Origin of the sequence: Halalkalibacter urbisdiaboli, from assembly GCF_002156385.1 — a bacterium.
Lineage (GTDB): Bacteria > Bacillota > Bacilli > Bacillales > Bacillaceae_D > Halalkalibacter_A > Halalkalibacter_A urbisdiaboli.
Genome location: NZ_MVJM01000001.1, coordinates 695,152 through 810,494, shown reverse-complemented (window position 1 = coordinate 810,494; position 115,343 = coordinate 695,152). Strand labels below are relative to the sequence as shown.

General features: G+C 38.2%; 121 protein-coding genes, 1 other RNA gene and 1 other annotated feature (2 of these 123 only partly in view). Of the genes, 96 read left to right on the top strand and 26 right to left on the bottom strand.

All coding sequences use genetic code 11. From position 1 onward, the window contains the following. The 5 genes from galT to B1R93_RS04190 all read left to right on the top strand — a co-directional run. Positions 1–453, top strand: the 3' end of a protein-coding gene (gene galT / locus B1R93_RS04210; RefSeq protein ID WP_088102710.1) for a UDP-glucose--hexose-1-phosphate uridylyltransferase. Its footprint begins 1,071 nt before the window's first position; the window shows 453 of its 1,524 coding nt (coding positions 1,072–1,524); its start codon lies off the left edge, out of view; it ends in the stop codon at positions 451–453. A 110-nt stretch (positions 454–563) separates the two neighbouring features. Next, positions 564–1,976 (top strand): SpoVR family protein, encoded by a 1,413-nt coding sequence (locus tag B1R93_RS04205; RefSeq protein ID WP_088102709.1) that lies wholly within the window; start codon positions 564–566, stop codon positions 1,974–1,976. A gap of 214 nt (positions 1,977–2,190) precedes the next feature. After that, complete coding sequence (locus B1R93_RS04200) at positions 2,191–3,186, top strand: sugar-binding protein (protein WP_088102708.1); 996 nt, start codon at positions 2,191–2,193, stop codon at positions 3,184–3,186. Then, positions 3,183–4,601 carry a sensor histidine kinase gene (locus B1R93_RS04195; protein ID WP_088102707.1) on the top strand — a complete coding sequence of 473 codons (1,419 nt, stop codon included), beginning with the start codon at positions 3,183–3,185 and terminating at the stop codon, positions 4,599–4,601. Before B1R93_RS04200 ends, B1R93_RS04195 begins: the two co-directional genes overlap by 4 nt. A 216-nt stretch (positions 4,602–4,817) precedes the next feature. Continuing rightward, a complete protein-coding gene (locus B1R93_RS04190) occupies positions 4,818–6,017 on the top strand; it encodes an aminotransferase-like domain-containing protein (RefSeq protein ID WP_088102706.1) in 1,200 nt (399 codons plus the stop codon). Between the two features lie 40 nt (positions 6,018–6,057). Here B1R93_RS04190 and B1R93_RS04185 read toward each other — a convergent pair whose 3' ends face one another. The 3 genes from B1R93_RS04185 to B1R93_RS04175 all read right to left on the bottom strand — a co-directional run bounded on the left by B1R93_RS04185 (position 6,058) and on the right by B1R93_RS04175 (position 8,987). Beyond that, entirely contained in the window at positions 6,058–7,410 is a 1,353-nt protein-coding gene (locus B1R93_RS04185; protein WP_088102705.1) for a sodium-dependent transporter, read from the bottom strand. Positions 7,411–7,535: 125 nt separating this feature from the next. Beyond that, positions 7,536–8,411 (bottom strand): zinc metalloprotease HtpX, encoded by an 876-nt coding sequence (htpX, locus tag B1R93_RS04180; protein ID WP_088103398.1) that lies wholly within the window; start codon positions 8,409–8,411, stop codon positions 7,536–7,538. 24 nt (positions 8,412–8,435) lie between these two features. Continuing rightward, the gene (locus tag B1R93_RS04175; RefSeq protein ID WP_088102704.1) at positions 8,436–8,987 is read right to left on the bottom strand and encodes a LemA family protein; all 552 of its coding nucleotides are present in this window, start codon (positions 8,985–8,987) and stop codon (positions 8,436–8,438) included. A gap of 327 nt (positions 8,988–9,314) precedes the next feature. Here B1R93_RS04175 and B1R93_RS04170 point away from each other — a divergent pair, with 327 nt between their 5' ends. Further along, a complete protein-coding gene (locus tag B1R93_RS04170; protein ID WP_088102703.1) occupies positions 9,315–9,521 on the top strand; it encodes an alpha/beta-type small acid-soluble spore protein in 207 nt (68 codons plus the stop codon). A gap of 77 nt (positions 9,522–9,598) precedes the next feature. Then, positions 9,599–9,847, top strand: a complete 249-nt coding sequence (locus B1R93_RS04165) for a hypothetical protein (RefSeq protein WP_088102702.1) — start codon at positions 9,599–9,601, stop codon at positions 9,845–9,847. Between the two features lie 41 nt (positions 9,848–9,888). On the opposite strand, the gene B1R93_RS04160 is transcribed toward B1R93_RS04165, so the two are convergent. From B1R93_RS04160 to B1R93_RS04150, 4 genes are all read right to left on the bottom strand, one after another. Continuing rightward, a complete protein-coding gene (locus B1R93_RS04160) occupies positions 9,889–10,986 on the bottom strand; it encodes an ABC transporter ATP-binding protein (RefSeq protein ID WP_088102701.1) in 1,098 nt (365 codons plus the stop codon). Between the two features lie 115 nt (positions 10,987–11,101). Further along, complete coding sequence (locus B1R93_RS04155; protein ID WP_165763722.1) at positions 11,102–11,983, bottom strand: PucR family transcriptional regulator; 882 nt, start codon at positions 11,981–11,983, stop codon at positions 11,102–11,104. 107 nt (positions 11,984–12,090) lie between these two features. Further along, positions 12,091–12,252: a hypothetical protein gene (locus tag B1R93_RS22905; RefSeq protein WP_165763721.1), complete on the bottom strand. Its 162-nt coding sequence runs from the start codon at positions 12,250–12,252 to the stop codon at positions 12,091–12,093. Positions 12,253–12,488: 236 nt separating this feature from the next. Continuing rightward, on the bottom strand, positions 12,489–12,953 hold the full coding sequence (locus B1R93_RS04150) for a hypothetical protein (protein ID WP_088102699.1): 465 nt from the start codon (positions 12,951–12,953) through the stop codon (positions 12,489–12,491). Positions 12,954–13,102: 149 nt separating this feature from the next. Between B1R93_RS04150 and B1R93_RS04145 the strand changes: the two genes are divergently transcribed. After that, complete coding sequence (locus B1R93_RS04145; protein ID WP_088102698.1) at positions 13,103–14,242, top strand: DUF445 domain-containing protein; 1,140 nt, start codon at positions 13,103–13,105, stop codon at positions 14,240–14,242. Positions 14,243–14,335: 93 nt separating this feature from the next. Then, positions 14,336–14,689: a YlbF/YmcA family competence regulator gene (locus tag B1R93_RS04140; protein WP_088102697.1), complete on the top strand. Its 354-nt coding sequence runs from the start codon at positions 14,336–14,338 to the stop codon at positions 14,687–14,689. Positions 14,690–14,754: 65 nt separating this feature from the next. On the opposite strand, the gene B1R93_RS04135 is transcribed toward B1R93_RS04140, so the two are convergent. Continuing rightward, positions 14,755–14,940 (bottom strand): hypothetical protein, encoded by a 186-nt coding sequence (locus tag B1R93_RS04135; RefSeq protein ID WP_088102696.1) that lies wholly within the window; start codon positions 14,938–14,940, stop codon positions 14,755–14,757. Positions 14,941–15,092: 152 nt separating this feature from the next. Here B1R93_RS04135 and B1R93_RS04130 point away from each other — a divergent pair, with 152 nt between their 5' ends. From B1R93_RS04130 to B1R93_RS04090, 9 genes are all read left to right on the top strand, one after another. Continuing rightward, positions 15,093–15,935, top strand: coding sequence for an HAD family hydrolase (locus B1R93_RS04130; RefSeq protein ID WP_088102695.1), 843 nt, complete (start codon positions 15,093–15,095; stop codon positions 15,933–15,935). A 95-nt stretch (positions 15,936–16,030) separates the two neighbouring features. Beyond that, on the top strand, positions 16,031–17,545 hold the full coding sequence (locus tag B1R93_RS04125) for a coproporphyrinogen III oxidase (protein WP_088102694.1): 1,515 nt from the start codon (positions 16,031–16,033) through the stop codon (positions 17,543–17,545). Positions 17,546–17,619: 74 nt separating this feature from the next. After that, positions 17,620–17,895 carry a hypothetical protein gene (locus B1R93_RS04120; RefSeq protein WP_088102693.1) on the top strand — a complete coding sequence of 92 codons (276 nt, stop codon included), beginning with the start codon at positions 17,620–17,622 and terminating at the stop codon, positions 17,893–17,895. A 29-nt stretch (positions 17,896–17,924) separates the two neighbouring features. Next, the gene (gene yidC, locus B1R93_RS04115) at positions 17,925–18,686 is read left to right on the top strand and encodes a membrane protein insertase YidC (protein ID WP_207634113.1); all 762 of its coding nucleotides are present in this window, start codon (positions 17,925–17,927) and stop codon (positions 18,684–18,686) included. A gap of 126 nt (positions 18,687–18,812) precedes the next feature. Beyond that, positions 18,813–19,223 carry a hypothetical protein gene (locus tag B1R93_RS04110; RefSeq protein ID WP_088102692.1) on the top strand — a complete coding sequence of 137 codons (411 nt, stop codon included), beginning with the start codon at positions 18,813–18,815 and terminating at the stop codon, positions 19,221–19,223. Between the two features lie 264 nt (positions 19,224–19,487). Next, entirely contained in the window at positions 19,488–20,171 is a 684-nt protein-coding gene (locus B1R93_RS04105; protein ID WP_088102691.1) for a response regulator transcription factor, read from the top strand. After that, positions 20,168–21,559: a sensor histidine kinase gene (locus tag B1R93_RS04100; protein WP_088102690.1), complete on the top strand. Its 1,392-nt coding sequence runs from the start codon at positions 20,168–20,170 to the stop codon at positions 21,557–21,559. The genes B1R93_RS04105 and B1R93_RS04100 overlap by 4 nt, the downstream gene beginning before the upstream one ends. 98 nt (positions 21,560–21,657) lie before the next feature. Next, positions 21,658–22,617 carry a 3'-5' exoribonuclease YhaM gene (yhaM, locus tag B1R93_RS04095; RefSeq protein ID WP_088102689.1) on the top strand — a complete coding sequence of 320 codons (960 nt, stop codon included), beginning with the start codon at positions 21,658–21,660 and terminating at the stop codon, positions 22,615–22,617. 82 nt (positions 22,618–22,699) lie between these two features. Further along, the gene (locus tag B1R93_RS04090) at positions 22,700–22,978 is read left to right on the top strand and encodes a sporulation YhaL family protein (protein ID WP_088102688.1); all 279 of its coding nucleotides are present in this window, start codon (positions 22,700–22,702) and stop codon (positions 22,976–22,978) included. Positions 22,979–23,011: 33 nt separating this feature from the next. Here the strand turns inward: B1R93_RS04090 and B1R93_RS04085 are convergent, their stop codons facing one another. Together B1R93_RS04085 and B1R93_RS04080 are read right to left on the bottom strand one after the other, a co-directional pair. Further along, positions 23,012–23,110, bottom strand: coding sequence for a YjcZ family sporulation protein (locus tag B1R93_RS04085; RefSeq protein ID WP_280949454.1), 99 nt, complete (start codon positions 23,108–23,110; stop codon positions 23,012–23,014). Positions 23,111–23,254: 144 nt separating this feature from the next. Then, positions 23,255–24,169 (bottom strand): peptidylprolyl isomerase, encoded by a 915-nt coding sequence (locus tag B1R93_RS04080; protein WP_088102686.1) that lies wholly within the window; start codon positions 24,167–24,169, stop codon positions 23,255–23,257. Between the two features lie 356 nt (positions 24,170–24,525). On the opposite strand from B1R93_RS04080, the gene B1R93_RS04075 reads away from it, so the two are divergent. Then, complete coding sequence (locus B1R93_RS04075; RefSeq protein WP_088102685.1) at positions 24,526–24,609, top strand: YjcZ family sporulation protein; 84 nt, start codon at positions 24,526–24,528, stop codon at positions 24,607–24,609. A 40-nt stretch (positions 24,610–24,649) separates the two neighbouring features. Further along, positions 24,650–24,736 (top strand): YjcZ family sporulation protein, encoded by an 87-nt coding sequence (locus B1R93_RS04070; RefSeq protein ID WP_088102684.1) that lies wholly within the window; start codon positions 24,650–24,652, stop codon positions 24,734–24,736. 58 nt (positions 24,737–24,794) lie between these two features. Here B1R93_RS04070 and B1R93_RS23305 read toward each other — a convergent pair whose 3' ends face one another. Continuing rightward, the gene (locus B1R93_RS23305; protein WP_088102683.1) at positions 24,795–24,974 is read right to left on the bottom strand and encodes a hypothetical protein; all 180 of its coding nucleotides are present in this window, start codon (positions 24,972–24,974) and stop codon (positions 24,795–24,797) included. Positions 24,975–25,149: 175 nt separating this feature from the next. Between B1R93_RS23305 and B1R93_RS04060 the strand changes: the two genes are divergently transcribed. Next, entirely contained in the window at positions 25,150–25,734 is a 585-nt protein-coding gene (locus B1R93_RS04060) for a YpmS family protein (protein WP_165763720.1), read from the top strand. Positions 25,735–25,774: 40 nt separating this feature from the next. Here B1R93_RS04060 and B1R93_RS04055 read toward each other — a convergent pair whose 3' ends face one another. From B1R93_RS04055 to B1R93_RS04045, 3 genes are all read right to left on the bottom strand, one after another. Continuing rightward, positions 25,775–26,326: a DUF3267 domain-containing protein gene (locus tag B1R93_RS04055; protein ID WP_088102681.1), complete on the bottom strand. Its 552-nt coding sequence runs from the start codon at positions 26,324–26,326 to the stop codon at positions 25,775–25,777. Between the two features lie 177 nt (positions 26,327–26,503). Further along, a complete protein-coding gene (locus B1R93_RS04050; protein ID WP_088102680.1) occupies positions 26,504–27,088 on the bottom strand; it encodes an HTH-type transcriptional regulator Hpr in 585 nt (194 codons plus the stop codon). A gap of 169 nt (positions 27,089–27,257) precedes the next feature. Then, entirely contained in the window at positions 27,258–27,599 is a 342-nt protein-coding gene (locus B1R93_RS04045; protein ID WP_245308223.1) for a YtxH domain-containing protein, read from the bottom strand. An 82-nt stretch (positions 27,600–27,681) separates the two neighbouring features. Between B1R93_RS04045 and B1R93_RS04040 the strand changes: the two genes are divergently transcribed. Continuing rightward, complete coding sequence (locus B1R93_RS04040) at positions 27,682–27,876, top strand: hypothetical protein (RefSeq protein ID WP_088102678.1); 195 nt, start codon at positions 27,682–27,684, stop codon at positions 27,874–27,876. Positions 27,877–27,917: 41 nt separating this feature from the next. Here B1R93_RS04040 and serC read toward each other — a convergent pair whose 3' ends face one another. Next, positions 27,918–28,994, bottom strand: a complete 1,077-nt coding sequence (gene serC, locus B1R93_RS04035; protein ID WP_088102677.1) for a 3-phosphoserine/phosphohydroxythreonine transaminase — start codon at positions 28,992–28,994, stop codon at positions 27,918–27,920. Positions 28,995–29,170: 176 nt separating this feature from the next. Beyond that, complete coding sequence (locus tag B1R93_RS04030; protein ID WP_088102676.1) at positions 29,171–29,605, bottom strand: HIT family protein; 435 nt, start codon at positions 29,603–29,605, stop codon at positions 29,171–29,173. A 629-nt stretch (positions 29,606–30,234) separates the two neighbouring features. Between B1R93_RS04030 and cpaB the strand changes: the two genes are divergently transcribed. The 13 genes from cpaB to B1R93_RS03965 all read left to right on the top strand — a co-directional run bounded on the left by cpaB (position 30,235) and on the right by B1R93_RS03965 (position 42,765). After that, the gene (gene cpaB / locus B1R93_RS04025) at positions 30,235–30,972 is read left to right on the top strand and encodes a Flp pilus assembly protein CpaB (RefSeq protein WP_133058598.1); all 738 of its coding nucleotides are present in this window, start codon (positions 30,235–30,237) and stop codon (positions 30,970–30,972) included. 6 nt (positions 30,973–30,978) lie between these two features. Then, a complete protein-coding gene (locus tag B1R93_RS04020) occupies positions 30,979–32,121 on the top strand; it encodes a CpaE/TadZ family protein (RefSeq protein WP_088102675.1) in 1,143 nt (380 codons plus the stop codon). Positions 32,122–32,199: 78 nt separating this feature from the next. Beyond that, entirely contained in the window at positions 32,200–33,558 is a 1,359-nt protein-coding gene (locus B1R93_RS04015) for a TadA family conjugal transfer-associated ATPase (RefSeq protein WP_088102674.1), read from the top strand. Beyond that, positions 33,551–34,477 (top strand): type II secretion system F family protein, encoded by a 927-nt coding sequence (locus B1R93_RS04010; protein ID WP_088102673.1) that lies wholly within the window; start codon positions 33,551–33,553, stop codon positions 34,475–34,477. Before B1R93_RS04015 ends, B1R93_RS04010 begins: the two co-directional genes overlap by 8 nt. A gap of 3 nt (positions 34,478–34,480) precedes the next feature. Next, entirely contained in the window at positions 34,481–35,416 is a 936-nt protein-coding gene (locus tag B1R93_RS04005) for a type II secretion system F family protein (RefSeq protein WP_088102672.1), read from the top strand. Between the two features lie 70 nt (positions 35,417–35,486). Continuing rightward, positions 35,487–35,690, top strand: coding sequence for a hypothetical protein (locus B1R93_RS04000; RefSeq protein ID WP_088102671.1), 204 nt, complete (start codon positions 35,487–35,489; stop codon positions 35,688–35,690). Positions 35,691–35,782: 92 nt separating this feature from the next. Continuing rightward, positions 35,783–37,186 (top strand): VWA domain-containing protein, encoded by a 1,404-nt coding sequence (locus B1R93_RS03995; RefSeq protein ID WP_088102670.1) that lies wholly within the window; start codon positions 35,783–35,785, stop codon positions 37,184–37,186. A gap of 31 nt (positions 37,187–37,217) precedes the next feature. Next, positions 37,218–38,609 (top strand): vWA domain-containing protein, encoded by a 1,392-nt coding sequence (locus B1R93_RS03990; protein WP_088102669.1) that lies wholly within the window; start codon positions 37,218–37,220, stop codon positions 38,607–38,609. 63 nt (positions 38,610–38,672) lie between these two features. Further along, positions 38,673–39,920 carry a hypothetical protein gene (locus tag B1R93_RS03985; RefSeq protein WP_088102668.1) on the top strand — a complete coding sequence of 416 codons (1,248 nt, stop codon included), beginning with the start codon at positions 38,673–38,675 and terminating at the stop codon, positions 39,918–39,920. 87 nt (positions 39,921–40,007) lie between these two features. Continuing rightward, positions 40,008–40,835, top strand: coding sequence for a hypothetical protein (locus tag B1R93_RS03980; protein WP_088102667.1), 828 nt, complete (start codon positions 40,008–40,010; stop codon positions 40,833–40,835). A 181-nt stretch (positions 40,836–41,016) separates the two neighbouring features. Further along, positions 41,017–41,427, top strand: coding sequence for a TadE/TadG family type IV pilus assembly protein (locus B1R93_RS03975; protein WP_088102666.1), 411 nt, complete (start codon positions 41,017–41,019; stop codon positions 41,425–41,427). Further along, positions 41,424–42,068, top strand: a complete 645-nt coding sequence (locus B1R93_RS03970) for a pilus assembly protein TadG-related protein (protein WP_088102665.1) — start codon at positions 41,424–41,426, stop codon at positions 42,066–42,068. The genes B1R93_RS03975 and B1R93_RS03970 overlap by 4 nt, the downstream gene beginning before the upstream one ends. Positions 42,069–42,084: 16 nt before the next feature. After that, positions 42,085–42,765, top strand: coding sequence for a hypothetical protein (locus B1R93_RS03965; RefSeq protein ID WP_088102664.1), 681 nt, complete (start codon positions 42,085–42,087; stop codon positions 42,763–42,765). 51 nt (positions 42,766–42,816) lie between these two features. Here B1R93_RS03965 and B1R93_RS03960 read toward each other — a convergent pair whose 3' ends face one another. Next, a complete protein-coding gene (locus B1R93_RS03960; RefSeq protein WP_088102663.1) occupies positions 42,817–43,140 on the bottom strand; it encodes a DUF4870 domain-containing protein in 324 nt (107 codons plus the stop codon). 182 nt (positions 43,141–43,322) lie between these two features. Between B1R93_RS03960 and B1R93_RS03955 the strand changes: the two genes are divergently transcribed. The 4 genes from B1R93_RS03955 to B1R93_RS22650 all read left to right on the top strand — a co-directional run bounded on the left by B1R93_RS03955 (position 43,323) and on the right by B1R93_RS22650 (position 46,241). Further along, positions 43,323–44,066, top strand: coding sequence for an ABC transporter ATP-binding protein (locus tag B1R93_RS03955; protein ID WP_088102662.1), 744 nt, complete (start codon positions 43,323–43,325; stop codon positions 44,064–44,066). Then, complete coding sequence (locus tag B1R93_RS03950; protein WP_088102661.1) at positions 44,063–45,268, top strand: ABC transporter permease; 1,206 nt, start codon at positions 44,063–44,065, stop codon at positions 45,266–45,268. The genes B1R93_RS03955 and B1R93_RS03950 overlap by 4 nt, the downstream gene beginning before the upstream one ends. Before the next feature lie 62 nt (positions 45,269–45,330). Continuing rightward, entirely contained in the window at positions 45,331–46,068 is a 738-nt protein-coding gene (locus tag B1R93_RS03945; RefSeq protein ID WP_088102660.1) for an EcsC family protein, read from the top strand. 23 nt (positions 46,069–46,091) lie between these two features. Continuing rightward, the gene (locus B1R93_RS22650; RefSeq protein WP_165763719.1) at positions 46,092–46,241 is read left to right on the top strand and encodes an HPP family protein; all 150 of its coding nucleotides are present in this window, start codon (positions 46,092–46,094) and stop codon (positions 46,239–46,241) included. A 410-nt stretch (positions 46,242–46,651) separates the two neighbouring features. Here the strand turns inward: B1R93_RS22650 and B1R93_RS03940 are convergent, their stop codons facing one another. Continuing rightward, positions 46,652–47,368: a cytochrome c biogenesis CcdA family protein gene (locus B1R93_RS03940; RefSeq protein ID WP_088102659.1), complete on the bottom strand. Its 717-nt coding sequence runs from the start codon at positions 47,366–47,368 to the stop codon at positions 46,652–46,654. A gap of 264 nt (positions 47,369–47,632) precedes the next feature. Here B1R93_RS03940 and B1R93_RS03935 point away from each other — a divergent pair, with 264 nt between their 5' ends. The 18 genes from B1R93_RS03935 (at position 47,633) to pheA (ending at position 67,054) form a co-directional block, all read left to right on the top strand. Then, the gene (locus B1R93_RS03935; protein WP_088102658.1) at positions 47,633–48,028 is read left to right on the top strand and encodes a LiaF transmembrane domain-containing protein; all 396 of its coding nucleotides are present in this window, start codon (positions 47,633–47,635) and stop codon (positions 48,026–48,028) included. Between the two features lie 15 nt (positions 48,029–48,043). Further along, complete coding sequence (locus B1R93_RS03930; RefSeq protein WP_088102657.1) at positions 48,044–48,691, top strand: PspA/IM30 family protein; 648 nt, start codon at positions 48,044–48,046, stop codon at positions 48,689–48,691. A gap of 131 nt (positions 48,692–48,822) precedes the next feature. Next, positions 48,823–49,686: a DUF4097 domain-containing protein gene (locus B1R93_RS03925; RefSeq protein WP_165763718.1), complete on the top strand. Its 864-nt coding sequence runs from the start codon at positions 48,823–48,825 to the stop codon at positions 49,684–49,686. A 21-nt stretch (positions 49,687–49,707) separates the two neighbouring features. After that, positions 49,708–50,562 (top strand): cell wall-active antibiotics response protein LiaF, encoded by an 855-nt coding sequence (gene liaF, locus B1R93_RS03920; RefSeq protein ID WP_088102655.1) that lies wholly within the window; start codon positions 49,708–49,710, stop codon positions 50,560–50,562. After that, positions 50,559–51,617 carry a HAMP domain-containing sensor histidine kinase gene (locus B1R93_RS03915; protein ID WP_088102654.1) on the top strand — a complete coding sequence of 353 codons (1,059 nt, stop codon included), beginning with the start codon at positions 50,559–50,561 and terminating at the stop codon, positions 51,615–51,617. Before liaF ends, B1R93_RS03915 begins: the two co-directional genes overlap by 4 nt. Then, positions 51,614–52,246 carry a response regulator transcription factor gene (locus B1R93_RS03910; protein WP_088102653.1) on the top strand — a complete coding sequence of 211 codons (633 nt, stop codon included), beginning with the start codon at positions 51,614–51,616 and terminating at the stop codon, positions 52,244–52,246. The genes B1R93_RS03915 and B1R93_RS03910 overlap by 4 nt, the downstream gene beginning before the upstream one ends. Before the next feature lie 129 nt (positions 52,247–52,375). Beyond that, positions 52,376–52,753 (top strand): GntR family transcriptional regulator, encoded by a 378-nt coding sequence (locus B1R93_RS03905; protein ID WP_088102652.1) that lies wholly within the window; start codon positions 52,376–52,378, stop codon positions 52,751–52,753. Beyond that, positions 52,750–53,652, top strand: coding sequence for an ABC transporter ATP-binding protein (locus B1R93_RS03900; protein ID WP_088102651.1), 903 nt, complete (start codon positions 52,750–52,752; stop codon positions 53,650–53,652). The genes B1R93_RS03905 and B1R93_RS03900 overlap by 4 nt, the downstream gene beginning before the upstream one ends. Beyond that, complete coding sequence (locus B1R93_RS03895) at positions 53,627–55,624, top strand: DUF6449 domain-containing protein (RefSeq protein ID WP_088102650.1); 1,998 nt, start codon at positions 53,627–53,629, stop codon at positions 55,622–55,624. The genes B1R93_RS03900 and B1R93_RS03895 overlap by 26 nt, the downstream gene beginning before the upstream one ends. Before the next feature lie 221 nt (positions 55,625–55,845). After that, positions 55,846–57,990 (top strand): transglycosylase domain-containing protein, encoded by a 2,145-nt coding sequence (locus B1R93_RS03890; RefSeq protein ID WP_342587498.1) that lies wholly within the window; start codon positions 55,846–55,848, stop codon positions 57,988–57,990. A gap of 348 nt (positions 57,991–58,338) precedes the next feature. Beyond that, a complete protein-coding gene (gene hemE, locus B1R93_RS03885) occupies positions 58,339–59,370 on the top strand; it encodes a uroporphyrinogen decarboxylase (RefSeq protein WP_088102649.1) in 1,032 nt (343 codons plus the stop codon). A gap of 21 nt (positions 59,371–59,391) precedes the next feature. Continuing rightward, a complete protein-coding gene (hemH, locus tag B1R93_RS03880; RefSeq protein ID WP_088102648.1) occupies positions 59,392–60,324 on the top strand; it encodes a ferrochelatase in 933 nt (310 codons plus the stop codon). A gap of 5 nt (positions 60,325–60,329) precedes the next feature. Next, positions 60,330–61,739: a protoporphyrinogen oxidase gene (gene hemY / locus B1R93_RS03875; protein ID WP_088102647.1), complete on the top strand. Its 1,410-nt coding sequence runs from the start codon at positions 60,330–60,332 to the stop codon at positions 61,737–61,739. A gap of 150 nt (positions 61,740–61,889) precedes the next feature. Continuing rightward, the gene (locus tag B1R93_RS03870) at positions 61,890–63,506 is read left to right on the top strand and encodes a methyl-accepting chemotaxis protein (protein ID WP_088102646.1); all 1,617 of its coding nucleotides are present in this window, start codon (positions 61,890–61,892) and stop codon (positions 63,504–63,506) included. Between the two features lie 184 nt (positions 63,507–63,690). After that, positions 63,691–64,224: a Spo0B C-terminal domain-containing protein gene (locus B1R93_RS03865; protein ID WP_165763717.1), complete on the top strand. Its 534-nt coding sequence runs from the start codon at positions 63,691–63,693 to the stop codon at positions 64,222–64,224. Positions 64,225–64,236: 12 nt separating this feature from the next. After that, positions 64,237–65,520, top strand: coding sequence for a GTPase ObgE (gene obgE / locus B1R93_RS03860; RefSeq protein ID WP_088102644.1), 1,284 nt, complete (start codon positions 64,237–64,239; stop codon positions 65,518–65,520). Between the two features lie 193 nt (positions 65,521–65,713). Continuing rightward, on the top strand, positions 65,714–66,157 hold the full coding sequence (locus tag B1R93_RS03855; protein ID WP_088102643.1) for an ACT domain-containing protein: 444 nt from the start codon (positions 65,714–65,716) through the stop codon (positions 66,155–66,157). Between the two features lie 12 nt (positions 66,158–66,169). Beyond that, the gene (pheA, locus tag B1R93_RS03850; protein WP_088102642.1) at positions 66,170–67,054 is read left to right on the top strand and encodes a prephenate dehydratase; all 885 of its coding nucleotides are present in this window, start codon (positions 66,170–66,172) and stop codon (positions 67,052–67,054) included. A 38-nt stretch (positions 67,055–67,092) separates the two neighbouring features. Here the strand turns inward: pheA and B1R93_RS03845 are convergent, their stop codons facing one another. Both B1R93_RS03845 and B1R93_RS03840 read right to left on the bottom strand, forming a co-directional pair. Continuing rightward, positions 67,093–67,626 carry a transcription repressor NadR gene (locus B1R93_RS03845; RefSeq protein ID WP_088102641.1) on the bottom strand — a complete coding sequence of 178 codons (534 nt, stop codon included), beginning with the start codon at positions 67,624–67,626 and terminating at the stop codon, positions 67,093–67,095. A gap of 5 nt (positions 67,627–67,631) precedes the next feature. Next, complete coding sequence (locus B1R93_RS03840; RefSeq protein ID WP_088102640.1) at positions 67,632–68,759, bottom strand: IscS subfamily cysteine desulfurase; 1,128 nt, start codon at positions 68,757–68,759, stop codon at positions 67,632–67,634. 177 nt (positions 68,760–68,936) lie between these two features. Here B1R93_RS03840 and nadB point away from each other — a divergent pair, with 177 nt between their 5' ends. The 12 genes from nadB (at position 68,937) to yajC (ending at position 81,048) form a co-directional block, all read left to right on the top strand. Then, complete coding sequence (gene nadB, locus B1R93_RS03835; protein WP_165763716.1) at positions 68,937–70,523, top strand: L-aspartate oxidase; 1,587 nt, start codon at positions 68,937–68,939, stop codon at positions 70,521–70,523. Beyond that, positions 70,504–71,346 carry a carboxylating nicotinate-nucleotide diphosphorylase gene (nadC, locus tag B1R93_RS03830; RefSeq protein ID WP_088102638.1) on the top strand — a complete coding sequence of 281 codons (843 nt, stop codon included), beginning with the start codon at positions 70,504–70,506 and terminating at the stop codon, positions 71,344–71,346. Before nadB ends, nadC begins: the two co-directional genes overlap by 20 nt. After that, positions 71,343–72,446: a quinolinate synthase NadA gene (gene nadA, locus B1R93_RS03825; protein WP_088102637.1), complete on the top strand. Its 1,104-nt coding sequence runs from the start codon at positions 71,343–71,345 to the stop codon at positions 72,444–72,446. Before nadC ends, nadA begins: the two co-directional genes overlap by 4 nt. Before the next feature lie 209 nt (positions 72,447–72,655). Then, on the top strand, positions 72,656–74,389 hold the full coding sequence (gene safA, locus B1R93_RS23300; RefSeq protein ID WP_088102636.1) for a SafA/ExsA family spore coat assembly protein: 1,734 nt from the start codon (positions 72,656–72,658) through the stop codon (positions 74,387–74,389). Positions 74,390–74,606: 217 nt separating this feature from the next. Continuing rightward, entirely contained in the window at positions 74,607–75,704 is a 1,098-nt protein-coding gene (locus tag B1R93_RS03815) for a YhcN/YlaJ family sporulation lipoprotein (protein ID WP_165763715.1), read from the top strand. 212 nt (positions 75,705–75,916) lie between these two features. Continuing rightward, on the top strand, positions 75,917–76,489 hold the full coding sequence (locus tag B1R93_RS03810) for an intercompartmental signaling factor BofC (protein WP_088102634.1): 573 nt from the start codon (positions 75,917–75,919) through the stop codon (positions 76,487–76,489). 128 nt (positions 76,490–76,617) lie between these two features. Beyond that, a complete protein-coding gene (gene ruvA, locus B1R93_RS03805; protein WP_088102633.1) occupies positions 76,618–77,232 on the top strand; it encodes a Holliday junction branch migration protein RuvA in 615 nt (204 codons plus the stop codon). A 15-nt stretch (positions 77,233–77,247) separates the two neighbouring features. Continuing rightward, positions 77,248–78,249: a Holliday junction branch migration DNA helicase RuvB gene (gene ruvB, locus B1R93_RS03800; protein WP_088102632.1), complete on the top strand. Its 1,002-nt coding sequence runs from the start codon at positions 77,248–77,250 to the stop codon at positions 78,247–78,249. Continuing rightward, entirely contained in the window at positions 78,246–78,464 is a 219-nt protein-coding gene (locus tag B1R93_RS03795) for a DUF2905 domain-containing protein (RefSeq protein WP_088102631.1), read from the top strand. The genes ruvB and B1R93_RS03795 overlap by 4 nt, the downstream gene beginning before the upstream one ends. Positions 78,465–78,556: 92 nt before the next feature. Further along, positions 78,557–79,582 carry a tRNA preQ1(34) S-adenosylmethionine ribosyltransferase-isomerase QueA gene (gene queA / locus B1R93_RS03790; RefSeq protein WP_088102630.1) on the top strand — a complete coding sequence of 342 codons (1,026 nt, stop codon included), beginning with the start codon at positions 78,557–78,559 and terminating at the stop codon, positions 79,580–79,582. Between the two features lie 26 nt (positions 79,583–79,608). Continuing rightward, entirely contained in the window at positions 79,609–80,748 is a 1,140-nt protein-coding gene (tgt, locus tag B1R93_RS03785) for a tRNA guanosine(34) transglycosylase Tgt (RefSeq protein WP_088102629.1), read from the top strand. Between the two features lie 36 nt (positions 80,749–80,784). Continuing rightward, positions 80,785–81,048 carry a preprotein translocase subunit YajC gene (gene yajC / locus B1R93_RS03780; RefSeq protein ID WP_088102628.1) on the top strand — a complete coding sequence of 88 codons (264 nt, stop codon included), beginning with the start codon at positions 80,785–80,787 and terminating at the stop codon, positions 81,046–81,048. Positions 81,049–81,275: 227 nt separating this feature from the next. Here yajC and B1R93_RS03775 read toward each other — a convergent pair whose 3' ends face one another. After that, positions 81,276–81,659: a TIGR04086 family membrane protein gene (locus B1R93_RS03775; protein ID WP_088102627.1), complete on the bottom strand. Its 384-nt coding sequence runs from the start codon at positions 81,657–81,659 to the stop codon at positions 81,276–81,278. Positions 81,660–81,811: 152 nt separating this feature from the next. On the opposite strand from B1R93_RS03775, the gene B1R93_RS03770 reads away from it, so the two are divergent. Together B1R93_RS03770 and B1R93_RS03765 are read left to right on the top strand one after the other, a co-directional pair. Further along, positions 81,812–83,098 carry an ArsB/NhaD family transporter gene (locus B1R93_RS03770; RefSeq protein WP_088102626.1) on the top strand — a complete coding sequence of 429 codons (1,287 nt, stop codon included), beginning with the start codon at positions 81,812–81,814 and terminating at the stop codon, positions 83,096–83,098. 94 nt (positions 83,099–83,192) lie between these two features. After that, positions 83,193–83,849: a YetF domain-containing protein gene (locus tag B1R93_RS03765; RefSeq protein WP_088102625.1), complete on the top strand. Its 657-nt coding sequence runs from the start codon at positions 83,193–83,195 to the stop codon at positions 83,847–83,849. A 110-nt stretch (positions 83,850–83,959) separates the two neighbouring features. Here the strand turns inward: B1R93_RS03765 and spoVB are convergent, their stop codons facing one another. Beyond that, entirely contained in the window at positions 83,960–85,528 is a 1,569-nt protein-coding gene (gene spoVB / locus B1R93_RS03760) for a stage V sporulation protein B (RefSeq protein WP_088102624.1), read from the bottom strand. Between the two features lie 187 nt (positions 85,529–85,715). On the opposite strand from spoVB, the gene B1R93_RS03755 reads away from it, so the two are divergent. The 14 genes from B1R93_RS03755 to B1R93_RS03685 all read left to right on the top strand — a co-directional run bounded on the left by B1R93_RS03755 (position 85,716) and on the right by B1R93_RS03685 (position 101,680). After that, entirely contained in the window at positions 85,716–86,201 is a 486-nt protein-coding gene (locus tag B1R93_RS03755) for a COG2426 family protein (RefSeq protein WP_245308181.1), read from the top strand. An 18-nt stretch (positions 86,202–86,219) separates the two neighbouring features. Then, a complete protein-coding gene (locus B1R93_RS03750; protein ID WP_088102623.1) occupies positions 86,220–86,495 on the top strand; it encodes a post-transcriptional regulator in 276 nt (91 codons plus the stop codon). 270 nt (positions 86,496–86,765) lie between these two features. Then, on the top strand, positions 86,766–88,070 hold the full coding sequence (gene secD / locus B1R93_RS03740) for a protein translocase subunit SecD (RefSeq protein WP_088102621.1): 1,305 nt from the start codon (positions 86,766–86,768) through the stop codon (positions 88,068–88,070). Next, positions 88,060–89,004, top strand: a complete 945-nt coding sequence (gene secF / locus B1R93_RS03735) for a protein translocase subunit SecF (protein ID WP_088102620.1) — start codon at positions 88,060–88,062, stop codon at positions 89,002–89,004. Before secD ends, secF begins: the two co-directional genes overlap by 11 nt. Before the next feature lie 251 nt (positions 89,005–89,255). After that, on the top strand, positions 89,256–90,161 hold the full coding sequence (locus B1R93_RS03730) for a cation diffusion facilitator family transporter (protein ID WP_088102619.1): 906 nt from the start codon (positions 89,256–89,258) through the stop codon (positions 90,159–90,161). Positions 90,162–90,178: 17 nt separating this feature from the next. Continuing rightward, a complete protein-coding gene (locus B1R93_RS03725; RefSeq protein WP_088102618.1) occupies positions 90,179–90,502 on the top strand; it encodes a LapA family protein in 324 nt (107 codons plus the stop codon). Between the two features lie 64 nt (positions 90,503–90,566). Continuing rightward, positions 90,567–92,924 carry a single-stranded-DNA-specific exonuclease RecJ gene (gene recJ, locus B1R93_RS03720; RefSeq protein ID WP_088102617.1) on the top strand — a complete coding sequence of 786 codons (2,358 nt, stop codon included), beginning with the start codon at positions 90,567–90,569 and terminating at the stop codon, positions 92,922–92,924. A gap of 2 nt (positions 92,925–92,926) precedes the next feature. Further along, positions 92,927–93,442 carry an adenine phosphoribosyltransferase gene (locus tag B1R93_RS03715; protein WP_088103394.1) on the top strand — a complete coding sequence of 172 codons (516 nt, stop codon included), beginning with the start codon at positions 92,927–92,929 and terminating at the stop codon, positions 93,440–93,442. A 157-nt stretch (positions 93,443–93,599) separates the two neighbouring features. Beyond that, a complete protein-coding gene (locus B1R93_RS03710) occupies positions 93,600–95,789 on the top strand; it encodes a RelA/SpoT family protein (protein WP_088102616.1) in 2,190 nt (729 codons plus the stop codon). Between the two features lie 192 nt (positions 95,790–95,981). After that, positions 95,982–96,422 (top strand): D-aminoacyl-tRNA deacylase, encoded by a 441-nt coding sequence (dtd, locus tag B1R93_RS03705; protein WP_088102615.1) that lies wholly within the window; start codon positions 95,982–95,984, stop codon positions 96,420–96,422. Positions 96,423–96,504: 82 nt separating this feature from the next. Beyond that, the gene (locus tag B1R93_RS03700; RefSeq protein ID WP_088102614.1) at positions 96,505–96,717 is read left to right on the top strand and encodes a hypothetical protein; all 213 of its coding nucleotides are present in this window, start codon (positions 96,505–96,507) and stop codon (positions 96,715–96,717) included. Positions 96,718–96,773: 56 nt separating this feature from the next. Then, positions 96,774–97,000: a binding site (T-box leader), on the top strand. Between the two features lie 64 nt (positions 97,001–97,064). After that, the gene (gene hisS, locus B1R93_RS03695) at positions 97,065–98,351 is read left to right on the top strand and encodes a histidine--tRNA ligase (protein WP_088102613.1); all 1,287 of its coding nucleotides are present in this window, start codon (positions 97,065–97,067) and stop codon (positions 98,349–98,351) included. Continuing rightward, positions 98,351–100,126: an aspartate--tRNA ligase gene (aspS, locus tag B1R93_RS03690; RefSeq protein ID WP_088102612.1), complete on the top strand. Its 1,776-nt coding sequence runs from the start codon at positions 98,351–98,353 to the stop codon at positions 100,124–100,126. Before hisS ends, aspS begins: the two co-directional genes overlap by 1 nt. Before the next feature lie 333 nt (positions 100,127–100,459). Next, positions 100,460–101,680 (top strand): homoserine dehydrogenase, encoded by a 1,221-nt coding sequence (locus B1R93_RS03685; protein WP_088102611.1) that lies wholly within the window; start codon positions 100,460–100,462, stop codon positions 101,678–101,680. Here B1R93_RS03685 and B1R93_RS03680 read toward each other — a convergent pair. Continuing rightward, positions 101,657–101,962 carry a hypothetical protein gene (locus B1R93_RS03680; RefSeq protein WP_088102610.1) on the bottom strand — a complete coding sequence of 102 codons (306 nt, stop codon included), beginning with the start codon at positions 101,960–101,962 and terminating at the stop codon, positions 101,657–101,659. The two genes, B1R93_RS03685 and B1R93_RS03680, sit on opposite strands and share 24 nt — an antisense overlap. A gap of 280 nt (positions 101,963–102,242) precedes the next feature. On the opposite strand from B1R93_RS03680, the gene ssrS reads away from it, so the two are divergent. From ssrS to B1R93_RS03665, 3 genes are all read left to right on the top strand, one after another. Then, a non-coding RNA gene (gene ssrS / locus B1R93_RS03675) (6S RNA) lies at positions 102,243–102,424 on the top strand. A gap of 327 nt (positions 102,425–102,751) precedes the next feature. Next, positions 102,752–104,158, top strand: coding sequence for an NADP-dependent phosphogluconate dehydrogenase (gene gndA, locus B1R93_RS03670; RefSeq protein ID WP_088102609.1), 1,407 nt, complete (start codon positions 102,752–102,754; stop codon positions 104,156–104,158). A gap of 68 nt (positions 104,159–104,226) precedes the next feature. Next, positions 104,227–104,988, top strand: a complete 762-nt coding sequence (locus B1R93_RS03665; RefSeq protein ID WP_088102608.1) for a tRNA threonylcarbamoyladenosine dehydratase — start codon at positions 104,227–104,229, stop codon at positions 104,986–104,988. A 57-nt stretch (positions 104,989–105,045) separates the two neighbouring features. Here the strand turns inward: B1R93_RS03665 and B1R93_RS22895 are convergent, their stop codons facing one another. Then, complete coding sequence (locus B1R93_RS22895; RefSeq protein WP_165763714.1) at positions 105,046–105,216, bottom strand: hypothetical protein; 171 nt, start codon at positions 105,214–105,216, stop codon at positions 105,046–105,048. A gap of 166 nt (positions 105,217–105,382) precedes the next feature. Between B1R93_RS22895 and B1R93_RS03660 the strand changes: the two genes are divergently transcribed. From B1R93_RS03660 to B1R93_RS03650, 3 genes are read left to right on the top strand one after another with little or no spacing between them, the layout of a single operon-like run. Further along, positions 105,383–106,105 carry a (Fe-S)-binding protein gene (locus B1R93_RS03660; protein ID WP_088102607.1) on the top strand — a complete coding sequence of 241 codons (723 nt, stop codon included), beginning with the start codon at positions 105,383–105,385 and terminating at the stop codon, positions 106,103–106,105. A 14-nt stretch (positions 106,106–106,119) separates the two neighbouring features. Further along, positions 106,120–107,547 (top strand): LutB/LldF family L-lactate oxidation iron-sulfur protein, encoded by a 1,428-nt coding sequence (locus B1R93_RS03655; RefSeq protein WP_088102606.1) that lies wholly within the window; start codon positions 106,120–106,122, stop codon positions 107,545–107,547. Beyond that, positions 107,544–108,260 (top strand): LutC/YkgG family protein, encoded by a 717-nt coding sequence (locus B1R93_RS03650; RefSeq protein WP_088102605.1) that lies wholly within the window; start codon positions 107,544–107,546, stop codon positions 108,258–108,260. Before B1R93_RS03655 ends, B1R93_RS03650 begins: the two co-directional genes overlap by 4 nt. A 43-nt stretch (positions 108,261–108,303) precedes the next feature. Here B1R93_RS03650 and B1R93_RS03645 read toward each other — a convergent pair whose 3' ends face one another. Further along, entirely contained in the window at positions 108,304–108,930 is a 627-nt protein-coding gene (locus B1R93_RS03645) for an RsfA family transcriptional regulator (protein ID WP_088102604.1), read from the bottom strand. A 102-nt stretch (positions 108,931–109,032) separates the two neighbouring features. Then, positions 109,033–110,301 carry a replication-associated recombination protein A gene (locus B1R93_RS03640; protein WP_088103393.1) on the bottom strand — a complete coding sequence of 423 codons (1,269 nt, stop codon included), beginning with the start codon at positions 110,299–110,301 and terminating at the stop codon, positions 109,033–109,035. 549 nt (positions 110,302–110,850) lie between these two features. On the opposite strand from B1R93_RS03640, the gene cymR reads away from it, so the two are divergent. The 5 genes from cymR to recD2 all read left to right on the top strand — a co-directional run. Further along, positions 110,851–111,270: a cysteine metabolism transcriptional regulator CymR gene (cymR, locus tag B1R93_RS03635; RefSeq protein WP_088102603.1), complete on the top strand. Its 420-nt coding sequence runs from the start codon at positions 110,851–110,853 to the stop codon at positions 111,268–111,270. 150 nt (positions 111,271–111,420) lie between these two features. Further along, positions 111,421–112,581 (top strand): cysteine desulfurase family protein, encoded by a 1,161-nt coding sequence (locus B1R93_RS03630; RefSeq protein ID WP_088102602.1) that lies wholly within the window; start codon positions 111,421–111,423, stop codon positions 112,579–112,581. A gap of 28 nt (positions 112,582–112,609) precedes the next feature. Further along, positions 112,610–113,713: a tRNA 2-thiouridine(34) synthase MnmA gene (mnmA, locus tag B1R93_RS03625; RefSeq protein WP_088102601.1), complete on the top strand. Its 1,104-nt coding sequence runs from the start codon at positions 112,610–112,612 to the stop codon at positions 113,711–113,713. Positions 113,714–113,819: 106 nt separating this feature from the next. After that, on the top strand, positions 113,820–114,476 hold the full coding sequence (locus B1R93_RS03620; protein WP_088102600.1) for a tetratricopeptide repeat protein: 657 nt from the start codon (positions 113,820–113,822) through the stop codon (positions 114,474–114,476). 13 nt (positions 114,477–114,489) lie between these two features. Further along, positions 114,490–115,343, top strand: partial view of an SF1B family DNA helicase RecD2 gene (gene recD2 / locus B1R93_RS03615; protein ID WP_088102599.1) — the 5' portion only. 1,450 nt of this gene lie beyond the right edge of the window; only the first 854 of its 2,304 coding nucleotides appear in the window; it begins with the start codon at positions 114,490–114,492; its stop codon lies off the right edge, out of view.

The window sequence follows — 115,343 nt, the reverse complement described above, 5'->3', positions numbered from 1 at the left end:
ATAACGCCGATTGCGAGGCGTCGTGGTGAATTATTTGAGCTTGATTTAGTTTTACGAAACAATCGAACAACGGATGAACATCCGGATGGATTATTTCATCCACATGCAGAAGTACACCATATTAAGAAAGAAAATATCGGACTAATTGAAGTTATGGGTTTAGCTGTGTTACCTGGGCGGTTGCAAACAGAATTGAAAGAGCTTGCTAATGTACTTCTTAAGTCTAATGCAGAGGAGCAGATTTCTTCTAATGAGGAGATTGCTAAACACCTCAGTTGGGCATTGCAAGTAAAAGAAAGTCATCCAGAAATGACTTGTGACAACGTCTTAAAAATTTTGCGCGATGAGGTTGGTCAAGTATTTGCAGAAATTCTTGAACATGCAGGTGTCTTCAAGCGTAACCTTGAAGGGGAAATGGCGTTTAAACGTTTTATGGAGTCTATAAATAAATAGAACTTTTAAGGGTCGCTCTTAAGGAAATCAATCTTTGGAGCGACCCTTTTGCTCATGAATCATCGCTTTTGTACATAAAGTGTAATAAGCAGGTTCAAGGAGGGGTTTCGATGTCGACAGATCAATGGAAGCAATTAGAGCGATCAATCGGTGAAATTACGGAAATTGCCGAAGGGTTCGGACTCGATTTTTATGAGATGCGCTATGAAATATGTCCAGCAGATATTATTTATACCTTTGGAGCGTATGGAATGCCGACACGTTATAGTCATTGGTCCTTTGGAAAACAGTTTCATAAGATGAAATTACAATATGATTTAGGTCTCAGTAAAATTTATGAACTTGTTATCAATTCAGACCCATGTTATGCATTTTTACTTGATAGCAATTCGTTAATTCAAAATAAATTAATAGTAGCCCACGTTCTCGCTCATTGTGATTTCTTTAAAAACAATGTTAGGTTTTCCAATACGCGCAGGGATATGGTTGAAAGCATGAGTGCAACGGCAGAACGAATCGCTCATTATGAACATGTGTATGGGAAGGAAGAGGTGGAAGGATTTCTAGACGCAGTACTTGCGATTCAGGAGCATATAGATCCAAGCTTACTAAGGCCGAAACTTGCCTGGAGTATGGAAGATGAGGAAGAAGAGGTGAGAGTTAATCGGGTTGGAGAGTATGAAGATTTATGGGATTTAGATAGTAAGCCTAAAAAGGAAGAAAATATAAAGAAAAAGAAAAAATTCCCTCCGAATCCCGAAAAGGATCTGCTTTTATTTATTGAGGAATACAGCCGAGAGCTAGAACCTTGGCAAAGAGATATTTTAACGATGATGAGAGAAGAGATGCTTTACTTTTGGCCACAACTAGAAACGAAGATTATGAATGAGGGATGGGCTTCATATTGGCATGCGAGAATTCTTCGTGAAATGGACTTAACAAGTGAGGAAACGATAGAATTTGCCAAGCTTAATGCAGGAGTAGTTCAGCCATCGAAAACGTCAATTAATCCATACTATCTTGGATTGAAAATTTTTGAAGATATTGAAGAGCGTTATAATAACCCATCAGAAGAGATGCAAGAGCGCCAAGGAATTAAGCCGGGAAGTGGCCGAGAAAAACTATTTGAAGTTCGTGAAATTGAATCTGATATTTCTTTTATTCGTAACTATATGACGAAGGATTTAGTTATGCGTGAGGATATGTATTTATTCCAGAAGCAAGGGCCGGATTATAAGGTCGTAGATAAAGAATGGGAACATATTCGCGACCAACTTGCCCAATCACGAGTGAATGGAGGCTTTCCATATTTAGTTGTAACGGATGGTGATTATTTAAAAAATGGAGAACTATACATTACTCATGCCTATGAAGGTACAGAGCTTGATATAAGTTACCTTGAGAAGGTTGTTCCATATATTTATCAGCTTTGGGGGCGACCTGTTCATTTAGAAACGACGATAAATGAAAAGAAGATTGATTTTATATATGATGGAAAAAAGGTTCACAGAAAATATCTATAGACAATATTGAATGGAAAACAAGCGCAATCAATTTGTGAGTGCTTGTTTTCTTTCTGTTTAAAGAGAATTTTGTAAAACCAACCCAAAATATAGAACAGCCTCTAAGTCATTGCATTTATGTGTACTCAAAGTATAATAACATAAGGGAATATGACAGCATAAAGGAGATTGTCGTCCTTTTATTTTGGATAGTCTTCATTTGGGAGGTTAGACAGTGCAAAGAAAAAGAACCGTGCCTTTTTATGTCTTTACTGTATTTACAAGTATACTTGTCTTGATTTTATTATTTCAATTATTAATGAAAACGCTTTTATTACCCCCGTCTATCTCAGAGCCGAATCAAGAATTAAAAGACTACCATGTTGTATTAATCTCAGAGGAAGTAGACAATGACTATTGGAGATTGATGGAACAGGGGGCAAGAGAATTAGAGAAATCAACTAAACTTCTTGTTGAGTATAGAGGGCCACAACGCTCAAATCTTGATGAACAAATGAAAATTATGGATATGGCGATCGCTGCGCAGGTCGATGGGATCGTAGTTCAAGCATTAAATGAGGATGAATTCACTCCGTTAATTGATAAAGCTGTAAATAAAGGAATACCTGTTATTACGATTGATGCAGATGCGCCAAAGAGTAAACGGAGTGCATATGTTGGTACTGATAATTACTTATCAGGATGGGAAGCGGGGAAAGCTTTAGCTCAAGACACAAATGGACAAGCGGTTGTTGGTATTATTACAGGGAGTCTTACTTCCTCTCATATGCAGCAACGCGTACAGGGTTTTAAAGATGCAACAGCAACATATAAAGGTATAAGCATTGTAGCAATAGAGGAGTCAAATATTACAAGAATTGAGGCAGAGGAAAAGACGAATAAAATTTTAACCGAATATGAGGAAATTACAGCCTTTTTTGGTACGAGTGCACTTGATGGGTTAGGCATTCAGGCAGCAATTGAACGTTTTGGTAAGAAAGATGATATTTATATTATTGCTTTTGACGTATTACCACAAACAATAGAATTGCTCCAAGCTGGCGAAATTCATGCAGTCGTTGCTCAAGAGCCTTTTGAAATGGGGAAAAGGGGGATGGAGTTGGTTTTAGATGTATTACAAGGGAAAACGGTGGTGGAGATAAATTATACAAGGACAAATATCATCAGAAAATCAGATATTCAACAGGAACTAAATGGTGAAAGCCGATGATAAAAATACGCTCTAAATTACTAATTTATTTTTCTGTTATCGTATTCTTGATTATCGCTATTTCACTGCTATTATTTCAAGGGAATCAAAAAGTCTTTGATTTATATGATGATAGTCTAGAGCAATTTTTATTGCTAAACGAAGTGAGTCAGTCAACGAATCGCGTTGTTCAATCGTTAACCATCTATGCATTAGAGCCGGTATCTGAAAATTATCGACAATATGAAGAACATAAAGAGGAACTAACCTCATTGCACGGCTTAATTTCAAAAGAGGATAAAAATCTTCCCTTAAAAAATTATGAAAGAATGATTTCCAGCTTTCTTCAAGAAGCTGAACAATCCGTATCAGGTATTCAAAAAGGAGAAATTCGCCGATATTCCTATCATCTAAATGAAGCTGAGAAAATCGCCCAATATATTCATGAAACGACGTTATCGTTAATAAATGACGAATTAAATCAGTATAAAGAAGTCTTTCCTGAGGTCAAAGAGAGCATTTCAAATATTAAAAAAATCGGATTACTAATATTCTCGGTTATCATCTTATTTAGTACCTTGTTCGCATTTTGGTTTTCAAATGGAATAACGAAAACGATTGAGGGGTTAACCGAAGCAGCGCGAGCAATATCAAAAGGAACGTTTACAGGAGAAGATGTCCAAGTATCAACAAAGGATGAACTTTGGTTTTTGACGAAAACATTTAATCATATGAGGCAAAACATTCATCATTTAGTTCAAGAGATGGAAGAAAAATCAAGGCTTGCTCAATTATTGAAGGAAATGGAACTAAGGAGCTTACAAAACCAAATTAACCCACATTTTCTCTTTAATACTCTTAATACGATTTCGAAAACGGCGTATCTTGAAGGGGCTACTCGAACAAATGAACTAATTATTTCAACATCATCCTTACTTCGCTATAATTTAGGAAATATAGATAAACCGATTATTTTAAAGGACGAAGTGAAAATCGTACAGGATTATTTTTTTATTCAGAAAACACGTTTTGGAGATCGAGTACAGTTTGATTTGCAAGTAGAAGAGTCCTGCCTAACACTACCGATTCCTTGTTTAACGCTTCAGCCCATTGTTGAGAATTCGTTTATTCATGGTATTGAAGAGCTTGTAGAAGGCGCAAAAATCGGGTTGCGAATTTTTCGAGACGGGGAGTATGTAGTTATAGAAGTAAGTGATAATGGTGTAGGAATGAATGAGGAAACACAAAAACGATTATTAGCAACTGACGAAAAGGAGACTGATTCACCTCAGAGTGGTCAGGGGCATTCTACAGGAATTGGCATGAAGAATGTCATTGATCGACTGCAAATTTTCTACAAACAACGTTGTAGCATTAGTATCGATTCCACATTAGGAGAAGGAACAACCATTTCATTAAGACTACCTATTTTATGATGGAGAGCGATCACCAAGTTCAAGAAATTTTGAGCTTGGTTTTTTTGGTGAATTTTAATTTTAATAGTAGAAAAGCTTTCCTGAGCGGGTGTTCACTTGTATGAATAGATTTACTATAATATAGGGAGTGTAAGAAATAAAAGTATTTGACTTTAAACTGGAATCAGTTAGTATTGAACTAATATTCAAAAATTTAAGATAATAGAGGTGTAGGTTATGAAATATGGGTTTGCAGACCGTGTACGTTATCTTCAGTCTTCGGCTGTTCGTGATATTTTAAAAGTTGTCGGTCAAGGTAATGTTATCTCATTTGCGGGTGGTTTACCTGATGATGAGCTATTTCCAATGGATGGATTAAAGGATGCATTTGAACGAGTGTTTGCAACTGGGAAAGGTTCTTTGCAGTATGCTGAAACAGCAGGATATCGACCGTTACGTGAGGTCATTCTAGACCGAATGGGGAGAAAGGGCATTGATAGCTATTCCCCAGATGAAGTATTAATAACGACAGGTTCCCAACAGGCGATTGATTTATTTGCACGCATTATGATTACACCAGGAGATATTATTTTAACGGAAGATCCAACCTATTTAGCAGCACTACAAGTATTTAAATCATATGAAGCTACCGTAATTCCTGTTGATTCTGATGACGATGGGATGTTACCAGAAGATTTAGAAACGAAAATCAAGGAGCATAAGCCAAAATGCATTTACGTTGTACCAACGTTCTCTAATCCAGCAGGACGAGTTTGGTCTTTAGAAAGAAGACGTCAGCTAGTCAATCTTGCACATAAACATCATATTGTCATTTTTGAAGATGATCCATATGGTGAGATTCAATTTTTACAAGAAGAAACCTATACACCACTTGCGGCACTTGATGATGGAACACATGTTTTATATACTAGTACGTTTTCTAAAACGGCAGTACCGGCATTAAGGACTGGTTGGATCGCAGGACCTTATCAAGTGATACGAATGATGTCACAGGCAAAGCAAGCAAATGATTTGCATTCAAACTCTCTTGCTCAACAAGCACTTTATCAGCTTTGCTGTCATTATGATTTAGATGGTCATATTCAAAATTTAATAAATGTATATCAGAGTCGGATGGAGATAATGGTTCGTTGTCTTGAGGAAGCAAACTTACCGAACCTTCGCTTTGTTAAACCAAAGGGAGGAATGTTTCTTTGGGTTGAACTTGATGAAGGCATCAACACAACAGAATTGTTAAATGAAGCAGTTAAGCGAGGCGTTGCGTTCGTACCTGGGGAGCCTTTTTATGCTGGAACAGCTAAACGTAATACAATGAGGTTAAATTATACGCATTCCACTCCGGAAAAGATTGAAAAAGGAATGCAACTATTAGTTACACTTATCGCAGATACCGTTGAGGCTCAAATTCATTCATAAAATAAAAGAAGCGTGAGTTAAACAACTCACGCTTTTTTCTTTAGCCGAATAAGCCAATTGAGCTAAGGAAAATAAGGAAAATAGCGATTGGAGCAAGGAAACGTAATAGAAATAGCCATAGGTTTCCGAGAACCGTATCACCAAAATCTGAATCGCGTAATGCATCAGCTTTCTTCCAACCCCAACCCATAAATACGGCAATAATTAAGCCACCTAATGGTAAGAAAATATTTGATGCAACATAATCCATTGAGTCTAAAATTCCTCTATCACCGATAATGGTTACATTGCCTAAGATTCCGTTACCTAAAGATGATGGAATACCAATTAAGAAAATAATTCCACCAATAATAAAGGCTGCTTTTTTACGAGACCAAGAAAATTTGCGAATAAAGTAAGCAACTGCCACCTCTAATAGAGATACTGCAGATGTTAATGCAGCAGCTGCTAATAAGAAGAAGAATGCTAAACCGAATAATCCGCCTCCAAATCCAATGCTATCAAAAACGTCTGGCATGATCATAAAGACCAGTCCAGGACCTGCATCTGGTTCAATACCGAATGCGAATACTGCAGGGAAAATCATGACCCCGGCAACAATGGCAAAAAGCGTATCTAACCCTGCAACACTATAAGCTGCGCCAGGAAGATGTTCCTTTTGCGAAAGATATCCTCCGTAAGTAATAAGGGCACCCATTCCTAAGCTTAAAGAGAAGAAGGCTTGACCTAATGCTGCAATATAAATTGAAGGATCGCCTAATGCACTCCAATCAGGTGTAAATAAAAATGCAAGACCTTCTGACGCTCCACCAAGTGTTAAGCTATAGATAGAAAGTACAACTAATAAAATACCAAGTAAAGGCATAAGAATTTTATTAGCTCGTTCAATTCCTTTTTTAACCCCAACGTAAACAATTGCAATTGTTAATGCCATAAAAATAAATTGCCATAATAGCGGATGCCAAGGGTTTGTAATGAAATCAACGAAGAAACCTTCATATCCTTCAGCTGGAGCTGTCCAAAGATTCCCAGTTAAATAATTTATGAAATAATAGACAATCCAACCAGCGATAACTCCATAAAATGATAAAATCATAAATGCGGCAGCAACACCCATCAATCCTGCAGCCTTCCATGGTTTCCCAGGTGCTAATTTTTCGAATGAGCCTACTGCATCACTTTGTGCTTTACGGCCAATTGTAAATTCAGCCATTACAATCGGAATACCAATTAAAATAATACATGCGAGATAAATAAGAAGAAACGCAGCTCCCCCATTTTCTCCAGTGACATAGGAAAAACGCCAAACGTTTCCTAAGCCAACAGCTGAACCCATCGCGGCTAAAATAAATCCAAGCCTTGAGGCCCATTGTTCACGTCCTTGTTCTGGCACAAGAAATTCCCCCTTTTTTAGAAAAAAAGTTTTTTCTAAACTACTATATCATGAACCGAAAAAAAAGACGATGGTAAACGTTTACATAATTAAAGTAAAAAGCCAACAATAATATGTTGGCTTTTTTACATCAGTTTTAAACGTTTTATTCGTTCCTCAGGACGAGGATGAGTTGAAAACAGGTTCGTCACTTTTTTCTTAAGTGGATCAGCAAAGTATAACGGAGCTGAAGTACTGGAGGCTTCCTTTACAGGTGTTGAAGAACCGGTAATTTTCGTTAATGCAGAAGCTAACCCAATAGGGTTGCGAGTTAATTCAGCTGCACTCGCATCTGCAAGAAATTCACGATTTCTTGAAATAGCTAAGCGTATTAATGTGGCGATAAAAGGTGATAAGATAAGTAAAGCAAGTGAAATGATTAAAATTGCAGGATGCTGCTTCTGATTTCTGTTCGAACGTGAAAAGAATAACATCCTTGTTCCAAGATCACTTAAAATGGCAACAGCTGATACAAGCGCGACGGCAATGGTCGCTAAACGGATATCATAGTTCCGAATATGGGCAACCTCATGAGCCATTACACCTTCAATTTCCTCCCGGTTAAGAATATCAAGTAACCCAGTTGTAATAGCAATGGCTCCATTTTTGGGTGAAGTACCAGTGGCAAACGCATTTGGACTTGAATCGTGAATAATAAAAATGCGTGGCGTTGGAATTCTGGCTACCATCGCTAAGTTCTCTATTGTATGCCAAAGGAAGGGATGTTCATTCTTTGAGCGAACTTCTTTAGCATGGTTCATTCTCATAACAACATTCGTACTTGATAAAAGCATAAACAGGGTGTAACCACCACCAATAAAGGCGGCGACTAGCATACCACTATAATAGTCTCCTGATCTGACATACGTGAAAGAGGCACCAACGGCTAACACAAACAGTATGAATCCTGTAACAATGAAGAAAGTGTTTCGTTTATTTCGTTCAATTTGTTTGTAGAGAATCATCTAAATCATTCCCCACCTTCATTAAAATTGGACCTTAACATTTTCGCGTTCTTCTTTTGGTGTTTCTAACATATCTCTGTGAGTAAAGTGGTGAACAGATGCAACAATATTGGTTGGAATTGATTCAATCTTTGTATTATATTCCATCACGGTTTTATTATATAGCTGTCTCGCATAGGCAATCTTGTTCTCTGTACCAGCTAGTTCTTCTTGTAACATTGAAAAATTTTCATTTGCCTTTAAATCTGGATAAGCTTCTCTCAAAGCAAATAATTGCCGTAAAGCACCAGAAAGTTCATTATTCGCATCAATTTGTTCTTGTCTTGAGTTTCCAGGTGCTGTAATTTGATTTCTAAGTTCAACAACTTTACTAAGGGTTTCCTGTTCATGCTTGGCATAGCCTTTGACCGTTTCGACAAGGTTTGGGATTAAGTCGAATCTTCTTTTTAACTGTACATCTATTTGGGCCCACGATTCCTCTACCCAATTTCGATACTTAATTAATCCGTTATAACTTGTAACCCAGAATATAGCAATAAGAATAAATAATCCTCCAATAAAAAAAATAATCATAAAATGAATCTCCTTTTTGGTCTATTTACTATTAATACGTTCGCTTCAGCAGAAAAGTTTCGAGAAATTGTCTTTCCGAATTTGAATTAATGATGAAACATTTCAGTAATAGCATTCCACAAATTGAACGATGATCCAGGAGAAGGGTGTGTCAAATGCAAAAAGCTTGATACAAGCGATGATGCTTGTTGACAGTCATAAAAAGAAACTACCGTTATACAGGTTAGTTTGCTTTTAAGAATGGATATTACCAAAAATTATTAATAAATAAAATACATATCTAGCTTAAATAAACCCACACTATGAGTACACAAGGAGGTGAGATAAATGGCAAACAACAATAGTTCCAACCAACTTCTCGTACCTGGTGTACAACAAGCATTAGATCAAATGAAGATTGAAATTGCACAAGAATTTGGTGTTCAATTAGGGGCAGATGCTACTTCACGTGCAAACGGTTCTGTAGGTGGAGAGATTACTAAGCGTCTTGTTCAAATGGCTGAACAACAAATGGGTGGCTTCCAACAACAATAATATATATGGCTTGAAGAGGTGAGGGCTCCTCACCTCTTCTTTAATAAAAGATAATTTTATTTTTATGAGGTGACAAAATGCCAAAAATGTGCCCAGTATGTAATGGGTTTACAAAGGTAAACAAGCACTGCAATGAATGTAATAGCGAGCTAATTGATTATGGACGAATCTTGGATTATTTAGATGATTACAGTGCATATGAAGAAATTGAAGTAGAAAAAGAAAGTGATACTGTTGAATATGATCAACGCAATCATCTATGTGCTCATTATTTAACCTGTATTGAATGTTCTTATTCGGTCGTATATCTTATTCAAGAACAATAAAAAACCACTCCTTTATATCGAAAAGGAGCGGTTTTTTTATATTAGCGAATACGTAACTCAGAATCTTTATCAAAGAAGTGAGCTTTGTTCATATCGAATGCAAGGTCAATTGATTGACCGCTAGAAATATCAGTACGAGAATCAACACGTGCAACAAAATCTTGACCTTCAACAGTAGAGTAAAGAATAGTTTCAGCACCTAATAATTCAGCTACATCGATATCAGCTTTTACTTTTGAACCTGGAGAAGACTCAATGAATACAAGCTCATCATGAATATCTTCTGGACGAATACCTAGAATTAATTCCTTACCATCGTATCCATTATCTTTAAGTAATTTAGCCTTTGCAGCAGGAATTGTTACGCTCTTGTTTCCAATTTTAAAGGAGTCGCCTTCTAATGTACCTGCTAAGAAGTTCATTGAAGGTGAGCCAATGAATCCACCTACGAATACGTTTTCTGGATTGTCATAGACATCTTTAGGTGAACCTACTTGTTGAATAAAACCGTCTTTCATAATAACAATACGCGTTGCCATTGTCATCGCTTCAGTTTGGTCATGCGTTACATAAATTGTTGTTGTTTGTAGACGCTTATGAAGCTTAGTGATTTCAGCACGCATTTGTACACGAAGCTTAGCATCAAGGTTTGATAATGGCTCATCCATTAAGAATACTTGAGGGTCACGAACGATTGCACGACCAAGAGCTACACGCTGACGCTGACCACCAGACATTGCCTTAGGCTTACGATCAAGCATTTCAGTTAAACCAAGAATTTTTGCTGCGTCACGAACACGTTGGTCAATTTCAGCCTTAGGGAATTTACGAAGCTTAAGACCGAACGCCATGTTGTCATATACATTCATGTGTGGGTAAAGAGCGTAGTTTTGGAATACCATCGCAATGTCACGGTCTTTAGGTGCAACATCGTTCATACGCTTGTTTCCGATAACAAGGTCACCCTTTGAAATATCTTCAAGACCTGCAATCATACGTAGAGTTGTTGACTTACCGCAACCAGATGGACCAACGAATACGATAAATTCTTTATCTTCAATGTGTAGATTGAAATCAGTTACCGCTGTTACATCACCATCATAAATTTTATAAATATTCTTTAATTGAATTTCTGCCATGTTTGTTACCTCCTTGATTTGTTAATCAAATTGTAACCCTTTTCATTTGTTGAAATCTATGGCAAGTCTGCACAAATATCTATGATTCTTTTTGTGCAGACTGACAATGATAGAATTATTTGCGCTCGATAAGTAGAAGAAGAAAGTACATGATAGCCGCTTGAGGAAATTGCTTTATATCTACACCAGTACGTTCTACAAACTTATCAATTCGGTATTGAAGGCTGTTTCGATGCATAAACAATGCCTTAGCCGCAGCAGAGATATTAAGATTTTGTTGGAAATAAACAGAAACAGTTTTTAGTAGTTCATGATCCTCAGCGATCTCAGCGGTAATAATTTGATTTATCACATACTGCTTTTGCTCAAATGGCAAATGGTCTAGTAAAAAATAGGGAATGGCTTCATGTTCATGGAAAACTTGTTTACTAGGATTTGCTGCGATAGCTGCTTGAAAGCAAGAGCGTTCCCAATGAAATTGGGATTTTGATAGCTCTACCTCAACATTGGAGCCAATTAATAAGGAAAGATCAATGTAAAAATCTGAGGCAATAGCTTCGACGAAACCGATATAATCCGGAGTTTCTTCCTCGGTTTCCTCGGTCACGATTAATCCGTTATGTTGATCAATCCATAGAATGGCCGTTTCATTGGTTGCAATACTCGCCCAAACTTCTTGAAACGATTCATAATCATCAATGGATCGATCTAAATGAAAATGGATAAAGCGTACTGTTTTACCTTGGGGAACGTTTGGGCTTTCTTGGAATAGCCATGACATCCAACGTTTCTCAACATTAGATGAAGGTTGAGGAGTATGTTGATGTTTCTCAAGAAGCATTGTCAGTAAGGCTTGTTCTTTTTCCGTTAATTTACTTTTCCAAAAGCCAATCGGCTCCTTATGTTCGTCTTGTAACCATAAAATGTCAGGATGCGGATGAGCAGGTAGGTTATTTACGATAGCATCTGCAAAATGATGTTTTAACGTTTGGTACATGTTCATGCTCACTCCTTTTACAATTTCCTTTTCTAAAATTATAACAAATTATTGCAGACAATAAGTAAAAAGATAACCATCTCTTAAAGAAGAGATGGTTTACCTTTTTACTTATTTGGGGGAGTTTCTTTTTTGAATGGTCTGGCTTCTTCAATTTTACCAGCCTGATCATTACTTACTGTTCCACCAGAAAGACCGTCATCTAGCATTCGCTCTTCGTCTACAAAGTAATCTTCACGTCCTTGATGAAGTTGATCTTTTTTTGCCAAATTGATCTACCTCCAATGCTGTAGCTTACTGATTATTAGGATAACAAAATATAGGTTAAATTATGCAAAAAACAAACATATCACAGAAAAAGGGAAACCCATTTTTTTCAGTGCCTCAGTAGCAATGGCTTCGCACGTTACGCGCCTTGCTAGGTTTTTTAAAAAATGGCAACGGCTTCGCACATTACTTAAAGGGCACAGTAAAAGGGAAACCCACCCTTTTTCAGTGCCCTCGGTTATGCTTCCTTTTCGGTGACATCGTCTGAATGCCAATGACCTCCTCCAAACCAGAGGTAAACACTCTCCTCGTTCCCTTTAATATAAGAAAAGCAAACAAGTCCGGCCTGTAGAGCCATTTTAATGGCGACTTCGTCATCATACCTAATTTTTTGGTAGCAGACACCTAGATCATCGACAAAGGAAGATAGTAAGGTTGTTTGAATATGACTATGACGATATTTTGGGGAAACTAATAAGGTAGAAAAACTGATTCCATAGTTGGTGACGGCAGCAACAGCAATAATTTTTCCTTCCCAATATACTACCTTTAAACACGTACCAGGTTCGTTAAGATGGTGTTTTCTCATCCGAAACAATCGTTTATATACTCTCTGTTCTGAAGTATCATAACGTTTCACAAAATCCATAACAGGGCGTCGATATTTCTCCCATGTGTTAACCGAGATTGTAATCAAATTCATTGGATAAAACCTCCTTAACATAGCATGTCTTTATAGAGGTAAAGCAGAAAAGTATACTATCGAGGGATGAACACTGGCGATGAGATTACGTTATATCGTATACTATGTGACAAATGCCCATTTTGTGAGGAATAGAAGGAGGAAAAAAGGTGGACAGTTTGTGGTTTATCGGATTTATGGTAATGATTGGGGCTGTCATTGGTGGAATGACTAACTCTTTAGCGATAAAAATGCTATTTCGTCCTTATAAAGAAATTCGAATTGGTGGATGGCGTGTTCCGTTTACGCCTGGGTTAATCCCTAAAAGACATGATGAACTATCAACCCAATTAGGTAGAATGGTCGTTCAATACTTACTTACAGCCGAAGGTCTTGGAAAAAAACTAAAAAGTACGGCGTTCGTCTCTAGTGTAACAGCTTGGCTTCAAGGGGAAGTATTGAAAATGCTACACAGTGAAATAAGTATTGCTGAGTTTTTAGAAAAGCAGGTTCATGTTCAGCAACCGAAAGAAAAATTAAAAGGAAAAACTGAAGCCCTTATCGCAAATGGACTTGAACGCTTTTTTAAGGAAAACAGAATAAAACAAATTGGAGAGGTTGTACCTGAGAGTTTTTTGGCTAAAGCAGACCAATTAATTCCACAGCTTGCTGATTTTATACTAGAACGTGGACAAGCTTTTTTAAATAGTCCTGAAGGAAAACAGCAATTAAGTCAAATGATTGAACGATTTTTGTTTGACAAAGGGACGCTCGTAAACATGATTTCCATGTTTCTTGGGAATGAACGTCTTGTTGATAAAGTTCAACCAGAATTAGTGAAATTCTTAAAAAATACCGGTACGAAAAAACTATTAGAGGATGTACTAACGAATGAATGGGAACGTTTGAAAGAACGGAAATTTGAAGAAATTGAAGCACATGTTAATAAAGAAGAAGTTATGTCGTTAATCGTAAATACTGTATACAAAAATGTTCCTGTATTTGAATGGTTTGAGAAGCCAATGAAGGCATGGACAAGTAACTTTGAAAAAATCGTTATAAATGAGTGGGTCCCGACAGGAGTCCATTTAGCTAGTGATTTGCTCTTTGATCATTTAGAGGCATTGTTAGAACGGCTCCATTTAGAAGAAATTGTCCGTGAGCAGGTTCAAACGTTTTCAGTTGATAAACTAGAAGATCTTGTGTTGTCAATATCCAAAAAGGAATTTAAAATGATTACGTATTTAGGAGCACTTCTTGGTGGGATGATTGGTTTTATTCAAGCATTTATCGTGCTAACGGTAAGATAATGTAAGAATTTTGTTTGATTTTGCCGATTTGGATGAATTGTCACAATGAACATGTTATAGTCGAAAAGACTATTTTTTTAGGAGGACGGCAAAATGTCAAATGTATATGATAAGGCCCATGAGATGAAACGTACACTAGGAGAAAGTGACGAGTTTAAACAATTAAAGGCGTTGCATGAACAAATTGAAGGTGATGAAGCAGCAAAAACGTTATTGGACAGCTTCCGTCAGCTGCAATTACAGCTTCAACAAAAGCAAATGCAAGGGATGCAGATTACAGAAGAAGAAGCCATCAAAGCGCAACAACAGTTTGAACTTGTTCAGCAAAATGAGTTAGTTTCTAAGCTAATGGAAGCAGAACAACAATTAAGTACGATTATTGGCGATATTAACAAAATTATTACCGAGCCACTTGAGGAAATCTATGGCGCACTAGAAAATCAATAAATAAAGCAAGAGCTCGAAAGGCTGTTTATATCTACCTTTCGAGCTCTTTTTTATTAATCGAATGTCTACTTTTTCATTTTTTTGCCGATTAATATTGCCATATGAAGGACGAGTCCTGCAAACAAGCCAACAGAAATTCCACCAAGAGCAGCCATGGTTATTTCTTGAAGAGTCGGTTCACGTAATTGTGATGTCGTAAGTAATAAAAAGATAAGAGCTGGGATGATATAAAAATTAAAGAACGTCTTCATAAATACTCCTATTTACTAATGTGTTTTAGGTGACGATTTATTCACTATAAAAGTATAAACAACTTTAATCTAAAGTTCTAACAAAATTCTTATGAACATAGGCTAAAAAAGAACAGGCAGGCCCTGACATCTAGATTAAAGGGGGAGACAGCGTGACATATCGATTATTAGCCCTAAACATCGATGGAACTATTTTACGTTCAAATTCACGAGTGAGTAAGCAGACGAAAGATGCGATTGATTACGTGAAAGAGAAGGGAGTGTATGTTACTTTAGCCACATCTAGACCATTCCCGGCAGCTAAAAAAATAGCGAAAGCATTAAAATTGGATAGTCATTTAATAACGAGTAATGGCGCGTTTATCGCTGAAGAGAGTGAAGAACCACTTTTTACACGTCATATTTCTGAAGAAACCACCTTGCAAGTAGTGGAAATACTCGAGCAGTATCATTGTCATGTTCGCATTCTTAGCGAAAACTATTCGATCGGAAATAAAGTTCGTCAAAAAAGTTATTTAATCGCAAAAATGACAATTGGTGTAGGTGACCCGTTATTTTATCCCATAACATTCGTAGATTCATTATGCGATTATTTAATGGAAGAACCTGTTTCACCTCTAAAGCTTCAAGTTCAGTTCTTTAATGAACAGGAAAAAAGAGATGCATTAGAAGAAGTAAGAGAAACTGTTAAAGGAATTCGTTTCTTTGACTCATTACCAGGTCGAGTTGAAATCGTAGGCTCAGGAATTTCAAAAGCTAGAGGTCTTCAAACTCTAGGGCAGCACTTAGGAATTTCTCTTGATGAAATGGTGGCAATCGGCTCTTATAATAATGATATTGAAATGATTTCTGAAGTAGGATTAGGCGTTGCAATGGGAAATGCATCAGATGAATTGAAAGATGCAGCTAATTGGATCACTCGTTCTAATAACCAAAACGGTGTGTCATATATGATTCGGGAAGTCTTCCGAAAACAATTACGTTTACAAATGTAGCAGTCTCAGATGAGGCTGTTTTTTTTATTCGAGTTGATTCATACTAAATGCTCCGATAAACTAAGAAGGAAAATTCACAAACGTAGGAGAGACATATGAATATATCTGTAATCCAATTAGACGAACGTCATAAAATAAATATAGAGCATATTAGTGCGTTATTTTTTGAAGATCCACTTATTTATTGGAATGAGGAACAAAGAGAAGCTGATTTAACTATAACAATTAACGTGAATAGGACTCCTAGTAATCAAATCTTTGCTCAGGCTAGTCTTATTGATAAAAAAACAAACGAAACAAATCAAGTTAGTTATACGTACCCGAATACGAGTGTCTTTGCAACTGAGGATGTTAAGAAAGTTGAGAAAAGGACCGTCAACCATGTCTACTTGCTATTACTTCAATCTTATACTGGAGTAAGGCAACCATGGGGGATTTTAACTGGAATTCGCCCAACGAAGCTGATGCATCAAATGAGAAGAGCCGGTTTAAAAAAGGAAGAGATTCGAAGAGAATTAAAGGAAGTATATTTAGTAACAACAGAAAAAATCAATCTCCTTGAGCGAATTGTTACGAGACAATTAGCCGTTCTTCCTGACTTAGATGAACTAGATCGAGCGGTAAGCATTTATATTGGTATCCCCTTTTGCCCGACAAAATGTGCATATTGCACGTTTCCTGCTTACGCTATTAATGGACAAAATGGTTCGGTTGAGGCCTTTTTAGAAGGTCTTCATTACGAGATTGAACAGACAGGTAAGTGGCTAAAGGAAAACAAGATCGATGTTACAACGGTTTATTATGGCGGGGGGACACCGACTAGTATTAGTGCAGAGCAGATGAATGACTTATATTCTAGGATGTATGAATCATTTCCGGACATTACAGGGGTACGCGAATTAACTGTTGAAGCGGGTAGACCTGATACAATTACACCTGAAAAAATTGCCGTTATGAAAAATTGGAAGGTGGATCGAATAAGTATTAATCCACAATCATTTGAAAATGAAACCCTTCAAGCAATTGGTCGACATCACTCCGTCGAGGAAACGATTGAGAAATATCAACTCTCTCGAAAACTTGGCTTGGAAAATATTAATATGGACTTAATTATTGGGCTTCCTGGTGAAGGACTGAAAGAGATGGAGCACACTTTAAAGGAAACGGGAAAGCTGCACCCAGAATCATTAACCGTACACACCTTGTCTTTCAAAAGAGCCTCAACGATGACAAAAAATAAAGAAAAATATAAAGTAGCGAGCCGGGCAGAAATTTCTCAAATGATGGAGTTATCTAGTCAATGGACTGCAAAGCAGGGGTATGCCCCATATTATTTATATCGCCAAAAGAATATATTAGGTAACTTGGAAAATGTAGGTTATGCATTACCTTCAAAAGAAAGCTTGTACAATATTATTATAATGGAGGAATGCCAAACGATTATTGGATTAGGTTGTGGCGCAGCAAGTAAATTCGTTGAGCCAGGTACCGGAAAGATAACGCGTTATGCGAATCCGAAGGACCCGCGCTCATATAATGAGCGTTTTAAGGAATATACGCATGAAAAACTAGAAAAGTTATCAATGTTGTATGAAACTAAAGTAAAATAACTTCCAGATAATTCGTTTTGATACAAAATCATCTTATGATATGATGTACGTGAATAATAGGGAGGATGATTATCGTGTTAGAAATAATTTCTGATATGACGATGCTATGGATTAGTGTTGTAGTTACGGTTCTACTAGTTGCTGCATTCACGAGAGCAAGTATGTCTGTTTGTGAATGGACGATTCGTGCAAATTGGAAAAACCAATTCAAACAAATAGAGCCACATGATAAAATCATTGTCCCAACAGGTCGATTGTTTTCTAAAAGCTATCACCCTAAAATCCCTTCTTTCCTTGATCAAAGCGTCTTAGATGATGAGGAGCCTTTCCTGGTTAGAGTTTACGCGTAGATAAACTTTACCACTAGGAGGCTATTAACTTGAAAAAAACTTCACTATTTATCATATTAATCGTAATTACGATTACTCTGTCGGGATGTGGGGCGTCACAGCAGCCAATTACGGCAGATTCTCAAGGAATTTGGAATCATTTTTTTGTTTATCCAATGTCTTGGATTATCATTACTGTTGCTGATTTGTTAAACGGGAATTTCGGGTTATCTATTATTGTCGTAACCATCCTTATTCGTGTTATGCTTTTACCACTTATGCTAAAGCAACAAAAAAGCAGCCGGGCAATGCAAGCACTGCGTCCAGAAATAGAAGCGTTACAAAAGAAATATGGACAAGAAGAACAAAAAAAGGACCCAAAGAATGTTCAAAAAATGCAGCAGGAATTGATGGCACTTTACCAGCAGAATGGTGTAAATCCGGCGGCAGGTTGTTTGCCGATTTTTATTCAAATGCCTGTTTTAATGGCGTTTTACTTTGCGATTATGAGGACAGAAGAAATTGCATTTCACACATTCCTTTGGTTTGATTTAGGTAATCCAGATCCGTTGTTTATCTTACCACTTATTGCAGGCTTAACGACGTTCTTACAGGTGAAAATGACAGCCCACCAGTTACAGGGGCCGATGAGAATGGTCATGTACATTATGCCTATCATGATTATTGTGGCGGGTATAACACTTCCGTCAGCTTTATCTTTATATTGGGTTGTAGGAAACCTTTTTATGATTATTCAAACGTATTTTACAGTAGTCAAATCACCATATGTTACAACAGAAATCGGGAAATAAAGTACACAGTAAATGACACCCCCATTGTTAAGTACAACTAACAGTGGGGGCTTTTTTATAAACTACGCATTCACCCATTTTCGTTTCCTGAATAGGATACAAATGAAAAAGAGGAGGGTGAATCTCATGAATCATTACCATCAAATGAAATCTCTTTGCCAACAATACTTAAATAAGCCAGTGCAAATGCAAGTAAATAATCAAGCGGGATACAATGGAATTCTTGAGCATATCGATGAAGAACATGTGTATATAATGGTTCCAATTGATGAACAAGGGCAATACATGGACCTAGCTGAGTTGATGGCAACTCCGCCAATGCAAGGACAGTTTCCTCTCGAACAACGAGGCCCCGTGGATGAACGCTACTTTCCAGGTTCGTTTGGCTATCTAGGCTATCCAGGCTATCCAATCTATCCAGGCTACCCAATCTATCCAGGCTACCCTTGGTATGCTCCATATCCAAGACCAGGGTTTTGGGGGTGGGAGCGAATCATCCTTCCATTAGCTGCTTTAACAGCGATTGCTGCATTATAAGAACGAAACGAGAAGGGGGCTGTCGATTGTGGCAGCCTCATTTTGGAAATTGTTACCCGGGAAATGATTTCGTCGAATAGTTAGGGAATAGAGGGGACATTTACAAGATTCTACACAATCCAAGTCCCAATAGTTACCGTAAAGGAATGTTATAATAGGTGTAATAGCTTTTTTAAAAAGTTATGTTTCATTAAGATTCGGAAGTGGAATTTTTGTTAAAATAGGTGTAAATTTTACATAAGTGATATGTAGGAGGGTGCTAGAATGAGTGAATATCTCGTTTATCTAGTTGAAGATGAAAAAAACCTCTCAGAGGTAATTAAAGCGTATCTTGAAAAAGAAGGCTGGAAAGTCAAAGTGTTTCATGATGGTGATGAGGCAAGAGATGCTATTAATGACAAGCCACACCTTTGGATTTTAGATATTATGCTTCCGGGGACGGATGGCTATCAATTATTGAAAGCTATTAAGGAGAATGAGGATACTCCTGTAATTTTTATTTCTGCACGTGATCAGGATTTAGATCGGGTTCTTGGGTTGGAAATGGGCAGTGATGATTATTTAGCGAAGCCCTTCTTACCTCAGGAACTAATCATTCGCGCAAAGAAACTATTGGGTAGAATTTATGGTTTGGCAAATCAAGAGCAGAAAAAAATTGAAATTAATCACTACATCATTGATCCAGTAGGTAGAACCGTGGTAGATGCGGAAGTGGGAGATGATGAAATTATTGATCTAACAACAAAGGAAATGGATTTGATTTTGCTATTAACGACTGAAATAGGAAAAGCATTATCGCGCGAACGAATTATTGAACATGTTTGGGGTGAAAATTACTTCGGTTCTGAACGTGCTGTCGATGATGTTGTTAGGCGTGTTAGAAAAAAAATGCCCCGTATCCATTTAGAAACATTGTACGGATATGGATATAGGGTACTTTCCTCATGATAAAAGTAAATTTAACGCAGCGGATTTGGCTTGCGTTTATTTCTCTTATTGTTCTTGTTGGGTTGTCGATGACGATTATTTACCCAATCTCTATAAAGGGAACTTTAACAGAAGAAACATATACGATTATTGAACAAGAACAAAATAGACTGGCTTATCCGCTTCTAGATTTATTTAATCCGCCTCGAAACGAACTAGATTTTATTGAAAGACGAGAAGCAGAACGTTCGGTTGGACATTTTTTTATATATGAAACGTTAGGACAAACACCTGAAGGGGTCTCTTTGCCTCCTGCAGAGGTGTTGCAGGAAATGGCTAGAAATGCTTACAGGCAGGAAGCAATACGGGGGCGCTATGAAATTCAGTATGGTGGGGCGACAGTTTTTTATGTTGTCCAAAAGGCACAGATTTCGGGGTCTCCAGCATTTCATATTTCCTATATGTGGGACACGTATCGGGATCAAATGGTAAATCGTTTGTGGGAGCGACTCATGTACCTCCTGCTTTTAACGAGCGGGTTAAGTTTATTACCGGCTATTTGGCTGAAACATTATTTAAGACAGCCATTGATCATACTTGGTAATCACCTTGAGCAAATTGCAAATCGAGATTGGAAGGAGCCACTCAAGTGGCAAGGTGATGAGGACTTTCAACGACTTTCCGATCAATTTGAAAAAATGCGTCAAAATTTGAATAGTTACGATCGAGCACAAAAGACGTTTATTCAACATGCTTCTCATGAATTAAAGACACCGATTATGGTCATAAAAAGTTATGCCCACTCTGTAAAAGACGGAATATTACCGAAGGGAAATATAGAACAGACAATGGATGTCATCGTTGAGGAAGCAAATCGAATGGAGCGTCGCGTACTTGATATGCTTTATTACACGAAGCTTGACTCTTTGCAGGAAGAAAGTCCAAAACATGAGGAAATCATTTTTGGTTCTATCGCTTTTCAAATTGAGGAACGGTTTAGAGTACAGCGAGAAGATGTAAAAATAATTATTATTGGTGCTGAAACCAAATTAAATGGTGATCCCGAGCAATTGGAAGTGTTGCTAGAGAACCTTGTAGAAAATGCGCTTCGTTATGCAGAAAGCAAAATCTGGGTTAAAGCTTCTTCTTTTGAGGATCGTGTTGAAGTGACTGTTGAAAATAATGGAGAGTCTATTCCAGAGCATGACTTACCCCAGTTGTTTAACCCATTTTATAAAGGGAATAAAGGTAAGTTTGGCTTAGGTCTTGCAATTGTTAAAAGAATTGCTGAATTACATGAAGCTTGTCCTAAAGTAGAAAATAGTGAATATGGTGTGAAATTTACGATTACTTTTCCTAGTACTGTTGAAAAGCCTAATAAAATGAAAAAAAAGGAGAAGAAAAACTAATCTTCCCCTTTTTTTCATATAGTTTAAGTGTATTTCATTACAAGAGAAAAGAGGGGTGCTATACTGTATATAGTACAAACCATGATTGAGGTGAAAGGATGAGCAAGGGGATTCGATACCATCAGGTAGGCGACAATGTCGAAAGCTATTTTTTAATTAAAACAGTTACGAAAGCAATTGCTAGTAATGGAAAACCATTTTTAACGTTAATATTAGGGGACCAAACTGGAGAAATTGAAGCTAAATTATGGGGGTGCTCTCCAGATGATGAAGCAGCTTTTGTAAGTAAAGCAATTGTGCACATTCAAGGTGACTTTATTGAATATCGTGGACGCAACCAGCTGAAAATTTCCAGTATTCGACCGACAAGTACGATGGATAATGTCAAAGTGGCTGATTTTGTTCGTTCAGCACCACTTTCTCCGGAAGATATGTTAGATCAAGTGCAGCAATATATTTTTGATATGAACAATCCAAATATCCAACGAATTACTCGTCACCTATTAAAAAAGCACCAACAAGCATTTTTAGAGTCTCCAGCTGCGACTAAAAATCACCATGAATTCGTTTCGGGATTAGCTTATCATGTTGTATCTATGTTAAAGATCGCCCGTAGTTTAGTTGAGTTATACCCTTCATTGGATCAAGACTTACTATTTTCGGGTGTTATATTGCATGATTTAGGGAAAGTAAAGGAATTATCGGGACCCATTGATACAACCTATACTTTAGAGGGGAAGTTACTCGGACATATATCGATCATGGTCAATGAGATAGGAGAGGCTGCAAAAGAGCTAGGGATTGAAGGAGAAGAGGTCCTTATTCTTCAACATCTCGTTTTGAGTCATCATAGTAAAGGGGAATGGGGAAGTCCTAAGGCCCCTGTTATACGGGAAGCTGAAGTTCTTCATATGATTGACAATATTGATGCAAAAATAAATATGATGGATCGAGCACTTGAGCGTGTTCAACCAGGAGACTTTTCTGAACGTGTGATGGCATTAGAGAATAGAAGTTTCTATAAACCTAGCTTTCATGAAAAGCCACTCGATATATAATGGTGAAAAGTCTCTTTAACTAGTTCTAATCCCCATTGCTTGTACATATTGATTAGTAAGTAGTTAAGTAGGGGGAATACAGATGAAACAGACGAAGATGAGTAAACAATTTTCAGCAGGCCTTTTAATCGTCATGGCGTTTGCGTTAATTCTAACACAAACGGCCGTTGGTTCCATCCTTTTATCTAGTCCTTGGTGGGTTTATTTTGTTCTGGCAGGCATCGTATTAAGTGGATATCTTAGTATGAAGTATGCACGTGAAGAGCGAAAAATGGAAGAGGAATGGATTGAACAAGAAGGAAATGTCTACATGGAACGACTTGTTGCTGAAAGAGAAAAAAGAGGAAAAGAAAAATCCTAAGACTGATACTTAGGATTTTTCTTTATTTCATTATTAGCAGAAATAAGCCGCTCCCACAATAATTAATAAAATAAACAATACAACGATAAGAGTAAAGCTAGTTAAAGGAGTTGTCATAACCTTACCTGACATGTAAATCATCCTTTCGAAGCTAATATAGGTACGTACCTAGTGTTAGCTTATTCATTGCTATTTCTTTTGTTCTAGGCGTTTGCGGATATTTTTAAATAAGCATAAAGACCGGTATGGAACCCATACCGGTCTTTGACGTTATACTTATTGTACAGCAGGTGCAGGATCTGCGTTATCGAGGATATCCTTATATCGGTCATCTTTAAACTCAATTTTTGCATTATCCATCAAATCAGATAAGACATCAGTGTTAGATTTCGATTGCTCTTGAACTAAACGTTCTTCAACATCTTCTTGGAAATCTTCATATGTTTCTTTGCGATCTGTCACTTTAATAATATGGTAACCGTGTTCAGATTTCACTGGCTCACTTACTTCACCAATTTCTAAGGCGAATGCAGCTTCTTCAAATTCTGCTACCATTCTTCCTTTTCCGAAGAATCCAAGGCTTCCGCCACTCATTGCAGAACCAGGATCTTTTGAGTACTCTTCCGCAAGGGTAGCAAAGTCTTCACCTGCATTTATTTTTTCAGCTACTTCATTAGCTGTTTCCTCATCTTCTACTAAGATATGGCTGGCCTCAACTTGCTCACCAAATTCGTCACTATGCTCTTCAAAGTAGGCTTGTTTTTGTTCTTCTGTAACATCTACATTAGCTGTAGCTAGTTTTTGAATGACAAGCTGCGGGATAATATATTCTTCAGCAAAAGCTTCAATCGATTCAACTTCAATGTTGTATTGTGATTCTAGAAGGTTAAGTAATTCTTCATCAGTTTCAAGAACAAATTGCGTTTTTAACTTATTGATTTCCTCGTCAATCTCTTCTTGAGGAAGCTCTACAGAATCTTTTGCTTCCATTACAAGCTGTCGCTGAATCATTTCTCTAAGCGTATCATCACCATAACGATCTTTTAGAGTTCCCACGAGCTCTGACTCAGTAATTTCTTTCCCATCAACGACAACAACAGCTGTGTTATCACTAGCCGTGTCTTCGTTGTTACAAGCTGTAAGTGCAATCAAACATGCAACTCCTACAGCAGCAAATGAACGTCTTTTCATTACATACACTCCTCAATTTTTACTAAAATGTTGACAAAAGGATAACAAATCGGTTCCGGATTTTCAAGGTGACTCTGCATTTAGCTTGTCCATAAAATGGATGAGCTAAGAAGTCAGTGAGAAAGTCACTTTTGCTTGAAATCCTTTTTTTGAAAACTTTACACAGAGATTACTATACCATAAATAGTAGCGGAATAAAAAGCTTTTTGGAATTAGATACCACTTAAAAGGTAAAATCGCTAATTTCGGCGCAGAAGAATTGGTGGAACTTTTTTTCGGGATTTAGTGAAAGCGCCTAGTACGCTTGTGCTATACCTGCATAGGATGAAGTAAGAAAGCAAAGAGGGGGTGTCAATATGTCTCATGCATATCACGGCGGCTTTGCGTTGATTGTTGTGTTGTTCATTCTATTAGTTATTGTAGGTGCAGCTTGGCTATAAACCTTTCATTAACTTAACTATATGTAAGGAGGAATTTCTCATGAGTCACGTATACGGTAGCAGCTTTGCGTTAATTGTTGTGTTGTTTATTTTACTAATCATCATCGGTGCATCTTGGACGTATTAAAATAACGAAGAAAAGAGTGAGGATGTGGCCTCACTCTTTTCTTCATTCTGTCTGTCGGTTATGTAAAAAGGATTTTTACATATGTAGAGGTTAACAAAATTGTCATAAGTATATTAATAGTACGAAATAGTTTTGGTTGCTTTTCTGATGGGATTTCCCTTCGAATACAGAGGGCATCAGTCATTGAATTGATGACAAACAGTATAACAAGAGCGAATAATACAATAAAGAAGACCATCCATCTGCCTCCAGTCTAGCAAAGTCTTACTCTAAACTTTATCAAAAGTTTTCTAAAAAAGATAGAAGAATGCAAGATTTTATTAAGGTTATTTAGCAAAAAAATGTAAATGAATTGTTTTGTTTCCCAATTAGACGTACAATAATAGTAAATGATTAGATGGAGTGTACGTAAAATGAAAAAGCAGCTGTCATGGAAGGGAGCTTTTTTTGTTTTAGCAGGGTTGATTCTTATCTGTATCCTTATGGTAGGTATCGTGCTTGCGCGTTACTTTCCTGAGGTAGACGATTCTCATTTTGAGATGAAAACTGGAACGGAGCCAGCTGCCTCTTTATTTGAGATTAGGACAGGGAAGCAACAACTAAATCAATTTATTGCAAAACAAATTGAGAAAGAAAACCATGCGTTTCGTTATATTGTTGAATTGACAGATGAACATGTTCAATTTAGAACATCGTTATTAGTGCTCGGCCAAGAGGTCCCTGTTACAATAAATTTTTCTCCTACCGTCACAGCTCAAGGGGATTTATTGTTGCATATGGACACTTTTTCCCTTGGTGGAATCAGGGTACCTGAAGTACGTGTTCTTCAACTGATTAAGGATTTCATTGAACTTCCCAAATGGGTAGAGATTTATCCATCAGATAGGCTTGTTCATGCAAAAGTAACAGCGCTGACGATTTCACAAGATATTACTTTGCGAATAACTTCCTTTGATTTAGTAAATGATCAAATTAGCTTAGATATGACGATTAATTAATCGCAAAAGCCAAAAAGGGGACTTTTCCTTTTTGGCTTTCTTAGTGTATGATTTGTTGTTTAACTAGAATGTGAACCCCTTCAGAATGATTAGTTACATAACTTTGTCTAGGGGCTTTCAGTATATAGGAAACATAGATAAAATCATAAAAGCACAATCCAAAATTAACCGCCGCTAAAATAGAAAAAAGTGGTAAATAGGTAGGGAACGCAATCGAAGCTAAAGATGTGCAGCTTGTTATGACGATAACTGGCATTAGTAATGAAATGACGTATAATTTTTTTGTTAATGGTGTACAAAGCGATAACGTCATGACAGGAAATCCGTACATCCATTTCCATGTAAGTGTACCTTTTCTTCCGCTAACCCAAATAGGAAGACAATGTAAACATTTATGAATAATAATGATTGCTAGAATACCAGCTATAAATAAACTAAAACTAATTTTTATGGAATATGCTGTAGTATGAACAAACGTACTAATAACTAAATAATAAAGTAAAAATGAAAATAACATTGTGCAGCCTGAAAACATGATTAGGCGCAACGTGCCATAATCACGAGAAATATTAATGGTTTTCCAGCAGTTCATTGTTGCACCTCCTCAATCTACTTGAATAATCTACTCCCTTTTTGGTCAGAAATCAATATCTTCTGAAAAAGTCGAATGATTTAGAAAATAAAATTTATTAAGTGGTTTCCAATATAAAAAAAACGAGACGTATAACAAGGGTACTTATACCCGTGCTATATATCTCGTTTATTACATTTATGAAGTTTTTACTTCAATATCTGGAATGTCTTTCAATTGGAGACGACCATTCTCCTCGACGAAATCTTCGTCCAATTTGTCTAATGACTTTTCAAACATATCAATAAAGTCTGGACCATAAATGTGACGCAAAATACTAATAATTTCTGAGAATTCGGGGAATTTACCATACAAATCTTTGATTGGCAGTGCACCACCATAAACGCTATGGGTCATAGGTTCATAAGACTCTAATGTTTTTAATAAGAGAATTCTTCCTTCTTCTGTTAAACAAACATACGTATTCCGTTTGTCATTTTCTTTTTTTGAAAACGTTAAATAACCACGATCTTCAAGTTTTTTCGAAAAATTGAAAGCGGTTGATACATGCATAACACCAAAATTAGCAATATCTGAAATTGAAGCACCGTCTAAATGATAGGCAATCCATAAAATATGATGCTCATTAATATTTAGGTCAAAAGGTTTAATCCATGTTTGCCAGTCCTTTTCGACCGATTTCCACAATGCCTTACTGAGTTGAGCGACTTTATGACTGAAAATAACTGATTGTTTTAAAGAATTAGGGGTATGCTGATTCATCGTACTCCTCCCGTTCAGAAAGAATTTCAAACTATTATTATTTTTTTACTATCATTGAATATAATTCTTGTCTACATTATGACAATAAATATCAAAAAAAGGAAGAAAAAAATATTTTTTTGAAAGTTTTTGAAAATTTTTTTGGAAAGATAAAAGAAAAAAGCAGCAATTATGACAGCTGCTTTAGGTTTTTAACATTTTGTTGTAAAGAATTGATATCTTCTTTTAGTTGGTTAATACTTGGATTTACATCCCTTTTCCAATCCTCTATTGAATCCTTTAATTCAATTTGTAGTTCTTTAACACTATTAACACCGACTTTTGTCGTGTTTTTTACTTGTTCTGTCAGTTTTATCGTATCATTAGAGATTTGTTGAACCGTATGACGATAGGACTTGATTTTTTTCTTACATTCTAGCTGAAGCTCTTTTCCAGAAGTAGGCGCCGTAAGAAGGGTAGAGATACTGGCAATGGCTGCACCGGTTACGATTCCATATAAAATTGATTTCATCTTCACGAAAAAACCACCTTTAAAAAATTTTAGTTATTTTATAAAACAATCCAACATAGTTTGTATGAAAAGGAGGAGTCCCATGGATGCATTAATTCTTTTGCTCATGTCTATTTGCTTAGTTACGACTTATGGTTTGGTTTACATTCTACTACGTATGCGCAAAGGAATGGACGATGCAGATAAAACAGTAATGAAGAAAAGCGTTATACTCATGCTAAGTATCGCTTTCTTTAGTGGTGTAAGTGCAATTAGTCTTTTCTTTTTGGGGGGATAATCGCGAATAGGAGCTAAAAAGCTCCTACTCTGCAACATCTATTACTTATTAAAAGAAATCATAAAATCACGCAAAGCTTCACAAGCCTCTAGTGGTACTGCGTTATAAATAGAAGCACGGCATCCTCCAACAGAGCGGTGACCATTTAAACCAACAAAGCCGAGCTCTTTTGCCTTTGCTAAGAAACGTTTATTATCTTCTTCTGTTGGAAGGTTAAAGGTTACATTCATTAATGAACGGCTATCCTTGTGGGCATGCCCGCTGTAGAAGCCATTACTTTCATCAATGGCATCATAAATTATTTTCGCTTTTTCTGCATTTTTTGCTTCAATTGTACTTGTTCCACCCTGTTCTTTTACCCAACTTAACACATTTCTTAACATGTAAATTGCGAATGTCGGTGGTGTATGAAATAAAGAATTCGTTTCAGAATGTGTTTTGTAGCGAAGCATGGTAGGAACATGGTCCACATTCGTCTCCAATAAATCCTTTCGAATAATGGCAACTGTTACACCAGAAGGACCAAGGTTCTTTTGCGCCCCTGCATAAATTAACCCAAATTTCTCCACATCTAAAGGACGAGAGAGGATATCACTAGACATATCAGCGATTAATGGTGCATGACTTACAGTAGGAAATGAATGCCATTGTGTACCAAAAATCGTATTGTTTGAAGTGATATGAACATATGCGTCTTGCTCATTATAGGTTAGCTCATCGAGAGCTGGAATCGTTTTATAATTACTTTCTTTTGAAGAAGCAGAAATGGCTGTTTGACCAATTAACTTTGCTTCTTTAATCGCCTTTTCAGACCAAGCTCCAGTAAGGACGTAATTCCCAACCTTTCCTTCCTGTAAGAAGTTTAACGGGATCATCGAAAATTGCAGACTAGCTCCACCCTGTAGGAATAAAATTTCATATGTATCAGGAATCGTAAGTAACTCTTTTAATAAACTTTTGGCCTCGTTGTGTACATCCTCGTATGCTTTGCTGCGGTGGCTTAGCTCCATCACAGACATTCCTGTGTTTTGAAAGTTCACTAATTCCTTTTGGGCTCTTTCAAGTACTTCCTTAGGTAAGGCTGATGGTCCAGCATTAAAATTATAGACATGTGCCATCTCTTCTACACTCCTTCAATCTCTATTATGAATACGATTATCGTATCATAATTTTATTTAAAAAGATCAGCTTTTTAAGATATTTTTTCCTCAATTACAAACCTATGACTGCAAGTCAATACCATTTTACACTCAAAGCTCTATTCTTGACCAAAAAGGGCTGAACGATGCATCGTTCAGCTTGGAATAAATGAAGAAATTGCTTCAGCTATCGATTTGAGGTCTTCTTGTGTATACTCAGAGCCATGCTCTTTCCAAACAGCACCATAGCCATCACCTTTGCCGTACCGAGGAATTAGATGTAGATGGTAGTGAAATACGGTTTGTCCTGCCGTTTCCCCATTATTGTTAACAATATTTAAGCCTAGTGGTTTGTAAGCTGCTTTTAACCCTGCTGCAATTTTAGGAACAACAGAGAAGAGCTGCTTTGCTACTTCTGGAGTTAGTTCAAAAATATCAGCTTGGTGAGTTTTTGGAATGACCAATGTGTGGCCTTTTGTAACTTGGCTAATATCTAAAAAAGCCAAAACATGCTCATCCTCATAAACTTTTGAAGCAGGAATGTCGTTATTAATAATTTTACAAAAAATACAGTTTTCATCATGTGTCATGGAATCACCCTTTCAAAAATGGTTCTTTTTTCTACTATATACGAGTGATTTAGATGGATGCAAGTTCCTATGGACAATGTCAGAAGGAAAGAAAAGACGATGACGATTGTCTTACTCGTTCTACAATAAGTCGTAAATTTTAAATCGCAAAGAAAGTCGAATTTAGAGGTTGACTGTTCTGCAAATATTATAAATGAACTAGGAATGAATGAAGAAAATTGTCGAAAGTCCTAAATTGATAAGGTTAAATGAAAAATCAATGTCCTATTTTAAAAAAGATAGAAAAGACCTAATTTTTATACGCTTACAAATTGATAGAGAGAAAAAAAGGAGACAATTTATGAGTTTTTAGAAGAATAAGGGGTGAAAACACCTTGAAAATATTACCTTTATGAGCAAGCAGTTGAAAATAGTCAACTGCTTGCTCGTTTAATAGTAGGATTCCAAGACCTGTGACTATCTTCACTGGACACTAGACCTTTTTAAATATGGAAAAGTAAGTAAGACGCTTACATAAAATTAGGAAGTGTTTGACAGTTATTTGTAATTTTATAAAATAATTGAGAATCTATTATATATATATAAACCGATTCATATTGTTGTAGTTTTTTAAAAGGAGAGGGCCATGCATGCTTGAATCAAAACGAAGAGCCATCATTTTTTTAATACTAGCCTTTTTATTAGCGGTAGTGGCCGGATTTGTATTTTTGCAAAAAGTGAAAGCTATTAATTCGGAGTTAGGGGGAATGACGGACGTTTTTGTTGCAAGTAAGGAGGTATACTCTAGAGCCTTGATTACACCTGATGATGTAACGATCATGAGTATTCCAAATCGATTTGTGACAGATTCTCATATTGTTGATTATCAAGACCTTCAAAACCAGGTTTCAATTGTTCCTCTTTCAAAAGGTGATTTGATTACGAAAAACATGCTAAAGGATTATGCACAGCTGCAGGATGAAGAGCATCGTTTAGTGACAGTAATGGCAGGAGAGAATGTGGTGTTTGATCAACAGCTTGAAGCAATGGATAGAGTCGATATTATCGTATCAGAGAACTTTGAAGGAAAACCGAATACCTCTCTCTTTATGAAAGACGTCCTCGTGGCAAGAGTCGCTAGCTCAGGGGGAGAGTTTAAAGGGGTTCAACTTGAAATGTCAATTGAACAGGCACAGCCTTTTATTCACCGTCAAAACTATGCAGACCAAATACGATTATTAAAATCTAATATCGGGCGCGACCAAGTAGAAGACGATGGGGTGGAGGAAGCTCTTGAAGAAGATGAAGAACAGGCTACAAAAGAGGAGAACAAGCCTAAAAAAGAAGAGGCTAAACCTGAAAACAATGCTAAGAGCGAACAGGAGTAAGATAGGATGAACTCTCTAACTATTTTAATCGTTTGTGATGAGGGAGATGCAAGCTCGCAAATTCAAGCGTCGTTACCAGAACAACATAAAGTAAATCTCGTCTCGAAAAACGATGTAGGGACGGAAATTGACCGGATATCTCCTGACTTAATTTTTGTAATTGAAGAAGATGATGCAAAAGGGATTGAAATTATTCAGACAATCCAAGCCGAGTATGAGGCGGCGTACGTTATTTATTTTAGTCATAATCAAGATTTCGTTGCGTTGCGAGAGGTTATTCGGGCTGGAGCAAATGATTATTTCGTGCTACCTGAGGAAATCGATATGTTTGCTCAAAAGTTCAATTCAATTGTCGAGACAGCTGTTAGCCAAGGGGAAGATGTTGGTCTTAAGGCCTTTCGTCGTGGGAAGGGGAAGGTTTTTTCATTCTTTAGCGGTAAAGGTGGAAGTGGTACAACACTCTTATCTCTATCGTTTGCGCAAACCTTAAAGCTTGAATCAACGGCAAGTGTTCTATTTATAGATTTGAATTTGCAATACGGTGGGGCTGAAACGTTTTTAGGAATTGAAGGTCATCGTTCTTTAGTCGATCTTGTACCAGTTATGAATGAATTAAATGAAATGCATATTCGCAATGCGCTGGAGTTTGAAAAACATTCTAAACTTGAATTGCTATTAAGTCCATGTGATGCAGAGGCAGCAGAAGAAATGAATGAGGCATTTATTTCGAAGCTGATTCGGACGTGCCGACGTTTTTATGATTTTGTCATTATTGATTTACCACATTCAATGAGTGTTAATACATACACCGCATTGGAGGAATCTGACAAAATTTATTATGTTTTAACGCTTGATACACCTTCTTTTAAACTTTTTCAACGCATTGAGGAATTGTTTCAACGCTTAACTGTTCAAACAGAAGAAAGATTGGAATTTATCGTCAATCAAGTAAGTAAGGATAATGAACTTAAACCTGTTGATTTAAAAGGTCTCGTCGAATATCCAATTGCACTTGAAGCAAGAAAGGACATTAAAGGTGTCCAGGCAGCTGTCAATGTCGGTGAACCGTTGCAGAAATCGGTCGAAGATAAAAAACTTCCCCTTCCAGCAAAGGATATACGCAAATGGATACGGGCATTTTTGAAGTAATTCTCCTCGGGGCCGTAAGCAACTTTTAGCCTAACATTCTCCAGTTGTATGGAATAAAACCATGTGAGGTGAAAGAAAATGTCGCTTTTTAAACGAAAGCTGGATCAACGAGAAGACGCAACTGCTATAAGGCAAGAAGAGATTACATACCAACAGGAAGACCCTTACCTAAATCAATTGGTGGATCATTATAAAAACAGGTTATTAGCAGAAGCAAACTTAGACCAATTAACGAGTTTAAACCATCGCGACATGCGTTTAGCAATTGAACGATTCATTTCAAAGTTTATGAGTGAAGAGAAGGTCATCCTTACACGCCACAAAAAAGACCAGCTTTTAACTAAGCTTATTGACGAGTCTGTTGGATATGGACCGCTTGAATCCCTTCTTTATGATGAAACGATAACAGAAATCTTAATAAACGGACCCAATCAAGTCTATATCGAAAAGGATGGCCAGCTTCAACAAATTGAACTGAAATTTCGAAATGAAAGTCATCTCCGTCATATAATTGACCGTGTCGTTGCACCGCTAGGGAGGCGGATTGACGAAAGCTCACCAATGGTTGATGCCCGATTAGCAGATGGTAGTCGTGTCAATGCAGTTATTCCACCGATAAGTTTAAGTGGAACGCTCATTTCGATTCGAAAGTTTAGGAAAGAGCCATTTAAGATTGAGGAATTAATAGAGTTTAAGTCAATGAGTGAGGAGATGGCACTCTTTTTAAGAGCCATCATTCAAGCGAAAACAAATGTGATCATTTCTGGGGGAACCGGAAGTGGGAAAACGACATTACTGAATGCACTCGCAACCGCAATTCCATTTGGAGAACGGGTGATTACGATAGAAGATTCGGCAGAGCTAAAGTTAGACCGGGCAAATGTAGTTGGAATGGAAGCACGTCCAGCTAATGTGGAAGGTCGAGGAGAAATTACGATCCGTCAGCTTGTCAAAAATGCGCTTCGGATGCGTCCGGACAGAATTATTGTCGGTGAGGTTCGTGGCTCAGAAGCGTTTGACATGTTGCAAGCGATGAACACTGGACATGAAGGCTCACTTACAACGGTTCATGCTAACTCACCTAGAGATGCACTTGGAAGGGTGGAAGGAATGGTGATAATGGCCGGAATGGATTTACCGTCTTCGGTCATTCGTGAATACATTGTTGGCGCACTTGATTTTATTGTTCAGAGTGAGCGATTATCTGATGGAAAGCGAAAAATTTTATCAATAAGTGAAATAAAGTCTGATGGTGACGGGCATGTCGAAGTTAATGAGATTTTTACTTATAAGCGAACGGGTGTTGGAGAAAATGGTGCTGTTTTAGGATTTCATACAGCAACAGGGACGAAACCAGATTGTTTACCCCGTTTAAAAGCCTTCGGAATTGAAATAGATGAAGCCATTTTTGACCCGCGGGGTGATGGAAGTGAGTGAAGCGATTCTTCTAACGATGGCACTCTTTCTAGGGTTTGTCGGGATTTACTACTTACTAGAATACCGGGCGACAAAAAAGGTTTGGCGACGAAAAGTGGAGAGCTGGTATACAAGTGGACAGAAAAGAAAAAGTTTTATCGTTCTTTTAGGTGATCGCTTCGACCAAACTCCCTTTGCAGCGAAAATGGAAAAGAAGCTTAAGAAAGCCAACCTATTTTTAACCCCGTCAGAATTTTATGGATTGCTGTTCGTTGTTGCTTTGGCACTGACGCTCATTGTAAACAATGTATTACATACCGGTCTCTTCTTATCCTTTCTACTTTCAATTATTCTCGTGCAAGGCATTCAGTTCTTGCTTTTTATCGCCCGAAGTAATAAATATCAACATCAGTTAAGTAGCCAATTACCTGAGATATGCCGATTGCTTGCAAATGCAACACGTTCAGGTATGACAGTCCAGCAGGGCATTGATTTAGTTGCAAAAGAAATGAATTATCCAGCAAATGAGGAATTTAAACGACTCTCACATGAAATGAGATTAGGTGTTGATTTCGACCGTGCGATGATTCAGCTCCAGAATCGTGTTGATTCAAGAGACTTTAAACTCTTCATTGCTACGCTCCAAATCCAAAAACGGGCAGGTGGCAATCTCTCAGAAGTGTTAGAAGAGATGTCAATCACTTTGGAGGAGAGAAAAATCCTACATCAAACGATTAAGACAATGACTGCTGAGCAACGATATATCGCTTGGATTCTTCCGTTAATGCCAATTTTGGTGATTTTTATTATGAACTCTATCGTTGAAGGCTTTATCGAACCGCTTTTCAGTGTAGTAGGTGCTTTCCTATTAGTGATTTTTGTAGCAAGTACGATTATTACATATTTTTTAATTAAAAAAGTAACAGATATAAGGGTGTAGCATATGGATGCATTGGCTATTATCAGTGTGTTTCTAGCTCTATTCTTTTTAGGGCTAGGATTAAAAGATATTTACGGCTATCTAATGGAAAGAAAAAGAGTTGTCACCCATGTTCAAACACAAACAACCGGTGAACGTTTTACAATGACCAAAAATAGACGAAAACTGTCCGAAAAGCTGTTTGAACGGATTAGTAACTATGCTGATGATTTCACCGGACTTGGTCAAAGAATTAATTTCTTTAGTGAACCACATGAGGTTGAAGCATTATTACAGAAAGCAGGTTGGACGAAAAGAATCACAATAGAAAAGTTTCAAGGGTTAAAAATGTTCTTTACCTTCGCTGGACTGTTTTTCGGTATTATTCTTTTCATGCTCGGTTTTCCATTTTCTCAATACTTAATTATCTTCCTTCCGTTACTTGGATATCTCGGAACTATACTTTGGATAAAAAATGCAGCGAAAACAAGGCAGGAGCAATTACGGTTTGATTTGCCTGATTTCTTAGACACGGTAAGTGTCACGTTGCAGTCGGGAGGTGGGCTCGATCAAACATTACGGGAGGTTATTCACTATTTTGACGGGCCCCTTCGCGAAGAATTTTCGCGATTTAATCAAGAAATTGAACTAGGTGTTCCCCGTGAGCAAGCCTATCGGGACTTATTAAAACGCAATGATAATGAAGAGTTTCAAATGCTCATAAAATCCTTGATTCAAGGTATGAATTTAGGGGTTCCTGTAGCGACGACCTTTAAATTACAAGCAGAAGACTTACGCTCGCTTCGGAAAGAGCAAGCAAAGGAAAAAGCAGCTAAAGCAGCACCGAAAATAACGTTAATCACCACTTTCATCGTAGCACCAACCGTGATTATGATGATAGCCGGACTAATGATTCTAAACATGTTTTTTGGTGAGAACAATCTATTCGATTTATTGTAGAAGTAAAGAGAAGCACAACGTTTCTCTTTAACTATAAAACTTTAAAACTATAACTTGGAGGAGAAAAATTATGAAAACATTCATTAAATTTTACACAATGCTCACATCCTATACGAAAAACGAAAGAGGGTCTCAATCGTTAGAGTGGATTGGGATTGCAGCGGTGGTTGTGATATTGGTGGGGACGATTTCCTCTGTTTTTGCTGAGGATGAATCTTTTGCATCCGCAATACTAGGTAAATTAGTTGATTTTGTTAGCAACATTGGTGGGTGAGAGAGGGGGGAACCTTCTCTCCTCACTTCTATTATTTAATAATGAAAATATCGGATTTAATACATATATAAATTCAAAAGGAGGAAGATTTTATGCTTCACTCTGTAGGTTTTAAACTAAAAGCTCTTTTTCTATCTACTCTGTTAATAATATTTTTGGTTGGTTGTAATCAGGAGAATTCAGAAAAAATACATAATGAACCAGAGTCATTAGTAGAAAGGGAGTTAGATATAGAGGAACCTAGACAGGTAAATGAGATTAAAAATCAAAAAGATTTATCTTCATTTGTTGAAATTGGTAGTCCGATTATCCCTACAACGCTAGAAGAAGTACTAGATTTTCCAGGAGGAAGCTTTTCTGGAGAAAGATTTGATAAAAACAATGAACCTTTAATTAAGGAATTAAAACAATTACCAACCCTTGATGAAAATTCGAGTGATGAAGAAGTTGAACAATACTTATATAATCTTCTGTTACTTTATGCAGAAGATTACCCAGATCCAACGGCATTAGTGAATCGATGGGAACAACTCTCTTTTGGTTCACCCGAAGTGGAAGACCCACGCTATGAAGTGAAAGAAAATTTCAATGTTGAAATCATCTTAGACTCAAGTGGCAGTATGAAGGAAGAAATAGATGGAAGACAAAAGCTAGATGTTGCGAAAGAAGCGATTAAGGAGTTCATGAAACAGTTGCCTGAAGAGGCCAATGTCGCACTTCGTGTTTACGGTCATATTGGTGAAAGCGAAGAGGTTTCCTGTAAGCGAGCCGATCGAGTGTATGATTTACAGCCTTATCATGAAGCCGATTTTACAGAAACACTAGAAGAGTTTTATCCGAATGGCTGGACACCAATCGCCTATGCGCTTGAGCAAACGAAAAAGGATTTTGCGGAATTAAAAGGTGAGAACAACACGAATGTAATTTATCTAGTGAGTGATGGAATCGAAACGTGTAACGGCGACCCTGTTCAAGTGGCAAAAGAACTTGGAGAGTCTGAAATCACGCCAATCGTGAACGTCATAGGATTTGATGTACCAAGCGATGAGCAGCAACAACTGAAGGATATGGCAAAAGCAGCAAAAGGAGTGTACGCATCAGCTAAAAGCCAAGAACAGTTAAAGGAAGAGCTTAACCGGACGAATGAGATGGCTTTAAAATGGAGTGAATGGAGAAATAAATCACAATTATCAATAACCCATACGAAAAATATACAGAGCTTGGAATTACATGATGAGTATAATCTTTGGAAAAAAAAGAAGACCCTTGAAGCACAAAATATTTTTTTTACAGTCACATACTTATCACAAAATACTGATAAACTACCGTCTGAAGTTCAAAAGAAACTGAAAAGAATAATGGATGAAAGAGAGCGAGCAATTGAGGTTATTGGAGAAAAGGTTTATAAGAAACTCCAGGAAGATAACGAAAAAAGTTTCAGTCAGCTACGTGAAGAGATCGATAACCTTTTTAATGCGAATGTCGAAAACAATTAAATAAGTTTATTTTAATAGAATAGGAGAGAGCATGGTTAAATTTTGGTTTGTTCAATATTTTATTTATTTAGTTGTATTAGGAGCGATAATTGGATGCTCAAAGGAAAATACAGATGCAATAAATGAGGAACAGGTGATATTACAGGATAGAGATTTAGAAGTAGAGGAAGTTGATGAAATAGATGAAACTGAGGAAGTTGCCTCAACAGTAGCCTTAGCTAGTATAGAGAAGAACCTTATTCCCTCATCTTTAGAAGAAGTACTAGAATTCCCAGTCGGCCCGTTTGCAGGACTAGAATTTGACGAAGAAGATGAACAGGTCATTGAGGCGTTAAAGCAATTACCTGTCCTTGATGAAGATGCGAGTGATGAGGAAATTGAACAATACTTATATAACCTCCTACTTCTTTTTGCTGAGGATTACCCAGATCCAACGGCATTAGTGAACCGATGGGAACAACTCTCTTTTGGTTCACCCGAAGTGGAGGATCCTCGTTATGAAGTGAAAGAAAATTTCAATGTTGAAATCATCTTAGACTCAAGTGGCAGTATGAAGGAAGAAATAGGTGGAAGACAAAAGCTAGATGTTGCGAAAGAAGCGATTAAGGAGTTCATGAAACAGTTGCCTGAAGAGGCCAATGTCGCACTTCGTGTTTACGGTCATATTGGTGAAAGCGAAGAGGTTTCCTGTAAGCGAGCTGATAGAGTCTATGATTTACAGCCTTATCATGAAGCCGATTTTACAGAAACATTAGAAGAGTTTTATCCGAATGGCTGGACACCAATCGCCTATGCGCTTGAGCAAACGAAAAAGGATTTTGCGGAATTAAAGGGTGAGAACAACACGAATGTGATTTATCTAGTGAGTGATGGAATCGAAACGTGTAATGGTGATCCAGTTCAAGTAGCGAAGGAGCTTGGAGAATCAGAAATCATGCCGATCGTAAACGTCATAGGATTTGATGTACCAAGCGATGAGCAGCAACAACTGAAGGATATGGCAAAAGCAGCAGAAGGGGTGTACGCATCAGCTGAGAATCAAGAACAGTTAAAGGAAGAGCTTAACCGGACGAATGAGATGGCGAAATTATGGAGGGATTGGAAAACAAATGCTATAAAGACGACATTAAAAACTGTCCATGAACAAAAGGGGGAAATATTCGATGAAAAATATAATTGGAAAGGGAAAGTAATTCAGGAAGGGAACAATGTCATTTTTTGCGCAAAATACTTGTGGTTGGAAGAAGAGAAATTAACATTAGACCATAAACTTTATATGACTGAAATTATAAATGATAGGAAAGAATCGCTACATAATATAGGAAATTCTATTTATGACGGGTTAAGAGACAGTAATAGAGAAACATATGAAAGCATGCGTGAAGAAATCGAAAACATGTACGAGAAACAAGTTCAAAACTAATGGGATAAAAAGTCAGCTTTGTTGCTCAATGCATAACTAAACATTGAGAGGAGAAGAAAGTGAATGAAAGGTAGGCAAATTCGTTCTGCGGTTGCTTTATTTTTAGCCACGTTTTTTATCATTATTAATTTTCTTGCACCGATTACAGTTATTGCTGCATCTCCGTGGTCTGGTAATTCATGGGAAGGTCAATCGTGGCAAGGAAACTCATGGCAAGGAACACCTTGGGAAGGACATTCATGGACTGGGACACCGTGGCAAGGTGAGTCATGGTCAGGTAGTCAGTGGTCAAGTGAATCATGGCAAGGAAACCAGTGGAATGGGAATCGGTTTTCAAGTGAATCATGGCAAGGGAATCAATGGAATAATCCCAATTGGCAGGGAAGTCCATGGATGAATCAACCTAGCTTAGGTCAATCTTGGGATGGAAACACATTTAATGGAAATGGCTGGGATAATTCATTTTGGCAAGGAAACCCCTGGAATGGAAACTATGCACAAGGAAATCCGTGGAATCAAAACAGTGGGAATGGCACCCCTTGGCAAGGAATTGCAGGTACGGGCTCAGCTTTTACAGCAAATGAATTTACGCCTCCCTTTGCGGATGCAGGCTACTTTGAATTAAGTGCACCGAATAATCTTTATGACTGGCAAAAGTTTCTCGGCAAAGACATCTTAACTGGGGTTATAAGTGTTGTTGATAGTGATAACTATACACATGGTCAAATTGGACGTAGCATTCTTTATTCGTCTATGAAGCTAGTGACAGGTCAAAATAACGATGCAGTAAAAGGTACGTTTGATGTCATATCGACAGGGAAAAATTTAGCTGAAGGTACTAGACGTGCGAATGAGTTGATGAATTATTTAAAACCAGAACTACTTCAAAGAGGAGCAGTATTTTCAAGAAGTGCAGCGGAAGCTACAACGCAAGTGGGAACTGCTTTTAAAGCTGTAAGTCGATTAGGAGCCGCGGGGGCCGCGATAGGAACAGTCTTTTCAGCTGTTGACACAATAAATAATTTCAGAGAAGGGAAAACACTAGAAACAATAGGGAGTTTTGGAGATACATTAATGGGGGCCGGGACAGTGGCATTAGCCATTCCTGGTGGTCAGGCAATTGGTGCAGGATTAGTTGCTACAGGTGCCCTGTTGTCAGCAGGAGCAGGGGCAGTGAAGCTCTGGAGAAATAGAAAGAAAATCATAAATGATGGGAAGAAGATTATCAATTCTGCTGTTAAAACCTATGATACAGTTAGAAAAGGTGTAGGTACAATGTTTAACAAAGTGACCTCTTTTTTTGGAGGATAGTGTTAGAGTGACCTGAATCTTGAAGATTGACTAAGAAATTAAGTTTATGTTCATTTATCCACTTCTAAATTTAAATGGAGGAAATCCATGTTAGATAAGACAATAATAAAGTATAAGAAACTTTTCGAAAAATATGAAATAGTCCCCTATTCAATAGAAGTAAATGGTGAGAATTATAAATTTGTGCAGTATTTTCGTTTTAATAGTCCGACAGGTACATTGGCATTAAATGAAAATGGAGAAATAATTGGTTTCAATATAGCTAAAAAAGTAGCTACATACTTTTTACGTTATAACAGTAGCATGTTAAATTCAGCAAGGTTAGATATTATGAGAGCAAAAGAATTAGAGTTACCAAATGAGACAGTAAGGACTTTAAGAAATCTAAGAACTTTAAGTAGAGTAGATGAAGAAATTATAAATGATATTGATGCCATAATTAATGCTTATAGCATTCATATCGAAGGGCAAGAACTATTGAATAAAATCGGTAATGAATACGACTACTTAGATATTCAAATAGTTAGAAAGACAAATCTTTTAACAGAAAAGGATGTTTTAGAAGCAGATAAATTAGAAAATAAATTTGCAGCTATTGTATACAAACAGGCCTTATACATGGATGAAACAACTAAAAATAGAGAAAGACTTTTAAATTGGATCCAAACTATAAAGAAAAAATTATTATTAAGTGATTTGCCAAACATTCAAGAGTCTGAGAGATTATTGAGGTATTCTCAAAAAAAGGTTGTTTTATCTACATTGAGAGAATCTATTAAAAACTTTGAAAAAGATGTGCCAATTTTAAATAAGACTAATTTAGAAGAGAGAGTAGAAGAATTTATTCAAAAGAGGACGGAAAAAAAAGCTAGACTTCTTCAAGATGTAATAAGAACAGTTCGAAATCCTGAGTAGGATAAATTTGTAAATCCTGGGATTAGAGTAAATTAAAAATAGCAGAAAAATAATAGAAAGAATCACTAACTGGTGTAGCGTAAAAATTCTTGGAACAATTACGTTATCAATCTATTTGCCAAAAACGAGCAGTAAGAAAAGATTATTTAAATCAACAGTTCCTAAATAGGAGGGAAGTTACATGATTCCCAAATTAAAGGTTTTAATAAAACAAAACCAACGTGGTTCAGCTACGATTGAATTTATCGGAATGGTGCCCTTTGTGTTTATGATGTTACTTGTTGTGTGGCAGTTTTTTGTGGCTGGTTTTGCGGTGTTTTCGATTCAAACGGCTGCTAATGAAGCGGCTAAGGTATATGCTGCTACAAATGACAGTTCAAAAGCAGAGATTGCTGCACAGGAGATTTTAGCCGCTAACGCAAATCTTTACACACCGAGTGGGAATTATTCGACGATTTCTACGTTAGGAAGTAGTGCTTTTACTTCAAGAATAGACGTCCAGCTGAAAATATTGTTTCTACCTGATGAAATTCTTGGATACAATGCCACCATTCCGATTCAACGAGAAGTGAAAGGACGACGTTTAGAATGAAGGTGATTCACTCCGAAGAAGGCAATATTTCACTTGTCGTCATTGCCTCAATGGGGGCAATGATTGTCATGTTTTTAATTATATTTAGTATGGCGAACGCGTTTCTAGTAAAGGGAAAGGCAACGAATAGTGCGGAGCAAGCAAGTATTACGGCTACAGCAGAGATGTATCGAGCTATTAAAGAAGCGATTGCGGAATATGATGCGCAATTAACGTTAGATGATGTGTTGGCAGAAACGTTGCAAGAAAAGATAGATAGACATAAACAGTCGATTGTTAGGCCAATTTCCGATTCGGAGAAAGAACGAATAGCTATGAACGAAGTGTTGTCATCCGAATTAAGAGTTTATAATATTCAACTTCAAATGATATTACGTAATAAAATGTCAAGTGCTGTCCAAAATGCGACTGATGCGGCGAAACGCGTGATATTAGCAAATGGTGGAGAAACGAATGGTGGGAAATTGATTTTCTTTAATTCAGATTACCGGATTGAAGTCCATGCTTCGGCGAGGTTCGAATCGTTTATTTTCGATTCATTATTAGAGGAGAGTCAACGAAATATGATGGACGAAGGATTTGGTCCTGCACTTTCTTTCGTAGAATACTTAACTTGGTTAGAGCAAGAACGATATTTTTAAGGGAAGGAGTGAAAAAATGAATATTCTCTCACAATCGATTCGATTGTATACACAAAATATTGCAAAGCTGTTGGTTCTTTGCTTTACTGTGATTTTGCCCTTTTTAATTCTTCACTTATTTTTAACAAACTATGTTTATACCTTTGCCCAGTTTTATCCGACATCGTTTCCAGCCGATGTCACGAATGCCTTTTTAATGGTATTTTTCTTTTTAATTGTACAGATACCCTTTATCGAATTTTTTAATAGTGAGTTAGAAGGAGAAGAGTACGGGTTAAAGAGAGCCTTTCTTGCTTTTTTTGAGCGAGGATTCGCCTTTTATGGATTTGCTATACTTTTCACAGCTTTCTTTTTACTTGGTCTTGGTTTATTGGTTATACCAGGTGTGATTCTTTTCGTGCTTTTATTTTCTGTTCCCTATTTATCTATTATCCAGAACAAACCGATTCGTAAGACGATATCAACTGCAATTCTTATCGGAAAAAAACGTTTTTTTCGTTTCTTTTTGATTATTTTTGTATTAGGGTTGATTGAAATTGTGATTGGATTTGCAACTTCCTACGGTATTATGGGAATTACAAATAGTTATTTAGCGATCACTGGAACGTCAATCTTATTAAATCTTCTTTTTGTCCCTTTTTACATTGCCCTCTTAACGACAAGTATTAAAAAATGGTCAGATGAATTGCTCATCTAACATAAAAATCAGGTTAACACGGTAGAACGAGCCGATGTTAACCTGATTTTTTTACTTAATGATTCGAAATATGAGTGGAATGCGGTATTTTTCTCCCTCATAAGCTTTGATGGCAGCTATAATTGTAAAGATGAGTGCAGCGATCCCGATAACTGGTAAAAGTAAGAATCCAATGAGTAAAAGCATGAGGATACTAGCACCAATCCCGTAAACAGAATACGAGATGAAAAAGTTAAGGTATTCCTTGCCATGATAATCGACAAGCTCGGATTCATCCTTTTTTAATAGCCAAATGATAAGTGGACCGATGAGTGCTGTGAAAAAACTAAGGACATAAATGAGCATGGCATACATTCGTTCATCTTTTTGTTCCATGGATACACCTCCTTCTATAATGGTATGTCATTATTTTACATGAAATGTTAAATTACTCCTATGCAGAATTTAATCTGATGTTCACAGATTTTATACAGGAGAATTCTCATTTATAGAGAAGCAATTATAGATGGATCGCACTATACTTTGTTAAGAACACTACATACAAAGGAGCTACAAGTATGACAGAACGGTTAAAAATAGAAGGGGTAACGGGTGGCTATCACCCGAAAAGACCTGTTCTACATGATGTTGATTTCTCTGTTCAGGAATCAGAAATTGTTGCCTTAATTGGTCTGAATGGCGCGGGAAAAAGTACAACGATTAAACATATTTTAGGCTTGCTTGAGCCACAGAAGGGAAGGATTACGATAAACGGGAAATCATTTCAAGATGATTCCGTGGAGTATCGTAAGTCGTATACGTACATACCTGAAATGCCGATTTTATACGATGAACTGACATTATGGGAGCATTTGGAATTAACTGCACTAGCTTACGGTATGGAACAAGTAGTATTTGAAGAGCGGGCTGAACGTTTATTAAAAGAGTTTAAAATGGTGAAAATGAAAAAATGGTTTCCGAGTCATTTTTCAAAAGGAATGCGTCAGAAAGTGATGATTATGAGTGCGTTTCTTGTTGAACCTTCTGTCTATATCGTGGATGAACCGATTGTTGGGCTCGACCCTTTAGGCATTCAGTCTTTTTTAAATTTCATCTCAGATATGAAAAAACGCGGTGCGGCTGTTTTAATGTCCACTCATATTTTGGCAACTGCTGAACGATATTGTGATCGGTTTGTGATTTTGCATCAAGGAAAGGTCGTTTTGTCGGGAACATTAGTTGAAATGCGAGAAGCCCTTAACATGCCTACCGCTACGCTTGATGACATCTATATTGAAATGACAAGGGACGAGAGCGTATGAAGGATGGAATGATGCTTTGGCGTGAGAGAGTAAGTTCTTATTGGAATGAAGCGATCCGTTACTTGCGGTTAATTTTTAATAGTGGTTTTTTATTCACGATTTATGTGTTAATTATCATTGGTAGTTATTATTATAGTCAGATGCTCGATTGGTTACCAGAGACCTTCCCAGCAGTGTGGGTGTTTACCATTGTGTTTACATGGTTATTGACACGTAGTCGGGTTCGGACTTTTGTGAAACATGCCGACCTTGTGTTTCTTCTCCCTTATGAAGCAAAGCTAACTTCATATTTTCGAGCATCCCTTTTGTATTCATTTCTTCTACAGGTTAGTGTGCTCTCGGTCGTCATGATTGTTCTAGGCCCATTATTTTTTCTGAGAATCGGGGAGGATTTTTGGTTTACGCTTGCTTTACTGTTTATTGTTAAAGCTTGGAATGTCATAACGAGTTGGAATGAGCAACGATTACCAAGTGAAGAAGAGCGTCGTGGACACCTATTATTACGTGGTATGGTTAATGGCGTGTTTTGTTATCTTCTTTTTACAGGTGCGGGGTTTGGATATGTCGCTGCGTTGTTTGGTATTATGGCAGGACTGTTGTTTTTATACTATCGTCCTTTAGCACGAAGACGGTCATTAAAATGGGAGCACTTAATTAATGTCGAACAGCAAATGGTCATGTTCTTTTATCGAATTGCGAATGCATTTACCGATGTTCCGCAATTAAAGCGACAAATTCGTGAGCGTCGTTATTTAAACGGACTATTACCAATCCTCGGTGATAAGCAGCAATCGATTTTTCATTATTTATTTGCTCGTTCCTTTCTTCGCTCAAATGATTATTTTGGGATTTATTTGCGACTAGTGTTTGTTTGTGCCCTTCTCTTATATGTTTTGCCTACTGGGTGGCTTCAGCTTATTGTTTTGATTTTATTCATGCATATGGTGATGATGCAATTATCTACGCTATGGTATCACTATGATGTGATGATGTGGGTTGATTTGTACCCTATTGATTCACTTTCAAAAAAAGGGGCGTTAACCTTTCTATCTTTGCGATTGCTACTTCTTATGCTTGGCGTACAGGTCATCGTTCTTCTTTTTGTTTCCTCTTTACAAATTGCAGGTATCTCTATCGTCCTTGGAGGAGTGTTTGGTTATTTTGGAAGTACGACCCTCATCCATCGGCGTAAAAAGGTGTAATGGAACGGAATGTTAGAACATGTAATGAAAGGGAAGATGCATGTAGGAGGGAATGGATACTAATGGATGAAACGGTAGTGTTGGAGGAACTTGAACGTTGGAAGCGTAAGATGAGGAAAAGACAATCTTTGACGGGGCGATACGCAAAGAAATGGCAAACAAAGATGAATACGTATGTCCCAGAAAAGATTCATTCAATCGTAACAACGAGTATTAAGCATATGGTTCACGCAACTCTCGTTGGTTCAGAATATACATCGAAGAAAGAGCCTGTCACAGGTCTGAGCTTTGTTGAGCGCGAAGAAAATGTTAGGCAATTGATAAAACGATACAAAAGGACTGCCGCTTTAGAAGGAGCGGGAACTGGGGCTGGAGGCTTTCTGCTTGGGGTAGCCGATTTTCCTTTGCTTTTAAGCATAAAAATGAAATTTCTATTTGATACTGCTTCCCAATATGGCTTTGATGTCCGTGATTATCGTGAGCGTTTGTTTGTATTATTGTTATTTCAACTCGCCTTTACAAGTGAGGAAAAACGCTTAGAACTGTTAGAACGATTGGAAAACTGGGAGCGTGAACGGGAGCTTCTTCCGGATAAAGAGGCATACTTAGCTGATGTTGATTGGCGAAGCTTCCAAATCAATTATCGTGATTATATTGATTTGCCGAAAATGCTTCAGCTCATACCGGGTTTTGGGGCAATCGTAGGTGCGACGGCAAATTACCGGTTTCTTGACCTTCTAGGGGAAACAGCTATGAATGGTTATCGAATAAGATGGTTTGAGTCCAAAAAACGTTCATAAACTAGGTGGACAGCTTTAGCTATATGGGACTTCTTTGGGAGGACTCCCTTTACGATTGGAATCACCTTAGCGGTCGTAATGTGATGGTTATGACGAAAACAGTACATCCACCAGCCGTCGCAACTGTTATTGTTGCAATTAATACGCAGGCTGGGTGGAGCGCCCTGTTATGAGAAAACCACTCATAGCGAGGCCACTGAAAAACCTTCTTAAGTAACTCAAAGAAGAAGTAATGGCTTCGCACGTTGCAAGCCTTGCTACGAAAAAACCACTCGTAGCAAGGCTTGCAAAATCGGGCAACGGCTACGCACATTACGTAAAGGACACTGAAAAAAGGGAAACCCACCCTTTTTCAGTGCCCTCGCTGGGTGGGGGTTTTTACTCACGATCATAATTTGTGTAACACTACTAGTTCTTCTATCTGTTTTTTATAATAATCTGTTTAAAGAATCGAAAGTATCCTTTGTATTGGACATAATAAAAGCCCCTTTACTTAAAAGTAAAAGGGGCTTTTTTAATAAGGTACGAGATAGCTATAGTTTCTATCGTTTGTGAACTATAAAGTAAAGGTTTAGAAATTTCTTTAAAGTCCAAACGGAATAAAGCGGGCAAGATAAGCAGAGATGACACTAAACTGACCTGTGAAAAGTAAGATGCCAAGTGCAACCATTATTCCGCCACTCACCTTTTGGATTTTAGGAAGCCATTTATTAATACGGCGCATTTTATGAAGGGACCTTGACCAAAGAAGGGCAACACCAATAAAAGGAAGTCCAAGACCGATTGAATAAATCAATAGCATATACATTCCGGTCCACATAGTCTCTGATTGACTCGCCAAAATTAAAATCGAGGACAAAACGAGTCCGATACATGGGGACCATCCTGTCCCAAATAAAAAGCCTAGTAAAACTGAGTTTGCAAAGCTTGCTGTCTTTTTCGGTTTTTTTGAAAATTTCCTTTCACTTAGTAGCATCCGTATTGAAATAATTCCCATCATTTGTAGCCCGAAAACAGTAATAATAATCCCGCCAATTTGTTCAAAGAGTTGACGATGACTCCAAAAAAGCTGACCAATAAAGGTCGATGATGCCCCGAGTAAAAGAAATATTGAGGTAAAACCACAGATGAATCCAATACTTCTCGAAAGAATAAGTTTACGTTCAGCAGCGACTATGTTTCCATCAATGGTTGCTCCGGTTAATTGCGCTAAATAAGCTGGGACAAGTGGAAATATGCACGGAGATAAGAACGAAACAACTCCTGCCAAAAAGGCTAACCAAATTGTAACCTCTCCCAAGTTCAGCACCTCCATTCGATTAGGTAATTTCTTTCTCTATTAGAATTTAATAATGTTTTGGACAATATAGCTTATTCTAACATGCTGATTTTATTATAGCGAATTGCGGGAAGGAAGAAGGCTGTAAGTGGAAAAATTCACGGAAAGGACAAAGGTCTGAATTCAAAATCAGTCTTGAGGCTGAGAAAAAACCATACTCAAGCGAGTCGGCAAAAGTGGACCAGTCTTTTACAATAAAGTTAGTTCAAAAAGGAGGTAAGATACATGAAACGAACAGGGAAAGCAGTAGGAGGTTTTCTCCTTATCTTAATAGGAGCCAGCTTAGTTTTAAGCTTACTGGGGATTCATTTAGGTGGATTGCTAGGGGTGATTTTAGGGATTGCCTTAGTTTATTGGGGTTATAACATTTACCAAGAAAGGGGGCGATGGTCGTTTTCTAGTGTTGCTCTGATTGCATTGGGCGCAATCATCCTATTTGGTGGACTTGGAGGAATTATGAGTCTGCTAATTGGTATTGGGTTAGTCTATGGTGGTTATCGCTTACTTAAACCTAGTGAAGAGGAAGATGAAACAAAGTTTGAGCTAGATGATTATGATGTTCAGTCAAACTCAACCTATGATTCAATTGACGAAGAAATTGCACGCTTAGTAAATAAATAAGTGGAGGAATGTAAAATGGCGATTACAAGAATTAAACGTTTAGTAGAGGCAACAATTCATGAAGGACTTGAACAATTAGAAGAGCCAGTCATGATGGTAAAGCAATATATGCGTGATATGAAGAAAGAAATTGAAAAAATTGAAAAAGAAATCCTGAAACAGGAGCAACTACATCACAAATTGTTAGCAGATCAGAAGCTTGCAACTGAATTGATGGAACGACGTGAGAAGCAAGCAGTGATCGCTGTTGAAGCTGGAGAAGAGGATTTAGCAAGAAGAGCACTAGTAAGCAAGAAACAAGCTTTTGAACAAATTCAACGTTATGAAGGACTTCTGCAAACGAGTGAGGAGCAATTAAAGAAATATCGTGTATATCTAGAACAGCTACAAGAAAAGTACGTACGCTTACGAGATAAAATCGAATTATTATTACGTGTTCAAGCGAGTAAGGCAAGTGAACAAATGAAAAAAGTGAATCTTAATAACATCAGCCGTTCCATTGAAGAGGGATTTGAGAGGGTGGAAGACCGTGTCGCTGAAATGGAGCTACGTACCCGTGCACATTCACATGAAATAACAACGACAAAAGAGATTGAGGATGAACTTGAAGCGATAAAGAATAATAGAACTCAAACAGGCATAAAGGAAAAAAGCGAGGTTTAATTCCCTCGCTTCCTCTTATTTAGCGAGGATAGTTTAGGCGATATTTGAACGTGAGAAAGGTTATTTAATATCTTGCCATTCATTATATTTCCTATATATTAGAAAGTATGTGAATGTAAGGGGAGATGAAGATGAAAAAAGTAATTGGTTTCTTTTTTGTTATACTTGGGGTATTACTGATTGTGTCTACAACTCCTACCTTTTTTTCGAATGAAAAAGAGGCTGCCGGACAGCAGGAAGTCGCTGAGGAGATGAAAGGTCTTGAAACAATTACTCTATCAAGTGGGTCGTCGGATTGGGTGATTGAAACGTACGAAGGAAATGAAGTTACTGCGTTTATAGATGATAATAAAAAATCACTCCAATTTAAAAGGAGTGGAAGTCATTTGTCAATTGATGTAAAGGAAAAAAGGTTAAATTGGCTCTCCTTTCAATTATTTTCTAAAGGAACCTCTGTCACGTTAAAAATTCCGAAAGAATACGAGCAAAAACTTGAACTAAAGACGATATCAGGGGACGTTTTACTTAATGAGAATTTACACATACAAGAGTTAGTATTAAAAACGGTATCAGGAGATATAAAGAGTCAATTGTTAACGGTATCTGAGTTAAACATTGTGACAACATCAGGTGATTTAATAACAGAAGAGGTGATTAGCGAGCAAACAACATTAAAGACCGTATCCGGTGATATAAAAGTTTCATCGATGGTTGGAGAGTTGGATGCTAACACCGTATCAGGGGATATGTTCATAGAGTTTGCTCATGAAAATGAGGAAGTAACTCTTAACACCACATCGGGCGATATTCTGATGGTTATTCCGAATGGGAATGCCACGCTAACACTAAACACAACATCAGGAGATTTTCTTGTAGAGCCTGCCTTAAGTGAACAGTCAAACCAGAAACGTGAATTATCTGGTAAAATAGGTGAAGGTAAATATAAAGTAAACGTAAAATCTATTTCAGGTGATATTATCATTCGAGGAGCTTAAACAGAAGGGAGGACGAAAAGGGTGTCTAAAAAAACACTTTTCGGTATCATCATTGTCATTATTGGTGTAAATATTTTTTGGAACTCGATATTTCCATCATCCGGCTCACTTATTGCACCGATTATCTTTTTCGTTCTCGGTCTCTTTTTCTATCAGAGACAAAGAAAGCTATTAGCAACCATTTTCTTTATATTAAGTGCAAGTATTTTTTTTGACCAAACCTTAGGTGTAAACCTTGTCTCTCTTTTAGTCGGGATTGTCTTTCTCTATTATGGGTTGAAATTAATGAAGGATAAGAAAAAAGCAAAGAAGAAGGAGACTCGTCAAGAAAACCATCAGGTTAAGCAGGAGGATAAGAAAGAAAGAGATGAGACAAAACATGTAACGAAAAACAAGCCAGAGGTAGCGATTACGGATGTCACACCGAATCAAGGTGAGAATGATGTTGCTGATAAGGAACAAGAGTTCACTCAACAAAAACGCCATGAAGAGAGGATTTTTTCAACACCGTCTATTCGACGAAGTTTAATCGGAGATATTCATTATACGAGAGAGCAGTTTGAACTCCGTGATATGACAATTTGGAACGGTTTAGGCGATGTTCGGCTTGATGTATCAAAGGCAATTATTCCTGAAGGTGAAACAGTTGTCATTATTCAAGGGCTGATTGGCCAGATCGATGTTTATGTCCCAGATGATTTAGCGATTTCCGTTCAAGCTAGTTCCATGATTGGTGAAATATCGCTATTTCATGAAAAGCATAGCGGTTTAAATCAACAGCTAAATGTCTCTTCTCAAGACTATAAGCAAGCTCCACGTCGAGTGAAATTTATACTTTCGACCGTGATTGGGGAAGTGAAGGTGAGAGCTGTATGAAAAAGCGGATGGCCCGTTTACAATGGCAGTTTATTCGTCATAGCTTTTTTATAACGATGATCACCTCTATTTTAATTTTGTTTTTGATGACGTACGATAACCCCCGCGGGTTACTGCTTGTTTATGACAATGAACTTGTGGGGATTCCCGTTATTATATGGATCATTCTTTTTATTTTGTTAACGGGTTTTACAGGAGGATATATTCAAGCTGATCCGATAAAAAAACGAATTGATCAACTCTTACATGGGGCGGTACGTTATGAGCGTGGGACATTTTCGCATCGCGTAGCGCTTGATGGGGAGGATGAGCTTGCAGAATTAGCGGAGCGAATGAATCAAATGGCTGCTCATATTGAAGAGCAAGTGGCTTCATTACAGCGGCTCTCCTCTGAAAGGGCGATGATGCAAGAGACAGTCAAAAAGGCAGCGGTCACAGAGGAGAGGCAGCGATTAGCGCGTGATCTTCATGATGCTGTTAGCCAGCAACTATTTGCGATTTCGATGATGACAGCTGCGATTAAGCAAGGTTTTGTCAATGCAGATGAGACATCGAAGCAGCAAATGGAGCTAGTTGAACAAATGGCTAATACGGCTCAAGCAGAAATGAGAGCCTTACTTCTTCATTTACGTCCTGCTCATTTAGAAGGAAAAAGCCTCCGAGAAGGTGTTCGGAATTTATTTGAAGAGCTTGAACAAAAGCAAAACATTAATATCGTTTGTGAGATGGATCCAGATACATCGATTCCTAAAGGGATAGAAGACCAGCTCTTCCGTCTAATTCAGGAAGCGATTTCTAACATTTTACGACATGCTAAGGCAACTCACGTAGAATTTCAATTGAAGCAAACAAGACAAGAAATTAAAGTGAAAATTATTGATAATGGGATAGGGTTTCATTCTGATACAATCAAGCACGGCTCATATGGTATGCAAACGATGAGGGAGCGAGTAAATGAAGTTGGTGGAGTGCTACAAGTGGTGTCTGTCCCGAGTAAAGGAACACAAATTGAGGCAAAGGTGCCAATTGCTTGGCAAGGGGAGGAAATGGAATGATTAAGGTGCTTCTCGTTGATGATCATGAAATGGTACGAATGGGTTTAAGCGCATTTCTATCGACTCAATCGGATATGGATGTTGTGGGGCAAGCCGCAAATGGCGAAGAAGGAGTAAAGCTAGCATTAGAAACAAAGCCAGATGTGATTCTTATGGATTTAGTAATGGAAAAGATGGATGGAATAACCGCTACTTCAGAAATTACGAAGCAAATGGCTGATGTGAAAATTATTGTGTTAACGAGCTTTATTGATGACGAGAAGGTGTATCCAGTTATTGAAGCGGGTGCATTTAGCTACTTATTGAAAACATCTCCAGCCTCAGAGATTGCTAAGGCGATTCGTTCTGCTGCAAAAGGTGAGTCGGTTGTTGAAGCACAAGTTACGAATAAAATGATGCAAAAAATGCGAACATCGAAGGACAAAGAACCACATAATGATTTAACACCTCGTGAACTTGATGTATTGCAATTAATAGGTGATGGAAAAAGTAATCAAGAAATCGCCGATGCGTTATATATTGGAATAAAAACGGTTAAAACACATGTAAGTAATATTTTACAAAAACTTGATTTAGATGATAGAACGCAAATTGCAATATACGCACACCGACATGGTTTAGCGAAATAAAACATGCTAAAGATAAAAAACTTTAGCATGTTTTTATTTTTTTTTAAACCATTTACAAAATGAGGAAGCAGATCTATAATAACTGTATTAACACAAATAATACAGATAACACAGATGAGGAGGGATGAAATGTTTGAATTAGATTTGCGTAGTCGAAAACCGATCTATGAGCAGCTAATGGAAAAAATTAAAGAAGCGATTATTACAGAAGTCCTTAAACCGGACGAAAAGCTGCCTTCTGTTCGCTCTTTATCAAACGACTTAACAATTAATCCGAATACAATCCAAAAATCATATCGTGAATTGGAGAGACAGGGGTATGTCTACTCTTCTAATAGAAAGGGGTATTTTGTGGCACCTATTGAATTAATGTCGAATGAGGAAAAAATCGTAAAAGAACTGAAACCTCAGTTTATACAATTAATCCAGGAAGCAATTTATCTAGGTTTGACGAAAGAAGAGCTTCTTCAGTGGTTTGAGGAGGCAAAGGATGGTGGGGGAGAATGATAAAAGTAGAAGGGTTAAGGAAGTCTTTTGAAAAAGAGTTTGCCGTTGATTACGTAGACTTACATGTTCAAAAAGGAACCATATATGGATTACTAGGGTCAAATGGTGCGGGTAAAACCTCACTTATGAAAACATTAGCTGGTATTTACAGACCAGACGATGGAAGAGTCTTAATTGCAGGTGAACCTGTTTATGAGAATGTTTCGATAAAGGGGCAGCTTGTCTTTATTCCTGATGCTCTCTATTTTTTACCACAATCAACGGTTCGCCAGATGGCAGATTATTATCAACACTTTTATCCTTCGTGGAACGAAGAAAGGTATAACACGTTAAAGCAAGTATTTCAAATTGACCCGAAACGTAAGATTCATAGACTCTCGAAAGGAATGCAACGCCAAGTAGCATTTTGGTTAGCTTTAAGTTGTATGCCGAATGTGCTAATTCTTGATGAACCAATTGATGGGTTAGATCCTGTTATGCGTCAAAAAATCAAAAATTTATTATTTCAAGATGTAGCTGAACGAGAAATGACGATTTTGATTTCTTCCCATAACCTTAGAGAAATAGAAGATATTTGTGATCATATCGGGATTATGCATGATGGGAAATTAATTATTGAGAAAGAGTTGGACGATTTAAAATCAGATACTCATAAGATTCAGGTAGCATTTCGGAATACAACGGATGTTGAACAGTTAAAGAGCCAGCTACATGTTTTACATAGTGAACAGCGTGGCAGTGTCTCTGTTTTTATTGTAAAAGGTCAGCAAGATGAAATTGAAGCAAAGGTAAGATTATATAAACCGGTTATTTTTGATAGCTTGCCCCTGACCTTAGAAGAAATTTTTATTTATGAGATGGGGGGAATTGGCTATGCCATCGAAAACATCCTTATTTAACCTAGGAATCATTAAGCAGGATTTTAAGCAGCATGGCTGGATAGGTATTATCTTTTTAATAGGTCTCCTATTCTCTCTTCCTCTTCAAATGCTACGAATGGAGGAAGAAGGAATCAAATATCGATATGCACATATCGAAAATCTATTTATGATTGAATGGGAAATTCAAGTCCTCTTTATTATTGGTACACCTATCATTGCGGGAATTTTTCTGTTTCGTTATATGCAGCAAAAGTCATCTGCAGATTTGAGTCATAGTTTGCCTATTCGGAGAGGTCCCTTATATGTTAATCATCTTTTTAGTGGGTTTGTTATGCTCCTTTTCCCAGTTTGGTTAACTGCACTCATTACCGCGATTGTTATGAATGTCGCGCCAGTTGGAAGTTTACTAACACAGGAGGATGTATGGAGTTGGGTCCTAATTGTTAGTTTGTTTACGGTTTTTATTTTCGTCTTTTCAACTTTTGTTGGGATGCTAACGGGCGTCTCTGTCGCTCAAGGTATTCTAACTTTTATTTTCTTAATATTACCGGCAGGTTTCCTTGTCTTGATTAATCAGCATCTAAAGATTTTCTTATATGGTTATTCAGAGCAACATTTTATTTATGATGGTGCAACGACATGGTCACCTCTACTTCATCTTGCCGAAATACAGAGAAATCCTTTAACAGGAATGGATGTAGTTCTTTATCTAGTATTTTTAGTAGTGTTTGTAGTTTTGGGTTATGTGCTTTATCGATTTAGACATATTGAAATGGCTACCCAGACGATTACCTTTCAACCGTTAAGACCTGTATTTAAGTATGGTGTGACTTTTTGTGCGATGTTAGTAGCGGGTTCTTATTTCTCAATGAATAATCATATTGGTTGGATTGTATTTGGTTATATTACCGGATCGATATTAGGTTACTTCGTTGCTGATATGATTTTAAAGAAAACATGGAGAATCTTCTCATTACGTTCTTTAGTTGAATATGGGAGCTTTGCTGTTGTTGTAGTTATTCTATGTGTAGCTGTCAAAATGGATATAGTAGGGTTTGAAACGAGAGTGCCAGAACTTGAAAAGATAGAAAGTGTGTATTATGGGGAACATTTCTATGAATTACGAGAAGCAGAAAAAAGGGGGGAATCGGTGTTTATAGATGACCCTGAATTGGTGGAAAACGTTAGAACGTTACATGAGTCAATCGTAACGAATAGACCATCAACGCCCAGTCCGAATAACCCTAATTTTTATAGTAATGTTATTGCCTACAAGCTGAAAAATGGAGGCACTCTTATTCGAGAGTACTTAGTAGAAAAGGATATGATTAAAGAGGAACTTGCCACTATAATTGAATCTGATTATTACAAGAACAAGCATTTTCATTTAGAACAGCTTGACATGGAAATGGACCAGTTAACGATCTCATCTAACCAAATTGAGCGACGCGTCGTGATTACTGATAAAGAGGAAATTGAAGAGCTACAGCAGCTTTTAAAAGAAGAGCTTCGAGCTATGAGCTACGATGACATAATGGATCAAACTGCTGATTGGGCTACCTTCTATTTCTTACCTGCTAATGTCGAGAATATTGCAAGCCAACACGGGATGTATAATGAAGAAGTTCGGGCCTACTCTTTAGAAAAATCATTTAATCTGGTGAATAACTGGTTAGATGAGAAGGGTTATACCGAGGAAATTCTAATTTTACCGGAAGATATTGAATCTGTTACGTTTGCTCATATTTCTGAAGGAAACGAGCTATGGTTACATCCGAGTCAAGTCTTTAATCCAGATAGACATTCTCCAGTAAAAGATGAGCAAAAGATTGAGGTCAAGGACAAGGAAATTGTTGAACTAGCTTTAAATCACTACAGTTCCTACAGTTTTGGGCAGTACTATGTACTGTTTAAAACTGTACATGGTGAGGAGTTTTACGGTGTCTTTCCAAAAGGGAAAACACCAGAGGAAATTAGTTCATTATTTTAAGGTTGAATCATATTAAGAGTATTGTATAGGGTTAAACCCTACTACAATACTCTTTTTTTTGAAGATAAAAAGGTGAAGTTCTGTTGATTACGTAACTAATTCATAATATAGACGTAAATAGGAATGGAGCTGTCGAATACCCTCGAGAGAATGAGGTTTTTGGTTTTTCACTCTGAATTAACGGGTATACTATTAAGAATCACCTATATGGAGGTGGTAGATTGAAGAAGAAGCTTTTAATTGGTACAAGTTTTTTAGCAGGTATGGTGTTTGTAAGTTTAGTACTTTTCGTTTTGATTATTCTTTTAGGGAACTATGTGATTGATGATAAGAAATTAGTAATGGATACAACAACAAAAATTGTTGATGAGGAAGGGAATATCATTACAAGATTGTTTATAGAGAACAGAGAAAAGATATCCTTAGCCGTAGTCCCTGTTCATGTTCAAGAAGCATTCGTTGCAGTCGAAGATACAAGGTTCTACAACCATCAAGGAATTGATATACGAGCAATTGCACGTGCCCTTTATCGGGATATTGTTGCAGGGGCAAAAGTTGAAGGTGGAAGTACGATTACACAACAGCTTGCTAAAAATGTCTTTCTAACAAATGATAAAACGTGGCTTCGTAAAACAAAAGAAGTGCTTATAGCCATGAATCTGGAAAGACGTTACAGTAAAAATGAACTTTTAGAAATGTATTTAAATCGGATCTATTTTGGTCATGAAGCTTATGGAATACAAGCAGCGGCCTCTCTATATTTTAACAAGGGTGTAAATGAGTTAACAGTAGAGCAGGGGGCACTCCTTGCTGGAATGGTGAAGGCACCAAATGCGTATTCTCCTATTAATCATCCGGATAAGAGCAAACAACGTCGCGATGTCGTTTTAGGAGCTATGGAGAAAAGAGGCAATTTAACAGCTGAGCAGGTGAAACGATACCGTGGTAGAACACTTTCGATCGATGTGAATCGCTTTACCGAGGAGAAATCCTATTTAACTTATATTGACATGGTCATCGATGAAGCACAACTGCGCTATCAATTCTCAAATGAAGAGCTCCTAACAGGTGGATATACCATTGTAATCCCGATGAAACAGTCATTACAAGAGCATTCGTACTCATTAATAAGGGACAATGAATATTTTCCTGTAGATAATCAGGACGCAGAGGCTGCCTTTGTGTTAATGGATATTGAATCAGGAGGGGTGCTTGCTGCTCAGGGGGGCAGAGATTATGTTAGACGTGGCATAAATCGAGTAAATGTAAAACGGCAGCCTGGCTCAGTATTTAAACCGTTAGCCGTTTTTGCGCCTGCACTAGAAGAAGGCGCATTCCATCCTTATTCTTTACTCCGAGATGAACGATTGGACTACGCTGGATATTCTCCACGAAATTACAATGATACGTATGCTGGGGAAGTAACACTCTATGATGCAATAACGCATTCACTAAATGCCCCGACAGTATGGCTGTTAAATGAAATTGGAATCGACCGTTCAATTAAACAGCTTGAGGGTTTTGAGCTTGCTATCCCAGATCGAGGGCTGGCACTTGGCTTAGGTGGATTACAAGAGGGTGTTACACCTTTGGAAATGACAAAGGCTTATCGTGCGTTTGCTCATGAGGGAAAGATGATCGAACCATATTTTATTACGGCTATTTATGACCAGCAAGGAAAGTGGATGGCAGGAGTAAACCAAGAGGAAAAAGAGGTCATTTCTCTACAAACCGCTTGGAATATGACGAGAATGCTAGAAGCGGTTGTTCAAGAAGGAACTGGGAAAAGTGGCAATATTGATATTCCGTTAGCTGGAAAAACGGGAACAACTTCATATACAGGCGTAAAAGGTGGTGCCAAGGATGCCTGGTTTGTGGGCTATACCCCTTCAGTAGTTGGTGCGGTATGGATGGGGTATGATACAACAACGTCAGAGCAATTTCTAAGCGGAGGAAGCTCGTATCCTACTGTATTATTTAAGGATATTCTTAACGGGGACCAAGCCATTAAACGAGAAGTTTCGTTCCAAAAACCTGATGGCGTTGATGAGCTTTCCCCACCTGTCCGAATGACGAAGATTGATGATTTAACTGCGACCCTTTCAATGGGAGGAAAAGGACTCATGAGTGTAAAACTAACATGGACAGGCATGAATGATACTCGTGTCCATTACAACGTTTATGAAGTCTATAAAGGGGAACGCCAACAATTGGCAACAGTAGTCGGCGATCATCAATTTATCGTCCCGCGCCCGAATCCGTTTTTAACAAAAACATATGAAGTCGTCCCCTATGATTCTACAACAAGGCGAGCGGGAGAAGCGTCAAATCAAGCTGACGTCTCGTTTCGGTTTGGCTTTCATTAAATTGATGGACTGAGATTTAACAGTCGTACGTAAGGGTAAAACCATAAAGAGATAAGTGTTATAGTGTGAATGAGAATGTTTGAATAAGTTCATTCGTTCAATGTGGAAATAACTTTCAGAGAGGTAGCCTCTTTCGGTTACCTCTTTTTTACAATATTGTTTAAGGTCTTACGTTATTCCTTAAAACAAAAGTGAAAATTGGTCATAAAGTTTCATCAAATTTATGACAGTTTGATTTGAGTTCTATACAGTGATAAAGTCGGTCATTATAGTAGAAGTATGTGAAAAATGATTTTTTGTACAGCTTCGATTAGAATAGGACATATGAGGTAGGAAAGGTGTGGCAAAATGACGTTTAATGATAATTTTTTAAAGGCTTGTAGAGGGGAAGCGCAATCTCAAGTACCAGTTTGGTATATGAGACAGGCTGGACGTTCCCAACCAGAGTATCGAAAAATAAAAGAAAAATATTCATTGTTTGAAATTACTCATCAGCCTGAGCTTTGTGCGTATGTAACAAAATTACCGGTAGATCAATATAACAATGATGCGGCGATTCTTTATAAAGATATTATGACACCATTACCAGCAATCGGGGTTGATGTTGAAATTAAGTCGGGAATTGGACCAGTTATTGAGAATCCAATTCGTTCTAAAGGTGATGTTGAAAAATTAGGAACGATTACTCCAGAGGATGATGTTCCTTATGTTCTTGATACGATTAAGCTACTGCGTGAACAATTAACAGTTCCGCTTATTAGTTTCGGAGGAGCTCCCTTTACATTAGCAAGCTATATGATAGAAGGAGGTCCATCGAAAAATTACAATAAAACGAAGGCATTTATGTATGCTGAACCAGAAGCATGGCATTTGTTAATGGATAAACTTGGTGAGATGACGATTACATATGTAAAATCTCAAATTAAAGCTGGAGCACAAGCAATACAAATTTTTGATTCTTGGGTTGGGACGTTAAATGTAACGGATTACCGAACGTTTGTGAAGCCTGTGATGAACAAGATATTTTCAGCACTAAAAGGAGAGAATGTTCCGCTTATTATGTTTGGAGTAGGTGCAAGTCATCTTGCACAGGAGTGGAATGACCTCCCATTAGATGTTGTTGGCTTAGATTGGCGTTTATCAATAAACGAAGCTCGTAATCTTGGGATTAAGAAGACCTTGCAAGGGAATCTAGATCCGGCTATTTTACTTTCACCATGGTCTGTTATTGAAGAACGTACAAAAGAGATTTTAGACCAGGGACTACAATCAAATCATTTTATATTTAATCTCGGTCACGGAGTATTTCCTGAAGTAAATCCTGATACTTTAAAGCGATTAACGGCTTTTGTTCATGAGTATTCTGCGAGAAATATGTAAATAAAAAGGGGTGGAGTAGAAGTGAAGAAAAAAAAATATGGACTGCTAGTTATGGCATATGGGACACCACGAAGTAAGGAAGAAATAGAGCCTTATTATACACATATTCGTAGAGGAAGAAAACCATCTGAAGAGGCACTTGATGAACTCACTGAACGTTATGAAGCAATTGGTGGTATTAGTCCATTGGCGAAAATTACCGAAGACCAAGCGTATGGTCTTGAGGCTCTCCTAAATGAAGAAATGGCTGGCTATGAGTTTAAGTCCTATCTAGGTCTTAAACATATTGAGCCATTTGTTGAAGAAGCGGTCCAACAAATGAAAGATGATGGGATAGAGGAAGCGGTCAGTATTGTGCTTGCCCCACACTTCTCGACGTTTAGTGTGAAGTCATATAATGGCCGTGCACATGAAGAGTCAGAAAAGATTGGTGGACCAGTAATTCATAGCGTTGAGAGCTGGTACAAAGAGCCAAAGTTTATTCAGTATTGGGCAGAACAAATTAAAGAAACAGTAAAAGAGATTAAGGATAAGGAAAAAGCATGTGTTATTTTCTCAGCTCATAGTTTACCAGAGAAAATTATTGCAGCAGGTGACCCATATCCGAATCAACTTCAGGAAACAGCTGACTTAATTGCTGCAGAAGCCGGTATAACGAATTATACAATTGGGTGGCAAAGTGAAGGAAACACACCTGAGCCTTGGATCGGACCTGATGTACAAGATTTGACACGTGATTTGTATGAAAAACATGGATATACTTCAATCGTTTATTGCCCAGTCGGATTTGTTGCAGACCATCTTGAAGTTCTATACGATAACGATATTGAATGTAAGGCTGTAACGGATGAACTTGGGATGAACTATTATCGTCCTGAAATGCCAAATGCAAAAAGAGAATTTCTTGATTGTTTAGCTACAGTAGTTAAGAAAAAGCTAACAGAGAAAGAGTGAGCGCTGTGAATGATAAAAAACGAGTGGCGATAATTGGTGGCGGGATAACGGGTCTAGCTGCGGCGTTTAAACTTGAGAAATCAATAAAAGAATCTCAGTTACCAATCGAATATGAACTATATGAGGCAGGTCATCAATTAGGCGGAAAAATCCAAACTGACTATACAGATGGGTTTGTAATTGAAAAAGGCCCTGATTCTTTTCTTGCTAGAAAAGAGAGTATGTCAAGACTGGCACGTGAAGTTGGATTAGAACATGATTTTATTCACAATGACACAGGTCAAGCCTATATTTTAAAGGAAGGGATACTTCATCCAATTCCGGGTGGAGCCATTATGGGTATCCCAACAGAACTGACGCCCTTTGCCCTAACTAAGCTCTTTTCGCCACTTGGAAAAATTCGAGCCCTTGGTGATTTTATCTTGCCAAAGACTACTGAAAAAAATGAAGATATATCTGTGGGCCATTTTTTTAGGAAACGTCTTGGAAATGAAGTCGTTGATCACTTAATTGAACCACTTTTATCAGGGATTTATGCAGGGAATATTGATCGACTAAGCTTGCAGGCTACGTTTCCTCAATTTCAACAAATTGAAGAAAAGCACCAGAGCCTCATTAAAGGAATGAAACAAACGCGTGGAAAGCAACAGGAAAATTCAGCAGAGTCAAAACCTAAAAAAGGGATGTTTCTCACTTTTAAACACGGTCTGAAGTCTTTTGTAGATGCAATAGAAGCTCAATTGAGTCCGACAGCTATTCATTTGCAAACATCGATTAAAAAAGTAGAAAAAAAGGGAGACGTCTTTGAGCTTTTGTTTGAGGATGGAACTAGTAAGGAATTTGATGATGTCATTATCACCACAGCTCCCCATATTACAGCGAGCTTATTAAATACATATCCGTTTTTTAAGTATCTAGAGAATATGGAGGCAACCTCTGTTGCAACGATTGCATTAGCCTATAAAAAAGAAGCTGTTCACAATCCTTATAAGGGAACTGGATTTGTTGTATCAAGAAAAAGCGATTATAGTATTACGGCATGTACTTGGACACATAAAAAATGGCCACATTCAACTCCAGAAGGTCATGTTCTATTAAGGTGTTACGTAGGGAGACCGGATGATGCTGATATTGTTGATAAAAGCGATGAGGAAATAGTTGCGACGGTTCTTCGGGATTTGCAAGGGATTATGGAGATTAATGATTCCCCGTTATTTTATAAAGTCACTCGTTGGAAAGAATCAATGCCACAGTATCATGTTGGTCATACATATAAATTGGCAAAAATAAAAGAGGATATTGCGCGTCATTTACAAGGACTACATTTAGCTGGTGCTGGATTTGAAGGAATTGGGCTACCAGATTGTATTGACCAAGGTGAAGACGCAGTAGATTCCATTTTACGAAATATGTAATATTCAACCTGTAATGAAAATTTTTCATTACGGGTTTTTTCATCTTGCTTGTAATTGTTATACAATCCCCTTTTCAAACTAATGATTAATTATATTTAAAACATTTCGAATATTAGATATAATAATAGGAAGAAGAAAGGGGAGTTTATTGTGAGTAATCAAACTAGAGCAGTAGAAAAGCATGCTAAGAGAAAAGTTGAACAAATCGCTCAGCAATTAGAACCAATTTTAAAAAGCATTGATTCAATAGAAACAAATTATCATACTTTGCATTCGCTTCTAGATGAACAACTCGGTAAAGATGAATATTTATTAATTGTCGACGAGACTGGATTAAGTCATATACATACAAACCGGCTGCGTGAGGGGTTTGCGTTTGTAGATGAGGTAGGTCTAAAAGCGGCTAATACTAATGAAACCTTATTACAGCCTTATCAAAGAAATACTGGGGAATTTTTAATTGATGTTTCATGTCCTATTGTAGAGGTAGGGGGGAAGCGCTTTAATTTAAGGCTAGGGCGTATTGTTCATCGGCCATTTTTGGCTCCTGCTTTCCTAGCTTTAACAACATTGCCAATTCTTTTAGTTGGCTTGATTTCTTGGATGAATGGCCTATTTTCGCAAACGCTATTGTTTAGTTTAATTCTCTCTCTTTTGATCACAGGGAGCATTGGTTATTGGATATATAGGGTAATCACTATCGAGGTTCGTTCATGGTATCGATTGACAAGAAAAATATCGGCTGGTGATTTAACCGATGAAATAAAAAATCGCCGCCGTACAGAGTTTCATCAAATTGGATTTGAGATAAATAAAGTCGTTCTAGGAATGCGAAATATTTTAAGTGACTTACAGCATTCAGCAAATTCAGTTCATCAAGTATCAGAAACACAAGCTGTAGGAGCAACTGAGTTATCAAAAGCATTTGAAGAGTTTGCTAGTACAATGCAAGATTTTCAAGCTGGTTCTGAAACTCAGCTATCATCATTACAGTCGGCTCATGCAATGGTCAATACGATGTTATTAAATGTACGTGAAATGGAAGGCGGAGTAAATACAACGTTATCTATGGCAAAGGATGCCTCCGCTTCTGCAGATGATGGGACAAAAGCGATTCATTTATCCGAAAAGAAAATGAATGAATTGAAAGAGGTTATAGAAGATTCATCTCAAAAAATGCTTCATTTATCACAAGGGACTGATAAGGTAATGGAGAAGGTGTCTTCAATTACAAAAATTGCAGAACAAACGAATCTGTTAGCGTTAAATGCTTCCATTGAAGCAGCACGTGCTGGCGAAGCCGGACGTGGCTTTGCAATTGTTGCGGATGAAGTTCGGAAGCTCGCGGAAAATACAAATTTATTTGCTAACGATATACTAGAGGCACTCGATATAACAAGAAATGAAATTAACCAAGTTGCCTTACAAGTTCGAGAAAATCGCGATAATATAAACGATGGGGTTGCCGTAGTTCGTCAGGCGGGACAAGCTATACGAAAACTAAATGATTCAGCCGAACAAACGATGAATGCGGTTACGAATAACCGTACTTTTGCTAGTCGTGTATTGCAGGATGGTGAGCAATTAGAGAAAATCATTGAAGATGTGAATGAGATTGCAGAGCAATTTACTGAACAAGTCGTTGAAACTGTTTCTTCATTAGATAAACATGTGAAAGGTGTTAATCGCTTAGCTGAGGATTCGAATACACTCTCGACCGAATCTGACTCATTAAATCGAATTGTCAAACGCTTTAAGCTGTCTTAAATTATTTTACTTAGGGTTGTTCTGAAAGGTTGCTAAAGCCTTAGAACAACCCTTAAACTGTTTGGATATATTAAAGATTTTGTTGTAAATTTGCTTTAATGTTCCTGTCTTGACCAAGTTATGGTAAGATAATCGTTGTAGTTGAAACATGTCAGAATCCAAAGAAAAGACGAGGAGAGCCAAGATGACTAATCAAAAAGATATCTTAGAAGCACTTCGTCATACTCGTCATGATTGGCTAAACGTTATGCAATTAATAAAAGGTAATTTGGCGTTAAAACGGTATGATCGAATTGAAACCATCATCGAGACCGTCACACAGAAATCAATTAATGAAAGTAAGCTTTCTAGTATGGAAGCTCCTGCTGTAGCAGTTTATTTATTAACGTACAATTGGAACTGCCATGCGTTAAACTTAGATATTGATATCATTGGAGAGGTCAAAAGTTTTGCTTCACATGAGCCTCAATTACTGCATTTATGCGAGAGCATCATTAAGCAATTAACAGCGTCCAGTTCAAAGGATTTTGAAAATACATTATTACTTACTTTTTTATTTAAAGATAATGTATGTGAGATTACATTTGATTATCATGGGAAATTACTAATGAAAGAAAGTGATTGGGAACCGGTTTTAAAAAAATTGGATCCTGAGGTGAATCTTGTAGAATGGGACGAACATGAATGTGTTCTATGTACTTGTTTCACACTAAATTGAGGTGAAAAAATCATGTTTGTTGATAAGGTTAAAGTGTATGTAAAAGGTGGAGACGGTGGCAATGGAATGGTTGCGTATCGTCGTGAGAAATATGTTCCAGATGGAGGGCCTGCCGGCGGTGATGGAGGTCGTGGAGCCAGTGTTATTTTTGAAGTTGAAGAAGGACTTAGAACGTTAATGGACTTTCGTTATCAACGTCATTTTAAAGCTCCACGTGGAGAACACGGTCGCCCAAAAAATCAGCATGGGAAAAATGCGGAAGATATGGTCGTAAAGGTGCCACCAGGAACTACTGTTATTGATGAAAAAACGGGAGAAGTAATTGCAGATTTAACAGAGCATGGACAAAGAGCTGTTATTGCAAAAGGTGGACGAGGCGGACGAGGAAATACCCGCTTTGCGACTCCTGTTAATCCAGCACCAGAAATTGCCGAGAATGGTGAGCCAGGTATTGAGCGCGATGTTATTCTTGAATTAAAAGTCCTAGCTGACGTTGGATTAGTAGGTTTTCCGAGTGTTGGTAAATCAACATTACTTTCAGTAGTGTCTGCTGCAAAACCGAAAATTGCTGATTATCATTTCACTACAATCACACCTAATTTAGGTGTAGTTGAAACTGATGATGGTCGAAGCTTTGTCATGGCAGATTTACCTGGACTAATTGAGGGAGCACATGAAGGAGTTGGGCTTGGGCATCAATTTTTAAGACATATCGAGCGTACCCGTGTGATCGTACACCTGATTGATATGTCAGCTTTAGAAGGCCGCGACCCTTATGATGATTATCTGAAAATTAACGAGGAATTGAAACAATATAATCTCCGTTTAATGGAACGTCCACAGTTAATTGTTGCTAATAAAATGGACATGCCGGGTGCCGATGAGAATTTAGAAAAATTCAAAGAGCAGCTTGAGGATGATGTGCAAATTTTTCCGATATCTGCCATTACTCGTAAAGGAGTAAGAGAACTTCTTCTTACAGTAGCTGATAAAATCGAAGAAACACCAGAATTTCCACTTTATGAGGAGACGGAGCAATCAACTCGAGTTATGTATCGCCATGAAAAAGAGGAAGTTCCTTTTGTCATTACTCGTGATGATGATGGAGCCTTTGTTTTGTCAGGAGCTGAACTTGAAAAACTATTTAAGATGACCGACTTTTCACGAGATGAGTCGATTCGCCGCTTTTCACGTCAGTTAAGACATATGGGGGTTGATGAAGCCCTTCGTCAACGAGGCGCAAAGGATGGCGACCTTGTTCGACTAATGAAATTTGAGTTCGAATTTATAGAATAAGGAAGACAATAAAAACTGTCCAATACATAGGGACAGTTTTTTATTGTATACGTACAATTTTTATAGGATAGGTTGTCAAAAATGATGCCCGATTCTATAATAGGATGATGGCTTTATTAAGAAAGGAAAAGTAATTTATCCGCTTTCTTAAAGTGAAAGGAACTTTGGTGTCTATTGAAAGATGGTGAAAATAATGTCACGAAAGCCTTTTTATCTCGTGCGCGAAGATATGTTAACGGATGCAATGCAAAAAACGTTAGAAGCTAAAGCATTGTTAAGTTCCGGCAAAACAAAAAAGGTAAATGAGGCTGTAAACCTCGTTGGCTTAAGTAGAAGTGCCTTTTATAAATATAAGGACGGAATTTTTCCGTTTAATACGATGGTTAAGGAAAAGATTGTCACCCTATCAATAAACCTTGTTGATCGTTCTGGAACGTTATCTCAGCTGTTGGCAAAGGTTGCAGAAACGGGTGCCAATGTATTGACGATTAATCAAACAATTCCGTTACAAGGTAGAGCCCATATTACTATATCGATTGATACGGCACCAATGAGGATGGAGTTAGAAGAGTTAATGATTCGTATTGAACAAGGCGATGCCGTTGAAAAGGTTGAGCTAGTTGGTTCGGGTTTTTAAAGGAGAGATAAGATGAAAAGGGTTGGTTATTTAGGTCCAAAGGGCACATTTACAGAGGTAGCAGCACGAACACTTTTTCCTTCAGATACACATGTACCATATCAAACAATTCCAACTTGTATGGATCGTGTCGCATCAGGAGATGTTGATATTGCTGTTGTACCGATTGAGAATGCGATTGAAGGATCAGTTAATTTGACGTTAGATTATTTAATTCATAAGCAAAGACTGCCGATTATTGGTGGTGTAACAGTTCCGATTGAGCAACATTTTCTTGCACATCCTTCTCAAATTGCAAAAGGATTTAAGCCGGAAAAGGTCATTTCGCATCCACATGCGATAGCACAATGCCATGATTTTCTACAAATGACATATCAAAATATTGAAATCGATTATATGAATTCAACTGGGACTGCTGCAAAGTGGGTTGCTGACAATCCTAATGAACCTGTAGCTGCAATTGCGAATGAGCTAGCTGCAAAGGAATACGGACTTGAATTTGTACATCGAAATATTCATGATTATGATAATAACCGTACCCGATTTCTAGTCCTTAGTCAGAACATTAAAGCAGATGAAGTATCAGGACCTTATGTCATTAGTGACAAAACATCCCTAATGGTTACGCTGCCTTCAGACTATTCGGGTGCCCTTCATCAAGTATTATCCGCTTTTGCTTGGAGAAAATTAAATTTATCGAAAATTGAATCACGGCCAACAAAAACAGGTCTTGGAAACTACTTCTTTGTCATTGATGTGGATCAACTTGTCGATGATGTCCTTATTCCAGGCGTGATTTCCGAGCTAGAAGCGTTAGGTTGTGGAGTTGATATTTTAGGAAGTTATACATGCTATTCTTTAACTGACTTGCATATGAAAGCCAGCTCATCTCGATGAGCTGGCTTATTCCTTTTAGAGCAAATCGGCTTTAGTTTTTACTTAAGAATGATTCCTTTGTTACTTAAAGCTTGTTCAACTTCATCTAATTGCTTTTCTGAATTTGCTTCAATGGTATGAAGATGCACACCTTCAGTAAGATCGGATAATAATGAAGCCTTCGTTTTGGAAAGGTTTTGACAAAACTGCTCTACATCTTTTCTTGTAGAGATCATTAACGAGGCTGTTAGCTCACCGTAGATAGCATGTTCTACGATGACATTTACGACTGTGACTCCATGATCAACAATCGTTAATAATTCTTCTTGAGCCTGCGTGCTATCATGTTTGCAAGCGATAATTCTACTTACTCGTTTTGGAGGTTCGTTTTGTAATAATAAATACCCCTGTGCGGTCGGAAGTATTGGTAAATTTTTCGCTTTTAATATTGAGATATCTTGTACGATGACTTGACGGCTAACATTTGCTCGTTTTGCCAATTCGCTTCCCGTAATTGGAAGGGGGCTTTCTTTTAACCAATCAATGATTACTCGTCTCCGCTCGTCCCCTAATATTTTTTTCCCCTCATTCATATCATTCAATCCTTCCTAAACTTAGAGACAATACTTTGTATACATTCAACAAGTGTATCAGTATCCTTTTCAGTCGTCCATTTGCCAAAGGTCACGCGAATGAACTCATGTGCTTCCTCATGTGTTCGTCCAATCGCAAGTAAAGACTGTGGAGGTGAAGACTGACCTACGCGACAGGCAGACCCAGTAGAGATTGCAACTCCTTTGCGATTACATTCAAGCATGACAAGCTGCCCTTCTATCCCTTTAAGTCGAATACCTAGATGGAATGGGAGTCGTTTTGTTGGATGCCCTTCAAAAACAACTGAAGAATTATTGCACAATGCTTTTACCACACGTTCTCGTAATAACGATAAGCGTTTCATTTCTTGTTCTCTTTCTGTATGAATGTCTTCAGCAGCTGTTGCGAATGATACGACGCTTGGAACATCCACTGTACCCGGGCGAAATCCAAATTCGTGAGTTGTCCCTTCTAAAAATGATTTCCAATGATATTGTGAACGGATGAATGTCGCTCCAATGCCTTTAGGTCCATAAATTTTATGACCAGATATGCTTAAACTCGTAAGAACATCAACAGGAATTGGCAACTTTCCATAAGTTTGAACACAATCGCTGTGAAATAAGACTTTGTGATTGGATAATAGTTGACCGATTGCTACTAGATCTTGAACGGTTCCTAATTCTGAGTTTGCGTGAGCAAATGTTGCCAATATTGTATTTTCTGAAATAGCCTCCTCTAAAGCCTCAACCGTAACTAATCCTTGTTCATTTACTGGTACATAGGTAATCGTAAAGCCTTGTGATTGTAAATAATGAAGCGCCTGTAAGACAGAATGATGTTCGCAACGAGTTGTTACAATATTATTTCCTTTATGTTTATTTGCACTTGCAAGGCTCGTTAACGCAAGAAAGTTTGCCTCGGAGCCAGATCCAGTGAAATAAAGCTCATTAGGTTGAATTTGTAACGGTGATGCGATAGATTTTCGACTCAAATAAAGAACATGCTCAGCTTCTTGTCCAATTTGATGAAGACTATTACTATTGCCAAAATAATTTTTAGCGGCCTTTTGATAAGCAAATAAAGCTGCATCGGACATTGGAGTTGTGGCGCTATAATCTAGATAAATCATTGTATCTACCGACTTTCTACTTGGGTTTAGATAAGGATAAAAATAAGAACCGATAAATGAATGAACACTTATTTTTCGTTTCTTTCATTTACTGACAATAAAAAAGCACTTGTCACATGTATTATTTTATGTAAATATAGGTGTCAAGACAACTGTAAAGTGTTTGGAGGAATAATCATGGCATCATGGGATGCAGATGTTCTCATTATAGGAAGTGGTATTGCTGGCTTAATGGCTGCCCATTTATTAGCTGATAAAAAGAATGTGATTTTAATCACAAAGTCTAACGTTAATAGGAGTAATTCGAGTTGGGCCCAAGGTGGTATCGCTGCGGCTCTAGGTACGGATGATGATTGGCGTAAGCATTTTGCTGATACATTATTAGCTGGGCTTTCTCATCACGTCGATGAGCATGTTGAAATATTAGTGAAACGTGCACCAAGCCTAATTCGAGAGATGGAGAAAATTGGTGTACCTTTTGATAAAAGTAAGGATGGGACACTTTCTCTAGGAATGGAGGGGGCTCATAGCAGAAGACGAATTGTCCACGCTAACGGGGATCAAACAGGAAAGGCTTTTACAGAAACATTAATACATGTACTTAAAGATCGAGTAACATTTCTTGAAGAAACGACAGCTATCCAATTACTTAAACAGGAGGATAAAGTAGTTGGTGTTCTTACAGATAAAGGTGTATTTCAAGCACCGAAAACGATTTTAGCAACTGGCGGAGCTGGTCAGCTTTATGAAAGAACATCAAATGTTCCTGAGGCGACTGGTGACGGCTTTGCTCTAGCGTATCGAGCTGGTGCAACCTTGGCTGATATGGAATTTGTTCAATTTCATCCGACGATTCTTTACCGAGAGGGCTATGCCCATGGATTGATAAGTGAAGCTGTTCGTGGGGAAGGTGCGGTGTTAGTTGATGAGGAGGGAACGCCGATTATGGCAAACCAACCTCTCAAAGATTTAGCACCTAGAGATATTGTTAGTCGAGAAATTCATCGAAAGTATTGTGAAGGGAAGCGTGTTTTCTTAGATTGTCGAAGTATTCCTAATTTTTCTAAACGTTTCCCGGGGATCTCCCGTATTTGTGAAAAAGCGAGCATAGATTTGAAACAATTATTGTTACCAGTCGCACCAGGTGCTCATTTTGTAAGTGGGGGAGTATGGACTAATCAAAGAGGGCAGACGACGGTTGATAATCTTTATGCAATTGGAGAAGTAGCTTGTACTGGCGTTCATGGTGCGAATCGTTTGGCAAGTAATTCATTATTAGAAGGACTTGTGTTTGCAGAAGCAGTGGCCAAGGACATTCTTCATTCAAAACCAACAATAGACTATATGAAATTTGATAAGAAAGTTGCGAATCATATTAAGGAGCATATGCTTCCATCAAAAAAAGAACTGCAAGAGAAAATGACGCTTTTAGTAGGAATTGAAAGGAATGCACAAACATTAAAGGAAATGAAGCAATGGCTTCTCCCATATATACCAATTGTTAAGCTTTCCCCTTCAGAAAAAGTAAGTAAAGAAAAAGTGGAAGTGCAAAACATGTTACTTGTCGCATGGCTGATGACATGTGCAGCACTTACACGAACAGAGAGTCGTGGAGGTCATTTTCGTTCTGATTATCCTGTCTTAGATGATAAAAAATGGTTAAAAACATATATTAAATCTTCGCTTGAGCAAGATTCGTTTATTGAAGTTCACTCACGTGCAGATATAAAAAAGGAGAAGCGTTATGAATCCGTTATTAATTAAAGAAAAGCTTCAGCAATTCTTTATTGAAGATATTGGGGAAGGTGATTTAACAACGGAAGCGATTTTTTCAAATGAAGAAGGTGTGGCCATTATTTTAGCAAAAGATGATGGAATTATGGCAGGTCGCTCTATCATTGAACTTGGATACGAGGTTATCGATAAGAAAGTGGAAGTAAATGTATTCATACAAGATGGTCAGTCCTTCAACAAAGGTGAGCAAATTGCGGTAATAAAGGGTCCAGTAAAAAGCCTTCTGACGGGAGAGAGAGTTGTTTTAAATGTAGTCCAAAGAATGAGTGGAATTGCTACGACTACATTTAAAGCAGTAAAAGCTTTAAATGATCCAACGATAAGAATCTGTGATACGAGAAAAACAACACCTGGCTTAAGAATGTTTGAAAAATATGCTGTCCGTTGCGGAGGTGGCTTTAATCACCGAAAAAGTCTTGATCATGCAGTGATGATTAAGGAAAACCATATTGCTGCTAGCGGAGGAATTGAAAAGGCGGTCCAAAAAGTAAAACAGCAGGTCGGGCACATGGTAAATGTTGAGGTTGAGACGACTAATGAGGAGGAAGTAATCGAAGCGGTTCGGGCGAGGGCTGATGTTATTATGTTTGATAACTGTCCACCAGAAGAGATAAAAAGATTAAGTCAGCTTGTACCGGATTCAATCGTAACTGAAGCTTCAGGTGGAATTAACTTAAACACAATATCATCTTTTAAAGGATGTGGCGTAAATTACATTTCGCTTGGATTCCTAACCCATTCTGTTCAATCCGTTGATTTAAGTATGTTGTTACGAAAGGGGAAACAATCATGAAATTACTTGATCAATTAAATCAAATGGAACGTATACCAGCAAAGTACGCGTTAATGTCTGATAAAGAAAAAGAAAAACGCATTGCTGAGATTAAAGCTAAATTTGGAAAACGACTCTATATTCCGGGGCATCATTATCAACGCGATGAAGTCGTTCAGTTTGCAGATTCGACAGGAGATTCATTGCAGTTAGCTCAATTATCACAGGATAATTCGGATGCAGAGTATATCGTTTTTTGTGGTGTTCATTTTATGGCGGAAACGGCAGATATGCTTACAAATGACAATCAACATGTCATTTTACCAGATTTAAAAGCAGGCTGTTCAATGGCCGATATGGCCACAATAGAGCAAACGGAGCGGGCTTGGGTTGATTTACAGGAAATGTTTGGTGATACGATTCTTCCTTTAACATATGTGAATAGTACAGCTGCAATTAAAGCTTTCTGTGGTCGATATGGTGGAGCAACAGTAACGTCATCAAATGCGAAAAAAATGGTAGAATGGGCTTTTACTCAAAAACCTCGTTTATTGTTTCTCCCTGACCAACATTTAGGAAGAAATACTGCGTTTGACCTAGGAATTTCTCTAGAAGAAATGGCTGTTTGGGACCCGATTGAACATAAGCTTGAAACAACACGACCAATTGAAGAAATTAAGGTTATATTATGGAAGGGCCATTGTTCGGTTCATGAGAAATTTACAGTTGAACAAATTAGGCAATTACGAAAAGAAGAGCCGAATACAAAAATAATTGTCCATCCTGAATGTCCGCACGAAGTTGTTCAAGAAGCTGATTTAAACGGATCAACTCATTATATTATTGAGACGATTAAAAAAGCTGAACCAGGAACAGTATGGGCAGTTGGAACAGAGATGAACTTAGTAAATCGTTTAGCGCAACAATATCCTGAGCAAACAATCAAATCTTTGAATCCGAATATGTGCCCTTGTTTAACGATGAATCGGATAGACTTAGATCACTTAACATGGTCTTTGGAGCTTTTGGAAGAAGGAACGTTACATCATCCGATTCGTGTAGATAAGCAAACAACAAAAGAAGCGAGACTCGCATTAGAACGCATGCTGAACCGTCCTTAATAAGGACGGTTTTTCTTTGTTTGTTTTTATGAAAGGTATTTCCTTATTCTAACTAGGCATAAACCTATTTTTGTAAACATACATTGTCTTGAGAACCTTTGAGATTAGGCGTTTGATCCAAATTCTTTCTAAACTAAATGAAAAACATAGTGTCAATTCGCCTATGTAATCATAGGATGTAACGAATGGTAAGAGGAGGGAGATTAAACGTGAAAATTCATATTGTACAAAAAGGTGATACGCTTTGGAAGTTATCACAAAAGTATGGGGTGGATTTTGAACAGCTAAAAGCAGCAAATTCACAGCTATCCAACCCAGATATGATTATGCCTGGGATGAAAATTAAAATCCCGACGAACGGCGTACCAGTTAAAAAGGAACAGCAGGTTAAACCACAGCATTTCATTAAAGAACAAAAGAAAGAAGTACCTAAGCAAGAAATGAAAGAAAAACAAGTACAACCTAAAGTACCTAATATGCAAATGCCGAAGATGCCCAATCAGCCATTAAAGCAGCCAAAAGAAATGAAAAAGTATGAACCGAACGACAATGTATATTTTTATAAACCACAGGAGAATGAGCATGCTCCAATGCCTAATGTTAATAAACCGCCTGTAAAGGAAAAGCAACAGCAACAGCCTATAAAAGAGAATGTAAAAAAAGAAGCACCTAAAAGCAGCACTCAACCTATACAGGAAGCAAAACCACTACCAAAACCAACTGTCCCACACATTCCACAAGTCCAATCGCCATATCAACCGAAACAAACGCCTTATATTCCACCACAACCACCACAAGCACCTATTACTGATTGTATACAACCAGTAAGTCCACTTATCCCAGGCTGTGCTCCTGTTGGAGGTTATGGAGCAACTTACGAGCCAACAGGGTATCCAATGCCGCCGCAAGCACCAACGGGTGGATATGGAGCGGGAGTTCAAGGAGCAACAGGGTATCCAATGCCGCCGCAAGCACCAACGGGTGGATATGGAGCGGGAGTTCAAGGGGCAACAGGGTATCCAATGCCGCCGCAAGCACCACCGGGTGGATATGGAGCGGGAGTTCAAGGGGCAACAGGGTATCCAATGCCGCCGCAAGCACCACCGGGTGGATATGGAGCGGGAGTTCAAGGGGCAACAGGGTATCCAATGCCGCCGCAAGCACCACCGGGTGGATATGGAGCGGGAGTTCAAGGGGCAACAGGGTATCCAATGCCGCCGCAAGCACCAACGGGTGGATATGGAGCGGGAGTTCAAGGAGCAACAGGGTATCCAATGCCGCCGCAAGCACCAACAGGCGGATATGGAGCAGGAGCCCAAGGAGCAGCAGGGTATCCAATGCCACCAGAAACACCAACAGGCGGATATGGAGCGGGAGCCCAAGGAGCAGCAGGGTATCCAATGCCACCGCAAACACCAACAGGCGGATATGGAGCGGGAGCCCAAGGAGCAGCAGGGTATCCAATGCCACCGCAAGCACCAACAGGCGGATATGGAGCGGGAGCCCAAGGAGCAGCAGGGTATCCAATGCCACCGCAAGCACCAACAGGAGGATATGGAGCAGGAGCCCAAGGAGCAGCAGGGTATCCAATGCCACCGCAAGCACCAACAGGCGGATATGGAGCAGGAGCCCAAGGAGCACCAGCAGGGTATCCGATGCCACCGCAAGCACCAACAGGCGGATATGGAGCAGGAACCCAAGGAGCACCAGCAGGGTATCCAATGCCACCGCAAGCACCATCAGGTGGATATGGAGCAGGAGCCCAAGGAGCAACAGGGTATCCGATGCCACCGCAAATGCCAACAAGTGGATTTCCGACAAGTAATTGCTGTGGACCGACACAGCCAGTAACCTATGGGCCAAATGGGGAAATGGTATCATTTAATGACTTAGAACAACAGGTACCATTACATTCTTATCCTGAAACAGATTACGATGACTAAAAAACTAACTTGATTGGATTAATTTAGAGGTTTGAGCATACTCAAGCCTCTTTTTTGTGTGTGTAAAAATAAACTCAATCACTGTTGAGGCATGATAGTAAGACTATCTTGTTTTCTCTATAGTATAGACCTGTACATTTTCCATTATGACCAGGAAGTAACAGTGTAAAGAAAGCTCTATACAGACACCATAATGTTTGAAAGGGGGCTTTCAAATATGAAAAAAATCGCAATGTCAGTAGCAGCAGCAACAATGCTTATGGGTGGTTTAACTGGTTGTGGCACGGATAACCAAGCCACAGACATGAATGCAAATTATAATCGTACCGGGTTTGATGCACAGCAAATGACAGGTACCAATACTGGTCATCGAGGTCAAGGACCTGTAACTGATATGATGACACCGAACACGCGTGGTGGAAATCAAGGACAGCTTGGGCAAAATCGTACAGGATTTAATACAACAACTGGTCCAACAAATTATGGGCAAAGAACCGGGTTTTTACCACAAGGCAACAATAATGGGACAACTGGGTTAGGTAGAACAGGATTGTTCACAAACGACACGGTTACAGGTGAACAAGGTCGTACTCGTGCTGACCAACAAAGAATAACTGAGAGTAACCGAGCTAATTATGGTGCCCAAACAACTAACCGAGGATTATTCGGAACACAAAGAACCGGTGATACTAACCGAGGATTATTCGGTACGCAACAAAGAGCTGGAACAGGTCATTCAGGAATTGTAGGAAACAACCGTCCTGGAATGGTTGATGAGGATGGGTTATTACGTGGTAATGCTCGTGATCGAGCAGGATTAACGAATAATCGAACGACACGCCAAGCAACTCTTGACGGTCAAACAACTCGTAACCAAACTGTAGGTCAAACTAATCGCACGGGCCGTACTAACATGGGTGCTCAAAACAATGGTACTCAAGGTCGTCAAGGTACAGCTAACTATCACCGCGATTATGATAGTCGTACAGCACAACAAATTGTTAGTCGTGTTCAAAACATGAATGGAGTAGATGATGTACGTGTTATTGTTCACGGTAATGACGTAGTTGTTGGTATCGATTCAGATAACAACAATGCTCAACAAGTTGAACAAAAAGTAGAGCGTAAAGTGAAAGGTCTTGTAAAAGGTAAGGATGTACACGTTGTTACAGATAACGATACAGTAGGTCAAATCCGTACAATGGATGATCGTCTGAGAACAGGTGCAGCATTTGAAGAGGTTGGTGCAACATTTAATGATATGATTAATGACCTTGCTCGTGCTGTCCAACGACCTTTCGAGCGTTCTCGCTAAGAGAGAAAAATATAAAGGTTTTTAATTAGCCCAAAGGAGTTCCTTTGGGTTTTTTTTATGGATAATAAAAAATCTTTTGTAAAATAATAGAAAGGAGTTCGTTATTATTACCAAATTGATTAATTTCGGGGTTATGGATTATAAAATAACGAGCATACTAAAAATGGCATCATAAAAAAGATTATGAAATAGAGGTTATGGTGGTGAAAAAAATGATGGTATTTCAACGTTTTCTTGAAAAATATTTGCTGATTTTTATGATTATTATTATAGGATTAGGGACCATGATGATTTTACCTATTTCCGATGATACAAGTGCACAAGAAGACGTTCAGGAAACCGACTTGAATGAAACTGAGGCTGTAGATGTCATGGCTCCAATGACAATCAATGTTATTCTTGAAAGAGAGTATCTCGACGGTGAGATAAGCGAAGAAAAAGTCCAAGAAACAATTTGGTCAATGGAGGATTTTTGGGCTTATTACAATGATTGGACTCTTATCGATCAAAACGAGGAAAGAATGATTTTTCGCAAGCAAATAAATGACATTTCTCCTTTATTGAAGATGAATGGCTATTTTGGAATATCAAAGGATGGTACGTTAAATGTTTATGAAGGGGAGCCAACTGAGTCTCAAATCATTCAGTCGTTTTTTCAGGTTGATACGAGTAAGTTAAAAAGTAAGCAGCATACAGAACTCGTTAAAGGCATTCCAGTAAAGAGCCGAGAACATTACGAAGAAGTTCTCCATGTTTTTAGTCAATATAAAAGAAAAGAAATGTAAACAGAAGTGAGCCAAAGTAAAAATCTTTTGGCTCACTCTTTTTTATTTAGTTATTCATGGTCTATGACGTGCTGACACCATTGTGCTAAAATAGAAATGAATGTTCGTATATGGAGAGGAAGTAAAGGATGATTGATTTTATACAGGGAAAGCTTGTGGAAATAGAGACTCAGTACGCAGTGCTTGATAATAATGGGATTGGCTATCAGTTATATTGTCCTAACCCGTATGTTTTTCAGCGAAATATTGATGAAATAATTCGGATTTATACTTATCAATATGTACGAGAGGATATTCTACGACTTTATGGTTTTAAGACAAAGAGTGAACGTTCACTTTTTGAGAAACTTTTGAATGTTTCTGGAATAGGCCCTAAAGGAGCCTTGGCTATTTTAGCATCAGGTCAGCCTGAGGATGTTGTTGCAGCAATTGAAGGAGAAGATGAGACATACCTTGTAAAATTTCCTGGTGTGGGAAAAAAAACAGCAAGACAAATTATTCTTGATTTAAAAGGGAAATTAGATGATTTCTCAAATGATTTGTTTAACTATGCAGAGCTTAATTCTAAAACACATGCAGGCTCAGGTCGATTAAATTCAGAACTTGAAGAAGCATTGGAAGCGCTCCGAGCGTTAGGCTATGTTGAGAAGGAACTAAAGAAAATCCGTCCACAATTAGAAGAGCAACAGCTTGAGACTGATGGATATATTAAAAAGGCATTACAGCTGCTATTAAAGGGATAAGTTTGGAGGATAGCCATGGAAGAACGGATGATCTCGGCGGAGGCACAAGAGCATGATCAATCGATTGAACAAAGTATCCGCCCAAATGAACTAAAACATTACATTGGTCAAGAAAAAGTGAAGAAAAATCTAGAAGTATTTATTGAAGCCGCAAAAATGAGAGAAGAATGTCTTGACCATGTTCTTTTATATGGTCCTCCCGGGCTTGGTAAAACAACACTGTCTGGTATTATCGCCACAGAAATGGGAGTGCAAATGCGAACAACGTCTGGACCGGCGATTGAGAGACCAGGTGATTTAGCGGCAATTTTAACTGCTTTAGAGCCTGGTGATGTATTATTTATTGATGAAATTCACCGACTAAATCGCATGGTTGAAGAAGTGTTATATCCAGCTATGGAGGATTTTTGCTTGGATATTGTCATTGGTAAAGGGCCAACAGCAAGGTCAGTTCGGCTTGATCTACCTCCCTTTACATTAGTTGGTGCTACTACAAGGGCGGGGATGCTCTCGGCACCATTAAGAGATCGTTTTGGGGTATTAGCCCGATTAGAGTATTATACTGAAGAAGAATTAGCGATAATCGTTCAACGTACGGCTGATATTTTTTCAGTTGAATTAGAAGAGCAGGCATCAGTGGAGATAGCAAGACGTTCACGTGGGACACCTCGTATTGCGAACCGACTGTTAAAAAGAGTAAGGGATTTTGCTCAAGTTCAAGGTGACGGAACTATTACGCTAGCTTTAGCACAATCTGCATTAGAAAATTTACAAGTAGACCGTTTGGGACTTGATCATATTGACCATAAATTATTAAAAGGGATGATCGAAAAATTTCGCGGAGGCCCAGTAGGTCTAGAAACGATTTCTGCAACCATTGGTGAGGAAGCAGAAACAATTGAAGATGTATACGAACCATATCTTCTACAAATTGGTTTTCTACAACGAACTCCGAGGGGCAGAATGGTCACCCATAGCTGTTATCAGCATTTTAATTTGGAGGTGCCAAATCAATGAATTCATTACCGAAGCTATTGATTGGAATCGGTATTGTATGTATTGTGATTGGTGTGATATGGCAAATAGGTGGGAGATTTTTACCGTTAGGAAAGCTTCCGGGGGATCTTTTAATTAAACGCGAAAATGCAACTTTTTATTTTCCGATTATGACATCAATTGTACTAAGTGTTGTACTTTCGCTTATTTTTTTTATTATCGGTCGTTTTCGTTAAATGTGACAGGAAGTAGCTTGATTAATATGTCTAGGTTCGGTATGCTATGTTAGGATAATGGACATAATTTAGAAAAAAAGGTGAATAAACCAATGGATGTACGTGATTTTGATTTTCATTTACCAGAAGAATTGATTGCACAGACGCCGCTTCTTGATCGAACGGCGTCTCGTTTGCTTGTTTTAAATAAAGAAACAGGTGATATCGAAGACCGCAAGTTTCCATCAATTGTTGATGAATTAAATGAGGGGGACTGTTTAGTTTTAAACGATACACGTGTTATGCCAGCTCGTTTGTATGGTATAAAAGAGGACACTGGTGCAAACATTGAGGTTCTTCTTTTAAAACAACTAGAAGATGACAAATGGGAAACGTTGGTGAAGCCAGGAAAGCGTGTAAAGGTTGGAACTACGATTACATTCGGTGATGGTAAACTAACAGCAACATGCATCGATGAAGCAGAGCATGGAGGACGAGTTCTCCAAATGAATTATCAAGGTATTTTTCACGAAGTGTTAGATGAACTAGGTGAAATGCCATTGCCTCCTTATATAAAGGAACAATTAAACGACCAAGAGCGTTATCAAACGGTTTTTGCAAAGCATAGAGGCTCTGCTGCTGCACCAACGGCAGGCCTACATTTTACAGAAGAATTACTTAATCAAATAAGAGAAAAAGGGGTTCATATTGCGTTTATTACTCTTCATGTCGGATTAGGTACTTTTCGACCAGTAAGTGTTGATTCGATTGAGGAACATGAGATGCATGCTGAGTTTTATCAGATGAGTGAAGGGACGGCACGATTACTTCAGGAAGTACGAGAAAAAGGAAAGCGAATTATTGCTGTAGGGACAACCTCAGCACGTACGCTTGAAACGATTGTAAAAGAGCATGGGTCTTTTCGTGAAGCATCTGGTTGGACTTCTATTTTTATTTACCCGGGTTACACATATAGAGGGTTAGATGGTTTGCTTACAAATTTCCATTTACCTAAATCAACTTTAGTGATGTTAGTTAGTGCGTTAGCAGGAAGAGAAAACATTCTTAAAGCATATCGTCATGCAGTAGAAGAACGGTACCGTTTTTTCAGCTTTGGAGATGCAATGCTCATTCGTTAATGCTGTATTGTTAAGGAGGAAAAATAATGGCTGCGGTCACATATGAATTAATCAAAACATGTAAACAATCTGGAGCAAGACTTGGGCGTGTTCATACACCACATGGTTCAATCGAAACGCCAATTTTTATGCCAGTTGGTACGCTTGCAACAGTAAAAACAATGAGTCCTGAAGATTTATACGATATGAACGCTCAAATTATTTTAAGTAATACGTATCATCTGTGGCTGCGACCAGGCCATGATATTGTGAAGGAGGCGGGAGGCCTTCATAAATTTATGAATTGGGAGCGCCCCATTTTAACTGATTCTGGTGGATTTCAGGTCTTTAGTTTAAGTGATCTGCGTAAGATAGAAGAAGAGGGAGTCCATTTTCGAAATCATATGAGTGGAGAGAAGCTTTTTCTAAGTCCTGAAGGCGCTATGGAAATCCAAAATGCACTTGGCTCAGATATTATGATGGCTTTTGATGAATGTCCTCCGTACCCTGCAGAATACAAATATATGAAAAATTCTGTTGAACGAACTAGTCGCTGGGCAGAACGGTGTATTGCGGCTCATCAGCGTCCAGAGGATCAAGGATTATTTGGAATTATTCAAGGTGGGGAATACGAAGAATTACGTAAGCAAAGTGCCCAAGATCTCGTCTCTCTTGATTTTCCTGGTTATGCGATTGGTGGCTTATCCGTTGGCGAACCAAAGGATGTAATGAACCGTGTGTTAGAATTTACAACACCATTAATGCCATCCAATAAGCCTAGGTACTTAATGGGTGTAGGCTCTCCAGACTCACTGATTGATGGAGCGATTCGAGGAATTGATATGTTTGATTGTGTATTACCTACTCGAATAGCAAGAAATGGGACATGTATGACAAGCGAAGGAAGACTGGTCGTTCGAAATGCAAAATATGCTCGCGATTTTAGACCGTTAGATGAACACTGTGATTGTCACGTCTGTCAAAATTATTCAAGAGCATACATTCGTCATCTCGTTAAATGTGAAGAAACGTTCGGATTTAGGTTAACATCTTACCATAATCTTTATTTCCTGTTAAAATTAATGGAGCAAGTGAGACAGGCAATACGAGAGGATCGATTGCTTGATTTCAGAGAAGAGTTTTTCGAACAGTATGGTTTCAACAAGCCAAATGCGAAAAATTTCTAATCATACAACGTTTACTACAGAAAGGAGGGGAAGTAAATGGAGGTACTTGGAACAATTCTTCCGCTAATATTGATGTTTGCAATTTTTTATTTCTTGCTTATTCGTCCACAGCAAAAGAGACAAAAGCAGGTACGTGATATGCACGCTGCGCTTAAGCGTGGTGATAAAATTATCACAATTGGCGGGCTTCACGGTACGATTGATTCAATCGATGAGGATACAATGGTTATTCTTGTAAATGACAATCGTAAATTAACATTTGATAAATCAGCTGTTCGTGAAGTTGTGAATCCTGATTGATCATAATGAAGCAGAGGCAATGGCTCCGTTCGCTACACGCGTCTTATGAGGAGGAAATTGCTCCTCATAAGACTTTTAAAAGATGAAGCGACACGCGCACATTACTTCGGAGGTGTCTCAAAAGGTTAACTTTTGGGACACCTCTTTTTCTTCGTACAATAAAAAAACTCGGGGTTTTAAGCCGAGTTTTTTTATTAACGAAATATCCTAGGAAAGAAATCGTTACTCTACCCTTGTTTTCCGCTTGAAAGATTAACTCCAATAATTCCACCACATGCAGCAACAAGAAGATACCCACCGTGAAATAAGTATTGTTCTGATGTGAATCCACTATCGTACCCTAAAAATTGAATAAGGAACGTTAAAAATGAAAATAAAAGCGCTGTGCTTATCCCTGCAATCCAGCCTTTTTCTTTTGCTTTTGCGCCAGAAACAAGCCCACCGATAAACATTGCAAGAAATGCAACAATTAAAATCACCCAGTGGACGGATTGTTCGGTTAAGGACGTTAGCGATAATACGAGTGAGACTAAAAAGCTAAAGGATAATGCTATGACAAGGATTGTTCCAAGTCCAAAGAATACAGCAGGTAAGAAACCGCGGTAAGCCAAAATCCTCTCCTCCTTTTTCTTGAAAAATAGATAACTTACTAAAGCTTATTCAGGCTTGTTTAAAATAGACGTACTTATTGTCATTTGTAATGGACATGTTTCACTGAAGCTTGTCATAGGATGGTAGAAATGTGGATGAGAGGAGAACAGAAATGGGAGTGACCTTGGCGTTAATCATTTTTATCATCAGTTACTTCTTTATCATAACTGAAAAACTAAATCGCGCTGTGATTTCTTGCCTAGGCGGTGTATTAATGCTTGTCTTTGGCATTTATGAAATTGATGCCGCGTTTTTACATCATATTGATTGGCATACGATTACGTTATTGCTTTCAATGATGATTCTTGTTTCAATTACAAGTCAAAGTGGCTTCTTTGAATATGTAGCAATTTCATTAGCAAAGAGGGTTAATGGTCAACCAATTCCATTGCTATTAGTTATCTCAACGCTAACAGCAATTGGCTCGGCGTTTTTAAACAATGTAACAACGGTGTTATTGATTGTACCAATTATTTTTACGTTAACTTCTTTATTAAAGTTAAATGCTGTCCCTTTTTTATTGTCAATAGTGATGGCATCAAATATTGGTGGAACTGCTACACTTATTGGGGACCCACCAAATTTAATGATCGGTCAGGCGGTTAGCCATTTAACCTTTAATGATTTTCTTGTACATTTAAGCCCAGTTGTTATTATTATTTATCTTCTAGTGATGAGCGGTCTTGTTTTGTTCTATAGAAGGCAATTGTATGTAAGAAAAGAAAATCAGGCAAAGCTCTTGGCAATTAACCCAACTGATTACATTAAAGATAAGCGCCTCTTAATTAAGTCGGTTTCAGTCTTAAGTGCAACAACCATTGGATTCATTGTTCAACCATTGATTCATATCGACTTAACGAGTATTGCTATGGTTGGTGCTCTGTTATTAATGCTTATCACACATCAGGAGCAAGACATGGAAGAAGTATTCCGATCAGTTGAGTGGGTAACACTCTTTTTCTTTGTTGGTCTGTTTTTACTTGTAGGCGGTTTAAAAGAAGTGGGCATTATTGATGAAATCGCTAAATCGATTATTTATTATACGGACGGAGATTTACCAAAAACCGCTATATTCATTCTTTGGGGCTCTGGAATTTTATCTGGATTTGTTGATAACATTCCATTTGTAGCAGCAATGATTCCGGTTATCTTAGAGTTTCAGCAGTATGGAATGTCAAATTTGGACCCATTATGGTGGGCTTTAGCGTTAGGGGCTTGTCTTGGTGGAAATGCGACAATAATTGGTGCTAGTGCAAATGTAATTGTTGCAGGAATGGCTTTAAAACAGAAACAAGGATTTAGCTATTGGGAATTTTTGAAAATTGGAACACCAATAGCGATCATCTCATTTATTATTTCCACTGTGTACTTATATATTAGATACTTAATTTATTTTTAAACGGAGTTACCAAAAGCTTCAATTCATGTGTACTTGTCCCCCGGTCATACTAAAAGCATACCGTGTGCAATGGTTTGGATGAAGGGGGAAAATCATGGACTATATGACCATAATTTTACGAACAATCTTCATCTATTTCATTCTCCTCTTTGTGTTAAGGTTTATGGGGAAACGTGAAATTGGTCAATTGTCGGTGTTAGATTTTGTTGTTTCGATTATGATTGCTGAGTTAGCTGTAATATCAATCGAAGATGTTCAAGTGCCAATGATGAATACGATCGTCCCTATTGTTATGTTGTCCTTCATTCAAATATTCTTTGCCTTCATTTCATTAAAAAGCGAAAAGGTAAGGGACCTGGTTGACGGTGAACCTTCAGTTTTAATTAGTGAAGGTAAAATTGATGAGCATGAAATGAGGAAACAGCGATACAATTTTGACGATTTGCTTATTCAACTAAGACAAAATAAAATTTCTAATATATCCGATGTTGAATTTGCAATTTTGGAGCCTTCTGGTAAGCTTTCTGTCATTGAAAGAAAAGATGAGGCGCAACATAAACCCTCTATGCCTTTACCATTAATTTTAGATGGTAAGGTGCAGGAGGAGCATTTAAAGAAGATAAACCAAACCTCTCTTTGGCTAAGACAGGAAATGAGAAAACTCGGGTATCGTGACATAAAAAAAATATCGTACTGTTCACTAAAAGATAACAATACATTTTTTATTGATTTGAAAGATGAATATGAATAAGAAAGACCTCCATTCCATTATTTTGTGGAAAGGAGGTCTTATTAGTATCGCCAATAAAATAATAGAGCAAGGTTGCCCTAGAATGGATAGGATTTTAGGGCAACCTGTTATTAATTCGGTGCAAAACGGCTAAGCCAGTTACCGATAATGGGAATCCGTCTTAATTCCTCACGAAGAGCTAGGCCAAGTAGTACTGTCACTGCTCCATAAAAGAGTGCAGTTATTAAAATCGATAAACAAGTTTTTAGTAATAATGGCTGCTCTTGAAAAGCGTAAGTAGATAGGAGGTAGCCGAGCCAAGCGGAAGCAGCAATTAATAAAACTGATTTACTTATGAATTTAACGTCTAACGTAAAGCTAATCGTTTTTACAATTGAAGCAAAATGAAGAAGTGTAACTAGAATAAAACTAATGACAATCGCGAGCGCTGCTCCCATTATTCCAAATTCAGGCCGCGATGCTAAGACAAAAATGGCTGCAATTTTTATAACGGCTCCAAATAAACTATTCATCATAGCGGCTTTTGCTAAATCAAGGGCTTGTAATGTAGCTTGGAGTGGTCCTTGGAAATATAAAAATAACGTAAAAGGCGCCATTATTTTTACATAAGATGCCACCGTAGGAGCATCGTACATTAATGTCATGATTGGTTCAGCAAAAATATAGAGAACAACTGCTGAAATCCCCCCAGAAATTAAGGCGATTCTTAAAGCTTGCCCTAGTCTATGGTGAATTAATTTATATTGATTTTGGGCAGCAGCTTCACTTACAGCTGGTACTAGTGAGACAGAGAGCGAGTACGTAATAAATGTTGGTAATAGGAGAACTGGAATAACGAAGCCAGTAAGCTCTCCATATTGACGAGTCGCAACAACAGTTGCAACACCTGCTAATGCTAGGCTTTGAGCAACAACGATCGGTTCGAAAAACAAGGAGAGTGACCCAATAAGGCGACTTCCGGTAGTTGGTAAAGAGATTCTCATTAAGTCGTTAAAGGTTTTCTTGCCTTCTTTTAAATGAGCAAAAAAGTCTTGTCTAATTCTCAACCTCTTGTTTCGTTTAAACATGAAGAACATGTACATAAGTGAAGCGAGTTCCCCGATAACAACGGATAGCATCGCACCCGCTGCAGCATACTCAAGGCCTAACGGTAAAAAGGCAGTTGTCATAATTGCTACGAGCGTTATTCGAACGACCTGTTCAATGACTTGAGAAATAGCGGTTGGCTTCATATTCTGACGACCTTGAAAGTAGCCTCTCATCACTGAGGAAAGTGCTACGATAGGTACGATAGGTGCGATTGCAATGAGTGGGTAATAAGCTCTTGAATCCGTTAAGAAGTAATTAGAAACAAGGGGAGCAAAACCAATCATCGCAATTGTGAAGATGATACTTAGTACACTCGTGACAGATAATGAAACGACGAGAATTCGTTTAATTCGAAGACGGTCTCCGATAGCTTCTGCTTCGGCCACTAACTTAGATATAGCTACCGGTAAACCGAGTTGTGTCAAGGTAATAACGAGTAATAAAGTTGGAACAGCCATCATATAAAGGCCTACTCCTTCAGCTCCCATAATTCTCGCCACTACAATTCTATTAACAAATCCTAGAAGTCTCGTAACGAGACCTGCCATAATCAAAATAAAGGTACCTTTTAGAAAGGTCTGCTTTGACATAGAACGGCCCTACTTTCGTAAAAAAATGATGGATATTTTCTGTTATTATCTATATGCTTAGTAATGGGTCAAGCATGACAAGTAGTTTATGAGATGCTCGAAAAGCTCTAGTGTTGTCTAAACTAAATAACTGACAACGTTAAGAACATCGGTTTTGAAATTAATAAATAAAGGAGAGGAAAGAGAGTTGAAGGAAACAATTCAGCAGTTTGTTTTGGATCATTTTGGTTTTTTACCACAAGAGGCGTTGGTAATGTTTATTTCAGCACTTCCGATTCTTGAGTTACGTGCTGGTATTCCAATTGCAGCTGCGTTAGGGTTAACTGCGACCGAGGCATTTTTGTATGGAATTATTGGAAATATCCTTCCTATTATTCCGATTTTATTATTGTTTCGACCAGTAAGTAAATGGATGTTACGCTTCTCACTTTATAAGCGTTTTTATGATTGGTTGTATAATCGAACCATGAAAAAGAGTAATAATGTTGAGAAATTTGGAGCTATCGGTTTAATTTTATTTACTGCAGTTCCACTGCCAACAACAGGGGCTTGGTCAGCAAGTTTAGCAGCGATATTATTTTTCATACCATTTCGCTCAGCTTTTATAGCGATTTCAACAGGAGTGGTAGTCGCTGGTGTTGGCGTTACTCTTTTTGTTTACTCGATTTTTTAAACAAGAGGTGTTGTGAAAATGAATGAAAAACAACAATTTGAAGTGTGGAAAAGCGAGGTGGAACCTGCTTTACAAAGTAAGGTAGATGAGTTCCACTTTCTAGGCTATGACCGAGCTAAAAAAGAAGAAATATGGGATTGTGTTTTATATCGTCTTAGAAAAAAGAAAGAATTCATCCACTTACATGAATTTGTTAATCAAATTTTAAGATTAAAGCCGCAAGATTATATGACTTGGCTCACAGTTAATGCATATAAAAAGCCAGAGGACTGGTTTGCTTCGTTTGAAAGTTAATAAATGTTTACACCTTAAATTGACAGGAATTTTCATTGACAGATATAATAGGACTATTGTATACGTGAATGCTTGTCCACTAAAGAAAAGGTGTCGTACGAGGGCACTGAAAAAGGGTGATTTTCCCTTTTCGATGCCCTTGAAGCAACGTGTGAAGCCATTGCTGCTTCTTAGCGTGACTTTCAAGGGGTTTTTCTCAGTGCCCTCTGTCGTACTACTTTTTTTAGAGGCAAGCATCATTGCGTTAAATGAAGGAGGCTTTCTAGAAACATGGTGAAAAAAGGACGGATAGTTGCTTTTTTTCTCATCGTATTTATCCTTGCGGGTCTCATTAGCCAGACTGTTATGGGTGTTACGAAAGAAATTAAGCTCGGACTTGATCTTCAAGGTGGATTTGAAGTTTTATATAACGTTAAATCCATAGTTGATGACGAAGAAATTACTCAAGACACATTGAATGCAACTGTAGCTGCACTCAACCAGCGTGTCAACGTTATTGGTGTTTCCGAACCAAATATTCAAATAGAAGGCGAAAATAGAATTCGTGTCCAGTTAGCAGGGGTAGAAGATCAGCAGACTGCGCGTGAATTATTAGCAACGGAAGCTAATTTAACGTTTCGTGACGTAAATGATGTTGTTTTATTAGATGGAAGTGATTTACAAGAGAACGGCGCAAGTCCATCCTTTAAAGAAAACACGAATGACCCTATTGTAACGTTAACTCTAAAGGATGCGAAACGTTTTGAGGAGGTAACACGGGAAATATCCCAAAGACCAGAAGGGGAGAACCTGTTAGTTATATGGCTTGATTTTGAAGAGGGTGTAGATTCTTTTGCTGAGGAAAGATTTAAAGAAAATCCAAAATACTTATCAGCACCTCGTGTAGGACACGTTATCCCATCACGAGATGTCATGATCGAAGGTAATTTTGAAATTGAAGAAACTAGAATTATCTCAGAAGTCCTAAATGCTGGTTCATTACCTGTGAAATTAACTGAGGAATACTCCAATTCAGTCGGTGCTTCTTTAGGTGAACAGGCGATGCAGAAAACGGTATATGCAGGATTTATTGGAATCGCATTAATTTTTGCTTATATGATTTTTTATTACCGTTTTATGGGTATGATTGCTGTGATTACGTTGAGTGTATACATCTATCTCGTTTTACTCGTTTTCGATTGGATGAACGCTGTATTAACACTACCTGGTATCGCAGCACTTATATTAGGTGTCGGGATGGCAGTCGATGCAAACATTATTACGTACGAACGGATCAAGGATGAAATTCGCTCTGGTAAGTCCATCATGTCTGCTTTTAAAGCTGGTAGTAAACGTTCGCTCTCAACAATTCTTGATGCAAACATTACGACGATTTTGGCTGCATCGGTGTTATTCTTTTATGGGACAAGCTCGGTTCAGGGCTTTGCGGTAATGTTAATTGTTAGTATTTTGACAAGCTTTATTACAGCAGTATATGGTTCAAGACTTTTACTCGGATTATGGATTAACAGTCGAGTATTAAACAAAAAACCACGTTTGTTTGGCGTAAAGGAAGGTGAAATCAGTGAGCTTTAATTTTGCAAATCGCGATATTGATTTCGTGAAGCATCGGAAAAAGTATTTTATTTTTTCAAGTGCCTTCGCTTTACTCGGGGTTATTCTCTTGTTAACGTTAGGATTAAATTTAGGTATTGATTTCGAAAGTGGTTCAAGGATTGAAGTTCACTCAGCGGAACCATTAACAGAACAACAGGTTCGAGATGATTTTGCGCAAATTGGTGAAGGGTTTAATCCAAATGATGTGACCCTCGCTGGTGATCGGAATGAATATGCAACTGCTCGTTTCGTTGGCGTCTTGAAATCAGATGAAATTTCGCAAATTCAGACCTTCTTTTCTGAAAAATATGGTTTCGAACCAAGTACGAGTACGGTTTCACCGACAGTTGGAAAAGAGCTGGCACGAAATGCTCTTATATCAGTGCTCATCGCATCAGTTGGGATAATTATTTATGTTACGATCCGATTTGAATTATTGTATGGAATTGCTGCTATTGTTGCATTATTGCATGATGCGTTTTTCATTATTACGATCTTCAGTGTATTGCAAATAGAGGTTAATGTTCCGTTTATTGCAGCAGTGTTAACGATTGTCGGTTATTCAATCAATGATACGATTGTTACCTTTGACCGCATTCGTGAAAATATGAAGTTTGCAAAGAAAGTGAAGACGTTTGACGATTTAGCTAATATTGTTAATACGAGTCTTGTACAGACATTAGCTAGGTCGATTAATACAGTATTAACTGTTATATTTGCTGCTGCAGCAATTATGGTGTTTGGTGGGGAAGCGATTCGTTCCTTTGCATTTGCCTTATTAGTTGGTCTAGTAGCTGGAACTTATTCGTCAATGTTTCTTGCTTCACAGCTTTGGTTAATATGGAAGCATAAGCAGCTGGAGAAGATGAGCTTTAAAAGCCAGTCCCAACCAGAAAGTGAACCGACTTCGTAAGGGAATAGGGCTGTCTCAAAGCTAAAAGCGTGCACAGCAAATGAGCGTTCGCTATACGGTGAGAGCCCCAATCATCGTAATGCTTTTAAAAGATGTAGCGACTACGCTCATTGCAGGCTGTGCCAAAAGGTTAAAGAAAAACCTTTTGGCACAGCCTCTTATTCTTTGTCATTGAAATCATTCGCACTGCATAGCTTGGTCTAGTTATTGGTAAAATAAAGAGGCTATCTATTGGAAAAAGAGGTGTTGACGTGGAAGAAACAGATATTCGTTATCGAAAAGTGCGTTTTGCAGCTTGGGTTGGGATTATAGGAAATATTATATTAGCGATCATAAAAGCAGTCATTGGAATCATGGCGAACAGTCGAGCCTTGATTGCAGACGCCGTACATTCAGCATCGGATGTTGTTGGTTCGGTCGTTGTCCTAATTGGCGTTCGGGCGGCTAAAATGCCTCCAGATGAGGATCATCCCTACGGACACGGAAAAGCTGAATCGGTTGCGGCGATTATTGTTGCTGTTCTTCTTATCATTGTTGGCTTTGAGATTGCGTTAAATGCAGTTAAGTCTTTCTTTGAACCAGTTCAAGTACCAAAAATTATGGCAATCTATGCTGTATTATTTTCAATAATAGTAAAAGAATTGATGTTTCGATATAAGTATAACTTGGGTAAAAAGTATAAGAGTGAAGCTTTAATGGTGGATGCTTGGCATCACCGCTCTGATGTATTTTCATCTGTTGCTGCATTGATTGGGATAGGTGCAGCGGTTTTAGGTGGCATGTTGAATATCTCTTGGCTCGTTTATGGAGATGCTCTAGCAAGTGCTTTTGTAGCAGTACTTATTGTGAAAATGGCATGGAGTTTAGGAAAGCAGTCGATTCATAATGCCCTTGATCATGTACTACATGAAGAGGATACAATGGAGATGAAAAAGGTAGCTGCCGAGGTCGAGGGAGTATTAAACATCGATGAATTTCTAGCTCGTGAGCATGGGCATTATGTAATTGTTGATATTAAAATTGCTGTTAATCCAGAAATAACAGTAAGAGAAGGACATGCAATTGGGAAAAAGGTAAAAGAAAGACTTTTAGAGGAAAAGCAAGTTCAGGATGTTCTCGTTCACATTAATCCATATAGTGAGAAGCGTCCTACTTAAAAGAGAGGGGGAAAGATATGAGAGGGCAATGGGGATTAATTTTAGGTTTAATTGCTGCAATTATCATATCGATTTTTGCTATTATTAATGTTGATGCTGTTCGAGTAAATTATTTATTTGGAGTTGCTGAATGGCCATTAATTCTTGTGATTTTAGGTTCTGTACTCATGGGTGCAATCATTGCTGGTGCATTGGGAATGGTCAGGTTTTATCAATTAAAAGCTGAAATAAGGCGCCTTAAGATGGTAAAAGATAAGCCAGATGTGGAAATAAAAGAAACAGCCTCTGAACGAGAAGAAAAAGAGAATAAGGAAATTGAAAAAAACGAGATAAATAACTAACATATTCTATTCATTGTCACCCCTTGACTGCTCCTGTATAATAGGATGGTCAAGGGGTGTTTTTATGCTAAAACCTAGGGCTAGATGGAATATACAGGAACAAGATAATAAGAAAGTAGAGACGCTTGTAGAACATTTAAATATTGTCCCACTTGTAGCAAAGCTACTACTTAATCGTGGCATTGAGACAATAGAAGAAGCAAAAACGTTTCTTTACAAAGAGAATATGGATTATCATGATCCGTTCTTACTTGATGGTATGCAAGAAGCAGTTGCGAGAATAAGACAAGCGATTGATGATAAAGAGAGAATCCTTGTTTTTGGGGATTATGATGCTGATGGTGTTAGTAGCACAGCAGTTATGGTATATACACTTCGCTATCTCAAGGCTGATTTTGATTATTATATTCCCAATCGTTTTACTGAAGGCTACGGACCAAACGAGCCAGCTTTACGCAAAGCCAAGGAAGATGGCTACAGTCTAGTAGTAACAGTAGACACTGGAATTTCTGCTGTACATGAAGCTGCTGTAGCAAGAGAAATTGGTTTAGACTTTATCGTAACCGACCATCATGAAGCGCCGCCCGTTTTACCTGATGCGTATGCGATAGTGAATCCGAAAAAACCGGGCTGTACGTATCCTTTTAAAGGTTTGGCAGGAGTTGGGGTTGCATTTAAGGTTGCGCATGCATTATTAGAGCGGGTTCCAGTTGAACTGCTTGATATTGCAGTTATTGGTACGATCGCGGATTTAGTTCCACTTGTTGATGAGAATCGTCTTATTGCTAAAGAGGGCTTGTTTGCATTACAAGAATCAGAGAAGCCGGGATTAATAGCATTAAAGAAAGTTTGTGGGTTTGGTAGTGAAATGATTCAAGCTGACCATGTCGGGTTTGGAATTGGTCCTCGAATCAATGCTGCTGGTCGACTGGCAGCTGCGGATCCTGCTGTAGAACTTCTAATTACCGATAATCGAGATGAAGCAAAACAGCTTGCTACGAACATTGATGAATTAAACAAAGAACGACAAGGGATTGTCAATGGGATTACAGAAGAAGCAGTCGCAATGGTGGAACAATTTTATCCTCCAAGTGAAAATCAGGTTTTAATTGTAGCAAAAGAAGGCTGGAATCCTGGGGTTATTGGAATTGTGGCATCACGGTTAGTTGAGCGGTTTTATCGCCCGACTATTGTTTTAAGCATTGATAGCCATAAAGGCGTAGCAAAAGGATCAGCTAGAAGTATTGAAGGCTTTGATATGTTTGCAGAGCTTTCGAAAAATCGTGAAATCCTTCCTCATTTTGGTGGACACCCGATGGCAGCTGGGTTAACAATGAAAATTGATGATGTTGATATATTAAGAAAACGGTTGAACGAGCAAGCGATGGAAGTGTTATCAGATGAAGATTTTATTCCCGTATCAAATATTGATTTGGTTGCTGATATCGAGGAATTATCATTATCTGTGATTCAACAGCTTGATGAACTTGCTCCATTTGGTGTAAGTAATCCAACTCCGAAGGTTATGCTAAATGGTGTAAGCCTTGCGCAGATACGACGAATTGGCAGTGAATCGAACCATTTAAAAATTAATTTCTCTCAAAATGGGAATACGTTAGACGGAATCGGTTTTCATCTTGGACATTTACAGGATGAAATGTCTTCATCAGCGAAAGTTTCTGCAGTTGGAACACTGTCCGTTAATGAATGGAACGGGCATGTTAAGCCGCAAATCATGCTCGAAGATTTAGCTGTCGATGAATGGCAGTTATTTGATTGGCGTAGCATTCAAAAACATAAAATAGTGGACAGGCTATCCTCTTTACCAAATGAAAAACGCATGCTAATTGCATTTCAGCAGGAAACCGTTAAAAGACTTCAGTTAGATGAATGGACGATTACTCAACCGGAATCGATTACTCAGTTGCAAGGGAAATATGCCGTTTTCCTCGATCTACCAAGTGAGAAAGAGCAGTTAACAAAATTGTTCGTAGGGGCAGGAGTACCGGAGCGAGTGTATACCGTTTTCCATCAAGAAGAAGACTCGTTTTTTACGAGCGACCCTAATCGAGAACAGTTTAAGTGGTTTTATGCTTTTTTAATGAAACGAAAATCGTTTGATGTGAAAAACAAAGGACAAGAATTAGCGAAGTATAAAGGATGGTCACCAGAAACGGTCGAGTTCATGGCACGAGTCTTTTTAGAGCTTGGGTTTATTACGGTTGATCAAGGAATGATTATCGTTACAGAAAGCCCAGAGAAGAAACGCTTAGAAGATTCGACCACGTACCGTAGAAAAAAGGCACAGGCCCAATTAGAAAATGATTTTGTCTATTCTTCCTATGCCGAGTTGAAAATGTGGTTTGACCAGGCAATGGAAGAAAAAAATGAAAAAGAACAAGTACTCAAGGAGACGGTGTAATGATGGATTTTAAAAAATATATTACGATTGTAGAGGATTATCCAAAAGAAGGAATTCGCTTTAAAGATATTACAACTCTGATGCAAGAGGGAGAAGTATATAAAGCAGCAATAGATGAAATGGCTGCTTTTGCAAGCGAAAAGGATGTAGATGTCGTTGTCGGTCCTGAGGCTCGTGGGTTTGTCATTGGTTGTCCAATTTCTTATTCGTTAGGGAAAGGCTTTGTACCTGTTCGAAAAGCAGGAAAGCTTCCGCGTGACGTAATTTCTGTTGATTATGGCTTGGAGTATGGTAAGGATAGCTTGACAATTCATCGTGATGCAATCAAAAAAGGGCAGCGTGTTTTAATTGCCGATGATTTATTGGCAACGGGAGGTACGATCGAAGCAACGATCAAGATGGTTGAAGAGCTTGGTGGAGAAGTTGTCGGCATTGCTTTTATGATCGAACTGGGTTATTTAGATGGCCGTGACCGTTTAAAAGACTATCATATTTTTTCGTTAATGACCTATAATTAAGTTAAAGGTGCTCACTTTAATGAGCACTTTTTGTGTTATATTGGTTGAAAAGGTAAAAGAAATGATTTGAACCATGTAAATTGCTTTATTTCCCTTTACATAGGTGAGAAACTTAACGATAATATAAAGAAATATTGAATCGTAAATAGGTGATTCCATGACCATAGAACAAGTGATAGAAAAAGCGAGTCGTTATCTAAATGAAAAGGATATCGCTTTTTTAGAAAAGGCATATGAATTTGCGGAAAAAGCTCATAGTGGACAATACCGTAAATCAGGCGAACCGTATATTTTGCATCCGATTCAAGTAGCTGGGATTATTGTAGGGTTAGAACTAGACCCGAATACAGTAGCGGCTGCCTTTCTTCATGATGTCGTTGAGGATACGGACGTAACTGTTGAAGAAATCGAGCGTGAATTTAATGACCAAGTAGCACTCCTTGTTGACGGTGTTACAAAGTTAAAAAAGTTTAAGTATAAATCTAAAGAAGAGCAGCAAGCAGAAAATCATCGGAAAATGCTTGTTGCCATGGCGAAGGATATCCGAGTTATTTTAATTAAGCTTGCTGATCGGCTCCATAACATGCGTACGTTAAAATATATGCCTCCTGAGAAGCAACGAGTAACGTCGAATGAAACGTTAGAAATTTTTGCTCCGTTAGCTCATCGACTTGGGATTTCAACAATTAAGTGGGAGCTTGAAGATATTGCACTTCGGTATTTAGATCCACAGCAATATTATCGTATTGTTAATTTAATGAAACGAAAAAGAGCGGAACGTGAGCAGTACTTATCTGACGTTATGAATACGATTAGTAACAATTTAGAGGACGTCCATTTAAAAGCAGAACTATCGGGGCGCCCGAAGCATATTTATAGCATTTATCGTAAAATGGTTTTGCAAAATAAACAATTTAATGAAATATATGATTTATTGGCAGTGAGAATTATCGTAAAGAATATTAAAGATTGCTATGCGGTTCTTGGGGTAATCCATACGATTTGGAAGCCGATGCCTGGACGATTTAAGGACTATATTGCAATGCCAAAGGCGAATATGTATCAATCGCTTCATACGACTGTTGTAGGGCCATTAGGAGATCCGCTTGAAGTGCAGATTCGAACGGAGGAAATGCACCGAGTTGCTGAATTTGGGGTGGCTGCTCACTGGGCGTATAAAGAAGGGAAAGCTGTATCAACTAATAATAAACATTCCTTTGAAGATAAATTAACATGGTTTCGTGATGTCATTGAATCTCAAAATGATACGAACGATGCACAAGAGTTTATGGAATCATTAAAAACAGATTTATTTTCAGACATGGTCTTTGTCTTCACACCAAAAGGAGATGTTATTGAACTTCCGCGTGGCTCTGTCCCGCTTGACTTTGCTTATCGAATTCATAGTGAGATCGGAAATCGCTGTATTGGTGCAAAAGTGAATGGGAAAATGGTAACTTTAGATCATGAACTAAAAACAGGGGATATTGTTGAGGTGATGACCTCAAAACATTCCTATGGACCGAGCCAAGATTGGATTAAAATTACTCAATCCTCTCATGCTAAAAATAAAATCAAGCAATGGTTTAAAAAAGAACGCCGGGAGGAGAATATTTCCAAAGGCCGTGAGATTGTTGAAAAGGAAATTAGACAGCTTGATTTTAATCCGAAAGATGTTCTAACTCAGGAGAATATCGCGCAAGTAGCTCAAAAATTTAGTTTTGCCGGAGAAGAGGACATGTTTGCAGCTGCGGGCTATGGAGGAATTAGTGCGAAGCAAATTGTCAATCGCTTAACGGAAAAGCTAAGGAAACAACTCGATCAGGAGCAAGAAGAGCAATCATTAGCTGCTGCGTTATCAGATGTTCAAACAATAGCACCAAAAAAGAAAACAAATTCAGGCGTACGTGTAAAAGGAGTCGATAATTTATTAATTCGACTATCACGTTGCTGTACCCCGGTCCCTGGTGACGACATTATTGGCTATATTACAAAAGGCAGAGGGGTCTCTATTCATCGAGCAGATTGCCAAAATGTAAAGAATGAGGAAGCAAAGGGGCGACTTTTACAAGTCGAATGGGAGGGAGACCTGCAACCGAATAAATCATATAACGTTGATATAGAAGTAACGGGTTATGATCGACACGGACTTTTAAATGAAGTATTACAAACTGTTACCGAATCACGAACAATGATAAATGCGGTCTCAGGTCGTTCCGACCATCGAAATAAAGTAGCAACGATTCATTTAACGATTTCCATTCATAATATCGACCACCTTCATAAGGTCGTCGAAAAAATAAAACAACTTCGAGACATCTACTCCGTCCGAAGAATTATGCACTAGGCGACACGAATGTGGCGCCGGCAGCCGACGGCAGGAGGCTCCGGTTTTTAACTAGGCGACACGAATGTGGCGCCGGCAGCCGACGGCAGGAGGCTCCGGTTTTGCACTAGGCGACACGAATGTGGCGCCGGCAGCCGACGACAGGAGGCCCAAGGTTAAAATAGCAACGATGTAGGTTTAGAGGTGAAACAAATGCGGGTGGTATTACAACGTTCAAAAAAAGCAACAGTTACAGTAAAGGATGAGGTAGTTGGACAAATAGAGAAAGGGCTGGTCCTTCTTGTCGGAATTACTCATGAAGATACGAGTGACGATTTAGAGTATCTTGCAGATAAAATCGTGAATCTTCGAATTTTTGAAGACGGTAATGGCAAGATGAATGATTCTCTTCTAGATGTTGGCGGACAGATATTATCTGTTTCACAATTTACGTTATACGGTGATTGTCGAAAGGGAAGACGTCCTAATTTTATGGATGCAGCAAAACCAGATGTTGCAAGTGAGTTGTATAACAAGTTCAACGACGTTCTCCGTCAAAAAGGGGTACAAGTTGAAACTGGTACATTTGGGGCGATGATGGATGTGTCACTCATAAATGATGGGCCCGTAACACTCATTTTAGAAAGTAAATGATGATGGAAACCAAAAGGATTGTTTTATCCTTTGGTTTCCATCTTTTTTTTTGTATTGATGAAAGAAATTAGGAAATTTGGTCATGCTAGTAGTACAACACTTGGAAGGAACGGTGAATATGAACAGTAGCATGAATCAAAAAATGCATCAACAAGCATCACAACCTTTGTTTCAGGTTGATTTTCATAGTTTTATGGAGAGGGAAAACATGCAAAGCAATTTTGAACTAGCGACTGAATTTGGTTTATCGCTACGTGATGTAAAAGTCTTGAAACATAAATTATCACGTAATTGAGCTATTGACATGTCGTGAATTCATTCGTATGATAATAAACGATAAACGAATATTCAACAATTCCGGTGAGAAGGCAAAGTAATCAAGAAAACAGAATTTTAAGAGAGGAGAGGTCGTGGCTGGGAGCCCTCCATTTCTGACTTGGTGAACAAACACCTTTGAGGAGTTTTTCTGAACGTATATTACTAGTAGGGAAAGTCGTATGCAGGCGTTAACTGTTTTAAGTGGGAGCAGCATTCTGCTCCAATTAGGGTGGCACCACGGGTTAACTCTCGTCCCTGATGTTTTGACATCAGGGATGGGAGTTTTTTTATGTCACCTGAATAAAAAAGGTAGGAGGTAAGTGCATGAGTCAAATTCAAATTCCACGTGGGACTCAAGATATTTTGCCTGGCGAAATAGAGCTTTGGCAATACATAGAGGCGAAAGCGAAGGATATCTGTCGACGTTATAACTATCATGAGATTCGTACCCCGATTTTTGAACACACTGATTTATTCCAACGGGGTGTAGGCGATACGACTGATATCGTTCAAAAAGAAATGTATACGTTTGAGGACCGCGGAAAAAGAAGTATTACCCTTCGTCCTGAGGGAACAGCAGCGGTCGTACGTTCATTTGTTGAGAAAAAGTTATATGGTAATACAAACCAACCAACTAAGCTTTTTTATACGGGACCCATGTTTCGTTATGAGCGCCCTCAATCAGGAAGAATGCGTCAATTTGTCCAGTTTGGTGTTGAAGCTTTAGGTAGTGATGATCCTGCTATCGATGCTGAGGTACTTGCCTTAGTGATGAGCATTTATTATGAGCTAGGGTTAAAGGATATTAAGCTTGTTATTAATAGTCTAGGGGATAAACAAAGCCGTGAAGCACATCGACAAGCTTTGATTAATCATTTTAAACCAAGCATTCAAGAGTTTTGTGAAGATTGTCAAGGAAGACTTGAAAAAAACCCATTGCGTATTCTTGACTGTAAAAAGGACCGAGAGCATCCATTAATGGCAACAGCCCCTTCTATTCTTGACTATTTAAACGAAGAATCAAAAGCGTATTTTGAAAAGGTTAAAGGATTCTTAGATCAAATTGGGATACGTTATGAAGTGGATCCAACGTTGGTACGTGGACTAGATTATTATAATCATACTGCATTTGAAGTAATGGCCGAAGGGGAAGGCTTTGGCGCCATTACAACACTATGTGGAGGTGGGCGTTATAACGGTCTTGTAGAGGAAATTGGCGGTCCAGCGACGCCAGGTATCGGTTTTGCATTTAGTATCGAGCGTTTGATTATGGCATTAAAGGCTAAAAAGCTAGAGTTGCCTTTTGAACAAAAGGTTGATTGCTATCTTGTTTCGTTAGGCGAACAGGCTAAAGATAAAACTGTTGAACTACTTTATCAGCTTCGTGCTGCTGGAGTTAGTGCAGACAAAGATTATTTGGATAAAAAGATGAAGGCTCAGTTTAAAGCAGCAGATCGTCTTAAAGCTTCATATACAGCGATTCTTGGTGATGATGAGTTGGCCAATAACCGTATAAATGTGAAAAATATGGAGACAGGAGAGCAAGTGGAAATTACGCTTGATTCGTTTATTGACCATATGAAACAACAAATTGAAGGAGGACACGCATAATGTTAGGAAGAACACATCATTGTGGAACACTTAGTAAAGAAACAGTAGGACAAACCGTTCAGTTAAAGGGATGGGTACAAAGACGACGTGATTTAGGACAAGTTATATTTCTAGATCTTCGCGACCGTTCGGGTATCGTTCAAGTGGTTTTCAACCCAGAAATTAATGGGGAAGCATTACAGACGGCTGATAAAGTTCGTAATGAATATGTTATTGAAGTGGAAGGTAACGTGGTTTTACGTGAACAAGAAACAGTAAATGAAAAAATTCCAACAGGAAAAATTGAAGTGCAAGCACATACGATAAATATTTTAAATGCTTCAAAACCTGTGCCATTTGCGATTGAAGATGCGACAGAAGTATCTGAGGATATCCGTTTGAAATATCGTTATTTAGATTTACGACGTCCAGATATGCAAGAGACATTTAAGCTTCGCCATCGTGCAACAAAGCTTATTCGTGATTTTCTAGATCAAGAGGCTTTTCTTGAAATTGAAACACCAATGTTGACTAAGAGTACACCTGAGGGAGCACGTGACTATCTCGTGCCAAGCCGTGTACACCATGGTGAGTTTTATGCTTTACCTCAGTCTCCACAGTTATTTAAGCAACTATTAATGGTTTCTGGTTTTGAGCGCTATTATCAAATTGTTCGTTGTTTCCGTGATGAAGATCTTCGTGCTGACAGACAGCCAGAATTTACACAAGTCGATATTGAGACGTCATTTATGGATAAAGAAGATTTAATTAGCATGATGGAAAAAATGATGGCAAAAGTGTTAAAAGAAACGAAGGGTGTAGAAGTTTCTCTTCCATTCCCACGTTTAACCTATGATGAAGCAATGAATCGTTATGGTTCGGACAAGCCTGATACACGTTTTGGAATGGAGTTAAATGACCTTTCTGATGTCGTTAAAAATACAGAATTTAAGGTGTTCCAAAGTGCTTTAACGAGTGGGGGCATCGTGAAGGGTCTAACACTAAAAGGTGGCGCCGAGCTGTTATCACGTAAAGAAATTGATGCATTAACTGATTTTGTTAAGCAATACGGTGCAAAGGGCTTAGCATGGTTGAAGATGGAAGAGGATGGACTTAAAGGACCAATTGCTAAATTTTTTGAAGGTGAGCAAGGTGACGCTTTAGTTCAAGCGATGGGTGCTGAAGCTGGAGACTTATTATTCTTCGGAGCGGATAAGAAGCAAGTTGTGTTTGATAGCTTAGGTGCACTACGTTTAAAGCTAGGAAAGCAATTTGATTTAATTCAAAAGGATGTCTTTAATTTCCTTTGGGTCGTTGATTTCCCTCTTGTAGAATATGATGAAGATGCAAAACGTTTTGTAGCCCTACATCATCCGTTTACAAGTCCTAAGAAAGAAGATATGGCATTACTTGAAACAGACCCGGCAAGCGTCCGTGCGGATGCCTACGACCTCGTTTTAAATGGTTATGAGCTTGGAGGAGGCTCACAGCGTATTTATCAAAGAGATATTCAAATGCATATGTTTAAGGCTCTAGGTTTTTCTGAGGAAGAAGCACGTGAGCAATTTGGGTTCTTACTAGATGCGTTTGAATACGGTACGCCTCCACATGGTGGAATTGCACTAGGTCTTGATCGGATGATTATGTTACTAGCTGGTCGTACAAATCTTCGAGACACGATTGCATTCCCGAAAACTCAAAGTGCAAGCGATCCATTAACGAATGCACCAGGTGAAGTAAGTGTTGATCAACTACTTGAGCTAAACCTTTCTATTATTGGTAAGAAATCAGAGTAAATGTTTTGGTGGTGTCTTAAAGGGGTCCCTTTAAGACACCTTATTTTATGCTTTTCATGACCTCGTTCGAATCAAATAAGCGAGTAGTAGCTTTAAATAAAATGAGTAGCTAAGCCTGTTTTTATTCGTTTGACAACAAATAAAAACAGACGTATAATCAGCTTCAAACGAAATAGGGCACTAATAAACTTAGAATGGCAAGATGTGTAGAATAAAGAAAATTTCTTGCTCAAACAAGGTAACTAAGAGTCATTCTAAACAAACAAATAAGAGAGGCATAAACACCTTTCCAAGCGGAGAGGTTTTTTCTTTTAAAGAGGGAGAGAGTGGAACATGTTAAGAATTGGACTCATTGGATTTGGAACAGTTGGTAGTGGTGTATATGAACGAATCAATCGGTCTAGTGATGTGATTAAGGAACGCCTTGGTGAAAAATGTAAGGTTGTCGCGATTCTAGTTAAGGATGAACTAAAAAAGAGAGAGGTTAAATTAGAAGATGCTCTTGTTACTGTGGATTGGGAGGAATTTCAACAAGCAGGGCCTTTTGATATCATTTTTGAAGCTATTGGTGGAATTGAACCAGCATTCCGCTATACGTCATCCTTTCTTGAAATAGGTGTACCTGTCATTACTGCCAATAAAAAGCTAGTAGCTGAACATGGTCATGAGCTGGAAGCATTAGCTGAACATAATGATACATATTACGGTTTTGAGGCTGCCGTTGCAGGAGGTATTCCAATTATTAATACATTAAAGGGACTGCTAACAACGACAGGGATTTCCCGTGTTTCTGGAATTCTTAATGGAACGACGAATTACATGCTAACCGAAATGATTGACAATCATCGCAGCTTTGAAGATGTACTTATAGAAGCCCAGAAGCTTGGGTATGCGGAGGCAGATCCGACCGATGATGTAGAAGGCTTTGATGCATGGTACAAAATTAGAATATTAAGTCGATTATGTTTTGGAACTTGGCCTAAAGCAAATTCATTTTCTTGTCAGGGACTATCTAACTTAGAAGATTGGCATGCTGAGGTTGGTGAACGAATTGGTCTGAAACTTAAACTAATTGGTGAAGCGGTGTATTTTAATAATGGGGTTAAAGGCTCAGTTTCTCCTGCGTTTTTAACGAAAAGTGAGCCTCTTGCAAATGTATCGGGTGTAACAAATGGAATCGCATTAGAAGGAAGCGATATTGACCAGTTGTTACTAATTGGACCTGGAGCAGGAAAGGAAGCGACTGCAAATAGTATGGTTGAAGATTTTCTTTTTCATACATGCTATCAAGGTGGACGTGTTTCTACCGCAGGAGAACTTGCAACTGAAAAGCCATCAAGTTATACGCTTCTGTTTGTAAAACAAGCAGAGCGTGAAGAGGCATTACAGTGGGTAAAGGATCAATTCATCCAGGTGGTCGATACATATTCCCATCCAGAGGGCGAAGCGTGGCTTGTACCGTCTGTTTTTGATATCGCCCCACATATTCCTAGCTACCAGGTATTCGGTGAAATTCGACGAAGCTATCAATCAACGCAAATCGGGACGTTCTAATTTTAATTGTTTATAAGCCTCTATCAGCTTAAGAGGCTCTTCTTTTATGTAAAATGTTCGAACACCACTTGATGTATGTAAATATAGAAAACCCATTGCGTTTTTATCTGGCCTTTTTCGGAAGGAAATATCGAAAATCGCCGCAATTGGATAGGTTTCATTTTTGACTGTCAATTTATCTGAAAACAGAGTCATTTTGTAAGACTCTTCCACAATACGCTTTTCTGTCCAACCAATTTCTTGTTTTACTTCTATACAAGTTTGAGTCGCAAGAATATCCATGAAAAAGCTCCTCTTTTTTTAGATAGTTAGTGGTGTCTAATTAATAGAGACCTGAATCGCAGCTCCGTACGCTACTACTACGAGAACCCCACTCATGTAGTAGCGACTTTGCGTATTACTTCGAGATTATCCCAAAAGAAAAAAATCGACTTTGGGGATAACCTCTCTTTCTTAAAACTGTATCACATGAAGAATAGAAACACCAAGAACAGTAAAAATATAAAAAATACTGAAAGCGCTTGCAAGTGTGGTTTTGTTATGATAACATAAAAAGCAAATAAGAGTCCTGAGATGTACGTGGAACGCTATCAGTTTTGAGCCAACACTTTTGAAACGGGAGCTTAACGTTAGTGATTGGATTACAAGCCTTCATTGCGTAGAGGACGTAAAAAAATCATTGCAAAGCACCCACCTGCTAGCGCAGGTTCAAAACGAAGGAAATACGGCATATTTGGGATTCTTAGACTACATCCTTTGTAAAATCTATCAAAAAAACAGTCTAACACAGTATTAGGCTGTTTTTTGTCGTGTTCAAACGAGTGCATTACTTTAAAGTTTTTGGTATGATGTCATAAATGACTGGTTTTCTGAAAATTTTAGCGTGTTCGACTGTTATAATAGCATGGTTAAAGGTTAAACCTAGAAATAATGATTTCATACTTTTTGCCGAAGCAGGAAAAACTCGACATAGAATTGGGTAACCATAAGAGTCGAATCGAATGGGAACTTATTTTTCTTTAAAGTGGAAAACCAGGGATTTTACTAAAAAGAAAGAAAGGTGGAGGCTACATGCCACAACAGATTGGTGTCATTGGTTTAGCAGTCATGGGGAAAAACTTAGCCCTAAATATTGAAAGTAGAGGATACAGTGTGTCCGTATACAATCGTTCCTCTCAAAAAACAGAGGAGTTTTTAACAGAAGCTCAGGGAAAAAACGTCGTAGGTACATATTCAGTTGAGGAGTTTGTTAATTCTTTAGAAAAACCACGCCGGATTATGATCATGGTTAAAGCAGGTGGACCAACGGATGCAACAATTGAGCAATTAAAGCCACTTCTTGATAAAGGTGATGTCATTATCGATGGTGGTAATGCTTATTTTGAGGATACAATCCGTCGTAACAAAGAGTTAGAAGAAGCAGGTATTAATTTTGTCGGAACAGGTGTATCTGGTGGAGAAGAGGGAGCGCTAAAAGGACCTTCAATTATGCCAGGTGGTCAAAAGGATGCGTATGAACTTGTAAAACCGATATTTACTGATATTTCTGCAAAAGTAGATGGAGATCCATGTTCTACATATATTGGTCCAGATGGTGCAGGGCACTATGTGAAAATGGTTCATAACGGAATTGAATATGGGGATATGCAGCTAATTACAGAAGCGTATATGCTTATGAAGGAAGTTCTTGGTTTAAATGCTCAGGAGCTTCATGAAACATTTGCTGAGTGGAATAAAGGCGAGCTTGATTCATATTTAATTGAAATCACAGCGGATATCTTTACAAAGGTTGACGAAGAAACTGGTAAGCCATTAGTTGATTTAATCCTAGATACAGCTGGTCAAAAGGGTACAGGTAAGTGGACAAGCCAAAGTTCATTAGATTTAGGTGTCCCTCTTTCCATTATTACGGAATCAGTTTTCCAACGTTTTCTTTCAGCAATGAAGGAAGAGCGTGTGAAAGCAAGCAAAATTCTTAACGGACCGAAGACAACACCTTTTGATGGTGATAAGAAAGACTTTATTGAAAAAATTAGAAGAGCTCTATATGCAAGTAAAATTTGCTCTTATGCCCAAGGTTTTGCTCAAATGAAAGCAGCATCTGAAGAGTATAACTGGGATTTAAACTATGGGGATATTGCGATGATTTTCCGTGGCGGATGCATCATTCGTGCTCGATTCCTTCAAAATATTAAGGATGCGTATGATAAGAATCCAGGTTTAACTAATTTATTATTAGATTCATATTTCCAAAAGAGTGTGGAAGAATATCAAGATGCTTGGCGTGAAGTTGTTGCAGAAGCAATCAAGCGCGGTATTCCAGTTCCAGGTTTTGCAAGTGGATTAGCGTATTTTGATAGCTACAGAACAGCAACTCTTCCTGCAAACTTATTACAAGCGCAAAGAGACTATTTTGGTGCACATACGTACCAACGAATTGACAAAGAAGGAACATTCCATACAAATTGGATGGAATAACATGTTAAATGCTCCTAACTTTCATGTAAGTCTCATTGAATAAACCATACGTGTAGGAGGAGTAAATCATGTTGCATCAATTTTCACGAAATGAATTAGCGATTGGCCATGATGGCTTAGAGCAGTTAAAGAATAGTACGGTAGCTGTATTAGGAATTGGTGGCGTTGGTTCTTTTTCTGCAGAGGCTCTTGCACGTTCAGGAGTAGGACGACTCGTTTTAGTTGATAAAGATGATGTTGATATTACGAATGTTAATAGGCAAATCCATGCTTTACTTTCAACAGTAGGTCGTCAAAAGGTTGAATTGATGAAGGAACGAATTGCCGATATTAATCCAAATTGTGAAGTAATTGCGCTAAAAATGTTTTATACGGAAGAAACGTATGAACAATTCTTTAGCTATAATTTGGATTATGTAATTGACGCAAGTGATACAATTTCGTATAAAATTCACCTAATGAAGCAATGCCTAGAACGGAAGATTCCGATCATTTCAAGTATGGGCGCTGCAAATAAAATGGATCCGACACGTTTACGAATTGCTGATATTTCCAAAACCAGCTATGATCCAATTGCAAAGGTCATACGTACTCGGTTGAGAAAAGAAGGTATTCGTAAAGGTATCGAGGTAGTGTTCTCCGATGAACAACCAATCAAAATCAGGGAAGACATTCGTAAAGAAATTGTTCCTGATGCTGCAGAAGAGGGAACCATTCGTAAAGCGAAAATGCCCCCATCTTCAAATGCATTTGTGCCATCGGTAGCTGGTTTAATTATGGCTGGCCATGTCATTACAAAGTTGTTAAAGGATATCACGATTTCTAGATGAAAACAAAAAGGCTTGCTCAAAAGTGTAAAACTTAGGGCAAGCCTTTTTTCATTTTTTCTATTGACCACCTTGTGGCCTTACATCTCTTTCACCTTGTCCAATCTTTTCGATTCCTATTTGCTCTTGTGCATCTAATTGGATTTTCTTTTCTGTTAACGCCTCTTTTTTAAAATTTAAATCCGGTTGAACATTGTTGTTTCGATAGGCTTGTTCGTTCCAGTCTCCCAATTAAGTCACCTCCAAAATGTATTCATATGTAGTATGTGTAAGGTGTATAGGTTTATTAAGAACTTTTTGTAAATGTAAAAAGCTTCATTGTAAAAAAAACATAAATCTACTATACTTGTTTTATTAAGTGATCTGATGACCTTATCTCTTAGAGGAGGAAAGATAGATGAATGTTTCGTTATTTATCACATGTCTTGCGGATGTGTTCTATCCAGGTGTAGGAAAAGATACCGTTGAAGTTCTTGAACGATTGGGGTGTAAGGTTGATTTTCCGGCACAACAAACGTGCTGTGGCCAGCCTGCTTATAATAGTGGTTATCATCGTGAATCAAGAGATGTAGCAAAAAATATGATCCGTGTATTTGAACAATCCGAGTACGTGGTCGCACCATCGGGATCTTGTGCATCGATGATACATGAATATCCACATTTATTCGAAGCGGACCCTGAATGGAAAGAAAAAGCCGAGGCACTTAAGGCAAAAACGTTTGAATTTACGCAATTCCTCGTTGATGTATTAAAAGTGGAAGATGTAGGAGCAAGTCTACCGGTAAAGGCGACTTATCATACTTCCTGTCATATGACAAGACTTCTTGGAGTCAAAGATGCACCGTCCAAATTATTAAAAAATGTAGAAGGTCTTGAATTTACAAGCTTACCTAATAAAGAAATTTGTTGTGGTTTCGGTGGGACGTTTTCTGTAAAAATGGTTCCGATTTCAGAGCAAATGGTGAATGAAAAAATAAGTCATATTGAGGAAACAAATTCTGAAGTATTGATTGGAGCAGATTGCGGTTGCTTAATGAACATTGGTGGACGAATTGACCGTCAAGGAAAGCCAATTAAGGTTATGCATATTGCCCAAGTATTAAACCAAGAAACAAAATAGGAGGTGAATGGATTATGGCAATGAAAATAGGAGATATAGAATTTCACGGTCGTGTAGATAAAGGCCTCAAAAACGAATTTATGCGAAATGCAATGGTTTCTGCACAAGAGCGGCTAAAAAATGCACGTTTAAACGCAGCAGAAGAGCTTGGTAATTGGGAAGATTGGCGAGATTTATCAGAGGAAATTAGACAGCATACGTTAGAGAATCTTGATTATTATTTAGAGCAACTTACTGATAATGTTATTAAAAAAGGTGGTCATGTTTTTTTTGCTCAAACAGCTGAAGAAGCAAATGACTATATTAAACATGTTGCTGCTGAGAAACAGGCAAAAAAAATCATTAAATCTAAATCGATGGTGACAGAAGAAATAAGTATGAATGAAGCACTTGAATCGCTTGGCTGTGAAGTCATTGAAACGGATTTAGGTGAATACATTCTTCAAATTGATGACCATGACCCACCTTCGCATATCGTAGCGCCTGCGCTTCATAAAAATAAAGACCAAATTCGTGATACGTTTCGCGATAAAAAAGGCTATCAGAATTCCTCAAAACCGGAGGAGCTCGCCCTATTTGCGCGAGAGCAGCTACGGCAAGAATTTTTGGATGCAGATCTTGGCATTACAGGTTGTAACTTTGCGGTTGCTGAATCAGGTAGTATTTCACTTGTCACGAACGAAGGAAATGCCCGATTAGCCTCATCATTACCGAAGACGCAAATTACTGTAATGGGAATGGAACGAATCGTGCCGACGTGGGAGGAATTAGAAGTGCTCGTCAGTATGCTTTGTCGAAGTGCGGTCGGACAAAAGCTTACGAGCTATATTACAGGATTGACAGGTCCTAAAGAAGAAGGAGATATAGACGGACCTGAGGAATTTCATCTTGTCATAGTTGATAATGGTCGATCTGATATTTTAGGGACAGAATTTCAATCCGCACTTCAATGTATTCGTTGTGCAGCCTGTATTAATGTATGTCCGATTTATCGCCATATCGGTGGCCACTCGTATGGCTCGATTTATCCCGGCCCAATCGGTGCGGTACTTTCACCACTATTAGGCGGTTATGATGATTATAAAGAACTTCCTTATGCATCAAGCTTATGTGGAGCTTGTACAGAAGCCTGTCCGGTTAAAATTCCGTTGCATGACTTACTCGTTAGACATCGTCGGAATATGGTTGAAGAACAAGGCAAAGGTTCCTTTGGTGAAAAGTTAGCGATGAAAGGCTTTGCAATGGCGATGTCAAATCCGAAGCTCTATAGTGCTGGTTCAAAGTTTGCACCAACAATGATGGGACCGCTTGTAAAGGATGGAAAAATCACAAAGGGACCTGGCCCAGTTAAACCTTGGACGGATATTCGTGACTTTCCAGAGCCAAGCAAGGAATCGTTTAGTCGATGGTTTTCGAAGCGTGGGAAAGGAGACCGCTCATGACAGGAACAGTTCAAAATAAAGAAAAGTTTTTAAATCAAATTGCAAAAAGCCTTGGTCGCAAGCGACGCAAAACTGGTGTTGAACGCCCTGTATGGAAGAAGCAGCCGCAATATGAGGTATTTAAAGGAGAGACTCAAGAACAATTAGTTGAACGGCTAAAAGAACAGTGTAAAAGAATTCACACACGGTTTGAACAGACAACGTTAGAAAACCTACCAATAATGCTTGGAGATATTATTGAAGATTTCGAGGGAAAGCGGATTGTTAATTGGAAGGATGAAAGATTTGAACAATATGGTTTAAGTTCTTTCTTTGAAGGTTTAGAACATGAAGGGAAATCTATTCACTTTTGGGATGTAGAAAAAGGTAGAGCGAATATTGAAATTGCAGAAAAAGCAGATATCGGAATTACGTTTTCGGATATGACACTTGCTGAATCAGGGACGGTTGTCCTTTTAAGTGATTCAAATAAAGGAAGGTCGGTTAGTTTATTGCCAACTAGTTATATTGCCATTATTCCAAAAAGTACAATAGTACCTCGGATGACACAAGCTGCTTCAAAGCTACATGAGTTAGCTTTAGAAGATGGTCGGTTTCCTTCCTGTGTTAACTTTATATCAGGGCCAAGTAACAGTGCCGATATTGAAATGAATCTGGTTGTTGGTGTACATGGTCCGGTTCGTGCTTGTTATATTGTTGTAGAAGATCAATAGAAAAAAGCTGCTCCAAGTAACATTGGAAGCAGCTTTTTCGTTGTTATTTTGCGATTTTTTCTAAATTGCCGTTCTTATCCATCTTGAAAGCAGCGTTTGAGAGAGGCTCTTCATCCTCTAAAATAGCCATTCGGCGAGCGCGGTTCATAATTTGGATAAGAGACTGATAATCTTCTTCAATAATACTATTATCCTGCTTGATTTTTTGTAATTCTTTCTCAAGCTCACGGTTTCTTGTCATTAATTCCATATTTTCTTTAAGTAGTGCTTCATTTTCCTTCTGAAGGCGTGTTTGCGATTGACCCGATTGAGAGAGTGATTGAAGGTATTGAATCACTGAATCAATTGATAATTCGGATGAAGCCTCAGTTTGAAAAGAAGGCTGTTGCTGGATCATACTCCACATCGGCTTATTAGGTGTATAATAGCTAACAGAAGCTGCACGTTTTCTTTCTTTTCTTTCTTTTTTCGCTTCTGCTATTTGTTTAATATAACGTTGACGAACAACGGCATTCCAGCGGAACCCGCAAGCAGCTGATGTCCGATTCAATTCATCCCCAACTTCATCAAACGCACGTAATTGAGTGCTACCTTCACGAATATGCTTTAACACTGTTTCTGCTAGTAAAACATCATCTTCATGTGACCATGCATCTTGTCTAACTTTCATTCTTTTCATCTCCTCATTTCGATTATGTTGTCCTGTTAGTTTCTACTCTTTCCAAAATGAGGAGGGTGTATACAAGTATGATAGAAAAAATATTAAATTAATTTACTTTTTTTGTAACTTTTCATAGACCTCTGCTAAAGTTTGTTCGAATTTTCCTGTTCGTTTTGGTTCGTAATACCGTTTTCCTTTTATTGAATTAGGTAAATACTGCTGCTTCACCCAGCCGTGTTCATAGTCATGAGGATACTTGTATTCGATACCGCGACCAAGCTGTTTTGCTCCACTATAATGCGCATCCTTTAAATGCTTTGGCACATCCCCGATATGACCGTTTCGAATATCCGCAAGAGCTTCATCAAGCGCTTTGTAGGCTGTATTCGATTTAGGGGATAAACAAAGCTCTACAACAGCATTGGCTAAAGGAATCCTCGCTTCTGGCAGGCCTAAACGTTCAGAAGCTTCAATTGCTGCTAAAGTTCGCGGCCCTGCTTGTGGGCTCGCTAGACCTATATCTTCGTAAGCAATGACTAATAAACGTCGATTTATGCTTACTAAATCTCCGGCTTCAATTAATCTTGCTAAATAATGAAGAGCGGCGTTGACATCACTTCCCCGAATTGATTTTTGGAACGCAGATAGTACATCATAGTGTGCATCACCATCTTTATCATGGTGAAAACTCTTTTTTTGAATACAAGATTCTGCGGTTTTTAAGGTGATTGTTTTAACTTTATCTTCGTCTGGAAAAGTGGATAAAACAGCAAGCTCTAGACCATTTAAAGCTGAACGAACATCGCCTCCACAGGCAAAGGCAAGATGTTCAATTGCTTCAGTAGTAATGGAGATTTTTTCATTTCCGTATCCATTCTCTTTATCATTTAATGCGCGCCTTAATGCAGCCTCAATATCCTTTTCATTTAAACGTTCTAATTCAAAAATTTGACAGCGACTGCGGATTGCTGGATTAATAGAATGAAAGGGATTTGCCGTTGTTGCCCCAATTAATATAATTAAACCACTTTCAAGATATGGGAGCAGGAAATCTTGTTTACCTTTATCAAGACGGTGAACTTCATCTAGAATCATAATTAAGCCTTTATGCATTTTCGCCTCTTCTACTGCAATTTCCATATCTTTTTTATTATTAACAACGGCATTTAACATTTTAAATGGGGTGTTTGTACTTCCAGCAATGGCACGGGCAATTGATGTTTTTCCGATTCCTGGTGGGCCGTATAAGATCATTGATGAAAGATGCTTGGCATCAATCATTCTCCGAAGAAGCTGCCCTTCTCCAAGTAAATGCTCTTGTCCAATCACATCTTCAACTTTGGTTGGCCGCATACGGTAAGCTAATGGCTGCTTTCTCATGAGCTCAACTCCATCTCTTTCTAATGTACCATTAGTGTAATAGATTCGTTTTGGAAAAGCCAATGTTGTAAGCATTTCGTTATATCACACCATTCGGGGAGAAATTCATGCTATAATAGCAAAGAATTACAGAAAGAAATCCATACTATGGCAAAAGGAAATAGATGTCGGTGGATGCTTTATACCTGTAATGCGCTTGAATTTGCGTTTATGATACGAGCTTGAACTCGGAAGGGCCCCATGGATGTACTGTATCTTGGATATGAACGATAAAGGTTGGTCTAAGAATAATTAATTCCTATTGGATTTTAACAAAAGAACGTCCAAAAATTGGTGTATTTTTAAAGGTGATTTTCTTGAGCTGTTTATTGACTTATTATTATGCTTATTCCAGATCCGACTGGTTAATGGATTCGGAGTGTAATGTAATGGAGATCGTACTAGCTTGTGGATGGTACATATTTGTTTAGGAATCGGCTCTGTTGTGTAAGGGTGCGTTGCCTCTATGTCAGTGAGTCGTTGATTTTATACTAGAAAGAGGGGTTCATAATGAAGATTTCAACAAAGGGACGTTACGGGCTAACAATTATGATGGCATTGGCGAAAAGATCAGGAGAAGGACCTATTTCTTTAAAATCGATTGCAAAGGAATACGATTTATCCGAGCATTATTTAGAACAATTGATCGCGCCGCTCCGTAATGCGATGCTTGTTAAAAGTGTTCGTGGAGCATATGGCGGTTATATGCTTGCCAAAGAGCCGAGTGAAATTACAACAGGTGACATTATTCGTGTCCTTGAGGGGCCAATTAGTCCAGTAGAAGTACTGGATGATGAGGAACCGGCAAAGCGGGATTTATGGATTAAAATCCGTGATGCGGTCAAGGAGGTTCTTGATAACACAACATTAGAGGATATGGCAAATTTTGAAGACAAAGGTGACCAGGAATACTATATGTTTTATATTTAATCGTGCAATGTGCATCGAACTATTACATCATTAATAGTAGGTGCCATTGCTTTTATTTTTTAAGGCACAATTTTTTGACTCTTTTATCGGTTCCGTATACAATAGTCATCATGCTATCATAGCATTAAGACCGTAAAGAAGGTGAAAGGCATGGAGGTTATTTATGTGGATCACGCAGCCACATCACCCGTTCATCCAGATGTTATTAATGAAATGCTCCCATTTTTTAATGAACATTACGGCAATCCATCGAGCATTCATCAAATCGGGCGAAGAGCTCGTCAAGCGGTGGATGAGGCACGGAATGTTATTGCAAAGCTGCTTCAAACAACGCCTCAATCTCTAGTTTTTACAAGTGGCGGGACAGAAGCGGATAACTTAGCTCTATTTGGTGCGGCTTTTTCACAACAGGAAAAAGGGAAGCACATTATTACAACGAAAATCGAGCATCACGCCGTATTGCATACATGTCAGCAATTAGAAGAGCTTGGATTTGAGGTAACATATCTCCCAGTTGATGAAACAGGGAAAATCAGTGTGCAAGGTTTGCAGAATGAACTTCGTGATGATACGATTCTCGTTTCCATAATGTATGGAAATAATGAAGTCGGAACGGTTCAACCAATCAATCAAGTTGGTGAGCTTTTACGGGAGCATCAAGCGTTATTTCACTGTGATGCTGTACAAGCTTGCGGAGTGATACCTTTAAATATGAATGAGCTACCCGTAGATTTGTTATCTATTTCAGCACATAAAATCAATGGTCCTAAAGGGATCGGTTTACTATATATCAAAGAGGGGATTCATCTTCAACCAAGTTTATACGGTGGAGAACAGGAGCGAAAACGTCGTGCCGGAACAGAAAATGTTGCAGGCATTGTTGGCTTTTCAAAAGCGATGCAATTAACGAACGAAGCTGTTCAACAAAAAACGGAAAAATATCAACAATTATCATATCTTTTTTATCAACGGTTAGAGGAAGAACAAGTGGAGTTTTTTGTTAATGGTCATCAGTCTGATCGTTTGCCACATATTTTTAATGTTAGCTTTCCGAATATAAATATAGAGTCTTTATTAATGAATCTTGATTTGGCTGGGATTGCTGCTTCAAGCGGTTCAGCTTGTACTGCTGGTTCGGTTGAGCCATCCCATGTTCTTCTAGCGATGCATGGTGATAAAAAGGAACGAGTAGAGTCTGCGATTCGATTTAGCTTTGGATTAAATAATACAATTAAGCAAATAAACTTTGCAGCGAGTGAGACTGCTAAGATTGTAAAAAGGTTACAACAGCAATCGATGTTTATTGATTAAACAGTAAGGAAAGGAGTGAATCAGATAAATGAGTAAGCGTCCTGAAGATACGAGAGTTGTCGTCGGAATGTCTGGTGGCGTTGATTCGTCTGTAACCGCTTTGTTGTTAAAAGAGCAGGGTTATGATGTGATTGGAATTTTCATGAAAAATTGGGATGATACTGACGAGAATGGATTTTGTACGGCAACCGAGGATTATGAAGATGTTATTCGTGTATGTAATCAAATTGGCATTCCTTATTATGCTGTCAATTTTGAAAAGCAATACTGGGATAAAGTTTTTACGTACTTTCTTGAAGAATATAAGGCTGGTCGAACACCAAATCCTGATGTAATGTGTAATAAAGAAATTAAGTTTAAGGCATTTTTAAACCATGCATTAACCTTAGGAGCAGACTACGTGGCAACTGGTCATTATGCTCGTGTTGAAGAGCGGGAAGGTGAGGTTGTTCTTTTACGTGGCGTTGATGAAAATAAAGATCAAACCTACTTCTTAAATGCTCTTTCCCAAAAGCAACTATCAAAAACGATGTTTCCCATCGGGCATCTGCCGAAAAAAGATGTCCGTGAGCTCGCTCTAAAAGCTGATTTGGCGACGGCAAAGAAAAAAGATAGTACAGGGATTTGCTTTATTGGTGAACGTAATTTTAAAGAGTTTTTAAGTGAATACTTACCAGCTCAACCAGGAAATATGGAGACAGTAGAAGGCGAAGTAAAGGGAAAACATGATGGTTTAATGTATTATACACTTGGCCAACGTCAGGGACTTGGAATTGGTGGATCGGGGGAACCTTGGTTTGTTATAGGAAAGGACCTAGAACGTAATGTATTACTTGTTGGGCAAGGCTTCCATCATGAAGGTTTATACTCGGAGGGACTTGATGCCATTGGGATGAACTGGATTTCGGAAACGCCTATAAACACTGAATTTATATGTACAGCAAAGTTCCGATATCGTCAACCTGACCAAAAGGTAACGGTGTACCCAAAAGAAGATGGTCGAGCAAGAATATTCTTTCACGAACGACAACGAGCTGTTACACCAGGACAAGCTGTTGTGCTCTATAATGGAGATGTTTGTCTTGGCGGAGGAACGATTGACCATATTATAAAAAAATGGGAAAATGCCTAGTTTGGTATTTTCCTTTTTTCTCTTTTGTGACCAACCAATTTTTTAGTAAACATGGTATGATTCAAAAGGAAAGCTTTCATGAAAATGTAGCAGGAGGTATGAAGTTATGAACGAAAATGAACAAGGGATTGCCTATATGAATGAACAAAACTATGAAGAAGCTGCCAAAGCGTTCAATGCAGCAATTGAAAAAGCGCCGAAAGATGAGACTGGCTACATAAACTTTGGAAATTTGCTAGGAATGATTGGTGAATATGAGCGAGCGTTAAAATTTTTTGATAAGGCAATTGAGTTAAATGAACATGCTGCAACTGCTTATTATGGCGCTGGAACCATTTATTACAAACAGGACCAATTTGAAGAAGCTGCAAAAATGTTTAAGCAAGCTTTAGCAGAAGACTTAGATGAAGCTGATGTTCATTTTATGCTCGGTATGAGCTATTATCAGCTTGGAGCGTTGCCGCACGCCCAAGCAATGTTTTTACGTGCGATTGAGTTAAATGAAGCGGATGTTGATGCTCGCTTTCAATATGCGCTTTGCCTAGCTCAATTGGAACAGATTGATGAAGCAGTTGTTCAACTTGAGCAGGTAGTTGCCGAAAACGAGAACCATGCAGATGCTTATTTTAATCTGGGCGTGGCCTATGCTTATCAAGAGAAAACAGAACAGGCATTAACTGCATTTAATCAGGCTCTACAAGTCCAACCAGATCATGTATTAGCAGCGAATGGCAAAAGGGCGATTGAGCAAGCCTTGAAGTAAGGGTGATAAGGAAATGAGCGAAGAACGAATGGTGCCTGATCAAACACCTGAAATCGAACGTGGGTATGTGAAAGGTGAAGTCCTTCATATTGTATTTCGTAATGAGGAAAACTATTATACTGTTGCCACTATACGAATTCGGAAAACAAATGAGGATTACAAAGAAAAGCAAGTGACGATTGTCGGTGTACTTCCACAGCTTGAGCCTGATGAAACGTTTGTTTTTTTTGGGCGGTTTATTGAACACCCGCGCTTTGGTATGCAATATCAGGTTGAACAATTTCGCCGTGATTTACCACAAACAAAGCAAGGAATTACTCTTTATTTAGCGAGTGATCGATTCCCTGGCATCGGAAAAAAAACAGCAGAAACTATTGTCGATGCGTTGGGTGAGAGAGCGATTACCCGAATCGTCGAAAATCGGGCTGTGCTTAATGATGTCCCAAAGCTTTCAAAGGAAAAAGCGGACATGCTGTACCAACAATTAATTGACCAACAAGGGGTCGAACAAGTATTAATGACATTATCCGAGTATGGATTTGGATTAGAATTATCTATGAAAGTGTACCAAACCTACAAATCACAAGCACTTGATATTATCCGATCAAATCCGTATCAATTAATTGCCGATATAGAGGGGATTGGCTTTCGTCGTGCTGATCAGTTAGGAGCGGCGATTGGTTTAACAGGTAGTCATCCAGAACGGATTAAGGCGGGGTGTTTATTTCTAATTCACGAGCTTTGTTTACAGGAGGGCCATGTCTATATCAAAGCTACCGACCTCATCCCTCATGTTCAGCAGCTTTTGTCATCACCAGAAATCGGAATAGTTATAGAACAAATTGAGGTTCAGTTACAGCAAATGGA

Bases quoted from the DNA above. Each gene is read 5' to 3' on its own strand.
- B1R93_RS04205 (WP_088102709.1), top strand. From the start codon at position 564: ATGTCGACAGATCAATGGAAGCAATTAGAGCGATCAATCGGTGAAATT.
- B1R93_RS04195 (WP_088102707.1), top strand. From the start codon at position 3,183: ATGATAAAAATACGCTCTAAATTACTAATTTATTTTTCTGTTATCGTA.
- B1R93_RS04190 (WP_088102706.1), top strand. From the start codon at position 4,818: ATGAAATATGGGTTTGCAGACCGTGTACGTTATCTTCAGTCTTCGGCT.
- B1R93_RS04175 (WP_088102704.1), bottom strand. From the start codon at position 8,987: ATGATTATTTTTTTTATTGGAGGATTATTTATTCTTATTGCTATATTC.
- B1R93_RS04170 (WP_088102703.1), top strand. From the start codon at position 9,315: ATGGCAAACAACAATAGTTCCAACCAACTTCTCGTACCTGGTGTACAA.
- B1R93_RS04165 (WP_088102702.1), top strand. From the start codon at position 9,599: ATGCCAAAAATGTGCCCAGTATGTAATGGGTTTACAAAGGTAAACAAG.
- B1R93_RS04160 (WP_088102701.1), bottom strand. From the start codon at position 10,986: ATGGCAGAAATTCAATTAAAGAATATTTATAAAATTTATGATGGTGAT.
- B1R93_RS04155 (WP_165763722.1), bottom strand. From the start codon at position 11,983: ATGTACCAAACGTTAAAACATCATTTTGCAGATGCTATCGTAAATAAC.
- B1R93_RS04150 (WP_088102699.1), bottom strand. From the start codon at position 12,953: ATGAATTTGATTACAATCTCGGTTAACACATGGGAGAAATATCGACGC.
- B1R93_RS04140 (WP_088102697.1), top strand. From the start codon at position 14,336: ATGTCAAATGTATATGATAAGGCCCATGAGATGAAACGTACACTAGGA.
- B1R93_RS04135 (WP_088102696.1), bottom strand. From the start codon at position 14,940: ATGAAGACGTTCTTTAATTTTTATATCATCCCAGCTCTTATCTTTTTA.
- B1R93_RS04125 (WP_088102694.1), top strand. From the start codon at position 16,031: ATGAATATATCTGTAATCCAATTAGACGAACGTCATAAAATAAATATA.
- B1R93_RS04110 (WP_088102692.1), top strand. From the start codon at position 18,813: ATGAATCATTACCATCAAATGAAATCTCTTTGCCAACAATACTTAAAT.
- B1R93_RS04105 (WP_088102691.1), top strand. From the start codon at position 19,488: ATGAGTGAATATCTCGTTTATCTAGTTGAAGATGAAAAAAACCTCTCA.
- B1R93_RS04100 (WP_088102690.1), top strand. From the start codon at position 20,168: ATGATAAAAGTAAATTTAACGCAGCGGATTTGGCTTGCGTTTATTTCT.
- yhaM (WP_088102689.1), top strand. From the start codon at position 21,658: ATGAGCAAGGGGATTCGATACCATCAGGTAGGCGACAATGTCGAAAGC.
- B1R93_RS04090 (WP_088102688.1), top strand. From the start codon at position 22,700: ATGAAACAGACGAAGATGAGTAAACAATTTTCAGCAGGCCTTTTAATC.
- B1R93_RS04085 (WP_280949454.1), bottom strand. From the start codon at position 23,110: ATGTCAGGTAAGGTTATGACAACTCCTTTAACTAGCTTTACTCTTATC.
- B1R93_RS04080 (WP_088102686.1), bottom strand. From the start codon at position 24,169: ATGAAAAGACGTTCATTTGCTGCTGTAGGAGTTGCATGTTTGATTGCA.
- B1R93_RS04075 (WP_088102685.1), top strand. From the start codon at position 24,526: ATGTCTCATGCATATCACGGCGGCTTTGCGTTGATTGTTGTGTTGTTC.
- B1R93_RS04070 (WP_088102684.1), top strand. From the start codon at position 24,650: ATGAGTCACGTATACGGTAGCAGCTTTGCGTTAATTGTTGTGTTGTTT.
- B1R93_RS23305 (WP_088102683.1), bottom strand. From the start codon at position 24,974: ATGGTCTTCTTTATTGTATTATTCGCTCTTGTTATACTGTTTGTCATC.
- B1R93_RS04060 (WP_165763720.1), top strand. From the start codon at position 25,150: ATGAAAAAGCAGCTGTCATGGAAGGGAGCTTTTTTTGTTTTAGCAGGG.
- B1R93_RS04055 (WP_088102681.1), bottom strand. From the start codon at position 26,326: ATGAACTGCTGGAAAACCATTAATATTTCTCGTGATTATGGCACGTTG.
- B1R93_RS04050 (WP_088102680.1), bottom strand. From the start codon at position 27,088: ATGAATCAGCATACCCCTAATTCTTTAAAACAATCAGTTATTTTCAGT.
- B1R93_RS04045 (WP_245308223.1), bottom strand. From the start codon at position 27,599: ATGAAATCAATTTTATATGGAATCGTAACCGGTGCAGCCATTGCCAGT.
- B1R93_RS04040 (WP_088102678.1), top strand. From the start codon at position 27,682: ATGGATGCATTAATTCTTTTGCTCATGTCTATTTGCTTAGTTACGACT.
- serC (WP_088102677.1), bottom strand. From the start codon at position 28,994: ATGGCACATGTCTATAATTTTAATGCTGGACCATCAGCCTTACCTAAG.
- B1R93_RS04030 (WP_088102676.1), bottom strand. From the start codon at position 29,605: ATGACACATGATGAAAACTGTATTTTTTGTAAAATTATTAATAACGAC.
- cpaB (WP_133058598.1), top strand. From the start codon at position 30,235: ATGCTTGAATCAAAACGAAGAGCCATCATTTTTTTAATACTAGCCTTT.
- B1R93_RS04020 (WP_088102675.1), top strand. From the start codon at position 30,979: ATGAACTCTCTAACTATTTTAATCGTTTGTGATGAGGGAGATGCAAGC.
- B1R93_RS04015 (WP_088102674.1), top strand. From the start codon at position 32,200: ATGTCGCTTTTTAAACGAAAGCTGGATCAACGAGAAGACGCAACTGCT.
- B1R93_RS04005 (WP_088102672.1), top strand. From the start codon at position 34,481: ATGGATGCATTGGCTATTATCAGTGTGTTTCTAGCTCTATTCTTTTTA.
- B1R93_RS04000 (WP_088102671.1), top strand. From the start codon at position 35,487: ATGAAAACATTCATTAAATTTTACACAATGCTCACATCCTATACGAAA.
- B1R93_RS03995 (WP_088102670.1), top strand. From the start codon at position 35,783: ATGCTTCACTCTGTAGGTTTTAAACTAAAAGCTCTTTTTCTATCTACT.
- B1R93_RS03990 (WP_088102669.1), top strand. From the start codon at position 37,218: ATGGTTAAATTTTGGTTTGTTCAATATTTTATTTATTTAGTTGTATTA.
- B1R93_RS03985 (WP_088102668.1), top strand. From the start codon at position 38,673: ATGAAAGGTAGGCAAATTCGTTCTGCGGTTGCTTTATTTTTAGCCACG.
- B1R93_RS03980 (WP_088102667.1), top strand. From the start codon at position 40,008: ATGTTAGATAAGACAATAATAAAGTATAAGAAACTTTTCGAAAAATAT.
- B1R93_RS03975 (WP_088102666.1), top strand. From the start codon at position 41,017: ATGATTCCCAAATTAAAGGTTTTAATAAAACAAAACCAACGTGGTTCA.
- B1R93_RS03970 (WP_088102665.1), top strand. From the start codon at position 41,424: ATGAAGGTGATTCACTCCGAAGAAGGCAATATTTCACTTGTCGTCATT.
- B1R93_RS03965 (WP_088102664.1), top strand. From the start codon at position 42,085: ATGAATATTCTCTCACAATCGATTCGATTGTATACACAAAATATTGCA.
- B1R93_RS03960 (WP_088102663.1), bottom strand. From the start codon at position 43,140: ATGGAACAAAAAGATGAACGAATGTATGCCATGCTCATTTATGTCCTT.
- B1R93_RS03955 (WP_088102662.1), top strand. From the start codon at position 43,323: ATGACAGAACGGTTAAAAATAGAAGGGGTAACGGGTGGCTATCACCCG.
- B1R93_RS03950 (WP_088102661.1), top strand. From the start codon at position 44,063: ATGAAGGATGGAATGATGCTTTGGCGTGAGAGAGTAAGTTCTTATTGG.
- B1R93_RS03945 (WP_088102660.1), top strand. From the start codon at position 45,331: ATGGATGAAACGGTAGTGTTGGAGGAACTTGAACGTTGGAAGCGTAAG.
- B1R93_RS22650 (WP_165763719.1), top strand. From the start codon at position 46,092: ATGGGACTTCTTTGGGAGGACTCCCTTTACGATTGGAATCACCTTAGC.
- B1R93_RS03935 (WP_088102658.1), top strand. From the start codon at position 47,633: ATGAAACGAACAGGGAAAGCAGTAGGAGGTTTTCTCCTTATCTTAATA.
- B1R93_RS03930 (WP_088102657.1), top strand. From the start codon at position 48,044: ATGGCGATTACAAGAATTAAACGTTTAGTAGAGGCAACAATTCATGAA.
- B1R93_RS03925 (WP_165763718.1), top strand. From the start codon at position 48,823: ATGAAAAAAGTAATTGGTTTCTTTTTTGTTATACTTGGGGTATTACTG.
- B1R93_RS03915 (WP_088102654.1), top strand. From the start codon at position 50,559: ATGAAAAAGCGGATGGCCCGTTTACAATGGCAGTTTATTCGTCATAGC.
- B1R93_RS03910 (WP_088102653.1), top strand. From the start codon at position 51,614: ATGATTAAGGTGCTTCTCGTTGATGATCATGAAATGGTACGAATGGGT.
- B1R93_RS03905 (WP_088102652.1), top strand. From the start codon at position 52,376: ATGTTTGAATTAGATTTGCGTAGTCGAAAACCGATCTATGAGCAGCTA.
- B1R93_RS03900 (WP_088102651.1), top strand. From the start codon at position 52,750: ATGATAAAAGTAGAAGGGTTAAGGAAGTCTTTTGAAAAAGAGTTTGCC.
- B1R93_RS03895 (WP_088102650.1), top strand. From the start codon at position 53,627: ATGCCATCGAAAACATCCTTATTTAACCTAGGAATCATTAAGCAGGAT.
- hemE (WP_088102649.1), top strand. From the start codon at position 58,339: ATGACGTTTAATGATAATTTTTTAAAGGCTTGTAGAGGGGAAGCGCAA.
- B1R93_RS03865 (WP_165763717.1), top strand. From the start codon at position 63,691: ATGACTAATCAAAAAGATATCTTAGAAGCACTTCGTCATACTCGTCAT.
- obgE (WP_088102644.1), top strand. From the start codon at position 64,237: ATGTTTGTTGATAAGGTTAAAGTGTATGTAAAAGGTGGAGACGGTGGC.
- B1R93_RS03855 (WP_088102643.1), top strand. From the start codon at position 65,714: ATGTCACGAAAGCCTTTTTATCTCGTGCGCGAAGATATGTTAACGGAT.
- pheA (WP_088102642.1), top strand. From the start codon at position 66,170: ATGAAAAGGGTTGGTTATTTAGGTCCAAAGGGCACATTTACAGAGGTA.
- B1R93_RS03845 (WP_088102641.1), bottom strand. From the start codon at position 67,626: ATGAATGAGGGGAAAAAAATATTAGGGGACGAGCGGAGACGAGTAATC.
- B1R93_RS03840 (WP_088102640.1), bottom strand. From the start codon at position 68,759: ATGATTTATCTAGATTATAGCGCCACAACTCCAATGTCCGATGCAGCT.
- nadB (WP_165763716.1), top strand. From the start codon at position 68,937: ATGGCATCATGGGATGCAGATGTTCTCATTATAGGAAGTGGTATTGCT.
- nadC (WP_088102638.1), top strand. From the start codon at position 70,504: ATGAATCCGTTATTAATTAAAGAAAAGCTTCAGCAATTCTTTATTGAA.
- nadA (WP_088102637.1), top strand. From the start codon at position 71,343: ATGAAATTACTTGATCAATTAAATCAAATGGAACGTATACCAGCAAAG.
- B1R93_RS03815 (WP_165763715.1), top strand. From the start codon at position 74,607: ATGAAAAAAATCGCAATGTCAGTAGCAGCAGCAACAATGCTTATGGGT.
- B1R93_RS03810 (WP_088102634.1), top strand. From the start codon at position 75,917: ATGATGGTATTTCAACGTTTTCTTGAAAAATATTTGCTGATTTTTATG.
- ruvA (WP_088102633.1), top strand. From the start codon at position 76,618: ATGATTGATTTTATACAGGGAAAGCTTGTGGAAATAGAGACTCAGTAC.
- ruvB (WP_088102632.1), top strand. From the start codon at position 77,248: ATGGAAGAACGGATGATCTCGGCGGAGGCACAAGAGCATGATCAATCG.
- B1R93_RS03795 (WP_088102631.1), top strand. From the start codon at position 78,246: ATGAATTCATTACCGAAGCTATTGATTGGAATCGGTATTGTATGTATT.
- queA (WP_088102630.1), top strand. From the start codon at position 78,557: ATGGATGTACGTGATTTTGATTTTCATTTACCAGAAGAATTGATTGCA.
- tgt (WP_088102629.1), top strand. From the start codon at position 79,609: ATGGCTGCGGTCACATATGAATTAATCAAAACATGTAAACAATCTGGA.
- yajC (WP_088102628.1), top strand. From the start codon at position 80,785: ATGGAGGTACTTGGAACAATTCTTCCGCTAATATTGATGTTTGCAATT.
- B1R93_RS03770 (WP_088102626.1), top strand. From the start codon at position 81,812: ATGGGAGTGACCTTGGCGTTAATCATTTTTATCATCAGTTACTTCTTT.
- B1R93_RS03765 (WP_088102625.1), top strand. From the start codon at position 83,193: ATGGACTATATGACCATAATTTTACGAACAATCTTCATCTATTTCATT.
- spoVB (WP_088102624.1), bottom strand. From the start codon at position 85,528: ATGTCAAAGCAGACCTTTCTAAAAGGTACCTTTATTTTGATTATGGCA.
- B1R93_RS03750 (WP_088102623.1), top strand. From the start codon at position 86,220: ATGAATGAAAAACAACAATTTGAAGTGTGGAAAAGCGAGGTGGAACCT.
- secD (WP_088102621.1), top strand. From the start codon at position 86,766: ATGGTGAAAAAAGGACGGATAGTTGCTTTTTTTCTCATCGTATTTATC.
- B1R93_RS03725 (WP_088102618.1), top strand. From the start codon at position 90,179: ATGAGAGGGCAATGGGGATTAATTTTAGGTTTAATTGCTGCAATTATC.
- recJ (WP_088102617.1), top strand. From the start codon at position 90,567: ATGCTAAAACCTAGGGCTAGATGGAATATACAGGAACAAGATAATAAG.
- B1R93_RS03715 (WP_088103394.1), top strand. From the start codon at position 92,927: ATGGATTTTAAAAAATATATTACGATTGTAGAGGATTATCCAAAAGAA.
- B1R93_RS03710 (WP_088102616.1), top strand. From the start codon at position 93,600: ATGACCATAGAACAAGTGATAGAAAAAGCGAGTCGTTATCTAAATGAA.
- dtd (WP_088102615.1), top strand. From the start codon at position 95,982: ATGCGGGTGGTATTACAACGTTCAAAAAAAGCAACAGTTACAGTAAAG.
- B1R93_RS03700 (WP_088102614.1), top strand. From the start codon at position 96,505: ATGCTAGTAGTACAACACTTGGAAGGAACGGTGAATATGAACAGTAGC.
- hisS (WP_088102613.1), top strand. From the start codon at position 97,065: ATGAGTCAAATTCAAATTCCACGTGGGACTCAAGATATTTTGCCTGGC.
- aspS (WP_088102612.1), top strand. From the start codon at position 98,351: ATGTTAGGAAGAACACATCATTGTGGAACACTTAGTAAAGAAACAGTA.
- B1R93_RS03685 (WP_088102611.1), top strand. From the start codon at position 100,460: ATGTTAAGAATTGGACTCATTGGATTTGGAACAGTTGGTAGTGGTGTA.
- B1R93_RS03680 (WP_088102610.1), bottom strand. From the start codon at position 101,962: ATGGATATTCTTGCGACTCAAACTTGTATAGAAGTAAAACAAGAAATT.
- gndA (WP_088102609.1), top strand. From the start codon at position 102,752: ATGCCACAACAGATTGGTGTCATTGGTTTAGCAGTCATGGGGAAAAAC.
- B1R93_RS03665 (WP_088102608.1), top strand. From the start codon at position 104,227: ATGTTGCATCAATTTTCACGAAATGAATTAGCGATTGGCCATGATGGC.
- B1R93_RS03660 (WP_088102607.1), top strand. From the start codon at position 105,383: ATGAATGTTTCGTTATTTATCACATGTCTTGCGGATGTGTTCTATCCA.
- B1R93_RS03655 (WP_088102606.1), top strand. From the start codon at position 106,120: ATGGCAATGAAAATAGGAGATATAGAATTTCACGGTCGTGTAGATAAA.
- B1R93_RS03650 (WP_088102605.1), top strand. From the start codon at position 107,544: ATGACAGGAACAGTTCAAAATAAAGAAAAGTTTTTAAATCAAATTGCA.
- B1R93_RS03645 (WP_088102604.1), bottom strand. From the start codon at position 108,930: ATGAAAGTTAGACAAGATGCATGGTCACATGAAGATGATGTTTTACTA.
- B1R93_RS03640 (WP_088103393.1), bottom strand. From the start codon at position 110,301: ATGAGAAAGCAGCCATTAGCTTACCGTATGCGGCCAACCAAAGTTGAA.
- cymR (WP_088102603.1), top strand. From the start codon at position 110,851: ATGAAGATTTCAACAAAGGGACGTTACGGGCTAACAATTATGATGGCA.
- B1R93_RS03630 (WP_088102602.1), top strand. From the start codon at position 111,421: ATGGAGGTTATTTATGTGGATCACGCAGCCACATCACCCGTTCATCCA.
- mnmA (WP_088102601.1), top strand. From the start codon at position 112,610: ATGAGTAAGCGTCCTGAAGATACGAGAGTTGTCGTCGGAATGTCTGGT.
- B1R93_RS03620 (WP_088102600.1), top strand. From the start codon at position 113,820: ATGAACGAAAATGAACAAGGGATTGCCTATATGAATGAACAAAACTAT.